At 72.6% G+C, this 115343-nt stretch carries 105 protein-coding genes (1 of these 105 running past the window's edge); 57 read left to right on the top strand and 48 right to left on the bottom strand.

Going from position 1 to position 115343, the window contains the following annotated elements:
* Positions 1-1207 (top strand): sulfate adenylyltransferase subunit 1 (locus JQN84_RS00005; protein ID WP_204956361.1); only part of this gene is annotated, 1207 nt, incomplete at its 5' end.
* Between the two features lie 236 nt (positions 1208-1443).
* Here the strand turns inward: JQN84_RS00005 and galK are convergent.
* The gene (gene galK, locus JQN84_RS00010; RefSeq protein ID WP_204956362.1) at positions 1444-2610 is read right to left on the bottom strand and encodes a galactokinase; all 1167 of its coding nucleotides are present in this window, start codon (positions 2608-2610) and stop codon (positions 1444-1446) included.
* Complete coding sequence (gene galE, locus JQN84_RS00015; protein WP_239484666.1) at positions 2607-3536, bottom strand: UDP-glucose 4-epimerase GalE; 930 nt, start codon at positions 3534-3536, stop codon at positions 2607-2609. The genes galK and galE overlap by 4 nt, the downstream gene beginning before the upstream one ends.
* Before the next feature lie 228 nt (positions 3537-3764).
* Here galE and JQN84_RS00020 point away from each other — a divergent pair, with 228 nt between their 5' ends.
* From JQN84_RS00020 to JQN84_RS00045, 6 genes are all read left to right on the top strand, one after another.
* Positions 3765-4868, top strand: coding sequence for a hemolysin family protein (locus tag JQN84_RS00020; RefSeq protein WP_204956364.1), 1104 nt, complete (start codon positions 3765-3767; stop codon positions 4866-4868).
* Between the two features lie 33 nt (positions 4869-4901).
* Positions 4902-5927, top strand: a complete 1026-nt coding sequence (gene trpS, locus JQN84_RS00025) for a tryptophan--tRNA ligase (RefSeq protein ID WP_204956365.1) — start codon at positions 4902-4904, stop codon at positions 5925-5927.
* 32 nt (positions 5928-5959) lie between these two features.
* Positions 5960-6529, top strand: a complete 570-nt coding sequence (locus JQN84_RS00030; protein ID WP_204956366.1) for a 2'-5' RNA ligase family protein — start codon at positions 5960-5962, stop codon at positions 6527-6529.
* A gap of 164 nt (positions 6530-6693) precedes the next feature.
* A complete protein-coding gene (locus JQN84_RS00035) occupies positions 6694-7605 on the top strand; it encodes a YihY/virulence factor BrkB family protein (RefSeq protein WP_281903241.1) in 912 nt (303 codons plus the stop codon).
* A complete protein-coding gene (locus tag JQN84_RS00040) occupies positions 7605-7973 on the top strand; it encodes a GntR family transcriptional regulator (protein WP_204956368.1) in 369 nt (122 codons plus the stop codon). Before JQN84_RS00035 ends, JQN84_RS00040 begins: the two co-directional genes overlap by 1 nt.
* A gap of 166 nt (positions 7974-8139) precedes the next feature.
* Complete coding sequence (locus JQN84_RS00045) at positions 8140-8595, top strand: hypothetical protein (RefSeq protein WP_204956369.1); 456 nt, start codon at positions 8140-8142, stop codon at positions 8593-8595.
* 169 nt (positions 8596-8764) lie between these two features.
* On the opposite strand, the gene JQN84_RS00050 is transcribed toward JQN84_RS00045, so the two are convergent.
* Positions 8765-10399, bottom strand: a complete 1635-nt coding sequence (locus JQN84_RS00050; protein ID WP_204956370.1) for a glycoside hydrolase family 13 protein — start codon at positions 10397-10399, stop codon at positions 8765-8767.
* A gap of 212 nt (positions 10400-10611) precedes the next feature.
* Entirely contained in the window at positions 10612-11676 is a 1065-nt protein-coding gene (locus tag JQN84_RS00055) for a LacI family DNA-binding transcriptional regulator (RefSeq protein ID WP_204956371.1), read from the bottom strand.
* Between the two features lie 204 nt (positions 11677-11880).
* On the opposite strand from JQN84_RS00055, the gene JQN84_RS00060 reads away from it, so the two are divergent.
* The 12 genes from JQN84_RS00060 to JQN84_RS00115 all read left to right on the top strand — a co-directional run bounded on the left by JQN84_RS00060 (position 11881) and on the right by JQN84_RS00115 (position 26723).
* Complete coding sequence (locus JQN84_RS00060; protein ID WP_204956372.1) at positions 11881-13134, top strand: sugar ABC transporter substrate-binding protein; 1254 nt, start codon at positions 11881-11883, stop codon at positions 13132-13134.
* Positions 13134-14771: an ABC transporter permease subunit gene (locus tag JQN84_RS00065; protein WP_204956373.1), complete on the top strand. Its 1638-nt coding sequence runs from the start codon at positions 13134-13136 to the stop codon at positions 14769-14771. Before JQN84_RS00060 ends, JQN84_RS00065 begins: the two co-directional genes overlap by 1 nt.
* Positions 14768-15646 (top strand): sugar ABC transporter permease, encoded by an 879-nt coding sequence (locus JQN84_RS00070; protein WP_204956374.1) that lies wholly within the window; start codon positions 14768-14770, stop codon positions 15644-15646. Before JQN84_RS00065 ends, JQN84_RS00070 begins: the two co-directional genes overlap by 4 nt.
* A gap of 16 nt (positions 15647-15662) precedes the next feature.
* Positions 15663-17522 (top strand): glycoside hydrolase family 13 protein, encoded by a 1860-nt coding sequence (locus JQN84_RS00075; protein ID WP_204956375.1) that lies wholly within the window; start codon positions 15663-15665, stop codon positions 17520-17522.
* A gap of 119 nt (positions 17523-17641) precedes the next feature.
* A complete protein-coding gene (locus JQN84_RS00080) occupies positions 17642-17983 on the top strand; it encodes a hypothetical protein (protein WP_204956376.1) in 342 nt (113 codons plus the stop codon).
* Between the two features lie 262 nt (positions 17984-18245).
* Positions 18246-19316: a BMP family lipoprotein gene (locus JQN84_RS00085; RefSeq protein ID WP_204957245.1), complete on the top strand. Its 1071-nt coding sequence runs from the start codon at positions 18246-18248 to the stop codon at positions 19314-19316.
* A 257-nt stretch (positions 19317-19573) separates the two neighbouring features.
* Entirely contained in the window at positions 19574-21121 is a 1548-nt protein-coding gene (locus JQN84_RS00090; RefSeq protein WP_307821018.1) for an ABC transporter ATP-binding protein, read from the top strand.
* Positions 21118-22443, top strand: coding sequence for an ABC transporter permease (locus JQN84_RS00095; protein WP_204956377.1), 1326 nt, complete (start codon positions 21118-21120; stop codon positions 22441-22443). Before JQN84_RS00090 ends, JQN84_RS00095 begins: the two co-directional genes overlap by 4 nt.
* 3 nt (positions 22444-22446) lie before the next feature.
* Positions 22447-23727 (top strand): ABC transporter permease, encoded by a 1281-nt coding sequence (locus JQN84_RS00100; RefSeq protein WP_204956378.1) that lies wholly within the window; start codon positions 22447-22449, stop codon positions 23725-23727.
* 148 nt (positions 23728-23875) lie between these two features.
* Positions 23876-24586, top strand: a complete 711-nt coding sequence (locus tag JQN84_RS00105; protein ID WP_204956379.1) for a cytidine deaminase — start codon at positions 23876-23878, stop codon at positions 24584-24586.
* A 52-nt stretch (positions 24587-24638) separates the two neighbouring features.
* Complete coding sequence (locus JQN84_RS00110; RefSeq protein ID WP_204956380.1) at positions 24639-25919, top strand: thymidine phosphorylase; 1281 nt, start codon at positions 24639-24641, stop codon at positions 25917-25919.
* A 123-nt stretch (positions 25920-26042) separates the two neighbouring features.
* Positions 26043-26723, top strand: coding sequence for a DUF4272 domain-containing protein (locus JQN84_RS00115; protein ID WP_204956381.1), 681 nt, complete (start codon positions 26043-26045; stop codon positions 26721-26723).
* A 27-nt stretch (positions 26724-26750) separates the two neighbouring features.
* Here JQN84_RS00115 and JQN84_RS00120 read toward each other — a convergent pair whose 3' ends face one another.
* Positions 26751-27722: a putative RNA methyltransferase gene (locus JQN84_RS00120; RefSeq protein WP_372445907.1), complete on the bottom strand. Its 972-nt coding sequence runs from the start codon at positions 27720-27722 to the stop codon at positions 26751-26753.
* A gap of 125 nt (positions 27723-27847) precedes the next feature.
* On the opposite strand from JQN84_RS00120, the gene JQN84_RS00125 reads away from it, so the two are divergent.
* The gene (locus JQN84_RS00125; protein ID WP_204956383.1) at positions 27848-28924 is read left to right on the top strand and encodes an adenosine deaminase; all 1077 of its coding nucleotides are present in this window, start codon (positions 27848-27850) and stop codon (positions 28922-28924) included.
* 1 nt (position 28925) lies between these two features.
* On the opposite strand, the gene JQN84_RS00130 is transcribed toward JQN84_RS00125, so the two are convergent.
* Positions 28926-29444: an ATP-binding protein gene (locus JQN84_RS00130; RefSeq protein WP_307820919.1), complete on the bottom strand. Its 519-nt coding sequence runs from the start codon at positions 29442-29444 to the stop codon at positions 28926-28928.
* A 277-nt stretch (positions 29445-29721) separates the two neighbouring features.
* Between JQN84_RS00130 and JQN84_RS00135 the strand changes: the two genes are divergently transcribed.
* The 4 genes from JQN84_RS00135 to JQN84_RS00150 all read left to right on the top strand — a co-directional run bounded on the left by JQN84_RS00135 (position 29722) and on the right by JQN84_RS00150 (position 34818).
* Positions 29722-33351: a nitrate- and nitrite sensing domain-containing protein gene (locus JQN84_RS00135; protein WP_204956385.1), complete on the top strand. Its 3630-nt coding sequence runs from the start codon at positions 29722-29724 to the stop codon at positions 33349-33351.
* Entirely contained in the window at positions 33348-33752 is a 405-nt protein-coding gene (locus JQN84_RS00140; protein WP_204956386.1) for a roadblock/LC7 domain-containing protein, read from the top strand. The genes JQN84_RS00135 and JQN84_RS00140 overlap by 4 nt, the downstream gene beginning before the upstream one ends.
* 93 nt (positions 33753-33845) lie before the next feature.
* Positions 33846-34223 (top strand): DUF742 domain-containing protein, encoded by a 378-nt coding sequence (locus tag JQN84_RS00145; protein WP_088643989.1) that lies wholly within the window; start codon positions 33846-33848, stop codon positions 34221-34223.
* 1 nt (position 34224) lies between these two features.
* Positions 34225-34818 carry a GTP-binding protein gene (locus JQN84_RS00150; RefSeq protein WP_088643912.1) on the top strand — a complete coding sequence of 198 codons (594 nt, stop codon included), beginning with the start codon at positions 34225-34227 and terminating at the stop codon, positions 34816-34818.
* A gap of 356 nt (positions 34819-35174) precedes the next feature.
* Here the strand turns inward: JQN84_RS00150 and JQN84_RS00155 are convergent, their stop codons facing one another.
* Together JQN84_RS00155 and JQN84_RS00160 are read right to left on the bottom strand one after the other, a co-directional pair.
* A complete protein-coding gene (locus JQN84_RS00155) occupies positions 35175-37814 on the bottom strand; it encodes a serine/threonine-protein kinase (protein WP_307820921.1) in 2640 nt (879 codons plus the stop codon).
* 41 nt (positions 37815-37855) lie between these two features.
* A complete protein-coding gene (locus JQN84_RS00160) occupies positions 37856-38857 on the bottom strand; it encodes a SatS C-terminal domain-containing protein (protein WP_204956388.1) in 1002 nt (333 codons plus the stop codon).
* 188 nt (positions 38858-39045) lie between these two features.
* On the opposite strand from JQN84_RS00160, the gene JQN84_RS00165 reads away from it, so the two are divergent.
* The gene (locus JQN84_RS00165; protein ID WP_204956389.1) at positions 39046-39387 is read left to right on the top strand and encodes a PadR family transcriptional regulator; all 342 of its coding nucleotides are present in this window, start codon (positions 39046-39048) and stop codon (positions 39385-39387) included.
* 44 nt (positions 39388-39431) lie between these two features.
* On the opposite strand, the gene JQN84_RS00170 is transcribed toward JQN84_RS00165, so the two are convergent.
* The 10 genes from JQN84_RS00170 to deoC form a co-directional block, all read right to left on the bottom strand.
* Positions 39432-40100 (bottom strand): permease prefix domain 1-containing protein, encoded by a 669-nt coding sequence (locus JQN84_RS00170; RefSeq protein ID WP_204956390.1) that lies wholly within the window; start codon positions 40098-40100, stop codon positions 39432-39434.
* Positions 40101-40189: 89 nt separating this feature from the next.
* Positions 40190-42028 (bottom strand): thiol reductant ABC exporter subunit CydC, encoded by a 1839-nt coding sequence (gene cydC / locus JQN84_RS00175; protein ID WP_204956391.1) that lies wholly within the window; start codon positions 42026-42028, stop codon positions 40190-40192.
* Positions 42025-43710: a thiol reductant ABC exporter subunit CydD gene (gene cydD, locus JQN84_RS00180; RefSeq protein WP_204956392.1), complete on the bottom strand. Its 1686-nt coding sequence runs from the start codon at positions 43708-43710 to the stop codon at positions 42025-42027. The genes cydC and cydD overlap by 4 nt, the downstream gene beginning before the upstream one ends.
* The gene (locus JQN84_RS00185) at positions 43707-44714 is read right to left on the bottom strand and encodes a cytochrome d ubiquinol oxidase subunit II (RefSeq protein ID WP_204956393.1); all 1008 of its coding nucleotides are present in this window, start codon (positions 44712-44714) and stop codon (positions 43707-43709) included. The genes cydD and JQN84_RS00185 overlap by 4 nt, the downstream gene beginning before the upstream one ends.
* 12 nt (positions 44715-44726) lie before the next feature.
* Positions 44727-45980 carry a cytochrome ubiquinol oxidase subunit I gene (locus JQN84_RS00190; RefSeq protein ID WP_204956394.1) on the bottom strand — a complete coding sequence of 418 codons (1254 nt, stop codon included), beginning with the start codon at positions 45978-45980 and terminating at the stop codon, positions 44727-44729.
* A gap of 97 nt (positions 45981-46077) precedes the next feature.
* Positions 46078-46983 (bottom strand): M56 family metallopeptidase, encoded by a 906-nt coding sequence (locus JQN84_RS00195; protein WP_204956395.1) that lies wholly within the window; start codon positions 46981-46983, stop codon positions 46078-46080.
* 10 nt (positions 46984-46993) lie between these two features.
* Positions 46994-47476: a BlaI/MecI/CopY family transcriptional regulator gene (locus JQN84_RS00200; RefSeq protein WP_204927437.1), complete on the bottom strand. Its 483-nt coding sequence runs from the start codon at positions 47474-47476 to the stop codon at positions 46994-46996.
* Between the two features lie 53 nt (positions 47477-47529).
* Positions 47530-48354 (bottom strand): aldehyde dehydrogenase family protein, encoded by an 825-nt coding sequence (locus tag JQN84_RS00205; protein WP_204956396.1) that lies wholly within the window; start codon positions 48352-48354, stop codon positions 47530-47532.
* A complete protein-coding gene (locus JQN84_RS00210) occupies positions 48347-49771 on the bottom strand; it encodes an aldehyde dehydrogenase family protein (protein ID WP_204957247.1) in 1425 nt (474 codons plus the stop codon). Before JQN84_RS00210 ends, JQN84_RS00205 begins: the two co-directional genes overlap by 8 nt.
* A gap of 5 nt (positions 49772-49776) precedes the next feature.
* Positions 49777-50736 carry a deoxyribose-phosphate aldolase gene (gene deoC, locus JQN84_RS00215; RefSeq protein ID WP_204956397.1) on the bottom strand — a complete coding sequence of 320 codons (960 nt, stop codon included), beginning with the start codon at positions 50734-50736 and terminating at the stop codon, positions 49777-49779.
* A gap of 150 nt (positions 50737-50886) precedes the next feature.
* Between deoC and upp the strand changes: the two genes are divergently transcribed.
* Together upp and JQN84_RS00225 are read left to right on the top strand one after the other, a co-directional pair.
* Complete coding sequence (upp, locus tag JQN84_RS00220) at positions 50887-51519, top strand: uracil phosphoribosyltransferase (protein WP_088643926.1); 633 nt, start codon at positions 50887-50889, stop codon at positions 51517-51519.
* Between the two features lie 206 nt (positions 51520-51725).
* The gene (locus tag JQN84_RS00225; protein ID WP_204956398.1) at positions 51726-52409 is read left to right on the top strand and encodes a GOLPH3/VPS74 family protein; all 684 of its coding nucleotides are present in this window, start codon (positions 51726-51728) and stop codon (positions 52407-52409) included.
* A 54-nt stretch (positions 52410-52463) separates the two neighbouring features.
* On the opposite strand, the gene JQN84_RS00230 is transcribed toward JQN84_RS00225, so the two are convergent.
* The 4 genes from JQN84_RS00230 to JQN84_RS00245 all read right to left on the bottom strand — a co-directional run bounded on the left by JQN84_RS00230 (position 52464) and on the right by JQN84_RS00245 (position 57946).
* A complete protein-coding gene (locus JQN84_RS00230) occupies positions 52464-52667 on the bottom strand; it encodes a DUF397 domain-containing protein (protein WP_204956399.1) in 204 nt (67 codons plus the stop codon).
* Positions 52660-53544, bottom strand: coding sequence for a helix-turn-helix domain-containing protein (locus JQN84_RS00235; RefSeq protein ID WP_281900591.1), 885 nt, complete (start codon positions 53542-53544; stop codon positions 52660-52662). Before JQN84_RS00235 ends, JQN84_RS00230 begins: the two co-directional genes overlap by 8 nt.
* Before the next feature lie 488 nt (positions 53545-54032).
* Positions 54033-55709 carry a phospho-sugar mutase gene (locus JQN84_RS00240; protein WP_204956401.1) on the bottom strand — a complete coding sequence of 559 codons (1677 nt, stop codon included), beginning with the start codon at positions 55707-55709 and terminating at the stop codon, positions 54033-54035.
* 86 nt (positions 55710-55795) lie between these two features.
* A complete protein-coding gene (locus JQN84_RS00245; RefSeq protein WP_204957248.1) occupies positions 55796-57946 on the bottom strand; it encodes a serine/threonine-protein kinase in 2151 nt (716 codons plus the stop codon).
* A 230-nt stretch (positions 57947-58176) separates the two neighbouring features.
* Between JQN84_RS00245 and JQN84_RS00250 the strand changes: the two genes are divergently transcribed.
* Both JQN84_RS00250 and JQN84_RS00255 read left to right on the top strand, forming a co-directional pair.
* Entirely contained in the window at positions 58177-59760 is a 1584-nt protein-coding gene (locus JQN84_RS00250) for an acyl-CoA mutase large subunit family protein (RefSeq protein WP_204956402.1), read from the top strand.
* A 673-nt stretch (positions 59761-60433) separates the two neighbouring features.
* A complete protein-coding gene (locus tag JQN84_RS00255; protein WP_204956403.1) occupies positions 60434-61696 on the top strand; it encodes an amidohydrolase in 1263 nt (420 codons plus the stop codon).
* On the opposite strand, the gene JQN84_RS00260 is transcribed toward JQN84_RS00255, so the two are convergent.
* The gene (locus JQN84_RS00260; protein ID WP_239484609.1) at positions 61653-62663 is read right to left on the bottom strand and encodes a DUF4349 domain-containing protein; all 1011 of its coding nucleotides are present in this window, start codon (positions 62661-62663) and stop codon (positions 61653-61655) included. The genes JQN84_RS00255 and JQN84_RS00260 overlap by 44 nt on opposite strands.
* A 121-nt stretch (positions 62664-62784) precedes the next feature.
* Between JQN84_RS00260 and JQN84_RS00265 the strand changes: the two genes are divergently transcribed.
* The 4 genes from JQN84_RS00265 (at position 62785) to JQN84_RS00280 (ending at position 66271) form a co-directional block, all read left to right on the top strand.
* On the top strand, positions 62785-63414 hold the full coding sequence (locus tag JQN84_RS00265) for an MBL fold metallo-hydrolase (RefSeq protein WP_204956404.1): 630 nt from the start codon (positions 62785-62787) through the stop codon (positions 63412-63414).
* Positions 63415-63417: 3 nt separating this feature from the next.
* On the top strand, positions 63418-64368 hold the full coding sequence (locus tag JQN84_RS00270; RefSeq protein WP_204956405.1) for a hypothetical protein: 951 nt from the start codon (positions 63418-63420) through the stop codon (positions 64366-64368).
* A gap of 31 nt (positions 64369-64399) precedes the next feature.
* Positions 64400-65149 (top strand): SCO6745 family protein, encoded by a 750-nt coding sequence (locus tag JQN84_RS00275; RefSeq protein WP_204956406.1) that lies wholly within the window; start codon positions 64400-64402, stop codon positions 65147-65149.
* Between the two features lie 165 nt (positions 65150-65314).
* Positions 65315-66271, top strand: a complete 957-nt coding sequence (locus tag JQN84_RS00280; protein ID WP_204956407.1) for a GNAT family N-acetyltransferase — start codon at positions 65315-65317, stop codon at positions 66269-66271.
* A gap of 189 nt (positions 66272-66460) precedes the next feature.
* On the opposite strand, the gene JQN84_RS00285 is transcribed toward JQN84_RS00280, so the two are convergent.
* On the bottom strand, positions 66461-66916 hold the full coding sequence (locus JQN84_RS00285; protein ID WP_067304651.1) for a gamma-glutamylcyclotransferase: 456 nt from the start codon (positions 66914-66916) through the stop codon (positions 66461-66463).
* Positions 66917-67022: 106 nt separating this feature from the next.
* On the opposite strand from JQN84_RS00285, the gene JQN84_RS00290 reads away from it, so the two are divergent.
* Positions 67023-68426, top strand: a complete 1404-nt coding sequence (locus JQN84_RS00290; RefSeq protein ID WP_204956408.1) for an NAD(P)H-quinone dehydrogenase — start codon at positions 67023-67025, stop codon at positions 68424-68426.
* A gap of 69 nt (positions 68427-68495) precedes the next feature.
* Here the strand turns inward: JQN84_RS00290 and JQN84_RS00295 are convergent, their stop codons facing one another.
* Together JQN84_RS00295 and JQN84_RS00300 are read right to left on the bottom strand one after the other, a co-directional pair.
* A complete protein-coding gene (locus JQN84_RS00295; RefSeq protein ID WP_088643940.1) occupies positions 68496-68828 on the bottom strand; it encodes a helix-turn-helix domain-containing protein in 333 nt (110 codons plus the stop codon).
* On the bottom strand, positions 68825-69127 hold the full coding sequence (locus tag JQN84_RS00300; RefSeq protein ID WP_372445862.1) for a type II toxin-antitoxin system RelE/ParE family toxin: 303 nt from the start codon (positions 69125-69127) through the stop codon (positions 68825-68827). The genes JQN84_RS00295 and JQN84_RS00300 overlap by 4 nt, the downstream gene beginning before the upstream one ends.
* A gap of 635 nt (positions 69128-69762) precedes the next feature.
* On the opposite strand from JQN84_RS00300, the gene thrS reads away from it, so the two are divergent.
* Positions 69763-70977, top strand: a complete 1215-nt coding sequence (gene thrS / locus JQN84_RS00305) for a threonine--tRNA ligase (protein ID WP_204956409.1) — start codon at positions 69763-69765, stop codon at positions 70975-70977.
* Positions 70978-71027: 50 nt separating this feature from the next.
* Here the strand turns inward: thrS and JQN84_RS00310 are convergent, their stop codons facing one another.
* From JQN84_RS00310 to JQN84_RS00325, 4 genes are read right to left on the bottom strand one after another with little or no spacing between them, the layout of a single operon-like run.
* The gene (locus JQN84_RS00310) at positions 71028-73055 is read right to left on the bottom strand and encodes an ABC transporter ATP-binding protein (protein WP_204956410.1); all 2028 of its coding nucleotides are present in this window, start codon (positions 73053-73055) and stop codon (positions 71028-71030) included.
* Positions 73052-74785 (bottom strand): ABC transporter ATP-binding protein, encoded by a 1734-nt coding sequence (locus JQN84_RS00315; protein WP_204956411.1) that lies wholly within the window; start codon positions 74783-74785, stop codon positions 73052-73054. Before JQN84_RS00315 ends, JQN84_RS00310 begins: the two co-directional genes overlap by 4 nt.
* On the bottom strand, positions 74779-75312 hold the full coding sequence (locus JQN84_RS00320; protein ID WP_204956412.1) for a MarR family winged helix-turn-helix transcriptional regulator: 534 nt from the start codon (positions 75310-75312) through the stop codon (positions 74779-74781). The genes JQN84_RS00315 and JQN84_RS00320 overlap by 7 nt, the downstream gene beginning before the upstream one ends.
* Positions 75313-75337: 25 nt before the next feature.
* Positions 75338-75784, bottom strand: a complete 447-nt coding sequence (locus tag JQN84_RS00325) for a DoxX family protein (protein WP_204956413.1) — start codon at positions 75782-75784, stop codon at positions 75338-75340.
* An 85-nt stretch (positions 75785-75869) separates the two neighbouring features.
* Here JQN84_RS00325 and JQN84_RS00330 point away from each other — a divergent pair, with 85 nt between their 5' ends.
* Entirely contained in the window at positions 75870-76439 is a 570-nt protein-coding gene (locus JQN84_RS00330) for a TetR/AcrR family transcriptional regulator (protein ID WP_204956414.1), read from the top strand.
* A 407-nt stretch (positions 76440-76846) separates the two neighbouring features.
* Here JQN84_RS00330 and JQN84_RS00335 read toward each other — a convergent pair whose 3' ends face one another.
* Together JQN84_RS00335 and JQN84_RS00340 are read right to left on the bottom strand one after the other, a co-directional pair.
* The gene (locus tag JQN84_RS00335; RefSeq protein ID WP_204956415.1) at positions 76847-78286 is read right to left on the bottom strand and encodes a GuaB1 family IMP dehydrogenase-related protein; all 1440 of its coding nucleotides are present in this window, start codon (positions 78284-78286) and stop codon (positions 76847-76849) included.
* 159 nt (positions 78287-78445) lie between these two features.
* Positions 78446-80197 carry an acetyl/propionyl/methylcrotonyl-CoA carboxylase subunit alpha gene (locus JQN84_RS00340; RefSeq protein ID WP_204956416.1) on the bottom strand — a complete coding sequence of 584 codons (1752 nt, stop codon included), beginning with the start codon at positions 80195-80197 and terminating at the stop codon, positions 78446-78448.
* 145 nt (positions 80198-80342) lie between these two features.
* On the opposite strand from JQN84_RS00340, the gene JQN84_RS00345 reads away from it, so the two are divergent.
* From JQN84_RS00345 to JQN84_RS00355, 3 genes are all read left to right on the top strand, one after another.
* Entirely contained in the window at positions 80343-80963 is a 621-nt protein-coding gene (locus JQN84_RS00345; RefSeq protein WP_204957250.1) for a PadR family transcriptional regulator, read from the top strand.
* A 116-nt stretch (positions 80964-81079) separates the two neighbouring features.
* Complete coding sequence (locus tag JQN84_RS00350; RefSeq protein WP_204956417.1) at positions 81080-82039, top strand: ATP-binding cassette domain-containing protein; 960 nt, start codon at positions 81080-81082, stop codon at positions 82037-82039.
* Between the two features lie 17 nt (positions 82040-82056).
* Positions 82057-82812 carry an ABC transporter permease gene (locus JQN84_RS00355; RefSeq protein ID WP_204956418.1) on the top strand — a complete coding sequence of 252 codons (756 nt, stop codon included), beginning with the start codon at positions 82057-82059 and terminating at the stop codon, positions 82810-82812.
* A 171-nt stretch (positions 82813-82983) separates the two neighbouring features.
* Here JQN84_RS00355 and JQN84_RS00360 read toward each other — a convergent pair whose 3' ends face one another.
* From JQN84_RS00360 to JQN84_RS00380, 5 genes are all read right to left on the bottom strand, one after another.
* Positions 82984-83637 carry an O-methyltransferase gene (locus JQN84_RS00360; protein ID WP_204956419.1) on the bottom strand — a complete coding sequence of 218 codons (654 nt, stop codon included), beginning with the start codon at positions 83635-83637 and terminating at the stop codon, positions 82984-82986.
* A 9-nt stretch (positions 83638-83646) separates the two neighbouring features.
* A complete protein-coding gene (locus JQN84_RS00365; protein WP_204956420.1) occupies positions 83647-84303 on the bottom strand; it encodes a Maf family protein in 657 nt (218 codons plus the stop codon).
* 10 nt (positions 84304-84313) lie between these two features.
* Positions 84314-85483, bottom strand: a complete 1170-nt coding sequence (locus JQN84_RS00370) for a S8 family serine peptidase (protein WP_204956421.1) — start codon at positions 85481-85483, stop codon at positions 84314-84316.
* 1336 nt (positions 85484-86819) lie between these two features.
* Complete coding sequence (locus JQN84_RS00375; protein ID WP_204956422.1) at positions 86820-87290, bottom strand: hypothetical protein; 471 nt, start codon at positions 87288-87290, stop codon at positions 86820-86822.
* A gap of 113 nt (positions 87291-87403) precedes the next feature.
* Positions 87404-87616 (bottom strand): acyl-CoA carboxylase subunit epsilon, encoded by a 213-nt coding sequence (locus tag JQN84_RS00380; RefSeq protein ID WP_204956423.1) that lies wholly within the window; start codon positions 87614-87616, stop codon positions 87404-87406.
* A 91-nt stretch (positions 87617-87707) separates the two neighbouring features.
* On the opposite strand from JQN84_RS00380, the gene JQN84_RS00385 reads away from it, so the two are divergent.
* Complete coding sequence (locus tag JQN84_RS00385; RefSeq protein WP_204956424.1) at positions 87708-89867, top strand: serine/threonine-protein kinase; 2160 nt, start codon at positions 87708-87710, stop codon at positions 89865-89867.
* A 92-nt stretch (positions 89868-89959) separates the two neighbouring features.
* The gene (locus tag JQN84_RS00390) at positions 89960-90193 is read left to right on the top strand and encodes a hypothetical protein (protein WP_204956425.1); all 234 of its coding nucleotides are present in this window, start codon (positions 89960-89962) and stop codon (positions 90191-90193) included.
* Between the two features lie 99 nt (positions 90194-90292).
* On the opposite strand, the gene JQN84_RS00395 is transcribed toward JQN84_RS00390, so the two are convergent.
* Together JQN84_RS00395 and JQN84_RS00400 are read right to left on the bottom strand one after the other, a co-directional pair.
* On the bottom strand, positions 90293-91045 hold the full coding sequence (locus tag JQN84_RS00395) for a GH25 family lysozyme (protein WP_204956426.1): 753 nt from the start codon (positions 91043-91045) through the stop codon (positions 90293-90295).
* A 163-nt stretch (positions 91046-91208) separates the two neighbouring features.
* Entirely contained in the window at positions 91209-91760 is a 552-nt protein-coding gene (locus tag JQN84_RS00400; protein ID WP_281900545.1) for a Uma2 family endonuclease, read from the bottom strand.
* 99 nt (positions 91761-91859) lie between these two features.
* On the opposite strand from JQN84_RS00400, the gene JQN84_RS00405 reads away from it, so the two are divergent.
* The 4 genes from JQN84_RS00405 (at position 91860) to JQN84_RS00420 (ending at position 95222) form a co-directional block, all read left to right on the top strand.
* Positions 91860-92603, top strand: coding sequence for a M50 family metallopeptidase (locus JQN84_RS00405; RefSeq protein WP_204956427.1), 744 nt, complete (start codon positions 91860-91862; stop codon positions 92601-92603).
* A gap of 157 nt (positions 92604-92760) precedes the next feature.
* Positions 92761-93753 carry a ketopantoate reductase family protein gene (locus JQN84_RS00410; protein WP_307820927.1) on the top strand — a complete coding sequence of 331 codons (993 nt, stop codon included), beginning with the start codon at positions 92761-92763 and terminating at the stop codon, positions 93751-93753.
* A gap of 72 nt (positions 93754-93825) precedes the next feature.
* Entirely contained in the window at positions 93826-94323 is a 498-nt protein-coding gene (locus tag JQN84_RS00415) for a SigE family RNA polymerase sigma factor (protein WP_145917901.1), read from the top strand.
* Positions 94320-95222, top strand: coding sequence for a hypothetical protein (locus JQN84_RS00420; RefSeq protein ID WP_204956429.1), 903 nt, complete (start codon positions 94320-94322; stop codon positions 95220-95222). The genes JQN84_RS00415 and JQN84_RS00420 overlap by 4 nt, the downstream gene beginning before the upstream one ends.
* A 25-nt stretch (positions 95223-95247) precedes the next feature.
* Here the strand turns inward: JQN84_RS00420 and JQN84_RS00425 are convergent, their stop codons facing one another.
* Positions 95248-96828, bottom strand: a complete 1581-nt coding sequence (locus tag JQN84_RS00425; RefSeq protein WP_204956430.1) for an acyl-CoA carboxylase subunit beta — start codon at positions 96826-96828, stop codon at positions 95248-95250.
* 110 nt (positions 96829-96938) lie between these two features.
* Here JQN84_RS00425 and JQN84_RS00430 point away from each other — a divergent pair, with 110 nt between their 5' ends.
* Positions 96939-97814: a biotin--[acetyl-CoA-carboxylase] ligase gene (locus JQN84_RS00430; protein WP_204956431.1), complete on the top strand. Its 876-nt coding sequence runs from the start codon at positions 96939-96941 to the stop codon at positions 97812-97814.
* A gap of 116 nt (positions 97815-97930) precedes the next feature.
* A complete protein-coding gene (locus JQN84_RS00435) occupies positions 97931-98503 on the top strand; it encodes a PH domain-containing protein (protein ID WP_204956432.1) in 573 nt (190 codons plus the stop codon).
* Positions 98504-98541: 38 nt separating this feature from the next.
* Here JQN84_RS00435 and JQN84_RS00440 read toward each other — a convergent pair whose 3' ends face one another.
* Positions 98542-99267 carry a GtrA family protein gene (locus tag JQN84_RS00440; RefSeq protein WP_204956433.1) on the bottom strand — a complete coding sequence of 242 codons (726 nt, stop codon included), beginning with the start codon at positions 99265-99267 and terminating at the stop codon, positions 98542-98544.
* Positions 99268-99329: 62 nt separating this feature from the next.
* On the bottom strand, positions 99330-100085 hold the full coding sequence (locus tag JQN84_RS00445) for a GtrA family protein (RefSeq protein WP_204956434.1): 756 nt from the start codon (positions 100083-100085) through the stop codon (positions 99330-99332).
* A 139-nt stretch (positions 100086-100224) separates the two neighbouring features.
* Between JQN84_RS00445 and JQN84_RS00450 the strand changes: the two genes are divergently transcribed.
* The 3 genes from JQN84_RS00450 to JQN84_RS00460 all read left to right on the top strand — a co-directional run bounded on the left by JQN84_RS00450 (position 100225) and on the right by JQN84_RS00460 (position 103915).
* Positions 100225-102066, top strand: a complete 1842-nt coding sequence (locus JQN84_RS00450) for a phosphoenolpyruvate carboxykinase (GTP) (protein WP_204956435.1) — start codon at positions 100225-100227, stop codon at positions 102064-102066.
* 87 nt (positions 102067-102153) lie between these two features.
* The gene (locus JQN84_RS00455; protein ID WP_204956436.1) at positions 102154-103032 is read left to right on the top strand and encodes a hypothetical protein; all 879 of its coding nucleotides are present in this window, start codon (positions 102154-102156) and stop codon (positions 103030-103032) included.
* Between the two features lie 112 nt (positions 103033-103144).
* Positions 103145-103915, top strand: coding sequence for an isoprenyl transferase (locus JQN84_RS00460; protein ID WP_204956437.1), 771 nt, complete (start codon positions 103145-103147; stop codon positions 103913-103915).
* Between the two features lie 59 nt (positions 103916-103974).
* Here the strand turns inward: JQN84_RS00460 and otsB are convergent, their stop codons facing one another.
* From otsB to JQN84_RS00475, 3 genes are all read right to left on the bottom strand, one after another.
* A complete protein-coding gene (gene otsB, locus JQN84_RS00465) occupies positions 103975-104799 on the bottom strand; it encodes a trehalose-phosphatase (RefSeq protein ID WP_204956438.1) in 825 nt (274 codons plus the stop codon).
* 90 nt (positions 104800-104889) lie between these two features.
* The gene (locus JQN84_RS00470; RefSeq protein WP_204956439.1) at positions 104890-105243 is read right to left on the bottom strand and encodes a hypothetical protein; all 354 of its coding nucleotides are present in this window, start codon (positions 105241-105243) and stop codon (positions 104890-104892) included.
* A gap of 162 nt (positions 105244-105405) precedes the next feature.
* Positions 105406-105846: an XRE family transcriptional regulator gene (locus JQN84_RS00475; RefSeq protein WP_204956440.1), complete on the bottom strand. Its 441-nt coding sequence runs from the start codon at positions 105844-105846 to the stop codon at positions 105406-105408.
* 265 nt (positions 105847-106111) lie between these two features.
* Here JQN84_RS00475 and JQN84_RS00480 point away from each other — a divergent pair, with 265 nt between their 5' ends.
* From JQN84_RS00480 to JQN84_RS00505, 6 genes are all read left to right on the top strand, one after another.
* The gene (locus tag JQN84_RS00480; RefSeq protein WP_204956441.1) at positions 106112-106456 is read left to right on the top strand and encodes a hypothetical protein; all 345 of its coding nucleotides are present in this window, start codon (positions 106112-106114) and stop codon (positions 106454-106456) included.
* Positions 106457-106487: 31 nt separating this feature from the next.
* Positions 106488-106829, top strand: a complete 342-nt coding sequence (locus JQN84_RS00485; protein WP_204956442.1) for a hypothetical protein — start codon at positions 106488-106490, stop codon at positions 106827-106829.
* A gap of 340 nt (positions 106830-107169) precedes the next feature.
* A complete protein-coding gene (gene phoH2, locus JQN84_RS00490) occupies positions 107170-108585 on the top strand; it encodes an RNA 5'-3' helicase PhoH2 (RefSeq protein ID WP_204956443.1) in 1416 nt (471 codons plus the stop codon).
* A gap of 288 nt (positions 108586-108873) precedes the next feature.
* Positions 108874-109569 carry an aggregation-promoting factor C-terminal-like domain-containing protein gene (locus tag JQN84_RS00495; RefSeq protein ID WP_204956444.1) on the top strand — a complete coding sequence of 232 codons (696 nt, stop codon included), beginning with the start codon at positions 108874-108876 and terminating at the stop codon, positions 109567-109569.
* A 115-nt stretch (positions 109570-109684) separates the two neighbouring features.
* Positions 109685-110338 (top strand): rhomboid family intramembrane serine protease, encoded by a 654-nt coding sequence (locus JQN84_RS00500; RefSeq protein ID WP_204956445.1) that lies wholly within the window; start codon positions 109685-109687, stop codon positions 110336-110338.
* A gap of 142 nt (positions 110339-110480) precedes the next feature.
* Positions 110481-111449 (top strand): NAD(P)/FAD-dependent oxidoreductase, encoded by a 969-nt coding sequence (locus JQN84_RS00505; protein ID WP_088643981.1) that lies wholly within the window; start codon positions 110481-110483, stop codon positions 111447-111449.
* A gap of 149 nt (positions 111450-111598) precedes the next feature.
* Here the strand turns inward: JQN84_RS00505 and JQN84_RS00510 are convergent, their stop codons facing one another.
* Positions 111599-112285 (bottom strand): TetR/AcrR family transcriptional regulator, encoded by a 687-nt coding sequence (locus JQN84_RS00510; protein WP_204956446.1) that lies wholly within the window; start codon positions 112283-112285, stop codon positions 111599-111601.
* Positions 112286-112426: 141 nt separating this feature from the next.
* On the opposite strand from JQN84_RS00510, the gene JQN84_RS00515 reads away from it, so the two are divergent.
* On the top strand, positions 112427-113380 hold the full coding sequence (locus JQN84_RS00515; RefSeq protein ID WP_204956447.1) for an NAD-dependent epimerase/dehydratase family protein: 954 nt from the start codon (positions 112427-112429) through the stop codon (positions 113378-113380).
* Between the two features lie 48 nt (positions 113381-113428).
* Here JQN84_RS00515 and JQN84_RS00520 read toward each other — a convergent pair whose 3' ends face one another.
* Entirely contained in the window at positions 113429-114400 is a 972-nt protein-coding gene (locus JQN84_RS00520; RefSeq protein ID WP_204956448.1) for a DMT family transporter, read from the bottom strand.
* Positions 114397-115343, bottom strand: partial view of a class II fructose-bisphosphatase gene (gene glpX, locus JQN84_RS00525; protein ID WP_204956449.1) — the 3' portion only. It continues 85 nt past the right edge of the window; 947 of the gene's 1032 nt are visible here — the last part of the coding sequence; its start codon lies beyond the right edge, outside the window; it ends in the stop codon at positions 114397-114399. The genes JQN84_RS00520 and glpX overlap by 4 nt, the downstream gene beginning before the upstream one ends.

Below are 115343 nucleotides of genomic sequence, written 5' to 3' on the forward strand. Positions count from 1 at the left end.
GTCGACCCTGATCGGGCGGCTGCTGTACGACACGAAGTCGTTGTTCACCGACCAGTTGGCCGCGGTGGAGGCGGTCAGCGCGGCCCGGGGCGACGAGTACACCAACCTGGCGTTGCTCACCGATGGTCTGCGGGCCGAACGGGAACAGGGCATCACCATCGACGTGGCGTACCGGTACTTCGCCACGCCCCGGCGGAAGTTCATCATCGCCGACACCCCCGGGCACACCCAGTACACCCGCAACATGGTCACCGGCGCGTCCACGGCCGATCTGGCGTTGATCCTGGTGGACGCCCGTAAGGGGCTGGTGGAGCAGTCGCGGCGGCACGCGTTCCTGTGCTCGCTGCTGCGGGTGCCGCACCTGGTGCTGTGCGTCAACAAGATGGACCTGGTCGACTTCTCCCAGGAGGTCTTCGAGAAGATCGCCGACGAGTTCACCGCCTTCGCGGCGAAACTCGACGCGCCGGATCTGACCGTGGTGCCGATCTCCGCGTTGCGTGGCGACAACATCGTCACCCGGTCGGAGAACATGCCGTGGTACGAGGGCCCGTCGCTGCTGCACCACCTGGAGCACGTGCACATCGCCTCGGACCGCAACCTGGTCGACGTGCGGTTCCCGGTGCAGTACGTGATCCGCCCCCAGTCGACCACGGTGACCGACTACCGGGGCTACGCCGGGCAGGTCGCCTCCGGGGTGCTCAAGCCCGGCGACGAGGTGATGGTCCTGCCGTCCGGGTTCACCAGCCGGATCGCCGCCATCGACACCGCCGACGGCCCCGTCGACGAGGCGTTCCCCCCGATGTCGGTCACCGTCCGCCTCGACGACGAGATCGACATCTCGCGCGGCGACATGATCTGCCGGCCGAACAACGCACCGACCGTCTCGCAGGACATCGAGGCGATGGTCTGCTGGATGGACGAGACCCGGCCGCTCCAGGTCGGCGGCAAGTACACCATCAAGCACACCACGCGGACGGCCCGGACGATCGTGCGCGGCCTGTACTACCGGCTCGACGTCAACACCCTGCACCGCGACGAGACCGCCACCGAGCTGCGGCTCAACGAGATCGGCCGGGTACGGCTGCGGACCACCGTCCCGTTGCTGGCCGACGAGTACCGCCGTAACCGCACCACGGGCGGCTTTATCATCATCGACGAGGCCACGAACCGCACCGTAGCCGCCGGCATGATCGTCGACACCGCCTGACCCACCCCGCCTTGTCGGCTCTCGGTGATCAAGACCTTTGCGTCAGTTTCCGCTCGACGGATGACGCAAAGCTCTTGATCACCGCATACCAGCATGCCCACCCGCCCCGCCGCCCGAGTGCGCCTTGGTGATCAAGAGATTTGCGTCAGGTTTCGTTGATGGATTGACGTAAACCTCTTGATCACCGGCGCCCGAACGGGGGGTAGGAGCGGGGGCGGGAGTGGGGCCGGGGTGGGTCAGGGGAGGCGGGTGGCGCCGGGGGCGGGGAGGGCGGTGAGGGTGTCGGGGGCGGTGAAGCCGCGTTCGGCGTAGGCGGCCCGGACGGCTGCCGCCACCGGTTCCGCAGCCGCCGCCTCGACCAGGGCGAGGACGCAGCCGCCGAAGCCGCCGCCGGTCATCCGGGCACCGAGCGCACCGGCCGCGAGCGCCGCCTCGACGGCGGTGTCCACCTCGGGGACGGTGATCGCGAAGTCGTCCCGCATGGAGGCGTGCGAGGCGGTCAGCAGCGGCCCGATCTCGGCGACCCGGTCGGCGCGCAGCAGGGCGACGGTGTCGAGCACCCGCTGGTTCTCGGTGACCACGTGCCGGACCCGGCGTCGGGTCTCGTCGTCGGGCAGCCGCCCGAGTGCGGCGTCGAGGTCGGCGACCGGCACGTCGCGCAGGGCGGGCACGCCGAGCAGGTCGGCGGCCCGTTCGCAGGAGGCGCGGCGGGAGGCGTACTCGCCGTCGGCGTGCCGGTGCGGTGCGCGGCTGTCGATCACCAGGATGGCCAGGCCGGCGGCGTCGAGGTCGAACGGGACGTGGTCGACGGATTCGTCCCGGCAGTCGAGGAACAGGGCGTGGCCGGCGCGGCAGCGGATCACCGCCGACTGGTCCATGATGCCGGTCGGCGCGCCGACGTAGCCGTTCTCGGCGCGTTGGGCCAGCCGGGGCCGGCGCTCGGCGGGCAGGTCCAGCCCGCCCAGGTCGGCCAGGGCGGCGAGCACCGCCGCCTCCAGGGCTGCCGAGGAGGACAGCCCGGAGCCGAGCGGCACGTCCGAGGCGACGGCCAGCCGGACGCCGGGGACGGCGTACCCGGCCCCGCGCAGGGCCCAGACGACCCCGGCGACGTAGCCGCCCCAGCCGGCGACCCGGCCGGGTGCGTCGGCCTCGGCGGCTCCGAAGTCGACGGGCCGGTCGCTGATCTCCGAGCGGACCGTCCAGCGTTCGCCGGGCTGCGGGTCGGCGGCGACCACGGTACGCAGCGGCAGGGCGAAGGGGAGCACGAATCCGTCGTTGTAGTCGGTGTGCTCGCCGATCAGGTTGACCCGTCCGGGTGCCGCCCAGCGTCCGGCGGGCGTCGCGTCGTACCCGGAGGTGAAGCCGGCGGTGGCGCGGTCGGCGACGTCGGGCCGGCCCGTCACGACTGCCCCAGCACGTGCGCGCGGTAGAACGCCCAGGCGTCGCCGACCATGTCGGTGAGGGTGGGTTTCTCGGGCACCCAGCCCAGTTCCTGCCGGGCCAGCGCCGAGGAGGCGACGAGTTCGGCCGGGTCGCCCTCGCGACGGGGGGCGGTCTCGACCGGCACCGGGTGCCCGGTGACCTCGCGGACCACGTCGACGACCTGCCGGTTGGTGAAGCCGCTGCCGTTGCCGAGGTTGTAGATGCGGTGCCGGCCTTGCACGGCGGCGGTGAGCGCCAGCAGGTGGGCGCGGGCCAGGTCCTCGACGTGGATGTAGTCGCGGACGCAGGTGCCGTCGACGGTGGGGTAGTCGTCGCCGAAGAGTTGGAGTTTCTCCCGGCGGCCGGCGGCGACGTCGAGGGCGATCGGGATGAGGTGGGTCTCCGGGTCGTGCCGTTCGCCGATGGCGAGGCCGTCGCGCAGGTACGCCCCGGCGACGTTGAAGTAGCGCAGCGACACGGCGGCGAGGTCGTGTGCGGTCGCCTCGGAGGTGAGCACCAGGTCGACGGCGAGCTTGGTGGCGCCGTACGTGTTGGTGGGGGCCTTGACGGCGGTCTCCGGGATGGGCAGTTCGACCGGGTTGCCGTAGACGGCGGCGGTGGAGGAGAAGACCAGGCGTGGCACCCGGGCGGCCCGGACGGCGTCGATCAGCGCGATCGAGCTGACCGTGTTGGCGTGCCAGTACCGCTCGGGGTGGACCATCGACTCGCCGGCGGCGATCAGCGCGGCGAAGTGCAGCACCCCGTCGTAGCCGGCGTCGGGGGTGAGCACCTGGGCCGCCTCGTGCACGGGCAGGTCGACGTGGGTGGCGTCGGGGGCGAGCGCTGCCCGGTGGCCGGTGCGCAGGTCGTCCAGGACGGTCACCTGGTGTCCGGCGTCGAGCAGCATCCGGGTCACCACGCTGCCGATGTAGCCGGCGCCGCCGGTGACGAGCAGTTTCACGTCGGTCCTCCTGCCTGGCCGCGCCCGCTGCGGCCGTTCGTGATCACCCTACGGCCGGCTGCTGTCGCCGCGCTGTGCGTCGCGGGGTCAACCCCATCCCATCATGAACCTTCATGATTGAACAGATCCGCACATTGCCCACCGGCCGGGTCCGTCGGCCCTACCATCACTTCCATGCGGGAAGCGGGTGGTCCCGGGCCCCGGAGACGCGCGCCGGGGCGGAGCCGGCGCGTACCCGGGCCGGTGGCCCGCAGCGTCGCGCGGCTGGTCGTCCGGGCCGCCGACGGCGCCACCCGGCTCGTCACCGACCTGCTCGGCGCCAGCCCCACCGCCGGCCGGGAACGGATCAGCGAGCACGAGCTACGCGACCTGGTCGCCGCGAACACCGTGCTCGACCCCGACGAACGGCGGATCATCGACGAGGTACTGGTCGCCGGGGCCAGCCTGGTCCGCGAGGTGATGATGCCCCGCACCGAGGTGGTCTTCCTCGCCGCCGGACTGACCCTCGCCGAGGCCGAACGCCTGGTCCGGATCGACCCGCACACCAGGTACCCGGTGGTCGACGGCACCCACGACGACGTGGTCGGCTTCGTGCACCTGCGCGACGTGCTGCTCCGCCCCGACCTGGACCCGTCGACCACGGTGGGCCGGCTGAGCCGGGAGGTCAAGCGGCTGCCCGGCAGCAAGCGGGTGCTCGCCGCGCTGACCGAGATGCGCCGCGAGGGCCACCACCTCGCCGTGGTGGTCGACGAGTACGGCGGCACCGCCGGCATCGTGACCTGCGAGGACCTGATCGAGGAACTGGTCGGGGAGATCCACGACGAGTACGCCGGCCCACCCGAGCCGGCGTCGGCCGGCCTGCCCGCCGTGGTCGACGGTCGGCTCAACCTGGCCGACTTCGCCGAGCGGACCGGGGTGCCGCTGCCCGCCGGCCCGTACGAGACGGTCGGCGGGTACGTGATGGCGGCCCTCGGCCGGCTCCCGGTGGCCGGCGACGAGGTGCCGGTCACCGCGCCGGCCGACCCGCCGCCGGCCGCCCCGGCCGACGGGTGGCTGTTGCGGGTGCTCGCCCTCGACGGCCGTCGGGTGTCCCGGGTCGCGGTCTCCACCGCCCGCCTGCCCGAGCCACGACGCGAGGCCACCGCACCGCCGGAGCCGACGGCCACCGCGCCGCCGGGGGTGCCGGCCACCGGTCCGCCCGGGTGGTCGCAAGCGGCGGGACGGGAGGTCACCGCCCCGGTGGAACCGGCGGCGAGCCGACCCGCCGGCCCGTCATGACGGACGCCCGGGGTTGCTGACAGAATTGCCGGCATGTCCGACGCTCCCGCCCGCCCCCGCGTCTTCTCCGGCATCCAGCCGACGGCCGACTCGTTCCACCTCGGCAACTACCTGGGCGCGGTGCGGCACTGGGTGGCGTTGCAGGACACCCACGAGGCGTTCTACTGCGTGGTCGACCTGCACGCGATCACCGCCGGGCACGATCCGGCGGTGCTGCGACAGCGCACCCGGGTGGCCGCCGCGCAGCTCCTCGCGGTCGGCATCGACCCCGAGCGCAGCGCGCTGTTCGTCCAGTCGCAGGTGCCCGAGCACGCGCAGCTGGCGTGGGTGCTGGGCTGCATCACCGGCTTCGGTGAGGCGAGCCGGATGACCCAGTTCAAGGACAAGTCGCAGAAGCAGGGCAGCGAGCGCTCCAGCGTCGGCCTGTTCACGTACCCGATCCTCCAGGCCGCCGACATCCTGCTCTACCAGGCCGACGCGGTGCCGGTCGGCGAGGACCAGCGGCAGCACCTGGAACTCTCCCGGGATCTGGCCCAGCGGTTCAACTCGCTGTTCGGGCCGACCTTCACGGTGCCCGCCCCGCACATCGTGAAGGACACTGCCAAGATCACCGACCTCCAGGAGCCGACGGCGAAGATGTCGAAGTCGTCGTCCTCCCCGGCCGGCATCATCGACCTGCTGGAGGACCCGGCCCGCTCGGCCAAGAAGATCCGCTCGGCGGTCACCGACACCGGCCGGGAGATCGTCTTCGACACCGAGACCAAGCCCGGGGTGTCCAACCTGCTCACCATCCACTCCGCCCTGTCCGGCCGGAGCATCGACGACCTGGTGGCCGCGTACGCGGGCCGGGGCTACGGCGATCTCAAGAAGGAGCTGGCCGAGGTGGTCCGTGAGTTCGTCACCCCGATCCAGGAACGCACCCGGGCCTACCTCGACGACCCCGCGCAGCTCGACAAGCTGCTCGCCGTCGGGGTGGAGAAGGCCCGCGCGGTGACCGTGCCGACGCTGCGTACAGCGTACGAGCGGGTCGGGTTCCTGGCGTCGGCCCCCGTGGCGTAACGGTGGGCGGGTCGGCGGTACGGGTCGAGACGATGGCCGGAGGGGTGGCGCGGAGCGTGGATCGCAGCGACGGGATACCGGTGGCCGGCGAGACCATCCAGATCGGGATCGCGGTGGACATCCCGGAGCCGTGGGGCGGGCTGCTCACCCGACGCCGGGTGCAGACGGGTGACCCGCAGGTCGTCCCGGCGCACGTGACCCTGCTCGGCCCGACCGAGATCCCCCTGGCCGCGCTGGAGTCGGTCGAGGCGCACCTGGCCGAGGTGGCCACCGCCCACCTGCCGTTCACCCTGCACCTGCGGGGGACGGGCACGTTCCGGCCGGTGACCCAGGTGGTCTTCGTCGCGGTCGCGGCCGGGATCAGCGAGTGCGAGCTGCTCGCCGCCGCCATCAGCGCCGCCCCGCACCTGCACCGGGAGCTGCGCTTCCCGTACCACCCGCACGTCACCGTGGCGCAGGACGTCGCCCCGGAGGCGCTGGACCGGGCCTACGAGGATCTCGCCGACTTCTCGGCGATGTTCGAGGTGGAGAGCTTCACCCTCTTCTCGCACAGCGGTGAGACCCGGTGGCAGCCGCGCCGGGACTTCCGGCTCGGCGGCTGACCCGTCCCGTGGCCGGCCGGAGGTGCCCCCGCTGCGGCACCCCGCCCGCCGGTGGGACGCTGGTGGCCGGCACCCGCTTCCGCCGACCGCCTGTTGGTCGGCACCGGTGACGACAGATCGGCGAGGATGACGTGGTGGACGCGTGGGGCCGGTGGACGGCCGGCATCGACCGCCGGGTCACCGTGGCCCGGCACCGGTGGCCCCGGCTCGACCACCTCTGGCGGGCGGTCGACCTCTACGGCGAGGTGCTGGGCGGACGGTTGGCCGCTGCCATCGCCTACTACGGCTTCTTCGCCGTGTTCGCCCTCGCCCTGGTCGCGTACTCGGTGTTCGGGGCGATCCTGGAGGACAACGACGAGGTCTCCGACGCGGTGGCGGAGTTCCTGCGGGACAACCTGCCCTTCCTCGACCCGCAGCAGATCGCCGAGAGCAGCAACGCGGTCGGGGTGGTGGGCCTGGTGATCCTGTTCTTCACCGGGATCGGCTGGGTGGAGGCGATCCGGTCGTCGCAGCGGCTGATGTACGGCTTCAACCAGCAGCCGGGCAACCTGGTGGTCCGGCGGCTGGTGGATCTGGGCGTGCTGCTGCTGGTCTTCGTCATGCTGGGCATCTCGGTGGCGGCGGTGGACGCGCTGGAGTCGGTGCTGCGGTTCCTGCTGCGGGCCACCGGGTCGGTGGGGCTGACCACCGTCAGCGCGGTGCTCAGCGTGCTGGTCAACGCGGTGCTGGCGACGGCGCTGCTGGTGGCGGTGCCCCGGCTGCGGATGAGCCGCCGCCGGCTGCGCCCGGTGGTGCTGCTGGTCGCGGTCGGCATCACCCTGCTCAACACCGTCGGCCGGTTCTACATCGTGCGGACCGAGCGGAACCCGGCGTACGCGGTGGTGGCCGGCGCGGTGGCCGTGCTGCTCTACCTCTACCTGCTCAACCAACTGGTGCTCTTCGGTGCGGCGCTGGCCGCCACCAGCCGGCACGGCCGGGTGGTCGACCTGTCGGAGGGGGCGGTGATGCGGCAGGTCAACGTCGAGGCCGACGTCGACACCGAAACCGATCCGGGTACGCCGGGAGGAGCGGGCTGATGCCTGTCGAGATCGATCCGGGCTCCCCGGTGCCCCCGTACGAGCAGGTGCGGGCGCAGCTCGCCGCGATGATCGGCGACGGCCGGCTGACGGTCGGCACCCGGCTGGCCCCGGTGCGGCAGTTCGCCGCCGAGTTGGGGTTGGCGGTGAACACGGTGGCCCGCGCCTACCGGGAGCTGGAGTCGGCCGGGCTGCTGGAGACCCGGGGCCGGCACGGCAGCTTCGTCGCCCCGGGGCGGGACGACGCGGTCGACCGGTTGCAGCGGGCGGCGGCCCGGTACGCCGAGGAGGCGACCCGGCTGGGCGTGCCGCCGGACCGGGCGTTGGCCCTGGTCCGCGCCGCCCTGGACGGTCCACCCCCGGCGTGAGCCCGCGTCGTCGCTCCCGGCCCGGCCGGCGCTGGGGTCGGGGCGGGCGGTCGGGTGGTCGACGGTGGGGCCGCCCGGAGGGAAAGCGGGATGCCGACAGTCGTCGGAAAAGATGAATGGGGCAAATGCCGCCCGGTGCGCCGGCCGGAACGACCATGATGAGCCGGTGGGCGCACTCGTGACGCTGGACCTGCCGGACGACTCGCCGCTGCTCACCCTGCCCTGGATCATCACGTTCGGCCCGCTCGCCGATCCGGCCGAATGGGAACCCGTGGTCTGCGGGCCGTACGAGCGACCGCACGCGCTGGCCCTGGCCGAGGCGGTGGTGGCCGACGAACGGTTCATGGCGGTGGTCGAACCGCTGGTGCCGGCGCTGTCGGCCGAGGAGATCCGGGGCGAGATCGCCGCGTCGCAGCTCGCCGCCGCCGACGAGGAGGCCCGGATCTCCGCGGCCGACCTCTACGGGGACTTCGACGACGTCCTCGACGAGCAGGACGTCCTCGACGAGCAGGAGGACGAGGAGGTCGCCGGGGCCGACCGGCCGCAGCCGCCGCCCGTACCGACCGAGGCGCAGGTGCGGGCGGGCTTCGGGCGGATCGCGGGGCTGCTGCGCGGCCGGTGACGGGGCGGGTGACGCCGGTGTGCGGTGGTGGTGCACCGGCACCCCCGGGAAGCGGACCTCCCCGGGGGTGCCGGTGCCACCTTCACCCCCCACCACAAGGGGTCGGCAGCCCAGCCGCCCGTCGGCGCGGGGCACAACGGACGACCAGGTCAATGGCGGGTTACCCGGCTCAGCGCCGTTCGAACCACGCGGCTGCGTCCACCGGCAGGACGTGTCCGGCGTCCTGCTCGGTGAGGTCGGCGCTGGCCACCAGGGGGTGGCCGTACCCGTCGATCAGGACCGGGGCACCGCTGAGGTTGACCACGCAGGTCAGCGCGGTGTCGTCGGCGTCGCGGCGGAACGCCAGCACCCCGGGCCCGGTCTCCTGCCAGAGCACCGGGCCGGCGGTGGCCGACAGCGCCGGGTGCGTACGCCTGACCCGCAGCGCGGCCCGGTACAGCTCCAGCGTCGACCCGGGCGTCCCGGTCTGGGCGGCCACCGACAGGGCCCGCCAGGTGGCCGGGGCCGGCAGCCAGCTCAGCTCGCTGCTGTCCGGCCCGAAGCCGTACGGGGGCAGCTCGCCGCCCCACGGGATCGGCACCCGGCAGCCGTCACGGCTCTCCCCGGTACGCAGGAACGCCGGGTCCTGCCGGAGCGCGTCGGGCAGGTCCAGCACCTCGGGCAGGCCGAGCTCCTCGCCCTGGTAGAGGTAGGTGGAGCCGGGCAGGGCCAGCATGAGCAGGGCGGCGGCGCGGGCCCGGCGCAGGCCGACCTCGCCGTCGCCGTAGCGGGTGACGTGCCGCTGCCGGTCGTGGTTGGACAGCACCCAGGTGGTCGGCGCACCGACGATCGTCGCCTCGGCCAGGGCGGTGTCGATCACCTTGCGGAACGAGTCGGCCGACCAGGTGGCGTCGAGGAAGTCGAAGCTGAACGCCTGGTGCAGCTCGTCCGGGCCGATGTAGCGGGCGAGCCGCTGCGGGGTCTCCGCCCACGCCTCGGCGACCGCCATCCGGCCGCCGGGGTAGCTGTCCAGGATGGGGCGCCAGGCCCGGTAGATGTCGTGCACCTCGTCCTGGTCGAAGTAGGGCAGCCGGCCCTTGCCGAGCAACTCCGACTGGCGGCGGCCGGTGGTCATCGAGCTGAAGCCGACGTCCGGCAGCCCCTCCGCCTTGATCATCCCGTGGGCCACGTCGATCCGGAACCCGTCGACGCCCCGGTCGAGCCAGAACCGCAGCACGTCTTCGAACTCGGCCCGCACCTGCGGGTGCCGCCAGTTGAGGTCGGGCTGCGCCGGGTCGAACAGGTGCAGGTACCACTGGCCGTCGGGCAGCCGCGTCCAGGCGGGGCCGCCGAAGATGCTCTCCCAGTCGTTGGGGGGCAACTCGCCGTCGATGCCCCGGCCGTCGGCGAACAGGTAACGCGCCCGCTCGGGGGAGCCGGGGCCGGCGGCGAGGGCGGCGGTGAACCAGGGGTGCGCGCTGGAGGTGTGGTTGGGCACCAGGTCCACGATGATCCGCAGGCCCAGCGCGTGCGCGTCGGTGATCATGGCATCGAAGTCGGCGAGGTCGCCGAAGAGCGGGTCGACGTCGCGGTAGTCGGCCACGTCGTAGCCGGCGTCGATCTGCGGCGAGGTGTAGAACGGGGTCAGCCAGAGCGCGTCCACCCCGAGGTCACGCAGGTACGGCAGCCGCTGCCGGATGCCGCCGAGGTCGCCGACGCCGTCGCCGTCGGAGTCGGCGAAGCTGCGAACGTACACCTGGTAGACGACCGCGGCGCGCCACCAGTCGTCGTCGGAGGCCAGCGGCGTGGGGTCGGTGGCGGTCATCGGCGGAGATCCCCGTTCTGTGGCGGGACGGCGGTGCCCGCGCGGCGGTGGGTGACGGACGCGGGTGTGGAGAGAATGCCGGCCGGATGCTGCAAGAGTCAAGCATGCCTTGCGCAAGAAATGACGTCCGTCACCGGCGCTCGGGGCGGGTCGTTCGTGGGCGCGTCCCCTCCGCCGGGAGACGGGGGAGCGCGGCCGGCGGCGGCGGGGGCTCAGGCGGGGACGGCGAGGGCGGGCGGTGCCGGGCGCTGCCGGCCGGTGCCCGTCTGGCGTACCACCGCGGTCGACCCGCGGACCACCAGCTCCGGGCGGAACAGGTACTCCGAGTGCGGCGCGGCGTGCCCGTTGATCTCGTCGACCAGGGCCCGGACGGCGGCCACCGCCATCGCGGCCACCGGCTGCCGCATGGTGGTCAGCGGCGGGTCGGTGAAGGCCATCAGCGGCGAGTCGTCGTAGCCGACCACCGACAGGTCGCCGGGCACGGACAGGCCGCGCTGCCGGGCGGCCCGCATCGCGCCGAGCGCCATCAGGTCGGAGCCGCAGACGATCCCGGTGACCCCGCGCTCGATCAGCCGGCCGGCGGCGGCCTCGCCGCCCTCGACCCCGAACAGCGAGAGCTCGGCGAGCGCGTCCAGGTCGCCGCCGGTGGTGCCGAGCCGGGTCATCGCGGCCCGGAAGCCGGCCACCCGGCGCTGCACCGGCACGAACCGGTCCGGCCCGGTGATCAGGCCGATCTGCCGGTGCCCGAGCGCTACCAGGTGCGCCACGGCCAGCTCGGTGGCCTCCCGGTCGTCGCAGGAGACGAAGGGCGCGGCGATGCCCGGGGCGTACCCGTTGATCATGACGACCGGCAGCGGCCTGGCGATCAGCGCGCGGTACCGGTCGTGGTTGGCCGCCGTGTCGGCGTGCAGGCCGGAGACGAAGACGATGCCGGAGACCTGCCGGTCGAGCAGCATCTCCACGTACTCGTCCTCGGTGACCCCGCCCGGGGTCTGGGTGCACAGCACCGGGGTGAAGCCGCTCTGCGCCAGCGTCGACTCGATCACCTGGGCGAAGGCCGGGAAGATCGGATTCTCCAGCTCCGGCACCACCAGCCCGACCAGCCCGGCGCTGCGTTTGCGCAGCCGGGCGGGGCGCTCGTAGCCGAGCACGTCGAGGGCGGTCAGGACGGCCTGCCGGGTCTCCGGGGCCACGCCGGGGCGGTCGTTGAGCACCCGCGACACCGTGGCCTCGCTGACTTCGGCCTGTTGGGCGATGTCGGACAGTCGAGCGCGCATGGCGGAACTTTAACCCAAGGGCAAGTTCTTGCGTACGTCTCTGCAAGCCCTTCCAATATCTGCAACCTATTGCTAACGTCCCGGCAACACGCGACAGCAGCGGCGCGGCCTTCCCGACGCCGGTCAGCAAGAACTTGCAGAGTTTCCTACGGCGAGGCCGCCCTTCCTCAGGTGGCCGGCCCCGTCATGACGACAGGAGTACCGATGCGCATCCGTACCGCGGGTGTGGTCACCGTTCTCGGCCTGGCGCTCGCCGCGTCGGGCTGCGGCGGCGACAACAGCAAGGACGAACCGGCCGCCAAGGCCACCTCCCCGGCCGCGAGCGGCAAGCTCGTCATCTGGGCGGACGACAAGCGGACCGCGGCCCTCAAGCCGTTCGCCGACAAGTTCGGCCAGGAGAACGGCGTCACCGTCGAGGTGCAGGCCGTCTCCAAGGATCTCCAGACCAACTTCGTCACCGCCTCCCAGCAGGGCAGCGGCCCGGACGTGGTGGTCGGCGCGCACGACTGGATCGGCAACCTCGTGCAGAACGGGGCGATCGACCCGGTGCAGCTCGCCGCCGAGCAGAAGTCCGGCTTCAACGAGACCGCGATCAAGGCGGTCACGTTCAACGGGCAGCTCTACGGCGTCCCGTACGCCACCGAGAACATCGCGCTGATCCGCAACACCGCGCTGGCCCCCGAGGCGCCGAAGACGATCGAGGACCTGGTCGCCACCGGCAAGAAGCTCAAGGCCGACAAGAAGGCCAGCGAGATCCTCTGCCTCCAGTCCGGACAGAACGGCGACGCGTACCACATCTACCCGCTGTACACCTCGGCCGGCGGCTATCTCTTCGGCACCGCCGCCAACGGCGACTACGACCCCAAGGACCTGGGCGTGGGCAAGCCGGAGTCGGTCGCGGCCTTCCAGAAGATCGCGAAGCTGGGGGAGAAGGGCGACGGCGCGCTGAAGCGCTCCATCACCGGCGAGAACTCCATCGCCACCTTCACCGGCAAGAAGTGCGCCTTCCTGGTCTCCGGCCCGTGGGCGATCGCCGACGCCAAGAAGGCCGGCATCTCCTACGACATCTCCCCGGTCCCCGGCTTCGCCGGTGGCAAGCAGGCCCAGCCGTTCGTCGGCGTCCAGGCGTTCTACGTCGCCGCCAAGGGCAAGAACAAGGCGCTGGCCCAGGAGTTCGTCACCAACTACGTGACCACCCCCGAGCTGGCCGTGGCGCTCTATCAGGCCGAGCCCCGCCCGCCGGCGCTGACCGCCGCGTTCGACCAGGTCAAGGGCACCGACCCGGACCTCGCCAAGTTCTCCGAGGCGGGCAAGGGCGGCCAGGTGCTGCCGGCGATCCCGGCCATGGCCGCGATCTGGGATCCGTTCGGCAAGGCCGAGGCCGCCGTCATCGGCGGTGCCGACCCGGCGAAGACCGTCACCGCAGCCGGCAAGACGATCTCGGGTCAGATCAAGTAATGAGCACGCTGTCCGGCCCGGGACCTGCCCCGCAGGCCCCGGGCCGGGGGCCCGCGCGCTCCGGGCCCCCGGACACCTCCCGTGCCGCGCGCCAGCACACGCCGGTCACCGCGACCGGCCTCGCCGTCAAGGTGGTCCTGCTCGGCCTGGTGGCCGGGATCGCGATCTGGGCGGCCTTCCCGCTCGTCGCCGCCCGGCTCTGGGTCGGTCTCGCCATCCTGGCGGCCACCACCGCCGGCCTGTGCTACCTCTACCTGACCCGCCGGCACATCCCGGCCAAGTACCTGGTGCCAGGAACGATCTTCCTGATCGCTTTCCAGGTCTTCCCGGTGCTCTACACCGCGAGCACCGCGTTCACCAACTTCGGCGACGGCCACCGGGGTTCCAAGGCCGACGCGGTCGTCGCCATCGAGACCTCCTCGGTCAAGCAGGTCCCCGGCTCCGCCGAGTACGCCCTCGCCATCGCCACCACCGGCGACCCGGCCACCGGGCCACTGGTCTTCCTGCTCACCGACCCGGGGACCGGCCGGGTCTCCGCCGGGGACGCCGCCGGGCTGCGCCCGCTCGACGCCGCCGACGTGACCGTCGCCGCCAGCGGCCGGGTCACCGCCGCCAAGGGCTACACCGTGCTCAACGTCGGTCAGGCCAGCGTACGCAGCGAGGAGATCACCGCCCTGGTCGTGCCGACCCCCGGTGGCGCGGTGCGCTCCACCGGTCTGTCCCGCGCCTACGAGGGCAAAGCCGTCCGGGCGTACGACCGGGGCTGTGACTGCGTCACCGACAACGAGACCGGCAGGACCTGGACGGCCGACCCGGACACCGGCTCCTTCGTCGCCGCCGACGGCGAGCGGCTCGCCCAGGGCTGGCAGGTCGGGGTGGGGCTGAAGAACTTCGCCCGGGTGCTCACCGACCCGGACATCTCCGGCCCGTTCTTCGGCACCCTGCTGTGGAACTTCGCCTTCGCGATCGGCTCCACCGGCTTCACTTTCGGACTCGGCATGGCCATCGCGCTGGCCCTGCACTCGCCCCGGATGCGGGGCACCAACCTCTACCGGGTCTTCCTGATCCTGCCGTACGCGATGCCGTCGTTCGCGATGCTGCTGGTCTGGCGGGACATGTTCAACACCGATTTCGGCCTGGTCAACAACCTGTTCGGCCTCGGCGTCGACTGGTTCGGCGAGGCCTGGTCGGCGCGGGTGGCGGTGCTGCTGGTGCAGCTCTGGCTCGGGTACCCGTACATGTTCCTGGTGACCACGGGCGCGCTCCAGGCGATCCCCAAGGAGCTGACCGAGGCCACCTCGGTCGACGGCGCGTCGCCCTGGCAGTCGTTCCGGGCGGTCACCCTGCCGCTGCTGCTGGTGGCGCTCTCGCCGCTGCTGATCGCGTCGTTCGCGTACAACTTCAACAACATCAACGCGATCTGGTTGACCACCGAGGGTGGCCCGTTCGCGCCGGACAACCCGACCAACGGGGCCACCGACCTGCTGATCACGTACACCTACCGGCTGGCCTTCGGCGCGCAGGGCGCCGAGTTCGGGCTGGCCGCCGCGGTGTCGATCTTCATCTTCGCGATCGTGGCCACGGTGTCGGCGATCAGCTTCCGGCGTACCCGCCAGCAGGAGGAGGTCTACTCGTGACGACCCACCCGAAGGCCGCCGGCCGGCGCGGGCGCCGGTGGCTCACCCAGGTCGGCTGGCGGCATGTGGTCGGCCTGCTGGCGGTGGCGTTCAGCCTCTTCCCGATCCTGTTCGTGCTCTCCGCCGCGCTCAACCCGCTCGGCACCCTCTCGTCGACCGAGCTGCTGCCCACCGGGGCGTCGCTCACCAACTTCGGCAACCTGTTCGAGCGGACGGAGTTCGCCCGCTGGTTCCTCAACTCGCTGCTCATCGCGGGCGGGGCGAGCTTCGCGTCGATCTTCCTGTCCTCGCTGGCGGCGTACGCGTTCTCCCGGATGCGCTTCGCCGGACGGCGGTTCGGGCTGCTGACCCTGCTGCTGATCCAGATGTTCCCGCAGTTCCTGGCGATCGTGGCGATCTTCCTGATCTTCACCCGGGTCACCGACCTGTGGCCGTCGATCGGCTTCAACACCCCGTGGGGCCTGTTCCTGCTCTACATGGGCGGCGCGCTGGGCATGAACACCTGGCTGATGAAGGGGTTCTTCGACACCCTGCCCCGCGAACTGGACGAGTCGGCCACCATGGACGGCGCGAGCCACGCCCAGGTCTTCTTCCGGATCATGCTGCCGCTGGTGGCGCCGATCCTGGCGGTGACCGCGCTGCTGTCGTTCATCGGCACGATCAACGAGTTCATGATCGCCAACGTGTTCCTCACCGATCCCGGGTCCAAGACCCTCGCGGTCGGCATGTTCGGCCTGGTCGCGGGGGAGCGGAACAACAACTTCGGCATCTTCGCGGCGGGCACCCTGCTCACCGCGGTCCCCACCGTGCTGGTCTTCCAGCTCCTCCAGCGCTACATCGTCTCCGGCCTCACCGCCGGGGCGGTCAAGGGCTGAATCGAAAGGCCACGCCATGTCCCTGTCGCCGCACCACGACGGCTCGGCGCTGTACGTGCCCGAGCAGGAACCCGTCCTCGGTCAGCGGGTGCCGGTGTTCGTCCGGGTGCCCGAGGGCGTCGACGTCCGGCAGGTGCACGTCCGGACCACGGGCGACGGTGAGCCGCGCTTCGTCGCGGCCACCGTCGACCGTCGGGACGGTCACGACGTGTGGTGGCGGGCCGACGTCGAGGTCCGCAACCCGGTCAGCAACTACCGGTTCATGCTGACCGGGGCGACCGGCGGCTACCGCTGGCTCAACGCCGCCGGCCAGGTCGACCACGACGTGCCCGACCACGGCGACTTCAAGCTGGTCAGCCACGCGCCGCCGCCGGCCTGGGCCCGGGACGCGCTGATCTACCAGATCTTCCCCGACCGGTTCGCCCGCTCCGCCGCCGCCGACGGGCGCACCCCGCCGGACTGGGCGGTCCCCTGCGACTGGGACACCCCGGTCGTCGGGTACGGCCCGCAGGCCCCACGCCAGTTCTACGGTGGCGACCTCGACGGCATCACCGAACGCCTCGACCACCTGGACCGGCTCGGCGTCAACACCGTCTACCTGACGCCGATCTTCCCGGCCCGCTCCAACCACCGCTACGACGCCGCCGGCTTCGACACCGTCGACCCGCTGCTCGGTGGGGACGCGGCACTGGTCCGGCTGGCCGACGCCGTCCGGGCCCGGGGCTGGCGGCTGATCGGCGACATCACCAGCAACCACACCGGCGACGCGCACGGGTGGTTCACCCGCGCCCTGGCCGACGCCGACGCCCCCGAGCGGGAGCTGTACTACTTCGACGTGCCCACCGGCGGCGGGGAGCCGACCTACGAGTCGTGGAACGGGGTGCGGTCGCTGCCGAAGCTGAACTGGGGCAGCGCCGAACTGCGCCGCCGCTTCGCCACCGACCCGGACTCGCTGCTGCGCCGCTGGCTGCGCCCGCCGTACGGGCTGGACGGCTGGCGGGTCGACGTGGCCAACATGACCGGCCGGCGGGGCGCGGACGCGTACACCCACGAGGTGGCGCGGCTGCTGCGCGAGGTGGTCACGCAGACCCGCGCCGACGGGCTGCTGCTCGCCGAGCACGGTCACGACCACACCGGTGACCTGGACCGCGACGGCTGGCACGGCACGATGAACTACGTCGGCTTCACCGACCCGGTCTGGTCCTGGCTGCGCACCGGTCCCGGGGATGCCGGGGGCGGCGAGCCGGTGCCGAACTTCCTCGGCACCCCGGGCGGGGTGCGGCGGCGGGACGCGCACGCGGTGCTCGCCACCATGGACAGCTTCCGGTCGCTGATCTCCTGGCGGTCGTACACCCATTCGTGGCAGCTGCTCGGCTCGCACGACTCGGCCCGCATCCGCACCGTGGTCGGGGACGCCGCCCGGCAGGAGGTGGCCGCCGGGCTGCTCGCCACCCTGCCCGGCACCCCGGTCGTCTTCGCCGGTGACGAGTGGGGCCTGACCGGCGGCAACGGCGAGTCCTCGCGTACCCCGATGCCGTGGCACCGGCCGCAGCGACGCGATGCCGGCACCTTCGCCGCCTACCGGGCGTTGCTGGCGCTGCGCCGGGACACCCCGGAGCTGCGGCACGGTGGCCTGCGCTGGGTGTACGCCGACGCCGACACGCTGGTCTTCCTGCGCGAGGCGACCACCGGCGCGGTGCTGGTGCTGGCCCGGCGGGCGGCCGGCCCGCCGGTCCGGCTGGCCGGCCTGCCGACCACCGTTCCGGGCTCGGCGGGGGAGAACCTCCACGGGGGCGCCCCGGCGCTGCGGCCCGCCGCCGACGGCGGGGTGACCCTGCCGGGTGACGGCCCGACCTTCCAGGTCTGGCGGCTCTGACGGCGGCCCTGCGCCCGGCGGCCCGGGACGCCGGGTGGCGCAAGCGGCGAGATCACGGATTGAACTCAGCCGGCGGGGCAACTACTACAAAGTGTCGTTGATGGGGGAGGATGGCCGGCGTGGAAGCTCTCCGACTGGTCCTTCTCTACGTCCATCTGATCGGGTTCGCGCTGCTGCTCGGCGGTGCCGTCGCCCAGTACCTCAGCGGCCGGCTGCGGATCAACCCGGCCATGCTCTGGGGCTCGGTGATCCAGTTGTTGACCGGTGTGGGCCTGTCCGCGCCGCTGCGCGACGGCGACGAGCCGGCCCCCGCGAAGCTTGTTACCAAGTTGGTGCTGGCCCTGCTCATCTTCGTCATGGTCTTCTTCTCCCGGAAGCGGGCGCAGGTGGCCCGGGGTCACTTCCTGGCGATCGTCGGGTTGACCCTGGTCACGGCGGCTGTGGCGGTGTTCTGGCGGTAGCCGGCGGAGGCCGCCGGAAACGGATGTTCGTGACACCGGACCGGTCGGCACTGGCACGCTGAGTGATGTGCCCCACGCCAGGGTTACGCCGGGATAACGAGCGTTCAACAGTCGTGCACGATTGGCGGCCGGTGGGTGGACGTGGGGCTACGCTCCCGTCCGTAACGTGGGATGCCGGCAGCACAACGCTGGTCGGTTCAAGGGCTGCCACCGCACGAGGCGGTGAGCAATGGAAGGAGACGTCTTGCGCTCTGTGCGTGGGATGCGGATCGCCTCTGCCATCGCGGCGGGTGGGCTCGTGCTGGGTGCTGCCGCGTGTGGTGAGGCCCCGGACGACGACAACAACGCCGGTGGCAGCGGCGACAAGAAGTACAGCGCCTGCATGGTGACCGACGTCGGCGGCATCGACGACAAGTCGTTCAACACCTCCGCCTGGAAGGGCCTGGAGGAGGCCAAGAAGGCCAACGACAACATCGACATCAAGTACGTCGCGTCGAAGGCCGAGGCGGACTACGAGGTCAACCTGACCGGGTACGTCAACCAGAAGTGCGACTTCATCCTGGCCGTCGGTGGCCTGATGTCGGACGCCACCAAGAAGATCGCCGAGGCCAACCCGAACCAGCAGTTCGGCATCGTCGACGCGAACCCGGGCACGGCGAACATCTACCCGATGCAGTTCGACACCGCCCAGGCCGCCTTCCAGGCCGGCTACCTGGCTGCCGGGATGAGCAAGAGCGGCAAGGTCGGCACCTACGGCGGTCTGCCGATCCCGCCGGTGACCATCTTCATGGACGGTTTCGCCGACGGCGTGGCGCACTACAACAAGACCAAGAGCAAGAACGTCCAGGTGCTGGGCTGGGACAAGGCGACCCAGAAGGGTTCCTTCACCAACGACTTCGCCAAGCAGGACGAGGGCAAGAAGGTCTCCGACGCGCTGGTCGCCCAGGGCGCGGACATCGTCATGCCGGTCGCCGGTGGCGCGGGCCTCGGCACCACCGCCGCGGCGAAGGCGTCGGGCGGCAAGTACTCGGTCGTCTGGGTCGACGTCGACGGCTGCGAGAGCACCCCGGACTGCGCGGCGCTGCTGACCACCGTGGTCAAGAACATCCCGGACGCCGTCAAGGACGCCGTGCTCAAGGCCGCCGGTGGCGAGAAGCTCGCCGCCACCCCGGGCTTCGTCGGCAACCTCGCCAACAACGGCGTGTCGATCGCCCCGTACCACGACTTCGACAGCAAGGTCCCGGCGGACCTCAAGGCCGAGGTCGAGAAGATCAAGGCGGACATCGCCGCCGGCACCATCACGGTCACCTCGAAGGCCCAGCCGACCAAGTGACCGCCGCGCCGGCCGCCGCGATGGGATCATCGGCAGCGGAGGCCGGCGGGCACCAGGCATGACGACCGGCCGTCCGGGCGTTCGTGGGCAACCCACGGGCGTCGGGGCGGCCGGTCCGCGCACCGGTCGGCCGGCACCCCGGTGACCGGTCGACCGGCAGCTAGGCTGCACCATCGCTCGCACTCCAGGAGGTTGCGCTGAGACTCGAACTGCGCGGCATCACCAAGCGGTTCGGTGATCTGGTCGCCAACGATCACATCGACCTGACGGTGGAGCCTGGAGAGATCCACGCCCTGCTCGGCGAGAACGGTGCGGGCAAGTCGACCCTGATGAACGTGCTCTACGGGCTCTACCAGCCCGACGGGGGCGAGATCCTGGTCGACGGAAAGCCGCTGAAGCTCAAGGGCCCCTCGGACGCGATCCGGGCCGGGATCGGCATGGTGCACCAGCACTTCATGCTGGTGCCGGTCTTCACCGTCGCCGAGAACATCATGCTCGGCGCGGAGCAGGTCCGGGGCGGCATCGTCGGCTTCCTCGACCGGCGGCGGGCCCGCCGCGAGGTGGCCGAGGTCTCCGCGCGGTACAACCTGCGGGTCGACCCGGACGCGGTGATCGAGGACCTGCCGGTCGGCATCCAGCAGCGGGTCGAGATCGTCAAGGCGCTCACCCGCGACGTCGACCTGCTGATCCTCGACGAGCCGACCGCCGTGCTCACCCCGCAGGAGACCGAGGAACTGCTCACGGTCATGCGGTCGCTCAAGGCGGCCGGCAAGTCGATCGTCTTCATCACCCACAAGCTCGGCGAGGTCAAGGCCATCGCCGACCGGATCACCGTGATCCGGCGCGGCCGGACCGTCGGCACCGCCTCCCCCGAGGCGAGCCGGGACGAGTTGGCCGCGCTGATGGTCGGCCGCAACGTCCGGCTCACCGTCGACAAGCAGCCCGCCACCCCGGGCCGGCCGATCCTGGAGGTCGCCGGCCTGGTCGTCGACGACGACCGGCAGATCCGCGCGGTGGACGGCGTCGACCTGACCGTACGCGCCGGTGAGGTGCTCGGCGTGGCCGGCGTGCAGGGCAACGGGCAGACCGAGCTGATCGAGGCGATCATGGGGCTGCGCCCGACGCTCGCCGGCACGGTGACCCTCGACGGCGAGTCGATCCACGGCTGGTCCACCAAGAAGGTGCTCCGCGCCGGGGTCGGCTACGTACCCGAGGACCGCAGCGTCGACGGCCTGGTCAAGGAGTTCAGCGTCGCCGAGAACCTGGTCCTCGACATCTACGACCGGCCGCCGTTCGGCAGGGGCCTGGCGCTGCGGCCGGACGCGATCGCCGCCTCGGCGAAGGAGCGGATCGAGCAGTTCGACGTGCGTACCCCGTCGGCGGACGCGGCGGTCGGCACCCTGTCCGGCGGTAACCAGCAGAAGGTGATCGTGGCCCGGGAGCTGTCCCGGCCGCTGAAGCTCCTCATCGCCGCCCAGCCCACCCGGGGCGTGGACGTCGGCTCGATCGAGTTCATCCACAGCCGGGTCATTCGCGAGCGCGACGTCGGCACCGCCGTCATGGTCGTCTCCAGCGAGTTGGACGAGGTGATCGGCCTCGCCGACCGGATCGCGGTGATGTACCGGGGACGGATCATCGGCATCGTCGGCCCGGACACCCCGCGCGAGGAAATCGGCCTGCTGATGGCCGGCATCACCCCCGACGCCCCCGCGACGGCCCCGACCGACGGCGCGGTCACCCCGGGCGGTACGGCCGGCGGCGTGGCACCGGCCCCCGAGAGCCCTGGTAACGAGGACGAGGCATGAGCAACCCCAACCCGGTGTCCGGTTCCCCGGACAAGGAACCGGCGACCGAGGCGGAGCTGGCCCTGACCGGCAGGGCCGACCGGATCGTCGAGACGACCTCGCCCAAGCAGCCCGCGCCGGGGCCCCGGCCCACTCTGGGCCGGCTGTTCCTGGACAACCTGTGGGCCGCTAACACGGTGACCGTGACCGTGCTGGCCCTGGTGCTGGCGATGCTGGTCGGCGCGGTCCTGATCATCGTGTCGGACCCGGACGTGCTGGCCACCTACGGCTACATCACCGCCCGCCCGACCGACGCCCTCGACGCCAGCTGGACGGTGGTCAGCGAGGCGTACGCCAACCTGTTCAAGGGGGCGGTCTTCGACCCGGAGGCGTCCGGTTTCACCGCCGCGTTGAGCCCGATCTCGGAGACCCTCACCTACACCGCGCCGTTGGTGTTCACCGGTCTGTCGGTGGCGCTCGCCTTCCGGGGCGGCCTGTTCAACATCGGTGCCCAGGGGCAGGCGACGATCGGCGTGGTCCTGGCCGCGGTGGCCGGCTTCGCGTTGCCGCTGCCGCCGGTGGTGCACCTGGTCGTCGCGTTGATCGCCGGTGCGGTCGGCGGTGCGGTCTGGGGTTTCGTCCCCGGCATCCTCAAGGCCCGGACCGGCGCCCACGAGGTGATCAACACGATCATGCTCAACTACGTCGCCGTCTACTTCCTGTCGTGGATCATCGTTCAGAACGGGGTGCAGAACCCGGACCGGGCGGACGCGATCAGCCGTCCGGTCGACTCCTCGGCCGCGTTGCCCCGGCTGCTCGGCGACAACCTGCGGGTGCACGCCGGCATCCTGCTCGCGGTGCTCGCCACCTGGGCCATCGCCTGGCTGCTCAACCGGTCGACGCTCGGCTTCGAGCTGCGGGCCGTCGGGGCCAGCCCGGACGCGGCGCGGACCGCCGGCATCAGCGTCACCAAGACTTACGTGCTGGTGATGGTGATCGCCGGGATGCTCGCCGGCCTCGGCGGCAGCCAGATGGTGCTGGGTTCCACCGCGAACGCGCTGACCCCGCTGGTGATCGCGCAGATCGGCTTCGACGGCATCCTGGTGGCGCTGCTCGGCCGGGTGAAGCCGTGGGGCGTGCTGCTGGCCGCGCTGCTGTTCGGCGCGCTCCAGGCCGGCGGCAACCGGATGCAGTCGTACTCCGGCATCTCGCTGGAGCTGGTCACCGTGCTCCAGGCGCTGATCGTCATCTTCATCGCCGCGCCGGCCCTGGTGAAGGCGGTCTTCCAGCTCCGGGCCGCCCGTGCCGCCCGGTTGCAGACGAGCCTCGCGAAGGGCTGGTGAGGCATGTCCACCACCGCTGTTCCCGACGTCGCCGTGGCCGCGGTCGACGAGGGTTTCTGGACCCGCCCCCGTAAGGTCGGCCTGGTCCTGCTGGCGCTGGGCGTGCTCGCCACCGTGCTGTTCGGGGCGTTGGCCACCGGCCAACAGGCCCGGTTCACCCTCAGCGAGACCGAGGGCGGCGCGGCGCTGGAGATCCAGGGCACCTTCGGCGCGATCCTGTTCGGGGTCGTCGCCGCCGCAGCCGGCGGCGCGCTGCTGGCCGGGGTCCCGAAGCGCTGGTTCACCCTGGTCCTCGGGGTGGGGCTGGTCGGCTTCGTGCTGAGCTTCCTGTGCTGGCAGGTCTCCGCCGCCCCCGAGGGCCGCAACTTCATGCCGATGGTCAACATCGTCCGGGGCACGTTCGTCCTGGCCCTGCCGCTGATCTTCGGTGCGCTGGCCGGGGTGCTCTGTGAGCGGTCCGGCGTGGTCAACGTCGCCATCGAGGGGCAGTTGCTGATGGGCGCGTTCAGCGGCGCGCTGTTCGGCAGCCTCAGCGGCAACGTCTGGGTCGGCCTGGTGGCGGCGGCGGTGGGTGGCGCGTTCATCTCGCTGCTGCTCGCCGTCTTCGCCATCCGCTACCTGGTCGACCAGGTCGTGATGGGGGTGGTGCTCAACCTGCTGGCGGTCGGCGTCACCGGCTTCCTCTACGAGCGGCTGATGCAGACCGACGCGGACAGGTACAACAGCGCGCCGCGCTTCGGCAACTGGGAGATCCCGCTGCTGAAGGACATCCCGTTGTTCGGTCCGGCGCTGTTCCGGGGCAACATCTTCCTCTATCTCGGCCTGCTGCTGGTGCTGGTCATCCACCTCGCGCTGTTCCGTACTCGGTGGGGTCTGCGGACCCGGTCGGTGGGTGAGCACCCGACCGCCGCCGACACCCTCGGGGTCAAGGTGCTGAGCCTGCGGTACCGCAACGTGCTGCTGGCCGGCGTGGTGGCCGGCATCGGCGGTGCGTCGTACACGCTGGCGCTCTACAGCTTCACCAAGAACATGATCGGCGGTAAGGGCTTCATCGCGCTGGCCGCGTTGATCTTCGGCCGGTGGAGCCCGACCGGCGCGCTGCTCGCCGCGCTGTTCTTCGGCTTCGCCGACCAGCTCGCCACCTACCTCGGGGCGATCGGCAGCAGCATCCCCAACCAGTTCCTGGCGATGCTGCCCTACCTGGCGACCATCCTGGCGGTGGCCGGGCTGGTCGGTCGGGTCCGGGCGCCCGCCGCCGACGGCAAGCCGTACGTCAAGGGCTGAACGACGACCCGGCGCGGGCCCGGCGGGGGAGCTCCCCCGCCGGGCCCGCGCCGTTCGGCGACGCCGTCCGGGTACGGTCCACAGCCGGCGGCCGGCTGACCGGCACCCTTCCCGCACCCGGGCGGGGTGACCTGGGCAGAATGGAAGGATGAGCGAGATCGACTGGGAGCGCCTGCGGGCCGCCGCGACCGAGGTCATGCGGCACGCCTACGTGCCGTACTCGCAGTTCCCGGTCGGCGCGGCGGCGCTGGTCGACGACGGCCGGGTGGTGGTCGGCTGCAACGTGGAGAACGCCGGCTACGGGGTGACCCTGTGCGCCGAGTGCGGTGTGGTCTCGGCGCTGCACGCCACCGGTGGTGGCCGGCTGGTCGCGATGTCCTGCGTCGACGCCACCGGGGAGCCGTTGATGCCGTGCGGCAGGTGCCGGCAACTGCTCTGGGAGAACGGCGGCCCGGAGTGCCTGGTCGAGTCGAGGACCGGTCCGCTGCGGATGGCGGAGCTGCTGCCGCACGCCTTCGACGTGGCCGACATCGAGGCGGTCGTGGGCGAGAGCCCGGTGCCGGTGGTGCCGGACCGGTTGGCCGCCTGGCGGGGGCGGGGCACCGTCTTCGTGCACCCGGACCTCTCCGCCGGGCAGCAGATCTGGACGGCGTACTGGGAACGGTCGGCCGGCGACAGCGACGAGGCCGGGCCCGGGGTGCTGGAGGAGGGCCCGAGCTGGGGCGACCCGGCGGAGGCGATCACCTGGGGGCTGGCCCGGACGCCGCGGGTCGTGGTGGTGGATGCGGAGGGCACCATCTTCTGGGCCGGCGAGGGCGAACCGCCGCTGGAGATCCCGGCCCGCTGGGCCGCCTCCTGACCCGTCCGGCCCTCGTGCCGGTTACTGCAACGACTTCAGAGGGAACTCAACGGTGAGTGCTTTTACCGCGGTCGACGTCATCCGGGCCAAGCGGGACGGGGGTGTGCTCAGCGACGGCCAGATCGACTGGGTGGTCGACGCGTACACCAGGGGGCTGGTGGCCGACGAGCAGATGTCGGCGCTGGCCATGGCGATCCTGCTGCGCGGCATGTCGGTTCCGGAGATCGCCAGGTGGACCGCCGCGATGATCGCCAGCGGGGAACGGCTGGACCTGTCGGCGGTGGACCGGCCGACGGTCGACAAGCACTCCACCGGCGGCGTCGGCGACAAGATCACCCTGCCGCTTACGCCACTGGTCGCGGCCTGCGGCGGCGCGGTCCCGCAGCTCTCCGGCCGGGGGCTCGGGCACACCGGCGGCACCCTCGACAAGCTGGAGTCGATCCCCGGCTGGCGGGCGGCGCTGAGCAACGACGAGTTCATCGCCCAGCTCCGCGACGTGGGTGCGGTGATCTGCGCGGCCGGCGCCGCGCTCGCCCCGGCCGACCGCAAGCTGTACGCGTTGCGCGACGTCACCGGCACCGTCGAGGCGATCCCGCTGATCGCCTCGTCGATCATGAGCAAGAAGATCGCCGAGGGCACCGGGGCGCTGGTCCTCGACGTCAAGGTCGGCTCCGGCGCGTTCATGAAGAACGTGGCCGACGCCCGCGAGCTGGCCCGGACCATGGTGGCGCTCGGCGACGCCCACGGGGTACGCACGGTCGCCCTGCTCACCGACATGTCCACCCCGCTCGGCCTGACCGTCGGCAACGCGGTCGAGGTGGCCGAGTCGGTGCAGGTGCTCGCCGGCGGTGGCCCGGCCGACGTGGTGGAGCTGACCCTGGCCCTGGCCCGGGAGATGCTCGACGCGGCCGGCCTGCCCGACGCCGACCCGGCCGCCGCGCTGCGCGACGGGCGGGCGATGGACGCGTGGCGCACCATGATCCGCGCCCAGGGAGGCGACCCGGACGCCAAGCTGCCCACCGCCAACGAGGTGGAGGTGGTCCGCGCCGACACCGACGGCTTCGTCGAGTCCGTCGACGCGTACGCGATCGGGGTGGCCGCGTGGCGGCTCGGCGCGGGGCGGGCCCGCAAGGAGGACCCGGTCAGCGCCGCCGCCGGGGTGGTGCTGCACAAGCGGCCCGGCGACCCGGTCCGGGTCGGCGAACCGCTGTACGAACTGCGCGCCGACGACACCACCCGGCTGCCGGCGGCACGCGCCGAGGCGGCCCTGGCGGTCCGGGTGTCGGCCACCGCGCCGGCGACGCCGCCGCTGGTCATCGAGCGGATCGGCTGACCGCCTGCGGCACCGCCCGACGGCGGGCGGCCGGCATGGTGCCGGTCGCGACGGAACGCTATCCTCCCTGGTCAGGGGGACCGAACGGCGGTGACGCCGCGTGAGCAGACAGGGAATCCGATCGTGCTGGTAGCCGCGCCCGATCCCCGCGAGGTCCGCGAGGCGAGCCTCGACGAGTTGTCCCGGCTGCGCCTGCCCCTGCCGCCGGCCCAGTTTCCCCTGGTCTGGGAGCCGGGCGACGAGATCGAACTGCGACCCACCGGGGAGATCGAGGCGCGCATCGCGGTGCTGCACCTGATCCTGGCCCGGTGCTTCGGGATGCCCGCGCAGACGGCGATGAGCTGGCTGCTCGAATCCCACCTGGTCGACATGGTCACCCCGCCCGAGTGGCAGTTCGTGGTGGGCGGCAAGGGTGACCACCGCTCGTTCGTCCTGCACCACGACGCGCTGTTCTCACTGTCCTGGGTGCTGGGCCTGAGCAAGCAGCTCGACCCGACCGTCCCGGTGGACGAACGGCTGGTGGAGCGGATGCCGTACCTGGCCGGTGGGGAGACCTTCGGCCAGTGGCAGGCCCGCATCCTGGCCGCCCCGCAACACCCGGCGGACGCCGCCGCCCTGCTCGACCTGCACTACTGCCTCGACTGGGCGTACCTGGAGGTGGAGAAGTCGGGGCACCGACTGCCCGGCCTGGTGGACGCGAACGCGATCGGCCAGCGCCGGTGGGCGTTGGAGTGGGCGGTGGTGCTGCGCGGCCCCTACCACGACGAGCCGCCCGGCTGGGAAGAGGTCGACCTCTCCACCTGAGCCGGTGGACCGTCAGGCCCCCGTGGGTCAGCGGGGACGCCAGGTGGTCAGGCGTACCGACGCGGTCACGGCGACCGGGGTGGGCAGCGCGTCGATCGCCGCGGCGAGCCGCGCCGGGTCGGTGTGCCAGGCACTCGGCCCCATCCCGACCAGGGTGCCGACGTCGGCCCGGCCGAGGCTGAGCCGGGCGGTGTGCACGGCGGTGTGCGCCGGGGTGAACCGCCCGGCGAGGCTGTCGGCGACCCGGTCGGCCTTGGCCGGGTCGACCCGCAGCAACCCGAGCACGTCGACCAGTTCGGCGAGGTGGGCGTCGGTGGGGGTGACCACCAGCAGCACCCCGGCCGGGTGCAGCACCCGGTGGAACTCGTCGCCGTTGCGCGGGGCGAAGACGTCGAGCAGCACGGCGACCGACCGGTCGGCCAGCGGCAACCGCTGCCAGGTGTCGGCGAGCGCGGCGGCGGCGCGCGGGTGGGCGCGGGCCGCGCGGCGCAGCGCCGGTTTGGCGACGTCCAGGGCCAGGCCGACGGTGTCGGGCCACGCCGAAAGCACCGCCGCGAGGTGCCGGCCGGTGCCCGCCCCGGCCTCCACCACCAGCGGGTACGCCCCGAAGCCCGCCCGCTCCGCCCGCCCGCCCACCTCGGCCGGTCCGTTCGCCTCGGCCGGGCCGGTCGGTGCTGGCTGTGGGTTCGCCGCTACCGGTCCCGGCGGGCCGGCCGGTCCGTTCGCTTCGGCCGGGCCGGTCGGTGTCGCCAGGGCGGATGCCGCCGCCTCGGCCAGGGCTGACGAGATCACGTCGTAGTGTCCGGCGGCCAGGAAGTCGGCCCGGGCGGCGACCATGTCGGCGGTGTCACCGACGTGCGGGGCGCGGCCGGCGAGCAGTGTGACGTACCCCTGGCGGGCCAGGTCGAAGCTGTGCCGGCGGGGGCAGCGCAGGGCGCGGGTGTCGGTGGCGGCGGCCAGCGGCTGGGCGCAGACCGGGCAGCGCAGCCGGGCGACGATCTGCGGATGCGTCGCGTCGACGGGCTGCTCGAACGGGTGCGGCGCGGTCACCCGCAGCAGCCTACGGCGCGCGCCGCGCGCGAGCCTGATCGCGGGCGGGCGCGGGGCGTGACTAGGGTCGGGGGATGGTCGCAATCCGATACGAGGACATCGTCAAGGTCCCGAAGGCACTGCTGCACGATCACCTCGACGGCGGCCTGCGGCCGGCGACGGTCGTCGAGCTGGCCGCCGAGGTGGGGCACGAGCTGCCGAGTACCGATCCCGACGCGCTCGGCCGGTGGTTCGCGGAGGCGGCGCACTCCGGTTCGCTGGAGCGTTACCTGGAGACGTTCGCGCACACCGTCGCGGTCATGCAGACCGCCCCGGCGTTGCGTCGGGTGGCCCGGGAGTGCGCGCTCGACCTGGCCGCCGACGGCGTGGTGTACGCCGAGGTCCGGTTCGCCCCCGAGCAGCACCTGGAGCAGAACCTCACCCTGGACGAGGTGGTCGAGGCGGTCGTCGCCGGTTTCGTCGAGGGCAGCGCCGAGGCCGCCGCAGCGGGCACCCCGATCCGGGTCGGCACCCTGCTCACCGCGATGCGGCACGCCGCCAGGTCGCAGGAGATCGCCGAGTTGGCCGTCCGGCACCGGGACGCCGGGGTGGTCGGCTTCGACATCGCCGGTGCCGAGGCGGGGTTCCCGCCCACCCGGCACCTGGACGCCTTCGAGTACCTCCAGCGGGAGAACTTCCACTTCACCATCCACGCCGGCGAGGCGTTCGGGCTGCCGTCGATCTGGCAGGCGATCCAGTGGTGCGGGGCGGACCGGCTCGGCCACGGGGTGCGGATCGTGGACGACATCACCCCGGGCCCGGTGCCGACGCTCGGCCGACTGGCGGCGTACGTGCGGGACAAGCGCATCCCGCTGGAGCTGTGCCCGTCGTCGAACGTGCAGACCGGGGCGGTGGCGTCGATCGCCGAACACCCGATCGGGCTGCTGCGCGAGCTGCGGTTCCGGGTCACGGTGAACACCGACAACCGGCTGATGAGCGGCACCTCGATGTCGCGTGAGATGGCGCTGCTGGTGGAGAACTTCGGCTACGGCTGGCAGGAGCTCCAGTGGTTCACGGTCAACGCGATGAAGAGCGCCTTCATCCCGTTCGACGAGCGGTTGGCGATCATCGACGAGGTGATCAAGCCGGCGTACGCGAAGCTGATCGGCTGACTCAGCGGTGCGGGTGGCCGGCGACCAGGTCGGCCACCCGGCGCAGGAACTCCCGGGCGTGGGCCGCCTCGGCACCGAGGCCGGTCTGCCGCCGCAGCACCGCCGGTTCGGCGCGCAGCAGCGCCAGCCCGCGCCGGATCAGCACCTTCGGCGCCTTGCGCTGCTCGGACAGGTCCCGGGCCAGCCGCCGGACGAAGGTCGCCCCACGCGGCCGGCGCAGCGCGTACGCCCCGGCGAGCAGTCCCCGGCGGCGGCATTCCGCGACGATCTCGGCGGCGAAAATCCCTTCGGCGATGAAGAGTGGCGATCCGGTCACCTCGAATGGCCGGGTGGCCACCCGTCGATCCGCACCGATCGCATAGACCGGCACATCGGCCCGGCCCTGCTGGGCCAGTCGGACAATTGTCTCCACCGCCGTTCCCGCGTCCCACGACTCGGGCGCGTCCCAGTCGACCAGTCCGTTCTGTCGCGGCAACGTAGGGTCATCGCCGTTCTTGTAGAAGTCGTCCAGGCAGAGCACGGGAAGGCCGGTTCGTTGCGCTATGTACGACTTTCCGGACCCGGAGGGGCCGGCGAGGAGGACGACGCGGTGGCGATATTCCATTACTTTGGGTGACTCCGGAAAGACGGATTGCGATCAAATTGCATCAACATCTCATCACACCTCCGGCGACCGACAACCTGGGCTTTCTCTTTCAGGGGAGGCGTGATGGAATCTCGGAGGTCCGACCCGCCGGGTCGGCCGCTGGGCGTTGCCCGTGGCAACGCGGAGACGCTGTAATCGCGAGGGCGGTGACGTGAGCAAACGGCCAACGACGGCGAACTCCTTCCTGTCGCGTCTGCGTCGGCCGGCCGGCCGGCTCCGCGACATGCCGATCTGGTCCAAGCTCGGGCTGATCATGATCGTGCCGACCATCGCCACGGTCGTCGTGGGCACCAGCGGGCTGGTGGACCACCTGCAGACGCTCAACAACGCCAACCGGGCAGGTGACCTGGCCAACCTGGTGGGTTACTCCGGCGACCTCGTCAACACCCTCCAGGACGAGCGCACCAACGCCGTTCTGCTGCTCGGCTCGCCGAAGGGGCAGGCCCGAGCCCAATACCAGGAGGCGTACAACCGGGTCAACCAGCGGGTCGACCAGTCCAAGGTGCCGTACTCGCAGCAGCGTGCCGAGATCGAGGGCCTGCCGGCCACCCTGGAGACGCAGCTCGACCGGATCGACAGCGACCTGACCGAGATGCCAGGCATCCGCAGCCAGGTCTACAACGGCAAGCTGCGGCTCAGCGAGGCGGTCAGCCGGTACACCGGCCTGATCAACAATCTGATCACCATCCGCGACTCGGCCACCCAGCTCGCCGGCGACAACGACCTCAGCGACCAGATGCGCGCCGCCGCCGCGATGGCCCGCGCCAAGGAGTACGCCTCCGTCCGCCGGATCGCGGTGCACCAGGTGCTGCTCCAGAAGGCGTACACCCCGGCCCTGCGTGAGCTGTACATCTCCAGCAACACCGGTGAGCAGCAGGCCCTGCAGAGCTTCCAGGCCGTGGCGAGCCGCGCCGAGCGCGAGTTCCAGGACCAGACCGTCTCCGGCTCCGACCGGCGGCAGGCCGACATCTACGCCGGCCAGGTCAGCGCGCTCAACAGCGACAAGCTCGACGGCATCACCTTCAGCACCGACCAGTGGGACGCGGCCATGGTCGCGTACGCCCAGCTCAACCGGGCCGTCGAGGTACGCCTCGACAGCGACGTGGTGGCCAAGGCCGACGAGCTGCGCTCCGACGTGCAACGTCAGGTCTTCCTGGAGACCGGCCTGCTGCTGAGCATGCTGCTGCTGGCGATCCTCTTCGCCTACCTGGTCGCCAGGTCGATGGCCCGCTCCCTGCGCGAGCTACGTCAGGGCGCCCTGTCCATCGCCCAGTTCGGCCTGCCGCAGGCGGTGGCCCGGCTGCGGGACCCGCAGTTCACCGGGCAGCAGTCGCCGGCCCAGCTGGCCAACCAGATCGCCGAGCCGCTGCCGGTCCGCAGCCGCGACGAGTTCGGCCAGGTGACCGAGGCGTTCAACGCCGTCCACCTGGAGGCCGTCCGGACGGCCGCCGAGCAGGCCGCGCTCCGCTCCTCGGTCGCGACGATGTTCGTCAACCTCGCCCGTCGCTCGCAGATCCTGGTCGACCGGTTGATCGGCCACCTCGACCGGCTGGAGCGTGGCGAGGAGGACCCGGACCGCCTGGCCGAGCTGTTCCAGCTCGACCACCTGGCCACCCGGATGCGCCGCAACGACGAGAACCTGCTGGTCCTCGCCGGTGCCGACTCGACGCGTGTGCAGCGCGAGCCGGCCGCCCTGATCGACGTGCTGCGCGCCGCCCAGTCCGAGGTCGAGCACTACACCCGGATCGAGTTCGGGGTCATCGACCGGGACATCGAGGTCTCCGCGCACGCGGTCAACGACCTGGTGCACCTGGTCGCCGAGCTGTTCGACAACGCGACCGCGTTCTCCCCGCCGGACTCCCAGGTGATGGTCGAGGCCCGTCGGGTCGGCGACCGCGCGTCGCTCTACGTCGAGGACCGGGGCATCGGCATCAGCGCCGAGCAGCTGACCGACCTCAACGAGCGGCTCGCGACGCCGCCCCAGGTGGACGTGGCCGTCTCCCGGATGATGGGCCTGGTCGTGGTGGCCCGGCTGGCGTCCCGGCACGGCGTCAAGGTCGAGCTGCGTCCCGGCACCGACCGGGGCACCGTGGCCGAGGTCGTCCTGCCCACGTCGGTGCTGGTGCCCCGGGCGCTCAGCGGTCGGGCCCCCGGCACGCCGGGACTGCCGGCGGCCGGGCCGCAGTTCGGTGGCGCCGCTCCGGCCTTCGGCGGCTCCGGGTCCGCCCCGGCGTTCGGTGGCGCCGCGCCGGCCTTCGGTGGCTCGGGGTCCGCGCCGGCCTTCGGTGCGCTTCCCGCCCTCGGCAACGGCCAGCCGCCGGCCCCCCGACCGGGCGAGTCCGGCAACCAGGTCACCCTCGGCGGGCGGCCCTTCGACCCGGCACCGCGCAACGGTTCCGCCGCCCCCGCCAACGGCGGGCGCGGGATGCCCGCCTGGTCCGACCTCACCGGGGCCAGCGGGATCAACGGTGGCGACGGCTTCGCCCCGCGTGCCACCAACGGACAGGCGATCGACCCGCTGCCGCAGCGCCGGAGCACCGACGACCCGGACAGCACCGGCCAGCAGCCGGTCATCCCGCGCCAGCTGCCGAGCAGCCCCGAGGCCCGGCCGTACAGCTCACCGCCGGTACCGCCGGTGTCGGCACCGCCGCTGCCGCCCGCGTACCCGGTCGCGCCGGTGTCCGGCCAGCCCGTCTCGGGCCAGCCGGTCTCTGGTTACCCGGTCTCGGGCCAGCCGGTCTCGGGCCAGCCGACCTCCGGCTACCCGGTGTCGGGTCAGCCCGCACCTGGCTACCCGGTGTCGGCGTCGCCGTACGCCGGCCTGCCGGGGCCGTCCGCGCCGGTTTCCGGGCCGCCCACCGGTCCGCTGCCGTCCCGGCCCGCCTCGGGCGGGGCCGCGCCGGGCCCCGCCGCCCCGCCGGCCTGGCCGCCGGTGGCGAACCCCGAGCGGGACACGGCCACCCCGCCGGTCCCCGAGCGGCTCGCCGCCGCGCTGGACATGACCACCGAGCTGCCCCGGGTGCCGCGCGCCGAGCCGGCAGCGCCCGTCACCCGGCAGCCCGCGCCGCCGGTGCGGACCGCCCAGACCACGCCGGCCAACCGGCTGTCGGCACCGCAGCAGGCTCCCCAGCAGCGGTACGCGGACGAGACGATGGAACTGCCGATCTTCCGGGAGCTGGAGTCGGCCTGGTTCCGTACCCGCAAGCCCGGCCCCGAGGACGCGGCCGGCGCCAAGCAGGCGGCCAACGGCACGACGGCCAGCCACGCGGCCGTCGACACCGCCGGCCAGCCGGCCCAGTACACCGCACCAGGAACGACAGGTAGCGCACCGATGGCAGACACTGCGCCGGCCGGGGGCGTGCCGCGTGACAACGGGTCGACAGTGAACGGCGGCGGGTTCCCCGGTCGCGGCGACGGCCCGGCGAACCGACGTTCCGCCGCGCCGCCCGCCGGCTGGCAGACCGCTGCCGACGAGGGCTGGCGGGCGGCGGTGGCCGCGACCGAGGCACCGGTGGCCGGCACCACCCAGACCGGGCTGCCGAAGCGGACGCCGATGGCGCAGCTCGTGCCGGGGGCGATCGAGAAGCCGACCACGTCGGTGCAGCGGCGGACACCGGAAGCGGTCAGGGGTCTGCTCTCGGCCTACCATCGAGGTGTGCAACGCGGCCGGACCACCTCGGACAACCCCACCAACCCGGACGCGACTCCGGGCGGGCAGCAATCCTCGTCGTCTGGCTCCGGCCTGGCGGGCGGGAGCGGGCAGAAGGAGCAAGAAGGATGACAACTACGCAGGATCTGGGTTGGCTGCTGGCCAACTTCGCCGACCGGGTGCCGGGTGTCGCGCACGCGGTCGCGGTCTCCGCCGACGGCCTGCTCCTCGCTTCGTCGCGCGACCTGCCCCGGGACCGGGCCGACCAGCTGGCCGCGATCGCGTCCGGCCTGGTCAGCCTGACCCAGGGTGCGGCCCGCTGCTTCGAGGGCGGCGCGGTGTTGCAGACCGTCGTCGAGATGGACAACGGTTTCCTGTTCCTGATGTCCATCTCGGACGGGTCGTCGTTCGCCGTCCTGGCCGCGCGCAGCTGCGACGTCGGTCAGGTCGGGTACGAGATGGCGCTGCTGGTCGACCGGGTCGGTGACGCGCTCACACCGCAGACCCGTACGGCTGTCGGGATGATGGGCTGACCGGGCTGACCGCCTGGTCGGCACGGGACGACAAGAACGACGGGTTCCACCGGGTGAGAGCCGGTGCCGGGGACGAAGGAGGTGAGCGGCGACATGGTCGATCGTGACGAACCGACAGGTGCGTTGGTCCGGCCGTACGCTGTGACCCGTGGTCGTACCCGTCCCCGGCTCGACATCGCCCTGGAGGCGCTCGTCGAGACGACGGTGCGCGGTCGCGCTGCTGCCGGTGGCAACGGCGGTCAGGGCCGGGAGCACCAGTACATCGCCGCGCTGTGTGACGGACGTGTGCAGTCGCTCGCCGAGATCGCGGCGCGGATGCAGCTTCCGCTCGGCGTGGCCCGGGTGCTCATCGCCGACATGGCGACGGACGGCCTGGTCGCGGTCCACGAGCCGACCATCTTGGACGACTCGGATGACGCGGTGGGCACTGAACTGCTGGAGAGGGTGCTGAGTGGACTTCGCAGGCTCTGACATGTCGCAGCGGCCGCCTGCCCCGAACGGGCGCGTGACGTCGGCGAAGATCGTTATCGCCGGTGGGTTCGGCGTCGGCAAGACGACGCTGGTCGGCTCGGTCTCGGAGATCACGCCGCTGACCACCGAGGCCATCATGACCTCCGCCGGCGTGGGCGTCGACGACACCCGGCAGGTGCCGGGCAAGACGACGACCACGGTGGCGATGGACTTCGGTCGAATCTCGATCGACCGGGATCTGATCCTGTACCTGTTCGGAACCCCGGGCCAGACACGCTTCTGGTTCATGTGGGACGAACTGGTCCGGGGCGCCATCGGTGCCGTGGTGCTGGTCGACACCCGCCGGTTGGCCGACTGCTTCGCCGCCATCGACTTCTTCGAGCACCGGCGGCTGCCGTACCTGGTGGCCATCAACTGCTTCGACGGGATGCAGTACCACGACCCGCAGGACGTCCGGGACGCGTTGGCGATCTCGACCGACGTGCCGGTGGTGGCCTGCGACGCCCGGAACCGGGAGTCGACCAAGCACGTGCTGATCTCGCTGGTCGAGTACGTGCTGACCATGCGTCGGTCGCGCGCGGTCGCGCCGGCCTGACCGACTCCGTACGCGCCCGGTGGCGGCTCCGGCCGCGACCGGGCGCGTACGCATTTCCCGCCCCGGTACGCCGGGAGCCGGCTCCCGCCGCCGCTCCTTCGCCCCAGTCGGTCCGGCGGCCCACCCGTCACGGGAGGCACGTCCCCGGCGGTCGTGTCCGCATGGCATGGAGATGCCTGTGGCCCGGCCCGCAGAGAGGTCTGGCCTCCCAGCCGGTACGCCGGCTCTGTGGGCCGCTGGGCGGGCGGACGGCCTGAGAGAGGGTTCCGCGGGACAGGGCGGCTGCGGTTAGGCCCGTACGACGTCGCTGGCCCGACCGGATGCACCGGTCGGGCCAGCGGTGAGCCGTCAGAGGGTCAGGAGCGGTAGCCGGCGGAGCGGAACTCGTACTCCCGGTCGTCTTCCCGCTCGGTCGGGTCCCGGCTGAAGTCCCAGCCGCCGGCCGCCTCCCGGCCGGGCCGACCGCCGACGGCGAAACCGCCGATCTCCTGGCCGCGACGCCAACCGCGGAAGTAGCCGGTGGTGTTCTCGGCGAGGCTCGCCGCGTCCCGGACGATCCGCAGCGGACGCTCCTCGCGCAGCGGGGAACCGGGCACCAGGTTGGCCTGCGGGACCCGCTTGGGTAGCCCGGCGGAGGTCTCCGCGCCCACGGCTGGCTGCGCCACCTTCTCGGCGGCCTGCCAACCGGTGTCCGCGGTGGACGACCACTCCAGGTCGCTCTCGTCGCCGTGCCCGACGAACCACGCCGACTTGGCCTGAGCGAAGATCAGCAGGTCGCCGTCGCCCTCGTCGGAGACCGGCGGCGGCCGGTGCTCCATCGGCGCGGGACGGCGCTCGACAGGTTCCGGCCGCCGTTCCAGGCCCGGCCGCTCGCCGCGTGCCGGCGACCGGTCGAGCCGGTCGGGGCGGTCGGCCCGGTCGAGTCGTTCCGGCCGCTCGATCCGGTCGAGCCGCTCGGCCCGGTCGAGCCGCTCGGCCCGGTCGAGTCGTTCGGGGCGGTCCAGCCGTTCGGGGCGGTCCAGTCGACCCGGCCGCTCGGCCCGGGTGGGGCGGTCCACCTGCTCCACCCGGTCGGCCCGGTGGGGTCGCCCGGCCCGGCCGGCCTCGTCCCGGTCGACCAGCCGCAGCGGCGGGGTGTCCAGGTGCGGGTCGGCGGGGGCGTTGTCCAGCCCGTCCCGCAGGGCCCGGTCGGCCAGCGGCGGCGGCTCCACCAGCCGCAGCATCGGCGGTTCCTGGGGCAGGTCGTCGGCGAGCCACGGGGGGGTGATCCGGCGTCCGGCACCCGCGTCGGTGGGGGCGGCGGCCGGCCGGCCGGCCCGCTCGCCGTACGCCGGCACCACCGGATTGTTGGCGGAGCTGTCGGCCGGGTCCTCCGGGTTGTTGACCAGCGGCCAGTTCGCCCGCGACCCGGGCGGGGCGGTGGGCTGCTCCGGCTCGGGCCGGCCGACCGGCACCGGGACGTTCAGGTCGGTGGCGCTGAATCCGCCGGTGGGGGTGGAGAGCGCGCCGGTGGTCTTCGGCCGGGGCGGGATCACGGTGCGCTGCCGCTCGGCGCGGGCGTTGTTGATCGCGGCGGTGGTCAGCGTCGGCCGGAACGGCTCGCCGGCCTCGGCGGGGGGCACGGTGCCGCGCTGCGCCGGAGCGATCGGGGTGATCCCCGGCGGGGGCGGCGGCGGTGCCGAGACCGGCCGGTTCGTCGGGGCGTCCATTCCGCGCCGGATCGGCGGGATCATGGTGGTCGGCGCTTCCGACGCGCGACGGGCCGCGGGCATCCCCGGGTCGGTACGCGCGGGCGGCACCGAGGTCGGCAGGCTGGCGGCGGCCGGGGTGACCGGGGCCGGTGCCACCGGCGGCGGGGTGACCGGGGCGGGTGCCACCGGCGGCGGGCCGAGCGGGCGGGGTGCGGCAGGCATGCCACTGCCGGGGACCGGCTCGGGGCGGCTACGACGACCTGTCGGTACCGGCGGTGCCGGCTCGGCGGGCCGGACCGCACGCAGCCCGGGGCCGGTGCCGCTGATTCCGGTCAGCTCGGCGACCTGCTCGCCGCGACGGGCGGCGGCGCGGCGACCGGGCAGCGGGTTCGGCGCGCTGACCCGGGTGGCGAGCGCGCCCACCAGGGCCTCGCAGCCGGCGTCGCAGGCGCGTACCGCGGCCACCGACTGCCGGACGGTCTCGGCGACGGCGGAGGTGAGCGCCCGGTTGACGGTGGCCCGGCGCGGGGTTTCGGAGACGGCCACCCGCAGCGCGGTGACCGCCGCTTCAATCTCCCCGGCCTCGGCGAGCCCGTCGGCGGTGAGCCGTGCGGTGACCGCCTCGGCGGCCACCGACATGTCCCGGCCCCGCGCCGAGGTGCCGGTGAGCATGTTCGGCTCGGGCAACGCGTCGAGGACGGCCAGGGCCACCGGCTCGGCCGGGTCGGGGTAGGCCCGCAGGGCCGCCGGGTAGAGCTCGCGGAGCACCTCGCGCAGCGCCACGGCCGCGGAGTGCCGGCCGCTGGACAGGGCGGCGTGGGCGGCGAGGACCTGCTTGAAACCGGCCAGGTCCCGGGGTGCCGGCAGGGTGACCGCGGAGAGCGCACCGGCCTGGAGGGCACGGGCCAGGCCCACCGCCCGCCGCTCGGCCGGCGCGGACTGCATCTCCTCCAGGGAGTCGTCGTCGGCGAACCGCTCGGCGAAATCGTCGACCGAGTCGTCGTCGGCTATCGCGAGTGGACGGCCGGCCGCGCTCAGCAGTGAGGTGACCGCGTGGTCGTCGCTGTCCGCGGCGATCGCCACGCCACTCGGCCCGCCCGACCGCTCCACGAACAGCGTGACGAGCCTGGCGTAGCCGGCCGCGTCGTCACTGACCTCGTAGACATGCAGCAGACGGCCTGCGTCGTCGACCACGGCGGACGTCAGCGTCGATCCGGCCGCGGCCGGCCGGTCGGCCGGATCTGCCGAGGCCAGACCGCAGTACACGCGCACGAGCGCCAAGGCGTCGTCCTCCTCCCGGGACACCGGTCTATTCACTGCCAGCCACTGATGCTCCCCGCTCGGGGTCAGTCGCGCCAGTCCACGACGGCAGAGATCTTGCCGACAATGGTGCGCCATCCCAAGCTTGCGGTCTGGGCCCCGATTTTTTTCAGCCGCCTACGGCCGAGAAAACCACCGACTCCGCCGTTGACAGAAGCGCGCAGGGCCTCATCGAGGTCGTCCAGGCTGGAACCGGCCGAGAGCATGTCCAGTACGGCGGGCAGCCGCAGCGCGTACGACAGGTCGCGGGCGACCTCGCCGGCCTCGATGAGCAGGGTCGGGTCCCACGTGTCGTGCCCGCCGCGCAGGTTCTCCACGACCAGGTCGAGCTCGTAGGTGTCCTCGTCGCGCGGGGCGATGTCGGCGGGCTCCACCCGTTCGGACAGTTCATTCCAACCGTCCAGTTGGGACATGTCGTTGGGCGCGCCGGAGCGGACGAAGCTGACCAACGACTCGGGCGTCTTGAACAGCAGCAGCCGGCCCTTGTGGCTCAGGAAGACCGGCACCTCCTCGTCGCCCTCGGCGTCGGCTTCGTCGTCGCCGCCGTCGGTGTCCGTGTCGTCGTCGGCGGCGTCCGCGTCGACGGTGTCCGGGTCGGCGTCAGCGTCGTCGGTGTCGCGCTTGCGGTCGGACCGCTTGCCGTCGCCCCCGGCCTTGGCGTCCGCTTCGTCGTCCTCGGCCGTGAGCGCGGCGAACTCCTCGTCGAGGATGATCACCTCGTCGTCGTCCTCGGCCTCGACGACCTGACGCCGGGCCAGGAAGGGGTCGTCCTCGTCGCGCTCGACGACGTCCGTCGGGGTCAGCTCACGCGCCGGCCGGTACGCCCGGAGCGTGAAGCCGGTGCCGGCGGGCAGGGCGATCTCGACCGGATCGATGTTCAGCTCGTCCCAGAGCGAGCGGTCGACCGGGCCGGGCTCCACGTCGGGCTCGGCCGGCCCATCGGTGTCGTCGAGCTCGGGTTCGTCGGCGTCGGGCCGTTGGGGCGACTGGCGGGCCACGCTGACCTCCGTGTGCGTCGGTTTGCCCACCCGACGGCCTCGCGGTCGCCGAGTGACTCTGGGCACATACCCTAATGGGCGTCCCTGCGTCGGCGGACCCCGCACCCCGACGACGCCGTGAACCCGCACCTCGGCGGCCCTGCGCACCAGCACCTCGACGGCGTCGCGAGCCGGGTGGTGCTGGCGGTCCGGCGGGCCGACAAGTAGCGTGACTACACATGAAGGCTCAGGCGCTGCACGGCCATCTCGACGCCCTGCTCCTGGCCGTGCTGGAGCAGGGGGAACTGCACGGCTACGCCGTCATCGAGGCCCTGCGCGCCCGCAGTGACGGGCAGCTCGACCTGCCGACGGGCACCATCTACCCGGCGCTGCGTCGGCTGGAGCGGGCGGGCCACGTGGCCAGCTCGTGGAGCACCGTCAACGGTCGGGAGCGGCGCACCTACCGGCTCACCGACTCCGGCCGGACGTCGCTGGCCGGCGAACGGGCCGGCTGGCGCGAGTTCAGCGCGACCGTCGGCCGGTTCCTCGACCCCGCCACCCCACCCGCCGCACCGGCCTGACCCCGCCCCGGCCGGACGGCCCTGGCCCTGGCCCGGGTGCGGGGTCAGCGGGCGGCCACCAGCCACAGCCGGGTGGCCCGGAAGAGCGTGAAGTAGGCGGATCCGGCCAGCACCGACCCGATGATCATCGGCGGCCAGGTCAGGGCGGCGTCCCACAGCCCGACGGACCAGGCGAACAGCGCCACCCCGGCGACCGCACCGACGACCAGCGCGCCGGCCAGCCCCAACCCGAGCAGCCGCTCGACAGGCGGGTCGGTCCGGCCCCGCCGGGCCGCCCAGCGCCCGCCCACCAGGGCCGCCAGCGCCAACCCGGCCACGACCAGCCAGATCCCGTTCATCGAGGCGGCGAGCACCTGGTAGGCCGGCGGCGGTGCCGGCCCGCCGCTCCAACTCGACCCCCGCCAGGTCAGGTCGCCGCCGAGGGTCAGCACCACGGCGATCAGCAGCGCCCGCCGGGACAGCCCGCGCAACGCCCCGGCGGCCAGTTCCGCCTGGTACGCCGGGGCCAGCTCGGCCGGCGTCCCGAAATCGGCCACGGCCCGCCGCTCGGCCTCCCGCGCCGGCAGACCCCGCTCCCGGTACGCCTCGGTGGCGTCGTCCAGCGCGTCCCGTACCTCGTGGAGCAGTTCGGTCCGCAGCCGTGCCGGACCCCGCAGCCGGGACCCCAGATCCCGTAGCCGCTCGTCGATCCCCGTCCCGTCGCAGGCACGCATGACACCACCCTGTCACGCGCCGGTACGCCCGCGCGTCGGGGAGATCCCCGGACCCGCGCTCCGGGCCGGCCGGCGACCGTCGTGCCGGATCAGGGCGTCAGGGCCAGGTAACCGCGCTCGGCGGCCGTCTGGAGCAGCCACTGCTCCCGGTACCAGCCGGGGGTGGCGACCAGGTCGGTGTGCCGTCCCCGCTGGACGATCCGCCCGGCGTCGAGCACCACGATCTCGTCCAGCCCGGCCAGGCCGCTGAGCCGGTGGCTGATCACCAGCACCGAGCGCCCGGCGGGGGTGGCCGCCAGCGTCCCGGCCAGCACCGCGTCGGCGGCGACCGGGTCGAGCCCCTCGGTCGGCTCGTCCAGCACCAGGACGCCGGGCGCGGCGAGCAGGGCCCGGGCCAGCGCGAGCCGCTGCCGCTGCCCACCGGAGAGCTGTCCGCCCTCCTCGCCGACCACGGTGTCCCAGCCGTCCGGCTGCTCCCGTACCCAGTCCAGCAGGCCGGCGGCGCGGGTCGCCCCGACCAGTTCCGTCTCGTCCGCGTCCGGCCGGCCGAGCAGCAGGTTCTCGCGGACCGAGGCGTGGAACACGTACGCCTCGGCGAGCAGGCCACCGACCGCCCGGGGCAACGCCTCGGGCGGGTACGTCGAGACGTCCCGGCCGGCGAGGGTGACCCGGCCGGCGTCGGGTCGTACCGCCCCGGTCAGCACGGCGGCCAGGGTGCTCTTGCCCGCGCCGCTCGGCCCGACCACCGCGATCCGGCGTCCGGCGGGCAGGTCGAGGTCGAACCCGGCCAGCGCGGGCGCGGCTCCCTGCCGGTACCGGACGACGACCCCCTCGAACCGCACGTCGGACCCCGTCGTGGTCGCGTCCACCGGGACACCGTCCGCCGCGTCGGTGCCGGGTTCCGGGGTCGGCTGCTGCCGACCAGGCCCGGCCCCGGGGTCACCGTCGGGGGCGTCGTCGAGCAGGGCGGCCACCCGGGCCAGGCCGGCGCGGAGTTGGGTGTGCTGGCGTGCCGCGCCGACCAGCGCCAACGCGATCTCCACCGCGGCGAGGGTGCCGACAGCGAGCACCCCGACCAGCACCCCGGCCACGTCGGCCCGGAGCGCGGCGAGCACCACCCCGGCGGCGGTCAGCCCGGCCACCAGCACCCCGGCCGCGTCCACCGCGAACCCGGTCGCGGCGAGCCGGCGTTCCAGCCGGGCCAACCGGTCGGCGCGCCGGGTCGCGGCCCGTAGCGCCTGCCCGGTGGCCCCGAAGGCGGCCAGGTCGGCGGCACCGTGGGTGAGGTCGACGGCATCGGTGGCGAGCGCGCCGCGCAGCGGCGCGACCTCGTCGGCGGCCCGGCGGGTCAGCGCGGTGGCCAGCACCGGCAGCGCCACCCCGGCGACCAGCAACCCGACCGCGAGCACCCCGGCGGCGGGCAGCGAGACCAGCGCGGCCCCGCCGACGGCCAGTACCCCGACCAGGGCGGCCGCCGCCCCGGGCACGAGTACCCGCAGCAGCAGGTCCTGGACCGCCTCGACGTCGGAGACCAGCCGGCTCAGGGCGTCCCCGCTGCGCTGGCCGGTGGGCCCGGAACGGGCGGCGAGGCTGGCGAAGACGCGGGCCCGGACGTCGGTGATCAAGCGGAGCACGGCGTCGTGACCGGCGAGCCGTTCGGTGTAGCGCAGCACGCCCCGGCTGACGGCCAGTGCCCGGACGGCGACGATGGCGACGGTGAGCCGGTCCAGCGGTGGCTGGCCGGCGGCGCTCATCAGCAGCCAGGTGGCGGTGGCCATCAGGGCCAGGCCGGCGAGTTCGGTGGCCGACGCGAGCAGCCCGGCCCCGACCAGCCGGCCCAGGTACGGTCGGGCCAGCCGCAGCACCACCCGCTCGGGTCTGGTGCCCGGCGGCGGGCCTCCCGCGCCGGGGGGAGGGACGGTGCTCATCGGCCGGCCTCCGCGGTCGGGGTCAGCTCGGTGACCCGGCCGGCGTCGACGTGCAGCACCCGGTCGGCGTCGGCCAGCAGGGCCGGCCGGTGCGCCACCAGCAGGGCGGTACGCCCGGCGACCAGCCGCCGGGTGGCGTCCAGGACGGTCGTCTCGCTCGCCGTGTCCAGCCGGGCGGTCGGCTCGTCGAGCAGCACCAGCGGGGCGTCCCGGAGGAAGGCACGGGCCAGGGCGACCCGCTGCCGCTGGCCGCTGGACAGCCCGTGGCCGCGCTCGCCGAGCAGGGTGCCCAGCCCGTCGGGCAGGGCGGTCACCACCTCGTCCAGCGCGGCGTCGGTGACCGCGCGGGCCAGGTCGGCGTCGGGGGTGTCGGGTGCACCGAGCCGGATGTTGTCGGCGAGCGTGGCGGCGAACAGGTGGGCCCGCTGCGGCACCCAGGCGATCTGCCGACGCCAGTCGTCGGGGTCGACGTCGGCCAGGTCGACCCCGGCCACGGTGATCCGGCCGGCGGTCGGGGTGACGAAGCCGAGCAGCAGGCCGAGCAGGGTGCTCTTGCCGGCACCGCTCGGCCCGACGACGGCGATCCGTTCGCCGGGCCTGATGGTGAGCGTGACGTCCCGCAGTGCGGTGGTCCGCTCGTAGGCGACGGTGACACCGGAGAAGACGATCTCGCCGTCGCCGGCCGGCGTCCGGGCGGGTCCGGCGGTTGCCGGGGCACCCTCTGCCGCGTCGGCGGGTACGGCGGAGACGGTCAGTGCCTCGTCCAGCGCCGTCAGCCCCTCCATGCTGGCGTGGAACCGGCTGCCGGCGGCCCGCAACGGCAGGTACGCCTCCGGGGTGAGCAGCAGCACCAGCAGCGCGGTGGCGAGGGTGATGCCGCCGTCGAGCAGCCGGATGCCGACCGGCACCGCGACCAGCGCCACCGACAGGGTGGCGACCAGTTCCAGCACCAGCGCGGAGAGGAAGGCGATCCGCAGGGTCTTCATGGTGGCGATCCGGTGTCCGTCGGCCATCCGGCGGACCACCCCGGTCTGGATCCGGGCCCGGCCGAACGCGCGCAGGGTGGGCAGCCCGGCCACCATGTCGAGGAAGTGCCCGCCGAGCATCGACAGCCGCCGCCACTGCCGTTCGGTGGCGGCCTGCGCCTGCCAGCCGAGCAGCGCGCCGAAGACCGGGATCAGCGGGAGGGTCAACACGATGATCAGCGCCGAACTCCAGTCGGCGAAGACCAGCCGGGCGAGCACGGCGGCGGGCACGGTGACGCTGAGCACGAGTTGGGGAAGGTAGCCGGTGAAGTAGGCGTCCAGGGCGTCGAGGCCGCGCCCGGTGAGGGTGGCGACCTGTCCGGCCCGCTGGCCGGCGACCCAGCCGGGCCCGTGCCGGCCGACGGCGGCCAGCAGGTCGGCGCGGAGGGTGGCCTTCACGGTGGCGGCGGCCCGCGCGGCGACGGTGCCCTGCCCCCAGGTGACCAGGGCCCGGCCGCCGACGGCAGCGACGAAGCCGGCCAGCGCGCCGGTGTCCAGCCGGCCGTCGATGCCGGCGGCGAGCACCGTGGCCAGGGCGGTGGCCTGCGCGACGACCAGCAGCGCGGTGAGCCCGCCGAGGGCGGCGAGCACGGCGAGGTCGCGCCGGGCCGCGGGGACCCGGCGCAGCAGACGCGGGTCGAAGGGACGGCGGTTCACCAGTACACCGGTGCCCTGCCGTCGGTCCGTCCCCGGAACACCCACCAGCACATTGCCTGGAAGCCTAGTAGGGCCGGCAGGAGGGGCGGCAGCAGCCAGCCCAGCAGCTGCAACGTGGGCCCGCTGGCCGCCGCGTCGGTGACGGTCACGGTGGCCGCCGGGTCGACCGTGGAGACCAGCACGGCCGGCCAGCGGGCCACCCCGACGAGGGCCACCGGTAGCGCCAGGGCCGCGCCGGTGGCGACGAGGGCCACCCCGGGCCGACCGCGGCGCAGCGCCGCGCGGGCCGCCAGCAGCGCCCCGACCAGCGCCACCACCAGCAGTACGGCGGGCAGCGGCTGGCGGGTCGCCGCGCGTACCCGGTCGGAGAGCAGGCCCAGCGCGGTGGCCGTGGCGACCGCGGCGAGCGCCCCGACGAGCAGCCGACGGGCCAGCCGGGCGGTGGCCGGGGCGTCGGCGGCCGGCAGGCGCAGGGTGAGGAACGTCGCACCGTGCGCGGCGGCCAGGGTGAGCAGGGCGAGCCCGGTGGCGGCGACGAACGGGGTGGCCAGGTGGGTCTGCCCGGTGACGTGGCCGGTGGCGTCGATCGGCAGGCCCTGGAGCAGCCCGGCGAGCAGGGCGCCCCAGCCGAAGGCGGCCAGCGCGCTGCCGGCCACGATCACCCGGTCCCCGCCGCGGCGGGCGGCCGGGCCGGTCGGCCGGCTGCGGAGCTGCACCCCGGCGGTGACCAGGATCACCCCGACCAGCGCCCCGGCCACGGCGGGGTAGTGGCCGGACAGGAGTTCGCCCTCCAGGGTGGGGAACGCGCCGAAGAGGATGCCGACGGCGGCCACCAGCCACACCTCGTTGCCGAGGAAGAACGGGCCGAGCGCGGTGAGTCGGGCGCGGTGGGCGGCCGGGGTGTCGCGCCGGGCGAGCAGCAGCCCCACTCCGTAGTCGTAGCCGGCGAGGACGAGGTAGCCGGCGAAGAAGAAGCCGAGCAGGGCGTACCAGAGCAGGGGCATCGGGGGGTCCTCTCAGGCGAGGGCGGGGACGGGCCGGGAGCGGTCGTCGTCGGGTGTGCCGGGCGGGCGGCCGAGGGCCGGGTCGACGGCGCCCCGGGCGGCGTGCCGGGCGAGCAGCGTCCAGTTGGTGACGGCGAGCGCGCCGAGCAGCAGGCTGAACCCGATCAGCGAGGCGAGCATCAGGCCCGGGTCGACCCGGGAGACGGCCTGGTCGGTGGGGAGCAGCCCGTACGCGGCCCAGGGTTGGCGGCCGACCTCCCGGGCGAGCCAGCCGAGGATCACCGCGACGAACGGCAGCGGCAGGGCGAGCAGGACGAGCCAGAGCGGGAAGCGCAGCCGGATCACCAGGTCCCGCCAGAGCAGCGGCAGCAGCAGCCACACGCAGCCCAGGGTGAACCCGATCAGGATCATGAAGCCGAGCCCGACGTTGGACAGCGCCGGTGGGGTGTAGTCACCGGGGCCGAACCGGGTGGTCCACTCGGCGATCCGGGCGTCGGCGGTCGGGCCGGTGTCGAACTTGGTGGGTTGCAGCTCGCCGACCGGCCCGAACTGGGCGAAGCCGAAGCCCTGCACCAGGCTGACCGACAGGGCGGCGGTGACCAGCCCGATCCGCAGCGCGGTGCGGTGCAGGGCGACGTCGGCGGTCCGCCGGATCAGGTGCCAGGCGCTGACGGAGGCCATCAGCATGCCGCCGGTGAGCAGGCTGGCGGCGATCACGTGGCCCAGCGCCATGCCGAGGGTGGGGTTGGTGAGCAGGGCCCCGATGTCGGTCAGGTGGGCCACCCCGTCGTCGACCCGGTAGCCGACCGGGTGCTGGAGCCAGGCGTTCGCCACCATGATCCAGAAGGCCGAGGCGTACGCGGTGAGCGCGACCCCCCAGAGCAGCGCCAGGTGGACGCCGCGCCGCAGCCGCTGCCAGCCGAAGATCCACATGCCGAGGAACGTCGACTCCAGGAAGAACGCCACGAGCGTCTCGATCGCCAGTGGGGCCCCGAAGACGTTGCCGACGTAGCGCGACAGCCCACTCCAGTTCAGCCCGAACTGGAACTCCATCACGATGCCGCTGGCGATGCCGAGCACGTAGTTGATCACGTAGAGCTGGCCCCAGAACCGGGTCAGCCGTTCCCACTTCGGGTCCCCGGTCAGCGCCCAGGTGGTCTGGAGGCCGACCAGCAGGGTGACCAGGCCGAGGGTGACCGCCACGAAGAGGAAGTGGATCGAGGTGGTGGTGGCGAACTGGAGGCGTGCGAGGAGCAGGGTGTCCATGGACCTCTCCAGAGGTAGTCCCGCTTGTCGTAGCGATGCTACACGTAGCCTGACTACCTATAGGCGCGCGTGGCACCGCCGGCCGACGCGGGCGGCGTCAGCTCAGGAACAGCGAGATCGGCAGGGCGGCCAGGGTGGTCGTCACCGCCAGCGCGGCGGCCCCGAGCAGCCGGGGCGGCCGGTCGGCGACCAGCAGCCGTTGCACCCGGACGTCGAGGTCCCGGTCACCGAGACCGAGCGTGCCGGCGGGGGTGATCCGGTGCCCGGCGGCGGCGAACCGGCGCAGCGCCCCCGCCAGCGGCGCCTCGGCGTGCAGCGCGCGGGCCTTGTCGTCGGCCCGCATCTCGACCAGCAGGGCGACCCGCTCGTGGGCGGCGCCGACCCAGCGGAACCACGGCAGCGCCCGGCGCAGCGCGGTGAACGGCAACAGCACCAGGTCGTGCCGCTCCTGCGCGTGCGCCCGCTCGTGGGCGAGCACCGCCGCCAACTCGGCCCGGTCCAGCAGGCTGAGGGTGCCGGCGCTGACCACCACCCGGGGCCGCACCCCGGGCAGGCAGTACGCGGCGGCACCGGGATGGTCGAGCACCAGCGCGCCGGGGATCGCCGGGTCCCGGCGGGCCACCAGGGTGAGCAGGTCCCGGTGCCGGCGCTGGGCCCGCACCGTGGAGTACACGCTGCGGACGGTGGTGCCGAGCAGCACCGCGCCGATGCCGAAACCCACCCCCACCAGACCCAGGTGGACGGCGGTCACCCCGGCCGGCAGCGTGCCGTGGGCCAGGTCGTCGGCGAGGGCCAGCAGCGCCCCGCCGGTCGGCCGGTCGTACGCGGTCAGCCCCAACGCCATCGGCAGGCCCATCGCGGACAGGCCGAGCGCCAGCCCGACCGCCTGCCAGCAGACGATCGCGACCCGGGGGGCCCGCCACGTCCAGGTGGCGCGGGCCAGCACCTGGGCGGTCAGCCAGCAGGCCAGGACCGCCCCGGCGAAGTGCACGGCGTACGCCACGGCGGTCGCCCTACCGGTCCGTGGCCTCGTCGACGGCCCTGGCCCGGCCGGCGCGCGGGTCACCGACCCGGTCGGTCAGCCCGGCCCCGGTCGACCCGGCGTCGGGTCCGGCCGGTGCGGGGTCGGTCAGCCCCGCCTCCGCGCCGAGCGCCGCCCGCAGCACCTCGGCCTCGGTGCCGGTCACCGAGCGGGCGAACCGCACCAGTGCGGCGTCCCGGCTGCCACCGAGGTCGAGGGCGTCGAGCATGAGCTGGGCGATGTGCGCCTCGCGGCTGGCGGCGGCCCGGTAACGCCAGGCCCGCCCCTCGCGTTCGCGCTGCACCATGCCCTTGCCGGCGAGCCGGTCCAGCACGGTCATCACCGTCGTGTACGCCAACTCGCGCCCGTCCAGCGCCTCGGCGACCTCGCGTACGGTCACCCCGTCCGACGTGCCCGGGACCCCGTCCCAGAGCACGTCCATCACCGCCCGCTCAAGATCGCCCAACCGAGTCACCAGGTAATCCTACCCCCGGTAGTAGAACCCCTCCGGGGGCAGGACACCCGTGATCACACCCCCTTGGGGTGCCAGACCGTCTTCGTCTCCAGCAGCGCGGTCATCCGGCCCAGACCCGGGTCGCCCGTCCAGTCGTGGTCGGCCGGGACCGGCCGGAGCACCCGCTTGAGGTTCTCCGCCGCCCCGGCCTCCAGGTCGGTCGCCAGTTCGGCATCGGCCACCCCGGCCAGGTCGATCGCGTTGACGTCCAGGTGCGCGGCCAATGTCGGCGCGGTCTCGGTGATCCGGCCGGTGAGCAGGTTGACCACCCCGCCGGGCAGGTCCGAGGTGGCCAGCACTTCGGCCAGGGTCACCGCCGCAAGCGGTGCCGCCGGGGAGGCCGCCACCACCACCGTGTTGCCGGTGACGATGGCCGGGGCGATCACGCTGACCAGGCCGAGCAGTGCCGGGGCCTCGGGGGCCACCACGGCCACCACCCCGGTCGGCTCGGGCGCGGACAGGTTGAAGTACGGCCCGGCGACCGGGTTCGCGCCGCCGTACACCTGGGGGAGCTTGTCGGCCCAGCCGGCGTACCAGACCCAGCGGTCGACCGCCGCGTCCACCTCGTCGGCCGGCACGCCGAGCGCGACGAACTGTTCGCGGCGGCCCTCCAGCATCTCGGCCACCCGGTAGAGGATCTGACCCCGGTTGTACGCGGTCGCGCCGGCCCAGCCCTTCACGGCGGCGCGGGCGGCGACCACGGCGTCCCGCGCGTCCTTGCGGGAGGCCAGTGACACGTTCGAGTCCTGCACGAGATACGACCGTCCCGACTCGCTGCGCGGGAACTTCCCGCCGATGAAGAGCTTGTACGTCTTGCGTACCGCGACCCGCTCAGACATTGAGGTACGCCTCCAGCCCGTGCCGGCCACCCTCGCGGCCGTAACCCGACTCCTTGTAGCCGCCGAACGGCGAGGTCGGGTCGAACTTGTTGAACGTGTTGGCCCAGACCACCCCGGCGCGCAGCCGGTCGGCCGTCCACAGGATGCGCGAGCCCTTGTCGGTCCAGATCCCCGCCGACAGCCCGTACGGCGTGTTGTTGGCCTTCTCCACGGCCTCGGCCGGGGTGCGGAAGGTCAGCACGGACAGCACCGGGCCGAAGATCTCCTCGCGGGCGACCCGGTGGGCCTGGGTGACCCCGGTGAAAATGGTCGGCGCGAACCAGAACCCCCGGTCGGGCAGCTCGCACGGCGGCGACCACCGCTCGGCACCCTCGGCGGCTCCGGCGTCGGACAGCTCCCGGATGCGGGTGAGTTGGGCGGCCGAGTTGATCGCCCCGACGTCGGTGTTCTTGTCCAGCGGGTCACCGACGCGCAGCAGCGCCATCCGCCGCTTGAGCGCGTCGAGCACCTGCTCGGCGACGTTCTCCTGGACCAGCAGCCGGGAACCGGCGCAGCAGACGTGACCCTGGTTGAAGAAGATGCCGTTGACGATCCCCTCGACGGCCTGGTCGATCGGCGCGTCGTCGTAGACGATGTTGGCGGCCTTGCCGCCCAGCTCCAGGGTGACCTTCTTGCCGGTGCCGGCCACCGACCGGGCGATGGCCTTGCCGACCTCCGTGGAGCCGGTGAACGCGACCTTGTCCACGCCCGGGTGCTCCACCAGCGCCCGGCCGGTGTCGCCCGCGCCGGTGACGATGTTGACCACGCCGGCCGGCAGGTCGGCCTGCTGGCAGATCTCGGCGAACAGCAGCGCGGTCAGCGGGGTGGTCTCGGCGGGCTTGAGCACCACCGTGTTGCCGGCGGCGAGCGCCGGGGCGACCTTCCAGGCCAGCATGAGCAGCGGGAAGTTCCACGGAATGACCTGCGCGGCCACCCCGAGCGGTCGCGGGTCCGCCCCGAATCCGGCGTACGGCAGCTTGTCGGCCCAACCGGCGTAGTAGAAGAAGTGCGCGGCGACCAGCGGCAGGTCGACGTCCCGGGACTCCCGGATCGGCTTGCCGTTGTCCAGCGACTCCAGCACCGCCAGCTCGCGGGAACGTTCCTGGATGAGCCGGGCGATCCGGTACAGGTACTTGGCCCGGTCCCGGCCCGGCATCGGACCCCACACCGTGTCGTACGCCGTGCGGGCGGCGCGGACCGCCCGGTCGACGTCCCGGGTGCCGGCCCAGGTGACCTCGGCGAGCACCTCCTCGGTGGCCGGGTTGACCGTCTTGTCGAGGTGCTCGCCGTCGACGAACTCGCCGTCGATGAACAGCCCGTAGGACGACCTGATGTCGACGATCGCGCGCGACTCGGGCGCAGGGGCGTATTCGAACATCATGCTCAGTCCAGGGTGAAGTAGTCGGGACCGGAGTAGGTGCCGGTCGTCAGCTTGGTGCGCTGCATGAGCAGGTCGTTGAGCAGGCTGGACGCGCCGAACCGGAACCAGTCCGGGTCGAGCCAGTCGCCGCCGACGGTCTCGTTGACCATGACCAGGTACTTGATCGCGTCCTTGGTGTTCTTGATCCCGCCGGCCGGCTTGACGCCTACCTGCCGCCCGGTGGCGGCCCGGAAGTCGCGGACCGCCTCCAGCATCACCAGGGTCACCGGCAGGGTGGCGGCGACCGGGACCTTGCCGGTGGAGGTCTTGATGAAGTCGCCGCCGGCCAGCATCGCCAGCCAGGAGGCCCGCCGGACGTTGTCGTAGGTGGCCAGCTCGCCGGTCTCCAGGATCACCTTGAGGTGGGCGTCCCCGCACGCCTCCTTGGTGGCCACGATCTCGTCGTAGACCTCGGCGTAGCGGCCGGCCAGGAACGCGCCCCGGTTGATCACCATGTCGATCTCGTCGGCCCCGGCGGCGACGGCCGCCCGGGTGTCGGCGAGCTTGACGTCCAGCGGCGCCTGCCCGGACGGGAACGCGGTCGCCACGCTGGCCAGGTGCACGGCGCTGCCGCGCAGCACCTCGGCCACGTGCGGCACCATCGCCGGGTAGACGCAGACCGCGCCGACGTGCGGGCAGGTCGGGTCGGCCGGGTCCGGCCGCAGCGCCTTGGCGGCCAGGGCGCGCACCTTGCCCGGGGTGTCGGCCCCCTCCAGGGTGGTCAGGTCGACCATCCGGATGGCCAGGTCGATCGCCTGCGCCTTGGCGGTGGTCTTGATCGAGCGGGTGCCGAGCTGTGCCGCCCGCTGCTCCGCGCCGACCTGGTCCACCCCGGGCAGGCCGTGCAGGAAGGTCCGCAACGCGGTCTCGGATCGCCCCAGCTCGGACAGGTCCGACCGGGCCGACGTCGTTGTCGCCGTCATGCCCCGAATACTACGCAGCCGCGAGTCGGGTGATCCTGGTCACAGCGCCTCGGGGTGACCGGCCCGACCCGCCGGGCCGGGGGTGAGCGACGTCGCCGCCCGCCGCGCACCCGTACTGCCGGCCGACCGGGACCGGTAGGTTGAGCGATCGTGGACGTACACGTCATTGACCACCCGCTCGCCCAGTCCCGGCTGACCGCCATGCGGGACGCCCGGACCGACTCGTCGTCGTTCCGGGCCGCGCTGCACGAACTCACCACCATGCTGGTGTACGAGGCCGCGCGTACCTTCCCCGTCGAGAAGTACCCGGTGCAGACCCCGGTCACCGGTGCCGAGGGGACCCGGCTGGCGAACCCGCCGCTGCTGGTGCCGGTGCTGCGGGCCGGCCTCGGGATGGCCGACGCGGCGCTCGGGCTGCTGCCGGAGTCGTCGATGGGCTTCGTCGGCCTGGCCCGCGACGAGGAGACGTACGAGCCGCGCGCGTACATGGAGTCGCTGCCCCGGGAACTGGCCGGCCTGCCGGTGCTGGTGCTCGACCCGATGCTGGCCACCGGCGGTTCGCTGGAGCACTGCTGCCGGCTGCTCGCCGACCGGGGCTGCACCGACATCACCGTGCTCTGCGTGCTCGCCGCGCCGGTCGGCATCGCCCGGCTGGAACGGTCGGGGCTGCCGCTGCGGCTGGTCACCGCGTCGATCGACGAGGGGCTGAACGACAACATGTTCATCGTCCCCGGTCTCGGCGACGCCGGTGACCGCCAGTTCGGCGGAATGCCCCGCTTCTGACCGGCCCGGCGTGCGGCCGGCATGCCCCGCTCAGTTTGCGGCCGGCAGGCCCCGTTTCCGGCCCGCCCGGCTCCGGTGTTTCCGGGCTGGGCAGGCTGCCGGCCGGCACGTCGCGGGGGAGTGGTCGGGCCGGCCGTGGGGGTCGCCTTCCCACCCAGAGCGAGTCGGTGAGCGCGGGGTGCGTTCAGGCGCTACCGTCTCGGGCCATGACTGGTGTTGCGCTGGCCGAGGAGTTGTTGCTCCTCGCGTATGACGATGAGACCGGCAAGGCGACCATGCCCCGGATCAGCCTCGACCTGGGGATGGCCGCCGCCGTCCTGGTCGAGCTGGCCCTTGCCGGCCGGATCGCGTACGTCGATGGGAACCTGGCGGTGACCGACCCGACGCCGGTCGGCGAACCGATCCTGGACGGGGTGCTGGGCCGGATGGCCGCCGACACCCCGCACAGCCCCTCCTCCTGGGTGCAGCGGCTGCGGCACGGCCTGCGTGACCGCATCCTCGGCGACCTCGTCGACCGGGGCGTGGTGCGCGACGTCGAGGAGACCGAGCTGGACTTCATCGTGGTGCACCGCTACCCGACCACCGACCCGTCCGTGGAGCAGGACAGCCGGCGGCGGCTGGCCGAGGCGTTGGCCGGCGAGCAGCTTCCCGACGAGCGGACGGCGGCGCTGGCCACCCTGGTGGCGGTGCTGCGGATGGAACCGGCGCTCGGCCTGACCGGCAGCGCCGCGCAGGACGCCCGGCGTCGGCTGGAGGAGATCGCCGGCGGGGCCGGGTTCTCCGGCACGATCAGCCTGGAGGAGTCGGTGGTCCGCCCGTCGGTGGCCCTGGTGGTCACCGCCCTCGGGCAGGCCGTCGACCAGGCACTCGGCAAGCGCACCGTGGGCTGACCCGGCTTTCCCGGGCGGGTGCGGCGGCTTTGGCGGATACGCGAGGGCCGGCCTTCAGCGGGTGAGCCGGTGGGCCTTCAGGTCGGTGACGAAGGCGGACCAGGCGGTGGGTACGACGGTGAGGGTCGGGCCGGTCGGGTCCTTGCTGTCCCGGATGCCGATGATGCCGGGGAGGTTGTCGGCCACCTCGACACAGTCGCCGCCGTTGGTGCCGCTGCGGGTGCTGGTGCGCCAGCGGGCGTCGGTCAGGTCAGGCATGGCACTCTCCCCGGATCGCGTCGATCAGCTCGGTCGATTGTCCCGCGTCGAGGGCGAGGGAATCCAGCCCCTTCCATACCCGCTCGTAGGCGGCGATCTCCGCCGGCTGGTCGAGGTAGAGCGCGCCGGTGAGCCCTTCGACGTAGACGGTCGGCGGCTCGCTCGGGCTGCCGAGCGCCGAGGGTGGGAAGTCGAGCAGCACGAAGGTGCCGGCCTCGGCGGCCAGGGGCGGCCCGGCGGCCAGCGGCAGCACCCGGATCGTGATGTTGTGCCGCTCGCCGACGGCCGCCAGGTGCCGGAGCTGGTCGGCCATCACCGACCGGCCCGGCACCGGGCGGCGCAGCACCGCCTCGCTGAGGATCACCGTCAGCGCGGGGGCCGGTGGGAGCCGCCGGGCCAGCAGCCCCTGCCGCTGGAGGCGGAAGCTCACCGCCCTCTTCTGCTCCTCCTCGCCCAGTTCGGGCCGGTTGTGCTGGAAGAGCGCGGTGGCGTAGCCGGGGGTCTGCAACAGCCCCGGCACCAGCTCGGCGTTGTAGTGACGGATGCTGCTGGCGACGTTCTCCAGGCCGACGTAGAGCGAGAACCAGGCCGGCACGGCGCTCCCGTGGGCGTGCCACCAGCCCTCGGCCCGGCTCACCTCGGCCAGCCCCAGCAGCACGCTCGTCTGGTCGGGGGTGGCCCGGTAAAGCTCGCAGAGCACCCGGACGTCAGGCGTCTTGGCCGCCGTCAGACCCCGCTCGATGCGCCAGAGCTTCTGCCGTGAGCAGTCCAGCTCCCCGGCCGCCGCTTCGATGCTGAGTCGGGCGTCCTCCCGCAATTGGGTGAGCAGCCTGCCGAGCTGCCGTCGCGGCACGGTCGAACTGTTTGTTTCACGCACCGTGCAACACCTTTCCGGCTGAAATGAAACAACGGGTCGCCGACGATGCAACATCAGAGAGAACGCATACCGGTGACGTCAGGAAAATGGCGAGATCGATGCGCTGATGCTAATCACGCAAGCGGTCGGTGTGCAAGAGGTGACACCCGGTGATGCTGCTGCTGGTCCCAGCTCGCGGGCCCCGACCGAGCCCTGCCCAGCCACCTTCGGCAGGCTGCCCACCAGCCCGGGGCGGGATCGGGCGAATTCGGGGAAGAGTTGCGCCATGTCACCGATACAGCGGCATCCCCGGGCACGGATACCGCTATTTAACCCACATCGAGTTGACTGCACGACCGAGACTGCCCTATCGCGGTCGGTCGATTCGTTGGATAAGGCCGCACGATGTCGCCGATATAGCGGTATCCACCTCGTCCGGATACCGCTATATGGGCCCCACTGAGTTGATCATGCGCCGGACGCGCGGCGGAACGCGCGGCGGGCCGGGGTCAGATGCCGAGGGCGGTGGCGACCTCGCCGCGCAGCGTGGTGAGTGCCGCCGCCGCCCGGGTCCGGGCCGCCGGCACGTCCCCCTCCGCGACCGGTTCCACCACCTCCAGGTACGCCTTGAGCTTCGGCTCGGTACCCGACGGACGGATCACCACCCGGGCGGCGGCGGTCCGCAGGATCACCACGTCGGCGTCGGGCAGCAGATCCTGCGCTTCGGTGACCGGCGCACCGAGCAGCGTGGTCGGGGTGGCCGCCCGGACCCGGGCCATCGCGTCGGCGATGATCCGCAGGTCGTCCACCCGGACCGACAGTTGGTCGGTGTGGTGCACCCCGAACTCGGCGGCCAACTCGTCCAGCCGGTCGGTCAGCGTGCGCCCCTGCGCCTTCAGCCCGGCGGCCAGTTCGGCGACGGTCAGCGCGGCGGTGATGCCGTCCTTGTCGCGTACGTGGTCGGGGGCCACGCAGTAGCCGAGCGCCTCCTCGTAGCCGTACGCCAGCGGCGGGGTACCACCCCCGGCCCGGACGATCCACTTGAACCCGGTCAACGTCTCGTCGTACGCCCGGCCCCGGGCCGTGCACATCGCCCGGAGCAGGGACGACGACACGATCGTGGTCGCGTACAGGCCGTCGACGCCGCGCCGCATCAGGTGGTCGGCGAGCAGCACCCCCACCTCGTCCCCGCGCAACATCCGCCACCCCGTCCCGGTGCCGGCCGGCTGGCGGACCACCACCGCGCAGCGGTCGGCGTCCGGGTCGTTGGCGATCGCCAGGTCGGCGTCGGTGGATTGGGCGAGGGCCACCAACCGGTCCACCGCGCCGGGCTCCTCCGGGTTGGGGAAACTGACGGTGGGGAAGGCCGGGTCCGGTTCCGCCTGGTCGGGCACCACCCCCGGGGTCGGGAAACCCGCCCGCGCGAAGGCCGCGGTCAGCACCGCCGCCCCCACCCCGTGCAGTGGGGTGTACGCCACCCGCAGGTCACGCGGCCCGTCCGGGGCGATCACCGCGACGGCCCGTTCCACGTACGCGGCGACCAGGTCGTCGCCGAGCACCTGGCCGGGCGGCCCCAGCGGCACCTGCGCCAGCGGGCCGACCGCCCGGATGGCCGCCTCGATACCGGCGTCGGCCGGCGGCACGATCTGCGCCCCCGCGCCGAGCGCCCCACCGAGCTGGGCACCCAGGTAGACCTTGTAGCCGTTGTCCTGCGGCGGGTTGTGGCTGGCCGTCACCATCACCCCGGCCACGCCGCCGAGCTTGCGCACCGCGTAGGCCAGCACGGGCGTGGGCAGTGGCCGGGGCAGCAGCAGCGCCGGCCGGCCCGCGCCGGTGGCGACCTGGGCGGTGCGCTCGGCGAACTCCCGGGAACCGTGCCGGGCGTCGTACCCGATGACCAGCGGACCCTCGCCGCCCTCGGCGGCGAGCCAGCCGACCAGCCCGGCCGCCGCCCGGGTGACCACCGCGAGGTTCATGCCGTTCGGCCCGGCGCGCAGCGGGCCGCGCAACCCGGCCGTGCCGAAGGTCAACGGGCCGGCGAACCGGTCGGCCAGCTCCGGCGCGCTGGCCGGCAGCCGGTCGAGCACGGCCCGCAGCTCGTCCCGGCTGGCCGGGTCGGGGTCGTCGTCGAGCCAGCGTCGAGCCTGGTCGCGCATCCGGTCGAGGTCAGTGGTTTCCGCCGCCATGCCCCTTGATAGCACGGCGGCGGATCACCGGGTCCGGTCGACCCGGATCACCCCGTCCGGCGGGCCGGGCCGCCCCGGGAGCCGGCTCAGCTCGACCCGGTGAGCTGGAACGACTTGACCATCTCGTCGAAGATCGGCTTGCTCTCGGCGAACTTGGCGTCGCTCGCGGTGAGGTAGAACGAGTAGACCTTCCCCTCGTGCACCACCCCGCGCCAGACCCCGTGCCGCTTGTCGTCGCCCTCACCGCAGGTGTACTCGAACTCGGCGGCCGACTTGCCCGCCAGGTCCTTCTCGCCCATCGCCAGCTGCTCGTAAGGCTTTGCACAGGAACTCTTCGGTTTGCGGAGGTTGTCCGCCGCCACCTCGGCCCAGCGGGTCGAGGAACTGCCGAACTTCTCGGTGAGGATGCGCACCTTGCGGCCCTTGTCCTGCGGGTCGACGTAGTCGATGTAGACCCCGCCGGTCGCCCGTTGCCAGCCCTTCGGCACGTTCACCCGGATGCCCCGGGCGCTGTGCTCCTGCATCGGCGGCAGCGAACCGCCCCCGGCGGTGGGTGCGCTCGGGCCCGCCTGCGGGGGCGGGGTCGGCTCCGGGTCACCGCCGCTGAACAGCGCCACCGCGCCGATCAGCAGCACCACGGCCACACCGCCGGCCGCCGCGAGCTGGAGCTTGCGGGGCCAGCCCTTCACCGTGCCGACCAGTCGACCGCCGGCGCCCTTCGCCCGGCCGAGCGCGCCACCGTCGGCCCCGGCCGGCGGCGGGGGCGGCGACGTCCACGACTGGCCGGTGCCGGGGATGGACCACTGCCCGCCGTACACCGCCTGGGTCGGCTCGGCGTTCCCACCGTAGATGGCCTGGGTCGGCTCCGCCGCCCCGTAGGCGGGCCGGCCGCCCGGGGCGTCCGTGCCGATCCGCTGGGTGGCGTCGGCGGTGCCGCCACCGATGCGCTGGGTGGCCTCCGGGGTGCCCGGAGCGATCCGCTGGGTGGCGTCCGGGGTGATCCGCTGGGTGGCCTCGGTCCTGCCGTACGTCCCGGCGGTCGGGCCGGTCGGCAACGCGCCGGCGGTCGGCGGCGGCATCGCGCCGGTCGGGGTGTGCAGCGGGCCGGCGAGCGCGTCGGCGCTGGTGTCGTCGAGGGCGGCGGCGGACGAGGTCGCCACCGGCTCGGGGCGTTCACCCCGGCGCAGCTTCGCCAGCCGGTCGGTCAGCGACTCACCGGCGGCCAGCATCGCCCGCCCGCCGATCTGCCCGCTCGGCTTCGACTCCGCCGGCGGCGCGGCGATGGCCGGCGGCGTCGACGGACGCTGCACCGGCACCACCGAGTACGGGTCGGTGATCGAGTTGACCGCCGTCGCCGTGCTGGTCAGCGGGCCGGCGAGGAGTTCGCGCAGCATCGCCCGCGCGGTGTGCACGTCGAGCCGGCGGGCCGGGTCCTTCTCCAGCAGACCCATCAGCACCCGGGTCAGCGGGCCGCTGCGCTGCGGGGTGGCCGGCGGATCCTCGACGACCGCATGCATGGTCTCGATCGGGTCGCCCTTGTCGAACGGGGGACGCCCCTCGACCGCCGTGTAGAGGGTCACGCCGAGCGAGAACAGGTCGCTGGGCGGGCCGAAATCCTGCCCCATGGCGCGCTCGGGGGAGATGAAGTGCGGTGAGCCGAGCACCATCCCGGGGGTGGTGAGCTGGACGTCGGTGGGCATCCGGGCCACCCCGAAGTCGGTCAGCACGCAGCGGCCGTCGGTGCAGATCAGCACGTTCGCCGGCTTGACGTCGCGGTGCAGCACCCCGTTGGCGTGCGCCACCTCCAGCGCGCCGAGCAGCGCGATGCCGATCTTGGCGACCGCGCGCCCGGCCACCGGGCCGTCCTCGATCACCATGTCAGCGAGGCTGCGGGCGTCCAGCAGCTCCATCACGATCCACGGCCGGCCACCCTCGGTGACCACGTCGTACACCTGGACCACGGCCGGGTGCTGGATCGCGGCGGCGGCGCGCGCCTCGCGCAGGGTGCGTTCGTACATTGCATCCCGGTCGCTGGGGGCCAGCCCCGGCGGCAGGACGACCTCCTTGACCGCCACGTCACGTCGCAGCAGGGTGTCTGTCGCGCGCCAGACCGTGCCCATGCCGCCGTTGCCCACCGAGGAGCGCAACTCGTACCGGCCGCCGATGGTGGTGCCGGGTGCTGCGCGTCCGTTGGGAGGACTCACTGGTCCGCCGCTCCACGTCGGGATCTGAGTCACAGGAAAAGCCACCGGGAAAGTCGAGGGGGCTGGGACACAACCTCTCTATCTTGCTGGTTCCGACGCCCGATGCGAAACCCGACGCGGCGGACCTTTGTGCTATCCGACCGTACCCACCCCCGGGTCGAACGGTGTGTACCTGGCCGTTCACCTCCCGTCGACCGATGCCGAACCGAGATGTGCGCCATCCCTCACCCCACCGACGGCCCCCCGCGTCCTACCATCCGTGGATGAGTGAAGCGCGGGCGAGCGAGTCGGGGTTCGCCATCAAGGGTGTGTACACGGCCGCGGACCTCCCCCCGGAGCTGGACTCCCGCCTGGGCGAGCCGGGTCGTTACCCGTACGCCCGCGGGGTCTACCCGACGATGTACACCTCCCGGCCGTGGACGATGCGGCAGTACGCCGGCTTCGGCACCGCCACCGAGTCCAACGCGCGCTACCACCAGCTGCTGAAGGCCGGCACGATGGGCCTGTCGGTCGCCTTCGACCTGCCCACCCAGATGGGCTACGACTCCGACGACGCCATCGCCCACGGCGAGGTGGGCAAGGTCGGGGTGGCGATCGACTCCATCGAGGACATGCGGCTGCTCTTCGCCGGCATCCCGCTGGACAAGGTCTCCACCTCGATGACCATCAACGCGCCCGGCTCGGTGCTGCTGCTGCTCTACCAGCTCGTCGCCGAGGAGAACGGCCTGTCGGGATCGGCGCTCAACGGCACCATCCAGAACGACATCCTCAAGGAGTACATCGCCCGGGGGACGTACATCTTCCCGCCGAAGCCGTCGCTGCGGCTGGTCGCCGACACCTTCGCGTACTGCCGCAAGGAGGTGCCGAAGTGGAACACCATCTCCATCTCCGGCTACCACATGGCCGAAGCCGGTGCGACGCCCGCGCAGGAGATCGCGTTCACCCTGGCCAACGGCGTGGAGTACGTCCGGGCCGCACTGGCCGCCGGGCTGGCGGTGGACGACTTCGCCCCCCGGCTGTCGTTCTTCTTCGTGGCCCGCACCACCCTGCTGGAGGAGGTCGCGAAGTTCCGCGCCGCCCGGCGGATCTGGGCCCGGTTGCTGCGTGACGACTTCGGCGCGAAGGACCCGAAGTCGATGATGCTGCGGTTCCACACCCAGACGGCGGGGGTGCAGCTCACCGCCCAGCAGCCCGAGGTGAACCTGGTCCGGGTGGCGATCCAGGGGCTCGCCGCGGTGCTCGGCGGCACCCAGTCACTGCACACCAACAGCTTCGACGAGGCGATCGCGCTGCCCACCGAGAAGGCCGCCCGGCTGGCGCTGCGCACCCAGCAGGTGCTGGCGTACGAGACGGATCTGACCGCCACCGTCGATCCGTTCGCCGGGTCGTACGTGGTGGAGGCGATGACCGCCGAGATCGAGACGGCGGTCAACGACCTGATGGACCGGGTCTTCGACCACGGTTCGGCGGTGGACGCGATCGAGGCCGGGTTCCAGAAGCGGGAGATCGAGCAGTCGGCCTACCGGTTCGCCCAGCAGATCGACGCGGGGGAGCGGGTGGTGGTCGGGCTGAACCGGTTCCAGATCGACACCGAGGAGCCGTACGAGCCGCTGCGGGTGGACCCGACGATCGAGGCGACCCAGGCGGAGCGGCTGGCCCGGCTGCGGGCCGAGCGGGACGGCGCGGCGGTCGAACGGGCCCTGGCCGAGCTGCGGACCGCCGCCGAGGGCGACGAGAACGTGCTCTACCCGATGAAGGAGGCGCTGCGGGCCCGCGCCACGGTGGGCGAGGTCTGCGGCACGCTGCGCCAGGTCTGGGGGACGTACCGGCCGAGCGACCGCTTCTGATCTTGGTCGGACCACCACGGTCCCGGGTCGGCGCGCCGCCCGCGACCCGGCGGGCGGGCCGACCCCCGACGCTGATCCGCACGGCGACCTCCGCCGGCAGTCCGCTGCCGGCAGGGGTCGCCGTCGTCGTCCGGTCGGGGCCGCTAGGGGTCGCCACCCGACGCCCGTGGGGCTACCGTCGGTGACAGTCTGGCGGTGCTGTGCCGGTCGGTTCGCCCGCCTGGTGGGCGGCCCGCCTGGCCGGGGCGTGCGGTGCGTGGTTCGTGGGTAAGTCCGGGCAGGTGAACGGGACGGACAGCATGTCCGGGCGGGCCCGGAGACGGTGTGTCACCGTCGGGAGTCGGTTGATCACCCGGCGGCGTCGGCTAATTGTCGGAGCGGCGGCCAACCGGGGCGACGAATGCGACAATTCGGATACGACGGCCCCGGATCGATGCCGATTTCGCGACCGCCCAATCGGTTACGCGTTGTAGGAGGTGGGGGGCAGATGACGCCGTCCGACCGCGATCTACCTGCTATCCCGCAGATATTCGAGCCCTCCCACCAGGGCTTACGTGACGCTGTGCGCTCTGATCGCTACCGTAACGAGGTTGCGCAGCGTCACCATCGGAGGTCTAGGCTGTCTGCTGTCCTCCCCGAAGATCCATCCATTTCTAGTGATCGAGAATTCGACGTGACGAGTGCGTTGACGCTGCCGAACGGCAGCCAGCTGGCGTCGTCCTGGCCGGAGGCGCCGTCCGGGTCCCAGCCCCTGCCCCACGATCTGGATCACCTGCTCGCGCTGCGGGTACCCGGTCTGATCGCCACCCGCCGCCACCTCCACTCCCACCCGGAACTGTCCGGGGAGGAGTTCGAGACGGCCGCGCTGATCGCCCGGGAACTCACCCTCGCCGGGCTGCACCCCCGACTGCTGCCCAAGGGCAACGGGGTGATCTGCGACATCGACGGGCGGCCGGACGGCCCGATCGTCGCGCTCCGCGCCGACATCGACGCGTTGCCGCTGACCGACGTCAAGGAGGTCCCCTACCGGTCCACCGTGGAGGGGGTCTGCCACGCCTGCGGTCACGACGTGCACACCGCAGTTCTGCTCGGCGTCGGCATGCTGCTGGCCCAGCTCGCCGACTCAGGCCAGCTCGACGGCCGGGTCCGGCTCATCTTCCAGCCGGCCGAGGAGATCCTGCCCTGCGGCTCGCTGGAGGTCATCGAGGCCGGTGGTCTGGATGACGTCGTGCAGATCTTCGCCCTGCACTGCGACCCCAACCAGCCGGTGGGCAAGGTGGGGCTGCGGGTCGGTCCGATCACCGCGGCGGCCGACAACGTCACCGTGAAACTCACCGGGCCCGGCGGGCACACCGCCCGCCCACACCTGACAGTCGACCTGGTCGACGCACTCGGCCGCCTGGTCACCGAGGTTCCGGCCCTGGTCAACCGCCGGGTGCCGGCCAACAGCGGGCTGCTGCTGGTGTTCGGCCACGCCTCGGCCGGCACCCGGTACAACGTCATCCCGTCCGAGGCGTGCGCGGCCGGCACCCTGCGGGTGATGGACCGCGACACCTGGGAGCAGGCCCCCCAGATCGTCGCTCAGGTCGTCCGGGACGTCATCGCGCCCACCGGCGCCACCGTCGACCTGGAATACCTGCGGGGCCGGCCACCGGTCAGCAACGACGCCCGCGCCATCGGCATCCTCACCGCCGCCACCGCCGCCGCGCTCGGCCCGGAAGGCATCGCGGAGACCCCGCAGAGCATGGGCGGCGAGGACTTCTCCTGGTATCTCGAACACGTTCCCGGCGCGCTGGCCCGGCTCGGCGTCGGCCGGGTCGGCGGCCCCACCGTCGACCTGCACCGCGCGTCGTTCGACGTCGACGAGCGGGCCGTCCCGGTCGGGGTACGGCTCATGGTGCAGACCGCGTTGCGGGCACTGGCGGCGGTCCGCTAGGCGCCGGTGGGTGGCCCCCGCCCGGTCCCACGGGCGGGTGGCCCCCGCCGACCGGTCCCACCGGCGGCGCGGGCCGCCGCTGACGGCGTCGCCGACGCAGCAGCACCACGGCCACCGTCACCGGCACCCCGATGAGCAGCAGCCAGGGCAGCAGCGCCCCGAGCACGGTGAGCAGCACGCCCATCGAGGCGAGGAAGACGGTCCAGCCGCCGCGCAGACCCACCATGAAGCCGGTCCGGTCCTCGGCCTGCTCGTCGTCGGCCGTCGAGGCGTCCCGGCCGACGAAGGTCACCGTGACCGTGGAGAGCGCCGTCAGGTCGGCCAGCCGACGCTTCTTCGCCTCCAGCGAGGCCAGGTCCGCCTCCCGACGACTCACCTCGTTCTCCAGCGAGACCAGTTCGGCCACCGTGTCGGCCCGCGCCAGCAGCCGGCGGGCACTGTCCACCCGGGCCCGCTGGGTGGTGATCCGGGCGTCCAGGTCGACGGTCTCCTCGGTGACGTCCTGGGTACGGATCTCGCGGCGCTGCTGCCGGCCGTAGGTGGCCAACTCGTCGACGAGCGCGGTGAACTTCGCCGCCGGCACCCGCAACTCCAGTTCCGCCTGCGCGGACGCCGAGACACTGCGCCGCTGGTCCCCGCCGACGAACCCGCCGGTCGCGGTGACCGCCGCCACCGCCCGTCGGGCCGCCGCCTCCACGTCGTCCACCTGCACCCGCATCGTTCCGGTGTAGATGATCGCCCGTTGGTCGACCCGCAGGTCGGCAGCGCCCGTACCGGCCTGTCCCGCAGCCGCGTCGCGGTCCGGCGCCGCCCCACCCGGCGCCCCCTGCGCCGGTGCCTTCTCCTGTGGCGCGGAACCGGCCGAACTGCCGTCGCGGTCGGCCGCCCCGCACCCGGCCAGCAGCAGCGCCGCCAACCCCATCGCCGCCAGGGCCCGCGCCCCGGTTCCCGCCGTCCTCAGTGTCATCCCCGCTCCCGTCGTCGTCCGCGCCCCGGTCGCGGGGCGTTAGCTCGGACGCGGCGCACAGCCGCCCCGGTTCCGGCAGACTGCGCTGAGGAGATCACGATTCGATATTCGAGGAGTCACGATGCGGCTCACCAAGTACACGCACTCCTGCCTCCGCATCGAACGCGACGGGGCGGTGCTGGTCGTCGACCCCGGCGTGTTCAGCGAGGTGGCGGCGCTGGACGGGGCGGACGCGGTGCTGGTCACCCATGAACATCCCGACCATGTCGACGTCGCCGCGCTCACCAGGCGGCTGGACCGGGAGCCGCTGCCGGTGTACGGGCCGGCCGCGCTCGGCACGGTGCTCGGCGACGCGGCCCCGGCCCTCACCCCGGTCGCCCCGGGCGACACGTTCACCGCCGCCGGCATCCCGGTGCGTGCCGTCGGCGGCCGGCACGCCGTCATCCACCCCGACATCCCGGTGGTGGAGAACGTCGGCTACCTGTTCGACGACACGGTCTACCACCCCGGCGACGCGCTGCACGTCCCCACCGACGTCGAGGTGCAGACCCTCTTCGCCCCGATCCACGCGCCCTGGTCGAAGTTCTCCGAGGTGGTCGACTTCATCCGGGCGGTCGCCCCGCGCCGGGCGTACGCCCTGCACGACGCGTTGCTCAACGACAACGGCTACGGCGTGCTCGACCGGCAGTACACGGCACTGTCACAGACCGACTACCAGCGGCTGGAGCCGGGCAGCCGAATCGACGTCTGAGTCGTGGCCGTCGACGAGTCCGAGCTGGTCCGGCAGCTCTACCGCACCCCGCCCGACCGGTTCGTCGCCGCCCGGGACGCCGCCGTCGCCGAGGCCCGCCGGGCCGGCGACCCAGCCACCGCCCGGCGAATCGCCGGCTGGAAACGGCCCACGGTGGCGGCCTGGCTGGTGAACCTGCTCGCCCTGGACCGCCCCGAACTGGTCGCCGACCTCGGGCCGCTGGCCGAGGCGCTACGCACCGCCCAGCGTGACCTCAAGGGCCCCCGGCTGCGCGAACTGTCCGCCCAGCGGCGGGAACTGGTCGCCGCCCTGGTCGCCGAGGTACGCCGGATCGCCGCCGGCCGGCCCGACGCGCCGCCGGCCGCCCGGCTGCCGCTGGCCGAGGTCGAGGCCACGCTGCACGCCGCACTCGCCGACACCGCGGTCGCCGAACAGGTCCGCACCGGACGGCTGCTGCGGGCGGTGCACCACTCCGGATTCGGCGAGGTGCCCCGTCCCCAACTGCGACTGGTCACCGGTGGCGTGGCGGAGCCCCCCGGTGGCGGTGCGGCGGACGTCGTACCGCAGCGGGAGACCGACCGGGGCGGTGCGCGACAGGCCCGTGCCGAGCGGCTGGCGGCGCGGGCCGAACGGGCGAAGCGTCGCCGTGCGCTGGACCGGGAGCTGACGGCGGCGCGGACCGCCCAGCGGCAGGCCGAACGGGAGCTGGACGGCACGGCCACGGCCGAGCGGGACAGCGTCGCGGCGCTCGACCGGATCGAGGGGGAACTGGCCGAACTGGAGCGTCGTCGGGCCGTCGCCGAACAGGAGCTGAGCCGGGCGAAACTGGCCCGCCGGGCGGCCGAGCGGACGCTCACCGCGGCCCGCCGCCGCACCGGTGAGGTCGAGGGGGCGATCGAGGCGGTGGACGCCGAAGAGGCGGACCCCACGGCGGGCGGTGAGGAGGCAGACTGAACGCGATGAATGCGTGTTACGGGCGTGCGGGATGACGCCGGAACAGGTGGCCGCCGGGAGCAAACCCGCCGTGCTGGAGCTGGGGGAGTTGTTCAGCCGCTGCCCGGGGACCCTGCGCCGGGCCAGGACGATGGGCATCCCGAGCTGGGCGTTCTATGTCACCGGGCGGGCCGGCGCACTGGGCGACATCCGGGCCGAGACGGTGGCGGCGGCGCTCGGCTTCCTCGCCCCGGAGGCGGTCGCCGACGGCTGGGACACCGCCGTGCGGGTGGTCCGGCCGCTGGAGGTGGCCACCGCCCACCTGACCGAGTGCTGCCGGTGGGGCGCCCAGCATCTCGACGACCTGCCCGGCACCCCCCGGTTGACCGCCCTGCTGGAACGGGTGGTGGCCGCCGCCGACGCGACAGGCATGCCGCTGTTCGCCGCCTGGCGGGCGATGCCGCTGCCCGTGCACGCCGAGGGTGCCCGGGCCGCCGTGGCGCTCCTGCTGCTGCGGGAACACTTCACCGGGGCCTACCTGCTCGCCGTGCGGGCCGCCGGGATGACCCCGCTGGAGGCGGTGCTGGCCGGGCCGGAGGGGGAGGCCGGGGCGGCGGCGTGCGGGTGGTCCCCGCCGTACCCGCCGGTCGGGCCGCTGGTGCGGCGGCGGCTCTGGGCCGAGGCGGTGACCGACCGGTTGGCCTCGGCCGGTTTCCGGGCGCTGCGCCCGGCCGAGGGCCGGGAACTGATCGCGTTGCTCACCGACGTGCGGGCCCGGCTCCGCGCCGACGCGGACGGCTGACCTGCCGACCGGGGACCGTCCGACGGCGGCCCGGCCCGACGCGGCCGGGCGGCTGCCGGTCCGGCCCCACTCCGCCGGGCGGCTGGCGGTCCCGGCCCGGCCCGACCGGCCGGCGGCCCGGAAAATCGGCGGCGCAGCGGTGGGCGGGCTGCCAGGATCTGCGGCGTGACGCTCCCCGCCGGCTGGACCGCCCGCCGCCCCACCCTGGACGACGTGCCCGCGCTGCTCGCCGTGGTGCACGCCGCCGACACGTTCGCCATCGGCCACCCCGACTTCGACGCCGACGACGTCCGGGCCGCGCTGACCGCGCCGTTCTTCGACCCGCAGCAGGACTCCTGGGTGCTGACCGATCCTGATCAGCGGGTGGTCGGCTGGAGCGTGGTCGACAACCCGACCGGGGTGGGCCGCGAGTACCTCGACGTGTTCGTCGACCCGGAGCATGCGACGGCGCTGCGGGCCGTGCTGCTCGACCGGATGCTGCACCGGGTCGCCGAACGCGCCACCGAGCGGGGCCGGCCCGCGCTCACCGCCCGCGCCGCCGTCTGCGCGCCGGAGACCCGCTGGGCCGGCGAGCTGACCGCCGCCGGGTTCACCCGGGCCAAACGGTACGTGCGGATGAGCCGGTCGCTGGCCGACCTGCCCGCCGAGCCGCCGCCCCCGCCCGGGGTGACCGTCCGGCCGCTGCACGCCGGTGACGAGGCCGACCTGCGGTTGTTCCACCACATCCACGACACCGCCTTCCGGGACACCCCGGACTACGAGCCGGCCGGGTTCGAGGGCTGGCGGGACCGACTCACCGACGGCGGGCGGGTCTGGGACGAGTGGTTCATCGCCGAGGTCGACGGCGAGCCGGCCGGCGCGCTCAACTCGTCGGACCAGGCGCTGGAGCAGGACATGGGCTGGGTACGCACACTGTCGGTGCTGCCCGCGTACCGGCGGCGCGGGGTCGGGGCGGCACTGCTGCGGCGGGCGTTCGCGGTCTACGCGGCCAAGGGCCGGGGCCACGCCGGGCTCGGCTTCGATCTGGCCAACCCGACCACCCCGGTCACCCTCTACCGCTCGGTCGGGCTGCACGAGACCCGCTGGATCGACCTGTACGAGCGGAGCGTGCCCGCCGCCTGAGCACGCCGACCCGGTATGGGCCGGCTGCCGTCAACGGCCCAGGTGTATGCCGGCTGCCGTGGGCGGGCCCGGCTGCCCTCGCTGGCCCGGCTGTCGGCCGCCGGCCCCGGTGTGTGCCGGGTGACGCCCGGCGGGGTCGCCGTCGGGTGGTCCCGCCGCCGGGAGCACACTGGACGGGTGCGATACGCGTTACGCCGAGGCGGTGCCGGTGGGGCGGGACCGCAGCTCGGAGACGTAGTCGTCGGGCGCGCCCGCCTTCTCGGCGGCGTTGGCGATCTCCGACAGGTACCAGGCGGTCGGCAGGCCACCCTCGTAGCCGTCGAAGACGTACACCCAGGCGGTCACGTCCCCGTCCAGCGTCGATACCCGCACGGTGAGCTTGCGGTACGTGCCGGCGGTGACGCCCTCCAACTCGTCGAGCTGGGCGGCGTCGTACGGGTCGATGTCGTACAGCGCCACGAAGACCCGGTCGCCCGGGGACTCGACCACGGTGCTGACGGAACCCTCCCAGCCGATCACGTCCTCACCGGCGAAGGTCAGCCGCCACCCCTCCAGCCAGCCGACGCCCACCATGGGCGAATGCGGGCAGTAGGCCCGCATCCGGGCGGGGTCCAGGTTTGAGCCGTAGGCCGCGTAGTGACGCACGGCGATGACGATAGCCCGGCGGACGGGTGGGGGAGAATACGACAGTGCGTGTCGGACGGGTTCGGGAGAAGAAAGTCACTATGAGCACCGAGGAAGGGCGAGGGCTGTGAGCCACATCGTGATCATCGGCGGGGGGCCGGCCGGCTACGAGGCGGCCCTGGTCGCCGCGCAGCTGGACGCCGACGTCACCGTGGTGGAGGCCGAGGGCGCCGGAGGGGCCTGCGTGCTCTCCGACTGCGTCCCGTCGAAGACCTTCATCGCCAGCTCGGAGGTGGTGACCGGCTACCGGGACACCGAGGAGTTCGGCATCCACTCCGACGGCCTGGAGGCGGTCACCGTCGACGCGCGGGCCGTGCACGAGCGGGTGAAGCGGCTCGCCCTGGCCCAGTCCGCCGACATCCACACCAAGCTGATCAAAGCGGGTGTGACCTTCGTCGCCGGCACCGCCCGGCTCGGTGAGGACACCCTCGGTCACACCCACCGGGTCGTCGTCACCCCCGCCGACGGCGGCGGGGAATACCCGATCGACGCCTCCACCGTGCTGATCGCCACCGGTGCCACCCCGCGTCAGCTCCCCACCGCGCTGCCCGACGGGGAACGGATCCTCACCTGGCGGCAGGTGTACGACCTGCCCGAGCTGCCCACCCACCTGATCGTGGTGGGGTCGGGCGTCACCGGTGCCGAGTTCGCCAGCGCCTACCAGGCGATGGGGGTCGAGGTGACGCTGGTCTCCAGCCGGGACCGGGTGATGCCGCACGAGGACGCCGACGCGGCGATGGCCATCGAGCAGGTCTTCCGCAGCCGGGGCATGAGCATCCTCAACAACTCCCGGGCGGACGCGGTCCGACGCGTCGGCGACGGCGTCGAGGTGGTCCTCTCCGACGGCCGGGTGGTGACCGGTTCGCACGCCCTGATCGCCGTCGGCTCGATCCCGAACACCGCCGACCTCGGGCTCGCCGAGTACGGCGTCGAGCTGGCCAAGGGCGGCTACGTCACCGTCGACCGGGTGTCGCGTACCAACGTCCCGGGCATCTACGCCGCCGGCGACTGCACCGGGGTCCTGCCGTTGGCCAGCGTCGCGGCCATGCAGGGCCGGATCGCGATGTGGCACGCCCTCGGCGAGGCGGTCCGGCCGCTGCGGCTGCGTACCGTCGCCGCGAACGTGTTCACCGACCCGGAGCTGGCCACCGTCGGCGTCTCCCAGGACGAGGCGGATTCCGGCCGTACCCTGGCCCGTCAGGTGATGCTGCCGCTGACCGGCAACGCCCGCGCCAAGATGGACGACCTGGCCGACGGGTTCGTCAAGCTGTTCTGCCGCCCGTCCACCGGGCAGGTGGTCGGCGGCGTGGTGGTGGCCCCCAAGGCCAGCGAGCTGATCCTGCCGATCACCATGGCGATCGAGAACAACCTCACCGTCAACGAACTGGCCCAGACCATCACGATCTACCCGAGCCTGTCCGGTTCGATCACCGAGGCCGCCCGCCAGCTCATGCTCCACGAACTCGAATGACCCCCTGGCCCGGGTCGGGCGTCGGTCGTGCTCCGGCCGATATCCGACCCGGGCCGGGACGGCGTGCGGTCAGGCCACGTTGAGCCGGATGTTTCCGATGCGGGCGACCACGTCCACCTGGCCGCCGAGGCCGGTGACATAGGCGCGGAGCGATTCCAGGCTGGTGTGCTCGCCGTTCTCGATCTGGCTGATTCGGGCCTGGGACAGGCCGGCGGCCTCGGCGAGCTGTTGTTGGGTCATGCCGAGCTGCCGGCGGATGTCGGCCAGTTGCGCGCCGCTGACGGAGGCGAGCATCCTTTCCCGGAACCGACCACGACGGGTGACCCGCTCGGGGTCGTCCCAGGATGGGTCGATCTCACGCGCCTTGGCCCTGACCTCACGCCAATCGGAACCGTTGCTCATCGTTGCGCTTCCTTAAGTGCGATCAGGTGTTCCTCGAACCTTGTGTCGGCGAGCGGCACGGCCTTCCGGTACCAGCTCTGCCACTGACCCGACTTGTCGCCGGCGACCAGGAAGACCGCCTCACGTAGCGGATCGAAGGCGAAGATCATCCTGATCTCCGTGGTGCCACTCGACCCTGGTCGCAGCTCTTTCATGTGATGGAACGAGCTGCCCTTGAGCCGGTCCACCAGTGGACGTCCCAGCCACCAGTGGGCGTCCCAGCGCCGGGCCGTGCTCGGCGAGCAGGTCGTTGGCCTCACCCACCAGATCCGCGCTGGCCGGATCGACGCGGCACAGGTCGAGGAACCACGCCTCCACCTCGGGATGCAGCCTGACGTCCCACACCTGCCAAATATAAGCGATCCTTATGGGCTTGCCGAGGTTTCCCGCACCGGAGACCGGGCCGGTCGCGCTGGCCACGGCCACCGTCGGTGACCGCGTGGCTGCGCACACCAGGGTGGTGTGCCGCCCGCCGCACGACGGGTGCCGCCCGGCGCGGCCGGCGGGAGGGGGTCGGCGAAGCGGAGGGCGTCGGCGTACCGTTGAGTACGCGGCCCCTACACCGTCAGGTCCCCCGTTCCTGACGAGCGGGCCGCCGAGGGTCGCCGGCAGGTCCCGTGCCGGCGACCCTCCCCCTTTCCGGCACCGACGGGTGCCACGCGTCACTGCCTGTGCTGCACGCCCGCGCTGGACAGCGCGGAGAATACGGTCGCGCCGGGCGTCGCGGAGGTCGTACGGTGACCGCATGCGCAGTGCCGTGGTGACCACGACGCCGGGAGATCCCGGCGTTCCGCACTGACGTTCACCGTCGACGAGGCCCCGGGCGATTCGCCCGGGGCCTCGTGGCGTCGCGGGAACGGTCGCCTCCGGGTCGTACCCGATCAAGGAGCGCGACATGATCGACCACCGTAGGCTCGGCCGCGAACTGGACCTGTTCGTCTCCGACCCGCTGGCGGGCGCCGGGCTGCCGATCTGGCTGCCGGCCGGCGCGGCGGCCCGGCACGCCGTCGAGGAGTACGTTCGCGAGCTGGAGCGCCGGGCCGGCTACCAGCATGTCTATTCCCCGCCGCTGGGCAGGCGCGAGCTGTTCGCGCTGTCCGGGCACCTCGGCCACTTCGCCGACGAGATGTTCCCGCCGATGCGGATGGGCGACGACGAGTTGCTGCTCCGGCCGGCGCTCTGCCCGCACCACGCCCTGGTCTACCGGGCCCGGGGCCGCTCCTACCGGGAGCTGCCGCTACGGGTCGGCGAGCTGGGCGGGATGTACCGGGCGGAACGGTCCGGGGTGCTCGGCGGGCTGGCCCGGGTGCGGGCCATCTCGCTCAACGACGCGCACAACTTCTGCACCCTGGAGCAGGTCGGCGACGAGGTCCGGGAGATCCTACGGTTGATCCGCCAGGCGCACGCGGCGCTCGGCGTCCGCCCGGCCGGGTTCCGGTTGTCGCTGCGCGGGCCGGGTGCGAGGTACGTCGGGGACGACGCGTCCTGGGCCCGCGCCGAGGAACTGCTGCGCGCCGCGCTCGACGGGGTGGGGCACGAGGAGGCGCCCGGCGAGGCCGCGTTCTACGGCCCCAAGATCGACATCCAGATCGTCGACCCGTCCGGCCGGGAGTCGACCATCTCCACCGTGCAGATCGACTTCGACAAACCGGAGAAGTTCGACCTGTCGTACACCGATGCGGCGGGTGCCCGGCAACGGCCGGTGCTGGTGCACCGCAGCCTGGTCGGGAGCATGGAACGGCTGTTCGCCTATCTGATCGAGGAGCACGAGGGCGCGTTTGCGCCCTGGTACGCCCCGGTGCAGCTGCTGCTCCTGCCGGTCGACGCCGGGCAGTCCGGTGCGGTGGACCGGGTGGCCCGCCGGGCGGTCGACGCCGGCCTGCGGGTCGAGGTGGACGCGGGCGGCTCGCTGGGTGCCCGGGTCCGCGACGCGGCCCGCCGCCGGGTGCCGTACGTCGGGGTGGTCGGTGCCCGGGAGGCGGCCGACGACGCGGTGGCCCTGCGGCTGCGCGACGGCCGCAGCCTCGACCCGATGCCGGCGGCGGACGCGGTGCGGCTGATCGGCGCGGTGGTGGCGGCCCGCTCGGCGGAACTGCTTCCGGCCGGCTGACGGTGCGGGGGCCGGGGCACGACGCCCCCGGCCCCCGCACCGTCTGTCACTCAGCCCCGGGCCGGTGCCGCCGCTGCCGGCTCGGCCTCGTCGTCGACCACCGCCGCGGCGAACTGCGCCTGGTAGAGCCGGTGGTACGCGCCCTGCGCGGCGAGCAGTTGCTGATGGGTACCCTGCTCGACGATCCGCCCGTTCTCCATCATCAGGATCAGGTGGGCGTCGCGGATGGTGGACAGCCGGTGCGCGATGACGAAGCTGGTCCGGTCCGACCGCAGCGCCGCCATCGCCCGTTGCAGCAGCACCTCGGTACGGGTGTCCACCGAGCTGGTCGCCTCGTCCAGGATCAGCAGCGACGGCTCGGCCAGGAACGCCCGCGCGATGGTGATGAGCTGCTTCTCACCGGCGCTGACGTTGCTGCCCTCCTCGTCGATGACGGTGTCGTACCCGTCGGGGAGGCTACGGACGAACCGGTCCACGAAGGTGGCCCGCGCGGCGGCGAGGATCTCCTCCTCGGTGGCGTCCGGCCGGCCGTAGGCGATGTTGTCCCGGATGGTGCCGCCGAACAGCCAGGTGTCCTGGAGCACCATGCCGATCCGGCCGCGCAGGTCGTCGCGGCGCAGCGTGGTGATGTCCACCCCGTCGAGGGTGATCCGCCCGGAGTCCAGTTCGTAGAAGCGCATCACCAGGTTGACCAGGGTGGTCTTGCCGGCGCCGGTCGGGCCGACGATCGCCACCGTGTGACCGGGTTCGGCGACCAGGGACAGGTCGTCGATCAGCGGCGTCTCCGGGTCGTACCGGAAGGAGATGTTCTCGAACTCGACCCGGCCGTGCGGTTCGACGACCCGGGCCGGCGTGGCCGGGTCGGGGCTCTGCTCGTCGGCGTCGAGCACGGCGAAGACCCGCTCGGCGGAGGCCACCCCGGACTGGAGCAGGTTCGCCATCGAGGCGAGCTGGGTCAGCGGCTGGGTGAACTGCCGCGAGTACTGGATGAACGCCTGCACGTCACCGAGGCTCATCGACCCGGAGGCCACCCGCAGCCCACCGACCACGGCGATCGCCACGTAGCTGAGGTTCCCGACGAACATCATCGCCGGCATGATGATCCCGGAGATGAACTGCGCGCCGAAGCTGGCCCGGAACAGTTCCTCGTTCTTGGCGTGGAAGCTGGCCTCCACCTCCGGCGAGCGGCCGAAGACCTTGACCAGCTCGTGCCCGGTGAACGCCTCCTCGATCTGGCCGTTCAGCTCGCCGGTGTGGGTCCACTGGGCGATGAACTTCCGCTGCGACCGCTTGGCGATCTGCTGCGTCACGATCACCGACAGCGGCACCGCGACCAGCGCGACGAGCGCGAGCAGCGGCGAGATCCAGAACATCATCGCCAGCACGCCGACCACGGTCAGCAGCGAGGTGAGCAGCTGGCTCAGCGTCTGCGACAGGGTCTGCGAGATGTTGTCGATGTCGTTGGTGACCCGGCTGAGCAGCTCACCGCGCGGCTGCCTGTCGAAGTAGGGCAGCGGCAGCCGGTTGAGCTTCTCCTCCACCTCGGCGCGCAGCCGCAGCACGGTGGCCTGCACGACCCCGTTGAGCAGCCAGCCCTGCCACCACATCAGCAGGCTGGCGACCACGTACAGACCGAGGGCGAACAGCAGGGTCCGGCCGAGGGCGTCGAAGTCGATGCCCGCCCCGGGGACCACGTCCATCCGGGCGACCATGTCGGCGAGGTTGTCGTTGCCGGCGGCCCGCATCCCGGACACCGCCTGGTCGACGGTGCTGCCCGCCGGCAACTGCCGGCCGATCACCCCGGCGAAGATGATGTCGGTGGCGTGGCCGAGGATCTTCGGCCCGATCACGCCGAACCCGACGCTGGTCACCGCCAGGGCGATGATGCCCGTCAAGGTGACCCGGTGCGGTCGTAGCCGGCCGAGCAGCCGGCGGGCCGACGGCCCGAAGTTCATCGACTTCTCCGCCGGCATGCCGGCGCTCATCCACGGCGGGCCGCCGGTGCGCCGGCCGGCCGCCGGCAGCCGCTTCGGCGTGGTCTCCTCCGGGGCCTTCTTCTGCTCGGGTACGGCGGTCATGCCGGCACCCCCGCCGTCTGCTGCGACGCCACGATCTCGGCGTACGTCGGGCAGGTGTCGAGCAGCTCGTCGTGTCGGCCCATCCCGACCACGCCTCCGTCCTCCAACACGATGATCTGGTCGGCGTCGATGATGGTGGAGACCCGCTGGGCGACGATCACCACTGCGGCGTCGGCGGTGACCGGGCGCAGCGCGGCCCGCAACCGGGCGTCGGTGCCCAGGTCGAGCGCCGAGAACGAGTCGTCGAACAGGTAGATCTCCGGCTTACGGACGAGTGCCCGCGCGATGGCGAGGCGTTGCCGCTGCCCGCCGGAGACGTTCGTGCCGCCCTGCGCGATCGCCGCGTCGAGACCACCGGGCATCTGGGCCACGAAGTCGCGGGCCTGGGCGATCTCCAACGCCGTCCACAGTTCCTCGTCGGTGGCGTCGGGGTTGCCGTAGCGCAGGTTGCTCGCCACCGTGCCGGTGAACAGGTACGGCTTCTGGGGCACCAGGCCGATCCGCCGCCACAGCTCCTCCGGGGCCAGCTCGCGGACGTCGACCCCGTCGACCAGCACCGTGCCGGCGGTCGGGTCGACCAGCCGGGGGATGAGGGTCAGCAGGGTGGTCTTGCCGGCGCCGGTCGAGCCGATCACGGCGGTGGTCCGCCCCGGGGTGGCCCGGAACGAGATGTCGTGCAGCACCGGCGCGCTGGCCCCCGGATACTGGAAGGCCACCCCGCGCAGCTCCAACTCACCGTGCCCGTCCACCCGGGTGACCGGGTCGGTCGGTGGCACCACAGTGGACTCTGTGTCCAGGACCTCGGTGACGCGTTCCGCGCAGACCGCCGCGCGCGGCACCATCATCAGCATGAAGGTGGCCATCATGACGGCCATCAGGATCTGCATCAGATACGCCAGGAAGGCGGTCAGCGCACCGATCTGGATCTGCCCGGAATCGACCCGCTGCGCCCCGAACCACAGCACGGCGACGCTGGAGACGTTGAGCACCAGCATCACCACCGGGAAGATCAGCGCCATCAGCCGGCCGACCCGCAGGGCGGTGGCGGTCAGGTCGGCGTTGGCCACCCCGAACCGCTGCGTCTCGTACGGCTCGCGGACGAACGCCCGGACCACCCGGATGCCGGTGATCTGCTCGCGGAGCACCCGGTTGACCGTGTCGATCCGGGTCTGCATGAGCCGGAAACCGGGCACCATCCGGCGGATGACCAGGCCGAGCGCGACGGCGAGCACCGGCACGCTGACCAGCATCAGCCAGGACAGGCCGATGTCCTCCCGCAGCGCCATCACCACCCCGCCGATGCTCATGATCGGGGCGGCGACCAGCATGGTGCAGCTCATCAGCACGAGCATCTGCACCTGCTGCACGTCGTTGGTGTTGCGGGTGATCAGCGAGGGCGCGCCGAAGCGGGCCACCTCGCGGGCGGAGAACCGGTTGACCTGCCCGAAGATCGCCGCGCGGACGTCCCGGCCGAAGGCCATCGCGGTCCGCGCGCCGAAGTAGACAGCGGTCACCGAGCAGGCGATCTGGACCAGGCTGACCAGCAGCATCCAGCCGCCGGTACGGATGATGTAGTCGGTGTCGCCCCGGGCCACCCCCAGGTCGATGATGTCGGCGTTGAGGCTCGGCAGGTAGAGCGAGGCCATCGTGCCGACGAACTGGAGCAGCACCACCAAGCCCAGCGGCCGGTGGTAGGGCCGCAGGTAGCGGCGCAGCAGGCTGATCAGCACGGATGGCTCCCGGGCTTCGGGTGGTCGGTCGATTCCTGGTCCTGTGTTGTTGTCAACCTCTTGTCCTCCCCGTCGGACATGGTCGTGATGACCTCGATCAGGAAATCCCGGATCACCTCACGTCGGGCCGGGTCGGCGTCGACGGAGGTGAGCGGGGTGTCGGTGCGCATCCGGCCGGCCAGGGAGCGGAGGTGTTCCCGCCCCTTGTCGGTCAGCGCCAGTCGTACGCTGCGCCGGTCGGCGTCGTCGCGGTGACGCTCGACGAAGCCGTCCCGTTCGAGGGTGTCGACGATCCCGGTGAGGGTGGCGGGCCGGACGAAGCAGCGGTCGGCGACGTCCCGGTGGGTGGCGTCGTCGAGGTGGTTCAGGGTGAACAGCACCCGCATCCCGGCCGGGGTCAGGCCGTGGTGCTCGGCCAGGTATCGACCCCAGTGCTGGTCGACGAGGTGGCCGGCGACTGACAGCAGTCGCCCGAGCGGCACGTCACGGAGCACGGCGGGAAAGACGATGAGTGGTTCCCTCTGCACGCTGAGTATGTTAGCCCCCAAATCGTCAGGGGCCAAACAGAATGGTCAACGCGGTGCCGACGTAGAGAATCTGCATCGCCGTGCGGATGCCGAGCGGGGTGACCGGGCGGCCCGCCAGGGTCAGGCGTCGCCGGGCCGCCGAGACGTTCGCGGGGAACATCGCCACCATCAGCAGCGCCAACCCGGCGGCGGCCGGACGGGCGGTGGCCGGGATCAGCAGCCCGACCGCGCCGGCCAGTTCCAGCACCCCGGTGACGGTGACCAGCGTGCCGGGTCGGGGTAGCCGGGGCGGAACCATGGCGATCAGATCCTCCCGACGGGGCGAGACGAAGTGGGCGAAACCGGTCATGATGAACAGTAGTGCCAGCCCGACACGGAGTGCGGGGTGCCAGCCGTCGAGCGCGTCCACGCCGGCCAGTCCGGCCAGGCGTGCGGCGACGGTGCCGACGAGCAGAGCGATGAACGGAACCATGGATGCCTCCTCGGTCGCAAATCTTTATGCTGACAAGATTGGATCGCCGATGGCCTTCTTGTCAATGCAAAGTTATTCTGGTGTCATGACCGTCACCCGGCCCTACCACCACGGCGACCTGCCCCGCGTCCTGCTCCAGGCGGCCGTTGCGGCGATCGAGGAAGCCGGGCCGGCGGCCCTGAGCCTGCGCGACCTCGCCCGCCGTACCGGCGTCTCCCACGCCGCACCGACCCACCACTTCGGCGACAAGGCGGGACTGCTCACCGCCCTCGCCGTCGAGGGGTTCGACCTGCTCGCCGCCGCCCTGACCGCAGCCGGCGACGACCTGCTCGACGTGGGCGTGGCGTACGTGGACTTCGCCGTCCGTCACCGCGCGCACTTCGAGGTGATGTTCCGACCCGACCTCTACCGGGCCGACGCCCCCGAGGTCCGGGCCGCCCGGGAACGGGCCGGCGCGGCGCTGCACACCGGCGTGGCGACCCTACCGCCCGACCGGGCCGAACCGGGCGAAGCGCGCACGGACGCGCTGGCCGCCTGGTCGATCGTGCACGGCTTCGCCACCCTCTGGCTCTCCGGCGCACTACCCCCCGACGTCGAGGCCGACCCCCGCGCCGCCGCCCGCACCGTCATCCGCCGCCTCTTCCCCCCACCCTGACCCTCCCCACCCCCGCCCGTCTCACCCCCGCCCCGCCCCCGGTCTCCGCCCCCGCCTCCGGTCCCCGTCTCGCCCCGTCCGCTCCCGCCCCGTCTTGCCCCGGTGATCAAGAGGTTTACGTCAACTCGGCGCGATAATCTGACGCAAATCCCTTGATCACCGGCGCCGGTGGGGTGATTGGTGCGGTGATCAAGAGGAAAGCGTCAGCTGGTGGGGGATGGATGACGTAAACCTCTTGATCACCGAGGCGGGGCGGGTTGCTGGGCGGTGATCAAGAGGAAAGCGTCAGCTGGTGGGGCGCGGGTGACGTAAACCTCTTGATCACCGGGGCAAGACGGGGCGGGACGGGAGCGGGCGGGACGGGACCGGGGCGGGGCGGGGCAAGGGCGGGGGTGTGGGAGGGGGAGTTACCAGCTGGTGGGGAGGGGCATGCCTTCGGTGTAGCCGGCGTGACTCTGGACGCCGACCAGGGCGCGCTCGTGGAACTCGTCCAGGGTGCGGGCGCCGGCGTAGGTGCAGGCGCTGCGTACCCCGGAGATGATCTCGTCGATCAGGTCCTCGACGCCGGGACGGGCCGGGTCCAGGTACATCCGCGCGGTGGAGATGCCCTCCTCGAAGATCGCCTTCCGGGCCCGGTCGAAGGCGCTGTCCTCGGCGGTCCGGGCGCTGACGGCCCGCGACGAGGCCATCCCGAAGCTCTCCTTGTAGCGCCGCCCGTCCGGCTCGGTGTAGAGGTCACCGGGCGACTCGTAGGTGCCGGCGAACCAGGAGCCCACCATCACGTTGGACGCCCCGGCGGCCAACGCCAGCGCCACGTCCCGGGGGTGGCGTACCCCGCCGTCGGCCCAGACGTGCCGGCCGAGGGCGCGGGCCGCCGCCGCGCAGTCCAGCACGGCGGAGAACTGCGGCCGGCCGACCCCGGTCATCATCCGGGTGGTGCACATCGCCCCCGGGCCCACCCCGACCTTGACGATGTCCGCGCCGGCCTCGACCAGGTCGCGTACCCCCTCGGCGGTGACCACGTTGCCGGCCGCCACGGGGACCGGCGGGTCGAGCTTGCGGACCGCCCGCAGCGCGGAGATCATCCGTTCCTGGTGCCCGTGCGCGGTGTCCACCACCAGGGTGTCGACCCCCGCCGCGAGCAGCGCCTCGGCCTTGCCGGTGACGTCGCCGTTGATGCCGACGGCCGCCGCGATGCGTAGCCGCCCCCGGTCGTCGACGGCCGGCTTGTAGAGGGTGGCCCGCAGCGCACCCTGCCGGGTGAGCACCCCGACCAGGCGGCCGTCGTCGTCGACCACCGGGGCCAGTCGCCGCCGTCCCGCGTTGAGCCGTTCGAATCCGGTACGCGGGTCGGCGTCGGCCGGCACGGTGTGCAGCTCCGTCGACATCACGTGCTGGAGCTGGGCGAACCGGTCCACCTCGTGGGTGTCCGCCTCGGTGACCACCCCCACCGGGCGGCCGGCCTCGTCGACCACCACCACCGCGCCGTGCGACTTCTTGGGCAGCAGGTGGATGGCGTCGCCGACGGTGTCGGTCGGGCCCAGCGTGATCGGGGTGTCGTGCACCAGGTGCCGCTGCTTGACCCACTCGACCACGGTGGCGACCACCTCGATCGGGATGTCCTGCGGGATGACCGCGATCGCGCCGCGTCGGGCGACCGTCTCGGCCATCCGGCGGCCGGCCACCGCCGTCATGTTCGCCACCACCAGCGGGATGGTGGTGCCGGTGCCGTCACCGGTGGACAGGTCGACGTCGAGGCGCGAACCCACCTCGGAGCGGGCCGGCGCCATGAAGACGTCGTTGTAGGTCAGGTCGTGCGCGGGCACCGCGCCATGAAGGAACCTCACCCGACCATCATTCCCGCTTCCGGCCCGTCCCGCCGCCGTCGGTGGCTCACACCACCCCACCGCTGCGGGAGCCGTCCGGCGGTGGGAGACCGGGGATCCGTCGGCCCCACCAGGGGGTACGGCGAAAGGACGGAACCGACGGCGGGGTCGTGAAGCGGCTCAGGAGATGGTGCAGATCGCCGCTCCGGCGGTGAGCACCGCACCGACCTCGGCGGCGAGCCCGGCGACCGTGCCCGCCTTGTGGGCGTGCAACGGCTGCTCCATCTTCATCGCCTCCAGGACGACCACCAGGTCCCCCTCGGCGACGGTGTCCCCGTCCGTGACGGCGATCTTGACGATGGTGCCCTGCATGGGGGAGGTGAGCGCGTCGCCGCTGACCGCCGTACCCGTGCCGGTGCCGCTGCCGCGACGGGCCGGCCGGCGGGCAGCGGGGGCGGCGGTGGTCGTACCCCCGGTGAGGCCGGCGGGGAGGGTGACCTCCAGCCGCTTGCCGCCCACCTCGACCACGACGGTCTCGCGTGCCGCCGCCGTCTCGGCGGGGGCGGCGGTCGGGGTGAACGCCGGGACGGTGTTGTCGAACTCGGTCTCGATCCACCGGGTGTGCACGGTGAACGGCTCGGCGGTGAACGCCGGGTCGCGGACGACGAGGCGGTGGAACGGCAGCGCGGTGGCCATCCCCTCGACGACCATCTCGTCGAGCACCCGGCGGGCCCGCTCGATCGCCTCGGCGCGGGTCTCGCCGGTGACGATCACCTTGGCCAGCAGCGAGTCGAAGTTGCCACCGATCACGTCGCCCGCGCTCACCCCGGTGTCGACCCGGACTCCGGGGCCGCTGGGCAGGCGCAGCGCGGTGATGGTGCCGGGGGCGGGCAGGAAGTTGCGGCCCGGGTCCTCGCCGTTGATCCGGAACTCGATGGCGTGCCCACGGGGGGTCGGGTCCGCGGTGAGCCGCAGCTTCTCGCCGTCGGCGATCCGGAACTGCTCGCGGACGAGGTCGACGCCGGCGGTCTCCTCGGTGACCGGGTGTTCCACCTGGAGCCGGGTGTTGACCTCCAGGAAGGAGATGGTGCCGTCCACGCCGACCAGGTATTCCACCGTGCCGGCGCCGTGGTAGCCGGCCTCCCGGCAGATCGCCTTGGCGCTGTCGTGGATCTGCCGGCGCTGCGCGTCGGTGAGGAACGGCGCGGGGGCCTCCTCGACCAGCTTCTGGTGCCGGCGTTGCAGGGAGCAGTCCCGGGTGCCGACCACGATGACGTTGCCGTGCCGGTCGGCCAGGACCTGCGCCTCGACGTGCCGGGGCTGGTCGAGGTAGCGCTCGACGAAGCACTCGCCACGCCCGAACGCGGCGACCGCCTCCCGGGTGGCCGACTCGAACAGGTGCGGGATCTCCTCCAGGGTGCGGGCCACCTTGAGGCCCCGCCCACCCCCGCCGAAGGCGGCCTTGATGGCGACCGGCAGGCCGTGGTCGACGGCGAAGGCGGTCACCTCGTCGGCGTCGGCGACCGGGTCGGCGGTGCCGGGGACCAGGGGTGCGCCGGCCCGCTGGGCGATGTGCCGGGCGGTGACCTTGTCGCCGAGGTCGCGGATCGCCTGCGGGGTCGGGCCGATCCAGGTCAGGCCCGCGTCCAGCACGGCCTGGGCGAAGTCGGCGTTCTCGGAGAGGAAGCCGTAACCCGGGTGTACGGCGTCCGCACCGGCCCGCCGGGCCACCTCGATCAGCTTGTCGGTGCGCAGGTAGCTGTCGGCGGCGGTGTCGCCGCCCAGGGCGTACGCCTCGTCGGCGAGGGTGGCGTGCAGGGCGTCCCGGTCGGAGTCGGCGTAGACGGCGACGCTGCCCAGACCGGCGTCGCGACAGGCCCGGATGACGCGGACGGCGATCTCGCCACGGTTCGCGATGAGTACCTTGCGCACCTGGTGCTCCTCCCGGGGTCGTTGCCTCGGGAGTGTATCGGCAGCCCGGAGGCCCCCTAACGATCATTCAGTGTGGGATGTCGCACTGTGGCCCGATGGGTTAGTCAAACTTGGCTATTACGCTTGTGCGGTGTCTGCGACTCGGATGATGATCCTGGGGCTGGTCCGGTGGATGCAGCCCGTGCACGGCTACGACGTGCGCCGCGAGCTGTTGAGCTGGGGTGCCGACAAGTGGGCGAACGTGCAGCCCGGCTCGATCTACCACGCGTTGCGCAAGCTGGCCGAGGAGGGGCTGTTGCGGACGGTCGCGACCGAGCAGGTCGGGGCCCGTCCGGCGCGTACCACGTACGAGGTGACGCCCAAGGGGGACGAGGAGTTCGAGACGTTGCTGCGGGCGCAGTGGTGGCAGCTGCACGAGGTGCCGGACCCGTTCGCGGCGGCCTTCTCGTTCCTGCCGGCGATGCCCCGCGAGGAGGCGGCGGCGGCGCTGCGCAACCGGGCGAACCTGCTGCGTGCCGGTGTCGAGTGGATGCGTGCCTCGTTGGACTCCGACTGGGCACGCAACAGCAGGCCGGTGCACGTGGCCTGGATGTTCGAGCTGTGGTTGGCCCGGGCCGAGGCGGAGATGGCGTGGTGCGGGCGGATCGCCGACCGGATCGACTCGGGGGTGTCGTACCTGCCTGCTGGGCTGGCGGGGGCGGACGTCTGGCCCGGCTGGACCGATGGTGGTTCGCCGTCCGACCGGAAAAGTAATAATCAAAGTTGACCATAGAAGTTATATCGCGTTAGCCTGCTCCCGACCCGATGGTGGGGAGTGCGCCGCACGGTGCCTCGGGGCAGAGAGCGGCCGGCACGACCCGGCCCGGACGACCAGGAGCAGAAATGATCGAGACCAGGGGGCTGCGGAAGTCGTTCCGCTCCCGGCAAGGTCGGGAGACGAAAACGGTCGACGCCGTCCGGGGGGTGAACCTTCAGGTCAAGGCGGGGGAGATCTTCGGCTTCCTCGGCCCCAACGGCGCCGGCAAGACCACCACCCTGCGAATGCTCGCCACGCTCATCGAGCCGGACGGCGGTGAGGCCACCATCGCGGGCGCCGACCTGCGCAAGGACCCGGCCGAGGTGCGCCGCCGGATCGGCTACGTCGCCCAGGGCGGCAGCACCTGGGACGAGAGCACCGCCCGCGAGGAACTCGTCCTGCACGCCCGGATGTACGGCATCGGCAAGGCCGAAGCACACCGCCGCGCCGTCCGCGCCCTGGAGGCCTTCCAGCTCACCGAGTACGCCGACCGCAAGTGCAAGACCTACTCGGGGGGTCAGCGGCGACGGGTGGAGATCGCCCTCGGCATCATCCACGAGCCGAAGATCGTCTTTCTGGACGAGCCGACCACCGGCCTCGACCCGCAGAGCCGCGCGCACATGTGGGACGAGATCCGCCGGCTGCGTACCGAGGGGATGACCGTCTTCATCACCACCCACTACCTCGACGAGGCCGACGCGCTCTGCGACCGGATCGCGATCATGGACCACGGCGAGGTGGTCGCCGAGGGTACCCCCGCCGAGCTGAAGCGGGAGATCTCCGGGGACGTGGTGTTCGTCGGCCTGGACCTGGCGAGCACCCCGCAGGCCGCCCAACTCCTCGACGGCGAGGAATACCTCAACAAGCTGGAGACCACCGACGAGGGTGGGCTGCGCCTCTACGTCGACGAGGGCGCCACCGCCATCCCGCAGATCCTGCGCCGGCTCGACCACGCCGGGCTGGCCATGAGCTCCATCGAGCTGCACCGCCCCAGCCTCGACGACGTCTTCCTCACCAAGACCGGCCGCTCGCTGCGCGAGTCCTGAGACACCGGAGACCACGGATGAAATTCGCCCGCGACACCTGGCTGATCTTCCAACGCCAACTGCAACTGCTGCTGCGCAACCCGGTCTGGGTCTTCGTCGGCGTCTTCCAGCCGGTGATGTACCTGCTGCTCTTCGCCCCGCTGCTCAAGCCGGCCCTGAACGCGCCCACCCAGGCCGCCGCCTACAAGATCTTCGTCCCCGGCCTGCTGGTGCTGCTGGCCATCTTCGGCGGGCTGTTCCAGGGCTTCGGCCTGATCGCCGAGCTGCGCGCCGGCGTCATCGAGCGGTCCCGGGTCACCCCGATCAGCCGGCTCGCCCTGCTGCTCGGCCGCTCCCTGCGCGACGTCGTCTCGCTGCTCACGCAGGCGGTCATCATCACCCTGCTGGCGCTCCTGTTCGATCTGCGGGTCTTCATCGGCGACCTGCTGCTGGCGTACCTGCTGCTGGCCCTGATCGCGCTGATGACCTCGGCCGTCTCGTACGGCGTCGCACTCAAGGTCAAGAGCGAGGACGCGCTCGCCCCGCTGATGAACACCGTGGCCCAGCCGGTGCTGCTACTCTCCGGCATCCTGCTACCGCTGACCTTCGCCCCCGGCTGGCTTCAGGGGGTCGCCGAGTGGAACCCGTTCTCCTGGGCGGTCGACGGCACCAGGGCGCTGTTCGCCGGTGACCTCGGCAACGACAAGGTCTGGCAGGGGCTGGCCATCATCGCGGTGCTCGCCGCCGCCGGCGTCTACTGGGCGGCCCGCCAGTTCGCCCGCAGCGTCCGCTGACGTGTCTCCGCCCCGGGCGGGGCCCGGTCACGCGCCCGTCGCGTCGGACCGGTGCCCCGTTCCGGGGAGGTGATCGACTTTATGTCGCCGACGTAGCGGTATCGGTGCGAGGTGGATACCGCAACATCGGCCCAGGGGAGTCGATCGTGCCGGGTTCCCCCGACCGGCCGGTCAACGCACCCGGGCGAGGGTGACGCCGTCGGCGAGGGGCAGCAGAACCGCGTCGACGCGTACGTCGGCAAGCACCTCGTCGTTGAAGGCGGCGATCGCCCGGTCGGCCTCGTCGCGCGGCGCGAGCACCCGGCCGGCGCGCAGCGTGTTGTCGACCGCGATCACCCCGCCGGCCCGCATCCTGGGCACCAGTTCCGCCCAGTACACCGGATAGCCGACCTTGTCGGCGTCGATGAAGGCGAAGTCCAGGTGACGCTCGTGCGGCAACTCCCGTAGCGTCTCGGCGGCCGGGCCGATCCGCAGCTCGATCTTCTCGGCCACCCCCGCCCGCTGCCAGTACGACCGCGCGATGCCGGTGAACTCCTCGGAGATGTCGAAGCAGGTCAACCGGCCGTCCTCGGGCAGCCCCCGGGCGATCGCCAACGACGACAGCCCGGTGAACGTGCCCACCTCGACGGCCTGCCGGACCCCCAGCAGCCGGGTCAGGAAGGTGAGGAACGCGGCCTGCTCCGGCGCCACCTGCATCTCGGCGTGTGCCGGCAGCACCGCCCGCGTCTCCTCCGCCAGGTCACGGATGATCTCGTCAGGTGGAGAACCATGGGCGACGATGTAGGCCTGTAGTTCCGGCGTCAGCGGCAACGGCTTCGTGGTCATGACCGGACGTTAGCCGAGCGGCCGGACCTCCTGGGCGCCCGGCGCGACCTTCGTCCACAGGTCCGTGACGCTCAGCCCCAGATCGTGCAGGAGCCGGCGGAGCAGCGGCAACGACAACCCGACCACCGTGCCCGGATCACCCTCGATCCCGGTCAGGAACGCCCCACCCAACCCGTCGATGGTGAACGCGCCGGCCACCGCCAACGGCTCGCCCGTGGCCACGTACGCCGCGATCTCCGCATCGGTGACGTCGGCGAAGTGCACGATCGTCGAGGCCACCGCCCCGACCCGTGATTCGTGCCCCACGTCGACCAGGTAGTGCCCGGTGTGCAGCACCCCGCTACGTCCGCGCATCCGCTCCCAACGGCGGGTAGCGTCGGCCGCGTCCGCCGGCTTGCCGAGGATCTCACCGTCGAACGCGAGCACCGAGTCACAGCCCAACACGAGCGTCCGCTCGTCCGGAGTGGAACGCAGCCGCCCGGCGACGGCCTGCGCCTTGCGCCGGGCCAACTCCAGACACAGGTCCTCGGCCCGTTCCGCGACCACCAGGGATTCGTCGACGCCGCTGACCAGCACGTCGGGTTCGATCCCGGCAGCCTGGAGCAACTTGCGGCGGGCGGGGCTCTGCGAGGCGAGCACGAGACGGAGCGGCACGGAGTTCGACACGGGCCCGACGCTACCGGCTGATTCTCGGCGGCGGGTCGTCGGCACGTCCACGTCGACGCCACACCAGGAACCCACCGCCGGCCGCCACGATCACCCCCAACGTGACCCACCCCCGCACGACCGCACCCCCGTCACCACCGTCGCCGGCCGGCTGGGCGGCGGCGCTCGTCGCACCGCTCGGCGGGGTCACCGTCGCACCCTCGAAACCCAGCGGCGGTACGTCGGCGGTAAGCGCGGCCACCAGATCGATGACGCCGTAGCCGTATTCGTCGTCCCGGCCGGGTGGACCCTTGTCGACAGCGGTCGCGGTGAGCCGGTGGACGACCTCGGCGGCGGGGAGGTAGGGGTACTTCGACCGGACCAACGCCGCCGCCCCAGCCACAATGGCGGTGGCATCGGACGTCCCGGTGCCCTTGCGGTATTTGCCGTTGATGCTGGTGCTGTAGATGTCCACCGCCGGTGCGACCAAATCCAACTCAGGTCCAGTCGCTGATACCTTTGCGTGCTTTCCGCTGCGATCGATTCCGCCAACTGCTAGCACTCCCTCTGCGGAGGCTGGATAGCTAACGCGGCTATCGCGAGGGGTGTTTCCAACCCCTGCAACTATTACGATGTCTGCGGCCCTGGCGGCGGAAATCGCGCGTTGCAGTTTTTCGGTAGGTGAGCTGACGGCCGATATGCTAATTATGTCGACGTCATTTCGCGTGGCGTAATCAATGCTGTTGGCTAGATCGTCTGGCTCGCCGAAGCCGTTTGCTGGAGTGTCAAAAATTGGCAGTATCTTGGCTTCCGGTGCTATGCCCAGCGCTCCGATTCCGCCCGCTCTCCCGTGGGCGGCGATCAGCCCTGCCATGCATGTGCCGTGGCCATTGCTGTCTTTCTTGCCATCCCCTCGGCCCCCCGGAATGATATCCAATCCTGGGAGAAGATTGTCGCGTAGATCGATGTGTGGATCGACTCCTGTGTCGGGAACCGCCACGACCACGCCTTTGCCGCGATTCAGCGCATGAGCATCTTGCGCTCGAAGATAGTTTAGGTGCCATTGGTCGCTGCGCACACGTTCTGAGCCATCGTGTGGGGCGTTCTCGACGAATATCGAAGGGGAAGCTAGGGAAACGCACGCCAGTGAGATGGTTGTGAGTCTAGAGAGGCGTCTCGACGCTCTTAGTGCTCGGTTCACCGGGGAAGGCCGATTGCGGGCCCAGGATCAATTGGCCCATCATCTTCGGGTGGGAGCATGATAGGAGCGACTCCACGGTCCATGTCCCACGGGTGGTCGGGATCCCACTGCCTCTTCTCCGTATTGTGGGGGTTCCTGATGCCACCCCCTAACCCTGATGCGGATCCCGCCCCAGGTGCACCGCCTATTGGTGAAAGGCCATTTATCGTTGGGGGTTGTGAAATGCGTCCGGTTCCAGGTCGAGATCCAGCGGCCCCAGACGGTGCAGTGCCGGCAGCTCCTCCGCCGATCACTCCCCCGATAGGATTGACCCTTCGAGTCGGGGTTTCTCCGGGTTGTCCGACTCCGTAGCCCGGCGCTCCGCCTATTGATCCGCTAGGTGCAGGGTGTATGGACCGTCCTTTCGGGGAAGTGTCAAAACCGCTGTTGTTCCAAAAGCTGGTCCGATTTGATGGGTTTAGTGCTCGCGTAATGGATGTTGGCGGGGGGATGGGCGGTGTCCTCATGCCGGCATTGGATGTCGATGGCGTGTTTGGTGTGGGAGTGATTGTGGATGGCGGCGAGCTTGACCCCGCCCCTCCGAGGATCGGTCCATCACCGATGATTGGTCCAACTGTTGGGGGCTTTGTCGTTTGTGGCGACCTAAGCTGCTTTGATTGCTGATTCGAATTCGGCGAAGTCGCAATCGGAAAGGGCATAATCGGCGGAACGGTTGGAGCCTGGCTGCCGTAAGGATCAGAGCCGGTTTGCTCGATGCGATGGCCTGGTCGTGTAACAGGGGGTTTTTGGAGCATGGTTTGGGCTTGTTGGAGTTCACCGCTGAGCCCGAACATCAACCCCCGTGCCTGCACGTTGAGCCGTTCCAGGTCCGCATCGGTCACCGGCGGGTCCACCACCCGGCTGCCCGCCGCCGCCCTGGGGTCGGCAAGCGTCGCCTCGTAACCACGCTTGCGCGCGAGTTTCTCGGCGTAGTCGTCGCGTATCCGCTTGAGTTCCGGCCTGGTGCTGTCGATGGCGCGGGCGACGGCGGCGAGGGCGTCGTGGTTGGCGGCGGCCGTGTCGTGGGTGCGCTGCACCTTGCTGATCAACTCGTCCAGTTCTCCGAGGTACGTCCTGGCGGCGGCGTTCGTCGCCGGTGGCCACGCCTCGGCGAGGCCGGCGCGGTACCGCCGGAGTTCCCGCAGGTGGTTCTGGGCGAGTTCGCAGACCTTGCGCCAGCCGGCGACGTGTTTCCAGTGCCCCGGCGTGTCCTGGTCCTGGAGGCACGCCCACATGCTGAGCACGTCCATCAGTTGCCAGTCGGTGAGGCCGGACGTCCGGCCGCTGCCCCGTTCGATCACGGCAGCACCACGGGGCCCGGGTTCTCCGGACTGTTGGGTTCGGGGGTCGTCCACGAGGGACGGTCGGTGGGCAGGGTGGAGGCGGCGATCCGCGGGTCGTGCAGGGCGCGTTCGACGTCGGCCACCCGGGCGTCGGCGAACGCGTCGGAACCCTGGTAGTCGGCGGCGATCCGGTGGGCGGCGGCGGCCAGCCGGCCGGTGTTGCCGGCGAGCCCGTGCACCAGATCGGAGGTGGCCTGCTGGGTCTCCCAGTGCGCCTGGAGGAAGTGCACCAGTTCGATGAAGGCGTCGCACGGGTTGGGCACGGCGGCGGTCATGTCGTCGGCGATGTAGCGCAGGTGCGGCGTGTAGTTCCGGTCGACCTCGTCCTGGAGGCGGTCGGCGAACTCCCGCATCTGCCGGATGTCGGCCTCGATGCCGCCATAGTCACCCACCCCGGAAGCTGGGCGGCCCTCCTCTGGGATCACTGGCCCTCCCGACTGTCACGACGCCGTCTCCCAGGGTGAGATTAGTGGCAAGGCGTCGATCTCGGCAGCCCCGAGCCGGGTAGCGGGGACGGACCGCGCGGTGGGGGAGAGCGTCAGCGGGGCAGGCCGGAGACGCGCCAGGCACCGCGACCGGGTGCGGGGGCTGCGCCGGCCGGCCGGGCGCGGTGCGCCCACGTGGATTTCGTCACCGGCGGGGGCGGACCCGCCGGCCGGGAACGGAGCGCGATCGCGCCCACCAGCGCGGCCAGTTCCTCGGCGGTCGGGACTCCCCGGACGACCCGGAACAGCGGCTCTTCGGCAGACATGACGCCAGGGTACGCGTCGACAAGTTGACCCACGTCGCACAGTGGCGTGCCGGCGGTGTACGCGTTGGTGGGGCCGGGTACCGTCTCACCGATGTCTGACGTGCCTTCCCAACTCGTCGCTGACCGGTACCGGCTGCTCTCGCCGCTCGGTCAGGGCGGCATGGGCCGGGTCTGGAAGGCCCGTGACGAGGTGCTGCACCGGGACGTCGCCATCAAGGAACTCGTCCCGCCGCCCAGCCTGACCGACGACGAGCGCCGCGAGATGCGGGAGCGGTCGTTGCGTGAGGCGCGGGCGATCGCGCGGCTCAACCACGTCAACGTGGTCCGCATCTTCGACGTGCTGCGCACCGACGGTGACCCGTGGATCGTCATGGAGTACGTGGCGTCGAAGTCGTTGCAGGACACCCTCGCCGAGGACGGCCCGGTGCCGCCGGCCCGCGCGGTGGAGATCGGGCTGGGCGTGCTGGGCGCGTTGAAGGCCGCCCACAAGGCCGGCGTCATGCACCGGGACGTCAAGCCGGGCAACGTGCTGCTCGGCACCGACGGCCGGGTGGTGCTGACCGATTTCGGACTGGCCACCATTCCCGGCGACCCGAACGTCACCCGCACCGGCATGGTGCTCGGTTCGCCCGCGTACATCGCGCCGGAGCGGGCCCGGGACGGCACCGCCGGGCCGGAGGCCGACCTCTGGTCGTTGGGGGCGACGCTCTACGCGGCGGTGGAGGGCAAGTCGCCGTACGCCAGGCCGTCGGCGATCGGCACCCTGGCCGCGCTGGCCACGGAGCCGCTGCCGCCGGCCCGCAACGCCGGCCCGTTGAAGCCGGTGCTGACCGGCCTGCTCCGCAAGGACCCGACCGAGCGGATCACCGCCGAGGTGGCCGAGCGTATGCTGCGCCGCGCCGCCGGCAAGCGGGCCAGGGGCATCTCCCTGCTCGACGGGGTACGCCGACCGGGGCCGAACGGTCCACGTGAGCCGCGTACCCCGGTGGTGCCGGCGCCCCGCCCGGCGCAGGGCGGGACCGGCGCGAAGACCTCGTCGTCCCTGGCCGCCGCAGCGGGAGCCGCCACCGGCACCGCAGCCGCGAAGGCAGCAGCCGCGAAGGCGGCGGCGGACAGCGCCGCGAACGACAGCGACGCCACTCGGGTCACGGCGGGCGGTGCCACCACGACTGGTGGCGCGGCGGAGCCGACGGTCGTCACCGGGGCGTCGACCGTGGGTGCGGACGCCACCGCGGTGGTGCCGGCCGGGGTGGACGCCGGGCCCACCACGAAGGTCACCCCGCCGGCCGGTGCCGACGCCGCGCCGCCCGGCCCGGCGGATTCGGCCGACGCTCCGGCGACCGGCGCAGAGGCCGGGTCGGCCGCCGAGGACGCCGGGTCGACCGGCGAGGCTGTCGCACCGGCCGACGCGGACGCCGCGCCGACCAGCATGATCGACCCACCGGTCCGTGCCGGCCGGGAAGACCCGCCCCCGCCGGCCAACCCCACCGCCGTGCTCGACGCGCCGGTCAGCCCGCCCGCCGGGGCCGCCGGGGTCGCCCCCGTCCCGGTGTACGACGGGACGCCGCCGGACCACAAGCGCCGTAACCTGCTGATCGGCGCGCTGGTCGCGGTGCTGCTGGTGGGCTTGGCGCTGGCCGTCCCGCTGCTCACCCGCTCGGACGACCCGGAGAACGGCACCCCGCAGGGCGCCGACCCGACGAGTGCCGCCGCCTCCTCTGCCGCCCCGACGTCGGCTCCGGCGGCTCCGCCCCCGACCAGCGCCGCGCCCAGCCCGACGCCGTCGGCCAGCCCCTCCACCGACCCGAACGCGCTGCCGGAGGGTTGGGAGATGTACCAGGGGCCGACGTTCAGCGTGCCGGTGCCGAAGGGCTGGCGACGCAGCGTCCGTTCCGATGCGGTCGTCATCACCGAGCCGAACGGGGTGCGGGAGCTGTTCATCCAGTGGACGTCCAGCCCGCTCAAGGACGCGGTCGCCGACTGGAAGAGCAAGGAACCGGACCGGAGGAATTTCGTCAGCAACTACCAGTACATCGACATCAAGGCGTGTGGCGGCTACCGCACCTGCGCGGACTGGGACTGGCTGGAGACCCGGGACAACACCCGCATCCACGTCCGCAACCGGGGCTTCGTCACCGCCACCAACCGGGGGTACGCGATCCGGTGGGAGGTGGCGGCGAAGGACTGGAACGCCAACCTGGACAACTTCGCCCTGATCACCAGCCGGTTCGTGCCGGACCGGAGGAACTGATCCCCGGGGATTCCCGCTGGGGGTGAAATCGTTTCGCATGACTTTCCGTCGTACGGGGTATCTGACCCGGGACGACGGAAGGAGGTAGCGAGATGAGTTACCGACGCAGGGACGCCCGGCCGAGACTGGCACTGTGGATGCTCGTCGCCCTCGGCGATGTCGTCCTGCTGCTGCTCAGCGCCGGCGTGGCCGCGCTGGTCGTGTCGATCGCCGTCGTGACGGTCGCCGCCGCCGTCCTCGCCGCCTGGCGGCTGAGCCGACGGTCCGCGACGGCTACCGCCACGGATGCCGTGACCATGCCGTTGACCAGCCGGAAGAGCGCCTGAGCCGACGGGTCCACGGCCCGGCGACGGCGGCAGCCGGACCAGCCATCGACCGTACGGTGATGACCGGTCCCGCTGCCGCCGAGCCGGTGGCGGGGGCGGTCAGGTGTTGTTCGCGAGCGCGACCAGCCGGGCCCGGGTGCCGTTCCAGTAGTTGCGGTCGACGTTGCCGCTGATCCCGGAGACGCTGCCGGTGCTGGTGTACTGCCAGAAGCTCCAGACCGAGGCGCCGGCGGGCAGGGTGCCCACCGAGCTCGCCCAGCGGGCCACCCAGAGCGGGTGGTTGGCCCACGGGCCCGTCCAGCTGCCGGTGCACTGGTTCCACCAGCTCGTGGTGGTGTAGATGACCGCGTACCGGCCGGTGCGGGAGCGGTAGGTGTTGAGGAAGTCCTGGATCCAGTTGCGCATCCCGGTGGTGGTCAGCCCATAGCAGGTGCCACCGCTGTAGGGGTTGGCCTCGACGTCGAGCGCGGCCGGCAGGGTGCGGCTGTCCGCCGACCAGGCCCCGCCGTTGCTGGCGAGGTAGTTGGCCTGGGTTGCGCCGGAGGAGATGTTCGGCCGGGCGAAGTGGTACGCGCCCCGGATCACCCCGGCGTTGTAGGCGTTGACGTAGTTGGTGTTGAAGTTGGGGTCCTTGTAGCTCGTACCCTCGGTGGCCTTGATGAAGGCGAACTCGATTCCGGCGTTGCGGGCGCTGGTCCAGTTGATGGAGCCCTGGTAGTGGGAGACGTCGACGCCGGCGGTGGTGGCGGCGGCCGCGGGTCCGGCCGTGGCGACGAGGGCCGTGGCCGCGGTGGCGGCCACGGTGAGACCGGCGGCGAACAGCCGGCGCAACGAGAATCTGGTACGGGTCATGGATTCCTCCAGGGACGCCAATCGATTGACGCCAATCTTTGGAGATTCCTGCCCTTGATCGCAAGGGGGCCTAAGGAAACTTTCATCGACAAGGGTCGGGTCGACGTCTGGTGATCCGAACCGGTCAGGGCAGGCCAGCGGCGGTATCAGGTAGCCGATCGGCTCAGCGCAGCGCGGCCGGGTCGAGCTGCCAACGGAACGGCTCAGCCAGGGTCAGCGTCTCGCCAGCCTTCGCGACCTGGTCCTCCACGTAGTGCGTGCCGTCGAGCCGGTGGAGCCGCAACGAGTGGGCGTCACCGTCCTGCTCGACCAGTAGGTACCACGGGATGCCGGCGATCGCGTAGAGCTGCATCTTGACCAGACGGTCGGCGGCGGCGTTGCCCGGGGAGACGATCTCGCAGACCAGCGCGACCTCACCAGCCTCGACCACCGTGCCCTCGTCGTCGGTGTCGGCGACCACCACGTCGGGAATGACGATCCGGTCCACCCCGAGCCGCACGTTCACCGCCTCGAACACCAGCAGACCGAGAGGCCGGGCGGCTGGCCGAAGACTGTCGACAAGGCTCCACGACACCAACTGGTGCCGCTTGCTCGGAGCAGGGCTCACGATCAGGCTCCCGTCGAGCAGTTCGATCCGGTTGGGGGTGTCGCCCATGGCGAGGTAGTCGGCCTCGGTCCAGAGGCCGACGTGGTGTTCCAGGGGAGCCGCGCTCACCGGCCCTCACCTCCCGCTCCGCTCGCCGCCGGTCAGTTTCACACGATACGAGGCGACGACCGTCGAGCGACACGATCCGGCCGGGTAGGCTCCCCGGCCATGGTGTCGATCGACGGGCTGGGCGATCTCTGGGACCGGCTGTTCAGCGCCCAACCCGACCCGCCGCCCCTGCTGGTGGTGCTCACCGCCATGGCCGCTCTGGTGGTCGTCGCGGTCCGGTCGTCCTGGCGGGTCGCCCGCAACGCGGTGACCATCGCCCACGAGGGCGGTCACGCCCTGGCGGCGCTGCTCACCGGACGGCGGCTGCACGGCATCCGGCTGCACTCGGACACCTCCGGCCTCACCCTCAGCGCCGGCCGCCCCACCGGCCCCGGCATGATCCTCACCCTGCTCGCCGGATACGTCGCGCCCTCGCTGGTCGGCCTGGGCGGTGCCTGGCTGCTCGGCGGCAACCGGATCACCCTGCTGCTCTGGGTCGCGGTCGCGCTGCTGCTCGCCATGCTGCTGCTCGTCCGCAACGTCTTCGGGGTGCTCTCCCTGCTGGTCACCGGTGGGGTGGTGCTCGTCGTCTCCTGGTACGCCACCGCGCAGGTGCAGGCCGTGTTCGCCTGGACCTCGGTCTGGTTCCTGCTGTTCGGCGGCGTCCGGCCGGTCTTCGAGCTGCAACGGCTGCGCAGCCGGGGCCGGATGCCCGAGTCCGACGCCGACCAGTTGGCCCACCTGACGCCCTTCCCGGCGCTGCTCTGGGTGGTCGTCTTCGGGCTGGTCAACCTGTTCGCCCTCGCCGTCGGCGCGGTCCTGCTCGCTGGCCCGCTGCTCGCCGAGGCCGGCATCCCGCTCTGAACGGGGCATCCCGCTCTGACTCAGCGACGGGATGTCCCGCTCTGACCGGCGGGCGGGCATCCCGCCCCGAGCGGGGGCGGGCCGGCCGGGCCCGGGTGACCGGTGGCACCCCGACGTCGGGTCGCCTACCTGGGCGGATGCGGGCAGAATCGGTCGGGTGCGATACCTGATCATCGGAGCGGGCGCGGTCGGCGGCACCATCGGCGTACTGCTGGGGGAGGCCGGCCGGGACGTGACGCTGGTGGCGCGCGGACCGCACCTGGCGGCGATCCGGCGTGACGGGCTCACCCTGCGTACCCCCGACCGGGCGGTGACCTGGCGGGGGCCGGCCACCGACGGGCCGGGGCCCGAGCCGCTGCCCGCCGACACCGTGCTGGTGCTGACGGTCAAGTCGCAGCACACCTGGGCGGCCCTGGACACCTGGGCGGACGCCCCGGTCGCCGGCGGCGGTACGGCGGGACAGCGGCTGCCCCTGTTCACCGCGCAGAACGGAGTGGCCAACGAGCCCACCGCGCTACGACTGTTCGCGCACGTCCATCCGGTCTGCGTGTGGCTGCCGGCCACCCACCTCGACCCGGGCGTGGTGATCGCCAGCGGCCACCCGTACCCGGGGATGTTGCACGTGGGTCGTTACCCGGGCGGTGCCGACGAGATCGACGCGGCGGTGGCGGCGGACCTGACCGCCGCCGGTTTCCTCGCCCCCGTCCGCGACGACGTGATGCGGTGGAAGTACGGCAAGCTGCTCAACAACCTCGGCAACGGGGTGCAGGCCCTGTTCGGCGCCGGCCTGCCGGACTGGCTGCTCGACCGGGTCCGGGCCGAGGGGGCCGCCGTGCTCGCCGCCGCGGGCATCGCCCACCCCACCGACGAGGAGGAACGCACCGAACGCGGGGACCGGGTCGGCACCCGGCCGGTCGACGGGCAACCGCGCAGCGGCAGCTCCACCTGGCAGAGCCTGACCCGGGCGGCCGGCACCACCGAGGTCGACCACCTCAACGGCGAGATCGTGCTGCTCGGCCGACGGCTCGGGGTGCCCACGCCGGCCAACGCCGCCGTGCAGACGGCGGTCCGGCGGCTGGCCCGGGACCGCCTTCCCGCCGGCACCTTCCCGCTTGCCGAGCTGACCGACCTGCTCGACCGGGCAGAATGACCGGCTGAGCACGCAACCCACCGGGGCGCGGCACGCGTGTCACCTCTGACCGCCACGGGGGAGGTAACCAGGGTGCCGGACGTCGACGGCTTCGACGAGTTCTACCGGGGTAGCCGGCAACGGCTGCTCGGGTTCGTCTACGCGCTCACCGGCAACCTGGCCGAGGCGCAGGACGCCGTGCAGGAGGCGTACATCCGGGCCTGGCAACGCTGGTCGACGGTGAGTGGCTACGACGACCCGGAAGCCTGGGTACGCGTGGTGGCCTCCCGGATCGCGGTGAGCAGGTGGCGCAGCCTGCGCAGCCGGGCCCGCGCCTACCTGCGGCACGGGGTGACGACCGAGAGCGTGCCCGGCCCCGGCACCGAAACCCTGGAGGTGGTCGCCGCCCTGCGGCAACTGCCCGAGGAGCAGCGCACCGCGCTCGCCCTCTACTACCTGCTCGGCATGCCCGTGGCCGAGGTGGCCCGGGAGACCGCCGCCCCGGTGGGCACGGTCAAGGCCCGGCTCTCCCGGGGGCGTGCCGCGCTCGCCGGGCTGCTCGCCGGTGGCGACCTGGAGGAGGTCCGATGAGTGAGGAGCTGACCTTCGTCGACCGGCTGCACCGGGACCTGCGCGAGGTCCGCTGGCCCGAGCCGGCGGAGCTGCGGGCCCGCGCCCGCCGCCGCAGCCGTCGTACGGCGGTGCTGTCGACGGTGACGATGCTCGTCGTGCTGGCCGGTGCCGCCGTGGCGGTACGGGAACGGCCCACCGGGCCGGCGACGCCCACCGCCCCGGTCGCGGCCCCCGGGTCGGCCCCGGTTCGGACGGAGATCCCCCTCGACGCCCTGCTGTCCCCCGCCGACCTGCCCACGAAGACCGGCGAGCGGCTCGGCGACACCGGCCTGGGGGAGGCCGTCCGGATCGATCCGCTGCTCGAATCGTGTGGGCGGGAACGCGACGTCGACGCCCAACTGTCGGTGTCCCGCGCCTCCCGGTCGCAGACCCTGCTCCGCCCGACGACCCGGGCCGGCCAGCCGGCCACGCCCGTGCTCAGCCAGGACGTCTACCGCATCGAGCTGGCCCGGGGGCGGTGGCTGTTCGGCGAGATCGACCGGCTGCTCAACGCCTGCGCCGAGTGGACCCTCGACGCGTCCACGCTCGCCGCCGACCAGCAGCCGGTGGCCACCGAGCAGGAACACCGTTGGGAGCCGTCGGCGCGGGACTTCGCCGGTGACCAGTCGGTGCTGCTGCGGCACGTCGCGTCGCAGCCCCGGGCGCGGACCGGCGGGAAACCGGTCGGCGCGGCGGCGAGCGTCGACACCACCCTGGTGGTCCGGGTCGGTGACCTGGTCACCGTGGTGGTGCCCGCCCCGGACACGGTCGCCGACCGGGTCGACGGCGCCGGGCCGGGGATGGGCCAGGCCGACCTGATGGCATTGGCCGACCGGGCCGCGAAACGCCTCTGCCCGGCCGCTGACACCCCCTGCTGATGCGCCGGGACGTGCCGACCTGCGGCTACAGCGGGATGTTGCCGTGCTTCTTCGGCGGCAACGTCTCCCGCTTGGTCCGCAGCACCCGCAGCGCCCGGACGATCTGGGTGCGGGTCTCGTGCGGCGGGATCACCGCGTCGACGTACCCGCGTTCGGCGGCGACGTACGGGTTGGCCAGGGTGTCCTCGTACTCGGCGATCCGCTCGGCGCGAACGGCGGCCGGGTCCTCGGCGGCGGCCAGTTCCTGCCGGTAGAGGATGTTTACCGCGCCCTGCGCGCCCATCACCGCGATCTGCGCCGTCGGCCAGGCGAAGTTCAGGTCCGCCCCGAGGTGCTTGGAGCCCATCACGTCGTACGCCCCGCCGTACGCCTTGCGGGTGATCACGGTGACCTTCGGGACGGTGGCCTCGGCGTACGCGTAGAGCAGCTTCGCGCCCCGGCGGATGATGCCGTCCCACTCCTGACCGGTGCCGGGCAGGAACCCGGGAACGTCCACGAAGGTCAGCACCGGGATGTTGAACGCGTCGCAGGTGCGCACGAACCGGGCGGCCTTCTCGGAGGCGGCGATGTCCAGGGTGCCGGCGAAGTGCATCGGCTGGTTGGCGACCACTCCCACCGGGCGGCCCTCCACCCGGCCGTAGCCGACCACGATGTTCTGCGCGTAGAGCGGCTGGACCTCCAGGAACTCGCCGTCGTCGAGGACGTGCTCGATGACCCGGTGGATGTCGTACGGCTGGTTGGCCGAGTCGGGGATCAGCGTGTCGAGTTCCCGGTCGGCGTCGGTGACGTCGAGGTCGGCGGGCGCGTCGAGGACCACCGGCTCGTCGAGGTTGTTCGACGGCAGGTAGGACAGCAGCGCCTTGACGTAGTCGACCGCGTCGTCCTCGTCGGTGGCCAGGTAGTGGGCGTTGCCGCTGCGGGTGTTGTGGGTACGCGCGCCGCCCAGCTCCTCCATCGCGACGTCCTCGCCGGTGACCGTCTTGATGACGTCCGGGCCGGTGATGAACATGTGCGAGGTCTGGTCGACCATCACGGTGAAGTCGGTGACCGCCGGGGAGTAGACCGCGCCGCCCGCGCACGGGCCCATGATCAGGGAGATCTGCGGGATGACCCCGCTGGCCCGGACGTTGCGGAAGAAGATCTCGCCGTAGAGGCCGAGCGAGACGACACCCTCCTGGATGCGTGCCCCGCCGGAGTCGTTGATCCCGACCACCGGGCAGCCGATCTTCATGGCCAGCTCCATCACCTTGACGATCTTTCCGCCGAAGACCTCGCCGAGGGAGCCGCCGAAGACCGTGAAGTCCTGCGCGAAGACACAGACCTGCCGGCCGTCGACGGTGCCGTAGCCGGTGACCACCCCGTCGCCGTACGGGCGGGTGCGGTCCAGCCCGAAGTTGGTGGACCGGTGCCTGGCGAACTCGTCCAACTCGACGAAGGAGCCCTCGTCCAGGAGCATGTCGATCCGCTCCCGGGCGGTCTTCTTGCCCCGCGCGTGCTGCTTCTCGACGCCGCGTGCGCCCGCGTGCAGCGCCTCGTCGACCCGGCGCTCCAGGTCCGCCAGCTTGCCCGCGGTGCTGTGGATGTTGGTCCCGGTCTCGGTAGTCACCCTGGGAATATAACGATGGTTCAGGCCGACGCCGCTGTGCAGTACGCCTCAGTAGCTTCCGCCCGAGGCTGGTCGGGCGCACGTGTCGACCGGGCCCGTAGGCTGGCGGGATGCCGGGTTCGCCGTACACCGATCTGGACCGCCCGCCGCTGTCGGCGGCGCGGCTGTCCCGGGCGTTGACCGCGCCGTCGGGCCCCTGGCGTCGGCTGGACCTGCGGCCGGAGACCGGCTCGACCAACGCGGACGCGGCCGACGCCGCGCGGGCCGGCGAGCCGGAGGGCCTGGTCGTGGTCGCCGAGCGGCAGACCGCCGGCCGGGGCCGCCGCGGCCGGGCCTGGCAGTCGCCGCCCCGGGCGGGGCTCGCGACGAGCGTGCTGCTGCGGCCCGGCGAGGCCGTCACCGCCCGTGACTGGCCGCCGGCCGCCCCCACCGGGTACGGCTGGCTGCCGCTGCTCGCCGGGGTCGCGCTGGTCGAGGCGGTCTCCCGGCTGGCCGAACTGGACGCCGGCCTGAAGTGGCCCAACGACCTGCTGATCGGGGACGCCAAGTGCGCCGGCATCCTGGCCGAGGCGGTGCCGGCCGCCGGTGCGGCGGAGCCTCCCGCGATCGTGCTCGGCATCGGGCTGAACGTGACGCTGCGCGCCGACGAGTTGCCGGAGAACCCGACCGGGCTGCCGGCGACCTCGCTGCAACTGGCCGGGGCCACCGCCACCGACCGGGACCCGCTGCTGCGGGCGCTGCTGCGCGCCCTTGCCGACTGGTATGACAGGTGGCGGCTGGCCGGCGGGGACGCCGACGCGTGCGGCCTGCGGGCGGCGTACCTGGCCTCCTGCGTCACGGTGGGCCGCCAGGTGCGGGTGCTGCTGCCCGACGGCACCGACCTGACCGGGCTCGCCACCGGGGTGGACGCCGACGGGCAGCTGCTCGTCGAGACCGCCGCCGGGCAGCGTCGGCTGGCCGCCGGGGACGTGCTGCACCTGCGGTGACCGGCGGGCCCGCGGTCGGTTCGTGCGCGGGGTGCACGGCCGACCGCCCGGCTGATCCGGTGGGTCGCCCCGACCGGTTACGGTCAGCGCGTCCGATTGTCGCCGAGGAGGTACCCGTGGCGTTCCCCGAAGACGTGCTCACCGAGGACGAGCACGTCGTTCTGCACCTGCACCCGCACTGGAAGGCGCTGCTGCGGCCGGTCCTGGTGCTGGTCGTCGGTGTCGCGGCGGTGGTGGCGGGCTGGCTCCTGCTGCCCGACGGCGACGGTGGCGCGCTCGTGCTCGCCGTGCTCGCCGGTCTGTTCCTGATCGCGGTGCTCTGGCTGGGGTTGTGGCCGTTCCTGGTCTGGCGCAGCACGCACTACCTGTTCACCAACGAGCGGGTGCTGCTCCAGGAGGGCGTCTTCTCCCGGCACCGGCGGGACCTGCCGCTGGCCCGGATCAACGACCACTCGATGACCCAGCGGTTCACCGAACGGCTGCTGGGCTGCGGCACGCTCACCATCGAGTCGGCAGGCGAGCGGGGGCAGTCGGTGCTCGTCGACGTGCCCCGGGTCGACCGGGTGCAGACCACCCTCTACGAGCTGGTGGAGGCGCAGCACGACAAGCACACGCTGGGCGACGGGGAGATGCGCGACATTCTCGCCGACATGCGGGAGGGCAAGCCGTTGCGGGACACCAGCGGCTGATCCTGGCGGCCCGCCGGCCCCGGGTGTACCGGGGCCGATCAGGGTCGCGGCGTGCGGCGGGTGGTGCCGGCGTGCAGCTCGGCGGCCAGCTCCGCCTCCAGGTCGCCGCCGGCGACGGCCGGGCCGAGGGTGCCGCCCCGGCCCTGCTTCAACACCGGTTCGACGGTCGGGGCCGGCGTTCCGGCCGCCGGGGCGGTGCGGTCCTCGGCCTGGCTCTGGGCCTCTTCCAGCTCGCTCACCGATTCGGCCAGCTCGGCGACCGGGTCCAGCTCGGCCATGGTGTCCCACTCGTCGCGCTTGATGGAGTGCCAGGTCTCCTCGGCGTGCTGGGGGACCGGCTGGAAGACGAAGGTCCGGTAGGACCAGAACCGGAACAGGGTGGCGAGCAGCACGCCCCCGGTCTTGGCCACGTTGAGCGCGAGCAGGCTGGTGAACCCCAGGCCGTACTTGGCGGCGGCGAGGACGCCGAGTTCGATGATCAGACCGGCGCCGTTGAATAGGAAAAACAGGGCGTATTCGCGCTGGAGTGCCGCTTTCGGTCGATCCCGGTACGTCCAGTGGCGATTCATCAGATACGACGTGATCGTCGCCACTATGGTGGCGATGACCGTCGCCTTCAGTTGACCGTCGACGAAAACGGTGAGTGCCAGAGCATTGAACACCGCGTAATTGATGACGGTGTTGACGCCCCCGACGATGCCGAATTTGAGCGCCTCGCGGATGAACTTCTGCCAGCGCTCGGGCAGCAGACGGACAAGACGCATGCGCAACACCTTAGGGCTGAGGACGGTGCCGGGAACTCCGGCTGGACGGGATGGGCGACCGGTCACGACCCGGACGACGGGTCGCTGGTCGCCTCCGTGACGGCGGGAGTTCCCGCTTCGACGAAGACGAACCGTCGGTACGACCAGAACCGGAACATCGTGCCGAGCGCGGTGCCCACCACGTAGCTGGCGATATTGTCGGCCAGCGGGGTGCGGAACACGCCGGGCCAGATGCTGCCCAGCCCGTACCGGCTGCCCGCCAGGCAGGCCACCGCGATGCCCAGGCCGACCGCGTTGAAGAAGAAGAACAGTGCGTACTCGCGGGCCGGGTTGGAGCGGACCCGGTGCCGCCAGGTCCAGAACCGGTTGCCCACGAACGCGACGGTCGCCGCGATCACCGTGGAGACGACCCGCGCGGTCACCGGCTCGACGCCACGCCCCAGCGTGAGGTAGTTGAACAGCGCGAAGTCGACCAGGAAGGCCACCCCGCCCACGGTGGCGAACTTGCTCAATTCACGCAGCAGGTGGCCGAACCGGTCCAACAACGAACGGACCAGACCCGGGCGGGTCTGCGGGGCACCCGGCTGGTCCCCGGTCATCGTCGCGGCCACCTCGCGAGCGTACCGGTTGCCGGCTGATCGGACGGGGTGCCACCGGCGACCCGCCGCCGCGCCGTGGGTCGACCCGGGTCCCCCGTTGTCCCGGGGCCGTTCCCGCGCCCGCCGGCAGTTCGTCGAAGGATTTGCGTGAAAGTGCGCGTGAAAGCGGGTATCAGCTCGTGTTACCGCAGCCGGGCCGTACCTTGTGCAGTTCTTCACAACCAGTCCCACTGACTCGCGGGTCCGCCCGGTTTACGCTGAGGCCAATCCCAGGTTTCCACGAAGGCGACGCGGCAGGCGTCCGCCGAGACTCGTGCATCCCATAAATCGGTCAGCGTCGACCACAAGGAGATGAGTCATGGTTGCTCCGGCTACTGTGCGGGGGATCGATCAGGCCCCCACGACCCACCCCAAGCTGCTCGCCTGGGTCCGGGAGATCGCGGAACTGACCACCCCCGACCGGGTGGTCTGGGTGGACGGGTCCGACGAGGAGTGGCGGCGTCTCACCGACGAACTCGTCGACAACGGGACCCTCGTCCGGTTGAACCCGGAAAAGAAGCCGAACTCCTTCTACGCCCGCACCGACCCCACGGACGTCGCCCGGGTCGAGGAGCGCACCTTCATCTGTTCCGTGGACGAGGCGGACGCCGGCCCCACCAACAACTGGATGGCGCCGGCCGAGATGAAGCGGACGATGACCGAGCTGTACCGGGGTGCGATGCGCGGCCGGACGATGTACGTCATCCCGTTCTGCATGGGGCCGGTCGAGGCCGAGAACCCGATGTTCGGCGTCGAGATCACCGACAGCCCGTACGTGGTCGCCTCGATGCGGATCATGACCCGGATGGGTACCGCCGTGCTCGACGCGATGGGCGACGACGCCGACTTCGTGCACGCGCTGCACTCCATCGGCGCCCCGCTCGCCCCCGGCCAGACCGACGTGGCCTGGCCGTGCAACGAGACGAAGTACATCTCGCACTTCCCGGAGACCCGGGAGATCTGGTCCTTCGGCTCCGGGTACGGCGGCAACTCGCTGCTCGGCAAGAAGTGCTACTCGCTGCGGATCGCCAGCGTGATGGGGCGCGACGAGGGCTGGCTCGCCGAGCACATGCTGATCCTCAAGATCACCTCGCCGGAGGGGAAGGTCTACCACGTGGCGGGCGCGTTCCCGTCCGCCTGCGGCAAGACCAACCTGGCCATGCTGGAGCCGACCATTCCCGGCTGGAAGGTCGAGACCATCGGCGACGACATCGCCTGGATGCGGTTCGGCCCCGACGGCCGCCTCTACGCGGTCAACCCGGAGTACGGCCTGTTCGGCGTCGCCCCGGGCACCGACTGGAAGACCAACGCCAACGCGATGCGGACGTTGGACCGGGGCAACTCGATCTTCACCAACGTCGCCCTCACCGACGACGGCGACATCTGGTGGGAGGGCATGGGCGAGCCGCCGGCCCACCTGATCGACTGGAAGGGCAACGACTGGACGCCGGAGAGCGAGAACCTCTCCTCCCACGCGAACAGCCGGTTCTGCACCCCGATCACCCAGTGCCCGATCCTGGCCGACGACTACTTCGACCCGAACGGGGTGCCGATCGACGCGATCCTGTTCGGCGGCCGTCGCCGGGACACCATCCCGCTGGTCACCGAGGCCCGCGACTGGGTGCACGGGGTGTACCTGGGGGCGACGCTGTCCTCGGAGACCACCGCCGCCGCGTCCGGCGCGGTGGGCGTGGTGCGCCGCGACCCGATGGCGATGCTGCCGTTCATCGGCTACCACGCCGGTGACTACTTCAACCACTGGATCGAGATGGGCAAGGGCGTCGACGGCGACGCCGCCAAGCTGCCCAAGATCTACTACGTGAACTGGTTCCGTAAGGACGCCGAGGGCAACTTCCTCTGGCCCGGCTTCGGCGAGAACTCGCGGGTGCTCAAGTGGGTCGTCGAGCGGATCGAGGGCAGCGCCGACGCGGTCGAGACCCCGATCGGCATGGTCCCGACCGCCGACGCGCTGGATGTCGACGGGCTCGACATGACCCCGGAGGACGTCCGGATCGCCCTCAAGGTCGACCCGCAGGAGTGGCGCAACGAGCTGCCGCTGGTCACCGAGTGGTTCGAGAAGTTCGGTGACAAGCTGCCGGCCGTCCTGTGGTCGGAGCTGGACGCGCTGCGCGCCCGGCTCGACGAGGACCGGTCGCGGTGACCCGACGCCCAGCACCGCCCGCCGGAAGGCGGCAGGCACCGCGCTGACAGGTGTGCCGGCCGCCCGTACCGGGCAAGACCGGAAACCATGAGGACGGCCGCCGTGACCCCACCGGTCCGGCGGCCGTCCGCCGTCCGGGCGCTGACCACCCTGCTCGCGGTGACCGCCGCCGCCACCGTCGGGGTCGAGCTGCTCAACTGGTGGTACGCCCCGGAGCAGGAGTTCGGCCTCGCCGTGCGCACCGGCTGGGCGATGCTGCGGTCGCTGGGATTCCTGGTGCTGATCGGGCAGGTGAACCGGGGGCGGGCCGGGGCGAAGCCGTTCGGGCTGATCCTCGCCGTGACCACCGTGTTCGCGGTCGGCCGGCTGGTGGTGCCCCGGCAGGGCGTCCCGCCGCTGCCCGGCCTGCTCGGCTTCGCCGTGCTCACCGCGCTCTGCGTCGCCGTGGTCGTGCTGCTCTACCGCTGCGACGCGGTCGCCGGGCACCTGGTGCGCCACCGCCGGGGCCTGGTCGTCGAGGGCGGGACGATCGCCTGGCGGGAGGTCGCCCCGAAACGCCCCCAGGTCACCGCCTGGTTGCTCACCGCCCGGGTGGCCGCGTTCACGTACAGCCCGTTGATGCTGGTGCCCGCGCTGGTGGCCGGCGGCGCGGTGCTGGACGGCCGGCTCGGCGTCGTACCCGTGGTGCTGGCCTGGTTCGCCGCCGGCATCGTGGTCAGCTACCTGGTGCTGTTCTGTACGGCGTTCCTGCTGCGCGGCAGGCGGTGGGCCCGCCGCCTGCTGGTGACGGTCACCCTCGGCGTGCTCGCGGTGAACCTGCCGCTGTGTTGGTGGCTGCTCGGCCTGGACGGTCTGGTCCGCGACGGCGCACCCCTGCTGGCGGCGGCCACCCTGGCCCTCTACGCCCTGCACCGCGCTCCCGCCACCCCCGCCTCCGCCGACGCCCCCGACGCCCCGCCCCGGTGATCAAGAGATTTCGGTCAGTGGACGGCCCATCGACGACGTATTTCTCTTGATCGCGCACGGAGTGCGCCACCGAGGCACTGATGTTCGGTGTGGGTCGCTACCCTGCAAGGTGATGACTCTGCGGAAACTTCTCTACTCCGTCTACGAGCGCCGGCTGACGGCCAGGCTCGCGGGTCGACCGGTGCCCCGGCACGTCGGCGTGATGTGCGACGGCAACCGCCGGTGGGCGCGGGAGATGGGCTTCGTCGACCCGAACGACGGTCACCGGATGGGTGCCGAGCGGATCAAGGAGCTGCTGCGCTGGTGCGACGCGGCAGGCGTCGGCCACGTCACGCTCTGGCTGCTCTCCACCGACAACCTGTCCCGGCCGGCGGAGGAGCTGGACCCGCTGCTCCAGATCATCGAGGATCTCAGCACCGAGCTGGCCGAGGAGGGCAACCCCTGGCGGCTGCGGATGGTCGGCGCGCTCGACGTGCTGCCCAACCAGCACGCCCAGGCGCTCAAGGCCGCCGAGGAACGCACCCGGGAACGCACCGGCGGCGCGCAGGTCAACATCGCCGTCGGCTACGGCGGCCGGCGCGAGATCACCGACGCGGTGCGGTCGCTGCTGGTGGAGCACGCGGCCAAGGGCGGCACGATCGAGGAACTGGCCGGCACGCTGGACGTCGACCACATCTCCGAGCACCTCTACACCCGGGGCCTGCCCGACCCGGATCTGATCATCCGGACCAGCGGCGAACAGCGCATGTCCGGTTTCATGCTCTGGCAGTCGGCGCACTCGGAGTTCTACTTCTGCGAGCTGAACTGGCCCGACTTCCGCCGGGTCGACTTCCTGCGCGCCCTGCGCTCCTACGGCACCCGGCAACGCCGCTACGGCACCTGACCGGCCGACGCGACGGGCGGGGGCTGCGGGCATGTCGGCCGATGCCCCCGCGCGCACGGTCAGGTCAGGTGATGCACGGCCCGGGTGAGGAAGTCGCCGAGCGCGGCGGGGGAGTCGATGGTGAGGTCGGCGGCCTCGGCGACCTCCCGGCCGGTCTCCGGGTTGGCCACCGCCACGCAGATGCCGAGGAACCCCGGATCGGCGGCGGAGCGGGCACGCAGCGCCGCGAACGCCTTGATGTCGGAGACGTCGTCGCCGAAATACCACGCGCCGCCGGCGTCCCGGACCACCTCGCCGATGACCAGCCCCTTGTCCCGGTCGACGGGGGGCTTGAGCTCCAGCACCATCCGGCCGGCCTGCACCCGCAGCCCGAGCCGGTCGGCCTGCGCCCGCCCCCACTGCTCGACCGCCGGACCGAGCTGCTGTGCGGTACGCCAGTGCAGGGCCACGCTCAGCCGCTTGAACTCGACCAGCGCCCCGGCGGGCAGTTCGGCGCGGGCCCGGTCGGCCAGCTCGGCCATGGTGGGCACCCAGGGCAGCGCGGCGGGCTCGGTGACGGTCTCGCCGCCGGAGTGGCTGTGCTCCAGGCCGTACAGTCCGTAGAGGTCGATCCCGGTGAGGCCACCGAGGTGGTCACGGAGGAAGTCGACGGGACGGGCGGAGACGATCGCCACCCGCTGCACCACCGGGGCGAGCGCCTCCAGGGCGGCGAGCACCTTGGGTGCGGGGCGTACCGCGGTGGGGTCGTCGTCGACCGGCGCGAGGGTGCCGTCGAAGTCGAAGAAGAGGACGGTGTCTGCGGCCCGCTCGGCGGTGGTACGCCAGGCGTGCTCAGCATCCAGCGGGGTCTGCGGCTGCTGGTTACCCAGATTCAACGGCGGCACGCGCGACAGCGTACCCCGGAGGCGGTGGCTGATTCGTGGCTTCGGAGTGGCTTCTTGACACCGCCGGGGTATGTGGTCAGTGAGTGCTGCTCAGCGTTCGGCGGCCCCCCGCCCCCGCCGTCCCAGGGGCACCACGGTTGCCTCCCGGCCCTGGTTGAGCAGGTAACCCTCGACGAAACCGGTGTTCCGGTCGCCGGTGCGGGTCTCGATCTCGTTGAGCCGCGCCACCAGGAACTCGGTGAGCGCGCTGACCCGGTCGTCGAGCCGGTCGTGCAGTTCGGCGACCACCGCCAGGACGACGGCGGTGCCGGCCACGGTCAGGGCGAAGAGGTTGACCACCAGCGGGATCTGCCCGCCCCCGCCCAGGCCGGCCACCAGGTTCGCGGTCACGCACGCGGTCAGGGAGACTGCCGCGACCACGACTGCCCACCACTTCAGGGTCATGGACAGACCCCTCCTTCTGTCCCGCAGGGCTGAGTTCGGCCTTGTCCCGTCCCCCCGCCGACGACGAGCCCAAGCAGTACGAATAGGGACGCTAGCGTGCCCGTTGCCGGCCCGGAGCGAAACGATCGGGTCTGCTCAGGCGTTCTTTCGCCATCTGAGGAACTACCCGGCCTGCTCTTCGCCCTTTCGGACATCGAGCGGAAGCGTGGGGCGGTATGCGAGGTAACGAATGGTTTCCCTGATGTGGAACTTCTCCGCGTCCGACACGGCGGGGTCGACCAGCCGGCGCAGCAGCGCCTCGACGTCCGGGTCCATCGGGGGAGCGCCGGGGGCGCCCCGGGGGGTGGCGGCCCGGTCCCAGCCGAGGGCGGCGAAGGCGGCGGCCGGGTTGAGGCCCAGCCCCTCACAGAACGCCACCACCCGTTCCGCCTCCGGGTCGCTGGCCCAGTCGCCGCGGACCCACCTGTTGATCGTCTGGCGGGAGACGCCGGTGCGCCGGGAGACCTCGGTGCCGGTCCAGGCGCGCATCGCCCGGGCATCGTCGAGCGCCCGACGAACGAAGGTGGCGAATGCGATCTTCCGGGCGGGGGCGGTCTCGGTCACCCCGAAACCGTACGACCGTAGCGCTCGTCCAGGCTGCCCGGGGCAGATCTTTGTCACGCATATGAGACGGCCTCGCCGGAGCGGCCGGACCGGCCCGGGAACCGGTGCGAAGGGGTCTCACCTGGGCATAATACCGCCAAGCGAGGTAGTCAGGAACCGGACGAAAAGCTGATACTGTCACGCTCATGGGACAATCTACGGTGTGTCACGTGCTTGAGACGATCAGTGCTCACATGCGTCACGCTCCCGGTGCGAGGGGGGCCAGGTGACCGAACTCGCGACCCGCGCCCAGGCGTTCGGCCTGATCGCGGAGGGGGTCGCCGCCGGCCTGAGCGCGCCCTGGCGGCTCTACCTCGCCCGGGGTTGCCGCTACCTGTCACTGAGCGTCGGCGACCGCGACGAGTGGAACGCCTGGCGGACCCATCTCGGCTGCCCGGAGATGAGCGTGCGGGTCTACGACTCCGGTGGCGAGATCCGCCGCTCCTCGATGGCCGAGGTCGTCCTGGACGGCTGCCGGATCAGCGTCGAACTGGTCGAGGAGGTCAGCACCGAGGACCTGGAACGGCTGCTCGTCGTCGACCCGACTCCGGCCGAGCCGGAGGACCGGTGACCCCGTCGACGCGGCCCACCGGAGCCGCCCGATGAGCCCGCTGCTCGCCCTGTTCCTCGTCCTCGTCCTCGGGGCGACCAGCTACGCCGCCGGCCGGTTGCACGGTCAGCTCAGCTACCGGATCGGGTACCGCTTCGGCTACCGGCAGGGCTACTTCGACGGGGACCGGGGCGCCTGGAACCGGCGCCGGCGCGACGCCCAGGCCGTGCTCGCCTCGGCGCTCACCGCCCCGGCCGTGCCGGCCAGCGCCGCGCGGCGTCCCACAGCCGCGGTCCGCCAGGGCACCACGTACACCGGCTCCTCGTTCGCCAGCCCGCCGGGCCCGGTCGCCGGTCGGCACCCGACCGGCACCCTGGTCCGCCGGCCCGGCTGAACCGGCGGGAGCCGACAGCCGTCGGTGCGGCGTGCCGACACCGACCGCGTCGACGGGTGACGCGGTTCCACCGGCCGGGATGCGCGCAGGGGGCAGGCATCCCGGCCGGTCCGCGCCGCCCGCCGGGTGGGGCGTACCCGGTGCGGGGAGATCCTCGTCCACCCTCTAGCCGAGGCGGCCCGACGCCGCTAGCGTCTAGGCATGACCCGGGGTTTTCCCGGGTCAGCCGGCCGCCCGGATCTGCGACCTCGCGCACGGGGTTCCGCATCCGACCCCGTGTCACCGGGCACCGGAGGAGGCGGAACGCGGATGGCGGATGCCCGTCCGTCGGAGCAGGCCTGTGACGACTCGCCGTACGCCCGCCGGTGTCGACCAGATCCCGGCCGCGACTGCCACGACCCGCCGAGCCACCCGGAGCCGCCGTCCGGCGGCCGCCGCCCCGCCCGGCCCCGAGGAGCCCGGACCAACCGGCCAGGTGTTCGTTCTGGACACGTCGGTGCTCCTGTCCGACCCGGCGGCCTTCCACCGCTTCGCCGAGCACGAGGTGGTCCTGCCGCTCGTGGTGATCTCGGAGCTGGAGGGCAAACGACACCACCCGGAGCTGGGCTGGTTCGCCCGCCAGTCCCTGCGGATGCTCGACGAGCTGCGGGTCCGGCACGGTCGACTGGACCGTCCGGTGCCCGCCAACGAGTCCGGCGGCACGCTCACCGTGGAGCTGAACCACTCGGACGACGGCGTCCTGCCCCCCGGGTTCCGTAACGAGTCCAACGACGCGCGCATCCTGTCGGTGGCGCTGAACCTGGCCGCCGAGGGGCGGGAGGTGACGCTGGTCAGCAAGGACATGCCGTTGCGGGTCAAGGCCGCCTCGGTCGGGCTGCGGGCCGACGAGTACCGGCACGGCCAGGCCAGCGACCCGACCTGGACCGGGATGGCCGAGCTGGAGCTGGGTGAGGACGAGATCGGCCGGCTCTACGCCGGGGACTGCCTCGACCTGGACGCCGCCGCCGGCCTGTCCTGCCACACCGGCCTGGTGTTGCACTCCACCCGGGGGTCGGCGCTGGGGCGGGTGCTGCCCGACAAGACCGTCCGGCTGGTGCGCGGCGACCGCGAGGCGTTCGGTGTGCACGGCCGCTCGGCCGAGCAGCGGATCGCGCTGGACCTGCTGCTCGACGAGTCGATCGGGATCGTGTCGCTGGGTGGCCGGGCCGGCACCGGCAAGTCGGCGCTGGCGCTGTGCGCGGGGCTGGAGGCGGTGATGGAGCGCCGCCGGCACAAGAAGGTGGTGGTGTTCCGCCCGCTCTACGCCGTCGGCGGGCAGGAACTGGGCTACCTGCCCGGGTCCGAGTCGGAGAAGATGTCGCCCTGGGCGCAGGCGGTGTTCGACACCCTCGGGGCGGTGGTGCACGAGAACGTGCTGGAGGAGGTCACCTCGCGGGGCATCCTGGAGGTCCTGCCGCTGACCCACATCCGGGGCCGGAGCCTGCACGACGCGTTCGTCATCGTCGACGAGGCCCAGTCGCTGGAGCGGGGCGTGCTGCTCACCGTGCTGTCCCGGATCGGGCAGGGCTCGCGGGTGGTGCTCACCCACGACGTCGCCCAGCGGGACAACCTGCGGGTCGGGCGGCACGACGGGGTGACGGCGGTGATCGAGGCGTTGAAGGGTCACCCGCTCTTCGCGCACGTCACGTTGAACCGGTCCGAGCGGTCCCCGATCGCGGCGATGGTGACGGATCTGTTGGAGGACATCCCGGGCTGACCCGCGCGGGGGTGAGGTCCGCCCCTCATCGTCCGCATTCACTTTGTGGCGCAGGTCACAAATTGGCCGGTGGGTTTCCCATCAGCCTTACTGTGCGCGATGGTGTCCCACGAGCGCCCACGTCCCGGTGGGGGTGTTGGTGACCGTTCGTCCCCTTCTCAGGACGGGCAGTCACCCCCCTGCCGGTGCGTCGGTGGCGACCGGCTCAGGTCGGGGCGCTCGTGGCGCGGCCGCGCCCGTTCACGGCCGGTCCGTGCCGCGTCCTTGCCCCCGACGAAGGGACACTTCGTGAGTCGGCTGTGGAGCCGGTTCGGTGCCCGTACGGCCGCCGTCGCACTGCTCTCCGTGGGCGTTGCCGGCGGTTTCTATCTGGGCGAAGACCGGGAAACCCAGCAACAGGGCCTGACCGCACAGGTCGGCCTCCAGGTCGACCAGGCCGAGTACGACTACCAGCGTGACCGGCAGGCCGACCATCGGCGGGAGTCCGCCAAGCAGCGGGCCGCCGAGTACCAGGCGAAGCTGCGGGCCGCCGCGGCGGCCAAGGAGGCCGCCCAGCGGGCCAAGGCCGCCGAGGCCGCCGCCGCGTCGCGGAAGAAGGAACGCGAGGCCGAGGCCAAGGCCAAGGAGGAGGACGGGAAGATCAAGCCGTACGCCGGCCCGGTCCCCGCCTCGTGCAACTCCTACAGCGGGCACCGCAAGACCGGCTGCGCGATGCTCCTCCAGGCGGGCTTCAAGATCGACCAGATGCCCTGCCTGGACAAGCTCTGGAACAAGGAGAGCGGCTGGAACCCCAAGGCCAGCAACTCCTCGTCCGGCGCGTACGGCATCCCGCAGGCGGTGCCGGGCAGCAAGATGAGCTCGGTCGCCAGTGACTGGCGGACCAACCCGGTCACCCAGATCAAGTGGGGCCTCGGCTACATCGAGGGCCGGTACGACAACCCGTGCGGCGCCTGGGCCAAGAGCCAGAGCGAAGGCTGGTACTGAGCGACGACACAGACGGCGGGGCGGGTGGGCGACCACCCGCCCCGCCGTCTGCGTAGCCCCGCCCGGCACGGGACCCGGGTGGCGGTCGGCGGAGAATGCTGATAGCCATGGTGGGGTGACCCTGCACCCGACGGGCGGCGACCCCGACCGGTTCGGCACCGAGGCGTTCTACGCGTCGCTCGGCCGGGCCTTCGTCGCCATGTGCGCGGTGGTGCCGTTCCTCTTCCTCATCGAGGCCCTCGACCAGGGGCTCGGCTTCGGGCTCGACGTGGCCGCCGGGATCATCCCGCAGCGCATCCAGGGGCTCGACGGGGTGTTCTTCTCGCCGTTCCTGCACCACGGCTTCGACCACCTCTACAGCAACAGCATCCCGCTGATCCTGCTCGGCACCTTCGTGCTGGCCGCCGGCACCCGCCGGTTCCTCTGGTCCACCCTGGTCATCATCCTGGTCAGCGGGCTCGGCGTCTGGTTCACCGGCTCGCCCAACTCGGTGGTCGTCGGGGCGAGCGGGGTCATCTTCGGCTACCTGGGCCTGTTGTTCACCCGGGGCATCGTCGAGCGGAGCTGGTGGAACTTCGGGGTGGTGCTGCTGGTCGGCCTGCTCTACGGCTGGCAGCTGCTCGGCATCCTCCCCACCGACGAGCGGATCTCCTGGCAGGGGCACCTGTTCGGGCTGCTCGGCGGGGTGGTCGCGGCGATCCTGTTCCGGCGTCGCCGCCCGTACGACCCGTACCGGGAGTACCGGGTGGAGTCCACCCTGAGCCCCTGACGCGGACGACCCGCCCGACCCGCGTGGCGGGAGCGGGAATGCTTGCCCGGACCGCACGTCGGGCCTACCGTCGGCAGCAGCACGCGTCGCGCGCCACCGGCGCGGCGCACGTTGACCGCCAGCGGAAAGCGACGGTACGCCCATGCGCGAGGTCGATGTCGCCGTGATCGGAGCCGGCCCGACCGGGCTGTTCGCCGCGTACTACGCGGGTTTCCGGGGGCTGTCGGTGGCGGTGGTCGACGCGCTGCCCGAGCCGGGCGGGCAGATCACCGCCATGTACCCGGAGAAGCTGATCCTCGACGTCGCCGGCTTCCCCGCCGTCAAGGGCCGGGACCTGGTCGCCAACCTGCTCGCCCAGGCCGCGCCCTACCACCCGGAGTACCTGCTCGGCACCCGGGCCGAGAAGCTCGCCCACACCGACGGCCGGCCGGTGCTGGGCCTGGCCGGCGGCGAGCAGTTGCGCTGCGGTGCGGTGCTGGTCACCGGCGGGCTGGGCAGCTTCACCCCGCGCCCGCTGCCGGTCGCGGACAGCTTCGTCGGCGGCGGGATCGTCTACTTCGTACCGGAACCGACCGCGCTGGCCGACCGGGACGTGCTGATCGTGGGCGGCGGTGACTCGGCGTTCGACTGGGCGGCCACCCTGCAACCGTTGGCCCGCTCGGTGACCCTGGTGCACCGCCGGGAGCGGTTCCGGGCGCACGCCGCGACCGTGGCCCGGGTGTTGTCGCTGCCGGTACGGGTCGTGGTCAACGCCGAGGTGACCCGGCTGTACGGCGACGACACGGTCACCGCCGCCGAGATCACCGTCCGGGGCGGGGCGGCCGAGACGCTGCCTGTCGACACGGTGGTCGCGGCGCTCGGCTTCACCGCCGATCTGGGGCCGCTGGCCGAGTGGGGGCTGCGGCTGGACCGCCGGCACATCGTGGTGGACAGCGCGATGGCGACCAATCTGCCCCGGGTGTTCGCCGCCGGTGACATCACCGAGTACCCCGGCAAGGTGCGGCTGATCGCCACCGGCTTCGGCGAGGCCGCCACCGCCGTCAACAACGCCGCCGTCGCCATCGACCCGGCGGCCCACCTCTTCCCCGGCCACTCCTCCGACGCCGGCTGACCCACCGCACACCGCCGTGGGCCCGCACTGCGCGGGCCGGCGGGGCCGCTGCGCCTCCCGTGCCGACCTGGCCGTGGTGCCCGCCCGGTCCGCCGTGCGCAGCCTGGCCGTGGGGCCGGCCGGGCGGGGGTGGTGCCCGGCGGGCCGGGTCAGGGGAGGCCGACGAGGTCGGCCATCAGGGCGGTCTGGTGGTCGAAGTAGGCGTCCCGGTGCGGGACGACCGGGTCGAGGCGGCCGAAGAGGTCGAAGCTGATCAGCCCGAAGAGCTGGGTCCAGCCGGCCATGCCCCGGGCGAGCAGGGCCTCGGGCAGGCCGGGGAAGAGCCCGGCGGCGATCTCGGCCAGGTCGGCCCGGACCGGCTCGGGCAGGTCGTCGTCGGGCGGAGTGATCCGGCCGGTGGCCACCCCGTCGGCGAGGATGCCGAGCAGGGTCAGCGGTGGGCGCTGCGCGGGGAGCACGGTGTCGGCGGGGGCGGCGTACCCGGGCACCGGGCTGCCGTAGAGCAGGGCGTACTCGGCGGGGTGGGCCAGCGCCCAGGTGCGGGCGGCCCGGCAGACGGCGTGCCAGCGTCCGCGCAGGTCGGCCCGGTCGACGGCGGCGTCGGCGGCCTCCACCGCGTCGCCGAGCGCCTGGTACGCCTCGATGATCAGCGCGGTGAGCAGGTCGTCGCGGCTGGGGAAGTAGCGGTAGATCGCCGACGAGACCATCCCCATGTCCCGGGCGACCGCCCGCAGCGAGAGGTCGGCGCCGTCGCTGGCGAGGTGGCGGCGGGCCACCGCCTTGATCTCGTCGATCATCTCGGCACGGACCCGGGCGCGGATCGAGGAAGCCGGCATGCCCCCACTCTGCCACGGATCAGAGCGCCAATCAAAAGAGAGAGCACTGCTCTTGACTCGATGGACCAGGTCGGCCATGCTGGATGCAGCTCACCGAGAGCAGTGCTCTCGATCCGGTCTCCTGCTTCGAAAGGTTCTCCCATGTCGCTGCACGTGATCGTCGGCGCCGGCCCGGTCGGCACCGCCACCGCACAGCACCTCGCCCAGCAGGGCGAACAGGTCAGGCTCGTTACCCGGCGGGGCACCGGCCCCGTCGACCCGGCGATCGAGCGGATCGCCGCCGACGCCGCCGACACCGACCGGCTGACCACCCTCACCGACGGGGCGGTCGCGCTCTACAACTGCGCCAACCCGGCCTACCACCGGTGGGCCACCGACTGGCCGCCGCTGGCCGACGCGCTGCTCACCACCGCCGAGCGCACCGGCGCGGTGCTCGCCGCCGTCGGCTGCCTCTACGGCTACGGCCCGGTCGACGCGCCGATGACCGAGGACACCCCGCTCGCCGCCACCGGCACCAAGGGACGGGTCCGCAACCGGATGTGGACCGAGGCGCTCGCCGCCCACCGCGCCGGCCGGGTCCGGACCACCGAGGTACGCGGCTCGGACTACCTCGGTGCCGAGGGCAACTCGCTGCTGCCGCTGGTGCTGCCGAAGGTGCTCGCCGGCCAGCGGGTCGTCCTGCCGGTCAACTGGGACGCCCCGCACACCTGGACGTACGTCGGGGACGTGGTGCGTACCCTGGTCGCCGCCGCCACCGACGAGCGGGCCTGGGGACACGCCTGGCACGTGCCGAGCGGACCGCCGACCAGCGTCCGCGAGCTGGCCGTCCGGGCGGCCGAGCTGGCCGACGCACCGCCGCCGAAGCTGACCCGCCTGCCCTACCCGCTGCTCTGGCTCGGCGGCCTGACCGACCCCTTCGCCCGCGAGCTGCGGGAGACCGCGCACCAGTTCGCCGGGCCGTTCGTGATGGACTCGACCCGGGCCACCACCGTCCTCGGCATCACCCCGACCCCGGTGGACGAGGCGCTGACCGCCACCGTCCGTACCCTCACCGCCACCCTCGGGACGCCCACCCCGGCGGGCGCGACCCACTGACCGCCGCCCCCGCCGACCGTCCCGGCCCGCGCGGACGGTCAGGCCGGGTCAGCGGCGCGGAGCCGGGCCCAGCGCCGCCACCAGCACCGCGACCAGGGTGAGCGTCGCGCCGGCCAGGGTGGCCGGGCCCGGGTGCGACGCCGACGTCGGCAGCACCACGTCCAGCACGACCGCCCCGACGACCTGACCGGCGATGGTGGCCAGCCCCAGCAGCAGGACCCCGGCGAACCGGACGATCGCCGCCGCGACCGCGATGAAGACGATGCCGATCGGGCCACCCAGATAGAGCCACGGCTCGGTCGGCAGCGCGCCACCGGGAGCACCCCGGACCGCCAGGTCCACACCGAAGGTGATCAGCAGGGCCACCGTACCGACGGCGAAGTTGACTCCGGTGGCGACGAGCGCACTGCCCGACGCCCCCCGGACCAGCCCGTTGACCGCCTGCTGCCAGGCCAGCCCCAACCCGGCCAGCAACGGCAGCAGGGCCAGCGCCAGGGTGCCCGGGTCGCCGAGCCGGTCACCGACCGCCAGCAGCACGGCCAGCACGGTCAGCACCGCACCGGCCAGCCGGGGGACGGTCACCGGCTGCCGCCCGCCCGGCCCGATGCCCGCCCGGTCCACCACCAGGCTGCTGGCCGACTGCCCGGCCACCGCCGCCACGGTGAACACCGCCACACCGAGCGTCCCGATGGTGAGCCCCTGGGTGGCGACCAGGAACGCCCCGCACACCCCGCCCAGCAACTGCCAGGGGCGCAACGTCCCGGACCGCAACGCCCCGCGCAGGTCGGCCAACCCGCGCCGTCCCCCGGGCAGGGCCGGGACCAGCACCAGCAGCACCAGCAACCCGAGACCGAAGGAGACCACCGCGGCGGCAATGCCGTCGGCCAGGCGTACGCCCAGCTCGCCGTTGATCCGGGACTGCACGGCCACGCCGACGCCGGCGGCGGTGGCCAACCCGATGCCGGCGATCCGCCGGGCGGTGGACAGGACGGGAGGGGCGGCGGTGCCGGAAACTGTCACTCCTGCTCTGCCAGCGGCCTGCCGTCGAAGTCCACCGCCGAGTAGAGGGCCAGCTTCTCCAACCGGTGGTAGGAGTCGATCACCCGGATCGTGCCGCTCTTGGAGCGCATCACGATCGACTGGGTGTACGCCCCGCCCGCCTGGTACCGCACCCCGCGCAGCAGGTCACCGGAGGTCACCCCGGTCGCCACGAAGAAGCAGTTGTCCCCGGTGACCAGGTCGTCGGTGCCGAGCACGCGGTCCAGGTCGTGCCCGGCGGCGAGCGCCTTCTCCCGCTCCTGCGCGTCCTGCGGCCAGAGCTTGGCCTGCATCGCCCCGCCCATGCACTTGAGCGCGCACGCCGAGATGATCCCCTCCGGGGTGCCGCCGACGCCCATCAGCACGTCGACGCCCGACTCGCCCCGGGCGGCGGCGATCGACCCGGCGATGTCGCCGTCGGAGATGAACCGGATGCCGGCCCCGGTCCGCCGGATCTGCCCGACCAGGTCGTCGTGCCGGGACCGGTCCAGCACGCAGACGGTGACCTCGGCCACCTCGGTGCCCTTGACCTTGGCGATCCGCCTGATGTTCTCGGCCGGACCGGCCTCGATGTCCACCACGTCGGCGTACTCCGGGCCGACGGCCAGCTTCTCCATGTAGAACACGGCGCTCGGGTCGAACATCGCCCCCCGCTCCGAGACGGCCAGCACGGCGAGCGCGTTGGGCATGCCCTTGCTCATCAGCGTGGTGCCGTCGACCGGGTCCACCGCCACGTCCACCTCGGGGCCGGTGCCGTCGCCCACCTGCTCGCCGTTGAACAGCATCGGCGCGTTGTCCTTCTCGCCCTCGCCGATCACCACGACGCCGCGCATCTGGATCGAGTTGATCAGCTTGCGCATGGCGTCCACGGCTGCCCCGTCGCCACCCTCCTTGTCGCCCCGGCCGACCCACCGACCGGCGGCCA

This window comes from Micromonospora humidisoli, assembly GCF_016900955.1.
GTDB lineage: Bacteria > Actinomycetota > Actinomycetes > Mycobacteriales > Micromonosporaceae > Micromonospora > Micromonospora wenchangensis.

Coding starts and splice junctions, on each gene's coding strand:
- JQN84_RS00395 (WP_204956426.1), bottom strand. CDS start 91,045: ATGACCCGTACCAGATTCTCGTTGCGCCGGCTGTTCGCCGCCGGTCTC.
- JQN84_RS00170 (WP_204956390.1), bottom strand. CDS start 40,100: ATGCGTGCCTGCGACGGGACGGGGATCGACGAGCGGCTACGGGATCTG.
- thrS (WP_204956409.1), top strand. CDS start 69,763: ATGATCGACCACCGTAGGCTCGGCCGCGAACTGGACCTGTTCGTCTCC.
- JQN84_RS00060 (WP_204956372.1), top strand. CDS start 11,881: ATGCGCATCCGTACCGCGGGTGTGGTCACCGTTCTCGGCCTGGCGCTC.
- JQN84_RS00505 (WP_088643981.1), top strand. CDS start 110,481: ATGCGCGAGGTCGATGTCGCCGTGATCGGAGCCGGCCCGACCGGGCTG.
- JQN84_RS00265 (WP_204956404.1), top strand. CDS start 62,785: ATGCGGCTCACCAAGTACACGCACTCCTGCCTCCGCATCGAACGCGAC.
- JQN84_RS00470 (WP_204956439.1), bottom strand. CDS start 105,243: ATGACCCTGAAGTGGTGGGCAGTCGTGGTCGCGGCAGTCTCCCTGACC.
- JQN84_RS00085 (WP_204957245.1), top strand. CDS start 18,246: ATGCGGATCGCCTCTGCCATCGCGGCGGGTGGGCTCGTGCTGGGTGCT.
- deoC (WP_204956397.1), bottom strand. CDS start 50,736: ATGACGGCGACAACGACGTCGGCCCGGTCGGACCTGTCCGAGCTGGGG.
- JQN84_RS00455 (WP_204956436.1), top strand. CDS start 102,154: ATGAGGACGGCCGCCGTGACCCCACCGGTCCGGCGGCCGTCCGCCGTC.
- JQN84_RS00225 (WP_204956398.1), top strand. CDS start 51,726: ATGACTGGTGTTGCGCTGGCCGAGGAGTTGTTGCTCCTCGCGTATGAC.
- JQN84_RS00205 (WP_204956396.1), bottom strand. CDS start 48,354: ATGTCTGAGCGGGTCGCGGTACGCAAGACGTACAAGCTCTTCATCGGC.
- JQN84_RS00250 (WP_204956402.1), top strand. CDS start 58,177: ATGAGTGAAGCGCGGGCGAGCGAGTCGGGGTTCGCCATCAAGGGTGTG.
- JQN84_RS00350 (WP_204956417.1), top strand. CDS start 81,080: ATGATCGAGACCAGGGGGCTGCGGAAGTCGTTCCGCTCCCGGCAAGGT.
- JQN84_RS00075 (WP_204956375.1), top strand. CDS start 15,663: ATGTCCCTGTCGCCGCACCACGACGGCTCGGCGCTGTACGTGCCCGAG.
- JQN84_RS00295 (WP_088643940.1), bottom strand. CDS start 68,828: ATGAGCAACGGTTCCGATTGGCGTGAGGTCAGGGCCAAGGCGCGTGAG.
- JQN84_RS00310 (WP_204956410.1), bottom strand. CDS start 73,055: ATGACCGCCGTACCCGAGCAGAAGAAGGCCCCGGAGGAGACCACGCCG.
- JQN84_RS00190 (WP_204956394.1), bottom strand. CDS start 45,980: ATGGACACCCTGCTCCTCGCACGCCTCCAGTTCGCCACCACCACCTCG.
- JQN84_RS00240 (WP_204956401.1), bottom strand. CDS start 55,709: ATGGCGGCGGAAACCACTGACCTCGACCGGATGCGCGACCAGGCTCGA.
- JQN84_RS00420 (WP_204956429.1), top strand. CDS start 94,320: ATGAGTGAGGAGCTGACCTTCGTCGACCGGCTGCACCGGGACCTGCGC.
- JQN84_RS00275 (WP_204956406.1), top strand. CDS start 64,400: ATGACGCCGGAACAGGTGGCCGCCGGGAGCAAACCCGCCGTGCTGGAG.
- JQN84_RS00440 (WP_204956433.1), bottom strand. CDS start 99,267: ATGCGTCTTGTCCGTCTGCTGCCCGAGCGCTGGCAGAAGTTCATCCGC.
- JQN84_RS00125 (WP_204956383.1), top strand. CDS start 27,848: ATGGTCGCAATCCGATACGAGGACATCGTCAAGGTCCCGAAGGCACTG.
- JQN84_RS00040 (WP_204956368.1), top strand. CDS start 7,605: ATGCCTGTCGAGATCGATCCGGGCTCCCCGGTGCCCCCGTACGAGCAG.
- JQN84_RS00450 (WP_204956435.1), top strand. CDS start 100,225: ATGGTTGCTCCGGCTACTGTGCGGGGGATCGATCAGGCCCCCACGACC.
- JQN84_RS00145 (WP_088643989.1), top strand. CDS start 33,846: ATGGTCGATCGTGACGAACCGACAGGTGCGTTGGTCCGGCCGTACGCT.
- JQN84_RS00105 (WP_204956379.1), top strand. CDS start 23,876: ATGAGCGAGATCGACTGGGAGCGCCTGCGGGCCGCCGCGACCGAGGTC.
- JQN84_RS00030 (WP_204956366.1), top strand. CDS start 5,960: ATGGCCGGAGGGGTGGCGCGGAGCGTGGATCGCAGCGACGGGATACCG.
- galE (WP_239484666.1), bottom strand. CDS start 3,536: ATGCTGCTCGACGCCGGACACCAGGTGACCGTCCTGGACGACCTGCGC.
- JQN84_RS00515 (WP_204956447.1), top strand. CDS start 112,427: ATGTCGCTGCACGTGATCGTCGGCGCCGGCCCGGTCGGCACCGCCACC.
- JQN84_RS00210 (WP_204957247.1), bottom strand. CDS start 49,771: ATGTTCGAATACGCCCCTGCGCCCGAGTCGCGCGCGATCGTCGACATC.
- JQN84_RS00140 (WP_204956386.1), top strand. CDS start 33,348: ATGACAACTACGCAGGATCTGGGTTGGCTGCTGGCCAACTTCGCCGAC.
- cydC (WP_204956391.1), bottom strand. CDS start 42,028: ATGAGCACCGTCCCTCCCCCCGGCGCGGGAGGCCCGCCGCCGGGCACC.
- JQN84_RS00095 (WP_204956377.1), top strand. CDS start 21,118: ATGAGCAACCCCAACCCGGTGTCCGGTTCCCCGGACAAGGAACCGGCG.
- JQN84_RS00055 (WP_204956371.1), bottom strand. CDS start 11,676: ATGCGCGCTCGACTGTCCGACATCGCCCAACAGGCCGAAGTCAGCGAG.
- JQN84_RS00360 (WP_204956419.1), bottom strand. CDS start 83,637: ATGACCACGAAGCCGTTGCCGCTGACGCCGGAACTACAGGCCTACATC.
- JQN84_RS00260 (WP_239484609.1), bottom strand. CDS start 62,663: ATGACACTGAGGACGGCGGGAACCGGGGCGCGGGCCCTGGCGGCGATG.
- trpS (WP_204956365.1), top strand. CDS start 4,902: ATGTCCGACGCTCCCGCCCGCCCCCGCGTCTTCTCCGGCATCCAGCCG.
- JQN84_RS00485 (WP_204956442.1), top strand. CDS start 106,488: ATGAGCCCGCTGCTCGCCCTGTTCCTCGTCCTCGTCCTCGGGGCGACC.
- JQN84_RS00405 (WP_204956427.1), top strand. CDS start 91,860: ATGGTGTCGATCGACGGGCTGGGCGATCTCTGGGACCGGCTGTTCAGC.
- JQN84_RS00380 (WP_204956423.1), bottom strand. CDS start 87,616: ATGTCTGCCGAAGAGCCGCTGTTCCGGGTCGTCCGGGGAGTCCCGACC.
- JQN84_RS00050 (WP_204956370.1), bottom strand. CDS start 10,399: ATGACCGCCACCGACCCCACGCCGCTGGCCTCCGACGACGACTGGTGG.
- JQN84_RS00325 (WP_204956413.1), bottom strand. CDS start 75,784: ATGGTTCCGTTCATCGCTCTGCTCGTCGGCACCGTCGCCGCACGCCTG.
- JQN84_RS00065 (WP_204956373.1), top strand. CDS start 13,134: ATGAGCACGCTGTCCGGCCCGGGACCTGCCCCGCAGGCCCCGGGCCGG.
- JQN84_RS00390 (WP_204956425.1), top strand. CDS start 89,960: ATGAGTTACCGACGCAGGGACGCCCGGCCGAGACTGGCACTGTGGATG.
- JQN84_RS00355 (WP_204956418.1), top strand. CDS start 82,057: ATGAAATTCGCCCGCGACACCTGGCTGATCTTCCAACGCCAACTGCAA.
- JQN84_RS00345 (WP_204957250.1), top strand. CDS start 80,343: ATGATGATCCTGGGGCTGGTCCGGTGGATGCAGCCCGTGCACGGCTAC.
- JQN84_RS00460 (WP_204956437.1), top strand. CDS start 103,145: ATGACTCTGCGGAAACTTCTCTACTCCGTCTACGAGCGCCGGCTGACG.
- JQN84_RS00385 (WP_204956424.1), top strand. CDS start 87,708: ATGTCTGACGTGCCTTCCCAACTCGTCGCTGACCGGTACCGGCTGCTC.
- JQN84_RS00230 (WP_204956399.1), bottom strand. CDS start 52,667: ATGCCTGACCTGACCGACGCCCGCTGGCGCACCAGCACCCGCAGCGGC.
- JQN84_RS00165 (WP_204956389.1), top strand. CDS start 39,046: ATGAAGGCTCAGGCGCTGCACGGCCATCTCGACGCCCTGCTCCTGGCC.
- JQN84_RS00100 (WP_204956378.1), top strand. CDS start 22,447: ATGTCCACCACCGCTGTTCCCGACGTCGCCGTGGCCGCGGTCGACGAG.
- JQN84_RS00510 (WP_204956446.1), bottom strand. CDS start 112,285: ATGCCGGCTTCCTCGATCCGCGCCCGGGTCCGTGCCGAGATGATCGAC.
- JQN84_RS00020 (WP_204956364.1), top strand. CDS start 3,765: ATGCGGGAAGCGGGTGGTCCCGGGCCCCGGAGACGCGCGCCGGGGCGG.
- JQN84_RS00185 (WP_204956393.1), bottom strand. CDS start 44,714: ATGCCCCTGCTCTGGTACGCCCTGCTCGGCTTCTTCTTCGCCGGCTAC.
- JQN84_RS00150 (WP_088643912.1), top strand. CDS start 34,225: ATGTCGCAGCGGCCGCCTGCCCCGAACGGGCGCGTGACGTCGGCGAAG.
- JQN84_RS00330 (WP_204956414.1), top strand. CDS start 75,870: ATGACCGTCACCCGGCCCTACCACCACGGCGACCTGCCCCGCGTCCTG.
- JQN84_RS00430 (WP_204956431.1), top strand. CDS start 96,939: ATGCCGGGTTCGCCGTACACCGATCTGGACCGCCCGCCGCTGTCGGCG.